The sequence below is a fragment of the Paenibacillus sp. SEL3 genome (assembly GCF_054602585.1).
Map to the genome: position 1 here is coordinate 1,557,843 of NZ_CM137725.1, position 115,343 is coordinate 1,673,185.

Consider the following 115,343-nt stretch of genomic DNA (forward strand, 5'->3'; position numbering starts at 1 on the left):
TATGAGTGATTTTCCGGTGTTCGCAGCAGGCTTTATTACTTCCTTTATCGTCGGGATGCTGGCGATCAAAACATTCCTCGGTCTGCTCAAACGCTTGAGTCTGACTACGTTCGCCATTTACCGCTTCGTGCTGGCGGCTGTGTTCTTTTTCATTATTTTATAAGCCATTGTTTGGTACCGATAACCACTAACTAAAAAGGGATATCCATAGGATCTGAATGATCAGCCTTGGATATCCCTTTTACTATTTTGCAGATAAGATAGATCGTACTGAACGATCCCTATCATGCGTTCTGATTATTGTTTGGATTCCAGCGTAGTCAAATATTCCGAGATTTGAGCTGGCGTTTTAGCGTATTTGCTGTGCAAATGAGCAATTTTTTCGCCATTTCGGAACACGAGCAGACTCGGAATGCCGCGCACTTGATTTTCGTCGGCAATCGGCTGGAATTTCTCCGCATCAAGCGCAAAGAAACGCTTATCCGCGTTTTCTTCTATAATGCCGTCCATAAATTTATCCAGTGTCTTGCAATCCGGACACCAGGTTGTATCAAATTTCACGACGGTCAGACCGTCACCGTTAATTAAATCCTGATATTGCTGCTGAGATTCGATGCGTTCCATTCGTTAGTCCCTCCTAGGTTGTATTTACAAAACATCTCCATATTCACATATGGAATTATATAAACGGAAGCTTATTCTTATATTGTAATGGTTCTTTTATAAATTGCAACTGGGACGGGTACATGTTTGACACTTGTCCCATCATTGCCGGGATCAGCGGTATTGCGCATCATAACGATTGGCTCGGCTAATTTGCTGTAGCGCCTGCCGCTCTTGTTGAGTTAGCGGTGCAATATCTGCAGCAGAAATATTATGCTCCAATTGTCCCAAAGAGCTTGCACCCGGGATCACAGCAGCGACAGTCGGATGTGAAAGGCTATAACGGATAGCTGTCTGCCCCATACTACGGTCCGCCCCTGCAAAAGCCTTTAATTGCTTACGCACGTCCAGCAGCTCTGCTTCTTCGTAGTCTAGGTATCCCTTCGCTGCCTTTTCTTCCCCCTTATCAGCCAATACACCGCTCGCTACGGGTCCACGTGCAATCACGCTGATTCCCCGCTCCTGAAGCAAAGACAGTACCTCTTCCTCTGCACGTCGGTCCAGTAAACTATACTGATTCATAACACTAACGATATTCGAGCGTTTGACATATTCACGGATGACGTGCGGGCGAATGGAGGAAATACCATAATAACGGATGACGCCCTCCCGCTGTAGCTGCTCAAAAGCCTCAATGGTTTCGTCTATCGGATCGTTAATTGTCCCTCCATGCAGCTGATACAGGTCGATATAGTCCGTTCCCAGGCGACGCAGACTTTCTTTAACAGCTGACAGGATATATTTCTTGGACGGGTCCCATTCCCAGCCCTCCTGCCCTGGTATGCGCCGATTCCCAACCTTGGTCGCCAGGATAACATCCTGCCGCCGTCCACGGATCGCTGCCCCCACAATTTCTTCATTGCGTCCATGCTGGTACAAATCAGCCGTATCCAACAGATTTACGCCTTTATCCAACGCTTCATGAATCAAGTAAACAGCTTGCTGCTCCTCCGTACCGACCGACATACATCCCAGGCCAATCTCACCTACCAGCAAATCTGATGATCCTAGGCGGTTTCTTTTCATTTATGCTCCCCTCACTTCCAATAACGTATAACTTTAAATTTTCAATATTTCTCTATTATACGAAAAAAACAACCCCAAAGGCATAGAGACTCCACACTCTCCAATCTTTGAGGTTGTTGTATACGATTCGTAATTAATTCGTAATTAATTCGTACTATCCGAATAGCCATTGAACGGCCTTAGGAAATTGACGTTGAAAACAATCCACACGATGTACCGCATCCTGATCCAGCTCAAGAAGCACATCTTTTGCATCCAGTCCCTGTGTCCGCAGCAACTCGTGTGCCTGGAGGGTGAGCGGAACCATATCTTTTTGTACATTCGTCTTCCCTTCACCTTCACGGGTCCCGACAGATATATAAAAGCGCTGTGTCCCATCCCTCACAGTTGCACATGATGCAGATTGCATATAATCAATCATACCCGGATACCAATACGAGCCTGAGATGGAACCGACGCGTCCGAATACGTCCTTATACTGGAAGGCGGCATACATGGAAATTAATCCGCCCAATGAGGCGCCGATAATGCCCGTATGCTCCGTTCCAGTATGCACTGGATATTTTGCCTCGACGTATGGCATTACTTTTGTAACCACAAACGCCAGATAGGCATCTCCACCACCACCAAAAGCAGGTCTTCCTTCTACTAAAGCAGCTGCCTTCCAAGGCGTATAATCATCCAGCCGATTTACGGGCTGAATACCCACCAGCACCACACGGGGCAGCTCCCCCGTAGAAAAACCTCTTTCCAGCTCATCTAATCCGCTTAGAAATAAAGAGCTACCATCCTGCACATACAGCACAGGATACAGCTCATTATGATTCACGGAGACGGGAGGTGTATAGACGTGCACAAGATACCCATCTAATGAAATTTCATCTACATGACCTTTCATCCTACACAGTCCCCCATGATGTAAATGTATGCATTACAATGCAGCATCTATTTCCTTGATCATTTCAGATACAGATTCCAGACCGTTACCTGACAGGTACCAGTAGTTAGGATCAAGGTATATAATATGACCGTTTTTAAATGCATTGGTTTTCTTCACCAGTTCATTCTCCATGGTTTGTTTACCTGTAACCTGCTCCTTGCCTTCTTCGACCACCACTGCTCCACGGTCAACGACAAAAATATAATCCGGATTTTTTTGCTGTACATATTCAAAAGAAACTTTTTGTCCATGCGTGGATACTTTAATGCCAGGATCTACAGGGGTTACGCCAAAAGCATCATGAATGATACCGAAACGGGATTGTGAGCCATATGCGCTCAGGCTTCCTTCATTTGTCAGTACGATCAAGCCTTTAGCCTTGCTCGCTACAGCCTTATCATGTACAGCCTTGATGGAGCTATCAATCACAGCCAGTTCCTGTTTGGCAGCATCCTCTTTGTCGAAGATTTGCCCCAATGTTTCAACATTTTTCTTAAAGGAATGGATATAATCCTTGGTGTCTACAGCCATCGAAATGGTGGGTGCAATTTTGCTCAACTCTTTATATGCATCAGCTTGTCTGCCGCCGATGATGATCAGTTCAGGAGACAGATCACTGATTTTCTCGTAATCCGGTTCAAACAGCGTGCCCGCACTTGCATATTTAGAATCTTTATATTTGCTCAAATACGTAGGAAGATCCTGCTGCGCCACTGCCGCAACGTCAACGCCCAACTTATCGAGCGTATCCAATGAACCAAAATCAAAGACAACGACATTTTTGGGATTAACTTTGACTTGGACCGGGTTTTCATCCAGTGCGTGTTTGACCGAGATGGTTTTGGATTCTGTTGTTGCAGCAGAGGAGCCGTTTCCAGTCGCTTCTGGTGTTGCCGGAGCTGCTTTGCCACAGGCTGACACCATCAGTACCAATGCAAGCATCAGCGTTAAAAACATCATATTTTTCTTCATTTAACATTCCCCCTAAGTAAAATAAACGCAAATTTTATGGTCCCCGATCTGTTGAATCGGAATATCCATGTCGTACAAGTCCTTTAATACCTGACTATCAATCATCTCGTCAGCCGTTCCTTGTTTTAGCAACCTGCCATCCTTCATCCCTACAATATAGTCTGAATAGCAGGATGCAAAATTAATGTCGTGCAGCACGACTAGAATCGTTTTGCCGAGATCATCCACCAAACCACGCAACGTCTTCATAATCTGAACCGAATGCTTCATATCCAGATTGTTCAGTGGCTCATCCAGCAGGATGTATTCTGTGTCCTGAGCCAAAATCATGGCAATAAAAGCCCGTTGTCGCTGTCCCCCACTAAGCAAATCAATATGCTTATCTTTCATATCCTCCAGTCCCATGTAAGCCATAGACTGCTCCACCATTTTGCGATCCTCGCTGTTCAATCTGCCCTTGGAATACGGAAAACGACCGAAACTGACTAGTTCCTTCACGGTTAAGCGAATATTGACATCGTTGGTCTGTTTTAAAATCGATATCTTCCGAGCTAGCTCCTCACTTTTCGTCAGGCTCACGGCCTGCCCGTCAATGAGGATTTCTCCCTCATCACTGTCAGTCAGGCGACTGATCATCGACAACAAGGTGCTTTTTCCAGCGCCGTTAGGTCCAATAAAGGAGGTAATCGTGCCTTTAGGTACAGTGACAGATACCTGATCCACCACATTTTTATTCCCGTAGCGTTTGGTTACGTTTTTGACTTCTACCATGACTTATTCTCCCGCAGCAAAAGGTACAGGAAGTACACCCCCCCGATAAAGTTAATAATGACGCTGACTGTTGTCGATAAGTCGAATACTCTTTCTGCCAGCAGTTGGCATCCTGCCAACGCAATAACACTGACACAGATAGAGGCCGGAATAATATAACGATGCTGATAGGTTTTCATCACCTGATAAGCCACATTGGCCACAATTAATCCGAGAAACGTAATCGGCCCGACAAGCGCTGTAGAAATGGAAATGAGAATCGCTACGATAATTAGCAGCCTTTTGATAATAAAACCATAAGGGAGACCTAAATTAATCGCATGCTCTCGTCCGAGCGACAGCACGTCCAGATACTTGATGAATCTCCACGCATAAGCAAATACGAGCACAAGCACGAATACAGAAAGCCACAGCAGCTCAGTGTTTACATTACTGAAGCTGGCAAAGCTCTTGTCCTGGATTTTCGCAAATTCGTTCGGATCAATCAGTACCTCCATAAAGGTAGATAAACTGTTAAACAGCGTGCCGAATACCAGACCAATCAGCAAAAGTACATAAATCCCGCGTCCATCTTTGCGGAAAATTAATTTGTATAGCAGTCCTGCGAACAGCACCATCAGCCCCACCGACAGCAAAAAGTTCAATTCTTTGCTGGTCGAAATGAAGGGTACGGAACCAAATGCAAAAATAATCGTCGTCTGAATCAGCATATACAGCGAATCCAGTCCGATAATACCCGGAGTCAAAATCTTATTATTCGTAACCGTCTGGAAAATAACGGTTGCAAAAGCAATGGAGCCACCTGTCAGAATGAAAGCTGCGATCTTTTTCAATCGTCGTGGCAGCGCGTAATGCCAGGTATGCGGAAGATCTATAAATACAAAAGCAGCAATCAACACAAGCGCGGCAGCAGCTAATATTCCGATTTTTAATTTAGGATTCATAGGCCCTTCTCCTCAGCAGCAAATACAAGAACAACGCGCTCCCGATCACACCCACCGTAAGCCCTACAGAAATTTCATACGGATAAATGATCACCCGTCCCAAAATGTCGCAAAACAGCACAAAGACGGCGCCCAAGATCGCTGTATGGGCCAGGCTTTTTTTCAGATTATCCCCCATATACATACTGACGAGATTAGGTACAACCAGCCCCAAAAAGGGAATTGTCCCGACCGTTAAGATGACAACAGAGGAAACCAAAGCCACGATCACCAAACCCACATTGACAGTGCGCTTGTAATGTACGCCCAGATTGGCCGCAAAATCCTCGCCCATGCCTGCAATTGTGAAACGATTCGCATATATGTACGTCAGCGCAACCAAAGGAACACTAAGATATAGCATCTCATAGCGACCACTCATGATTAGAGAAAAATCCCCCTGCATCCACGAAGAAATGCCCTGGATCAGATTGTATTTGTAAGCAAAAAAGGTCGTTACCGAATTTAAAATACCTCCAAACATCAAGCCGACAAGCGGGATAAATACCGGGTCCTTGAAACGGATTTTATCCAGTATTTTCATGAAAATCAGTGTTCCCCCTAGAGCAAATCCGAAAGCCGTCAGCATCTTCGTCCAAAATCCCGCTGCTCCAAACACCATAATAGCCATCAGCACACCCAATCGTGCCGCATCCATCGTCCCTGCAGTGGTGGGAGAAACAAATCGGTTCCGGGTAAGCTGCTGCATGATCAATCCACAGATACTCATACTCGCCCCTGCGATAATAATACTGATCAATCGTGGGAATCTGCTAATCAGGAGTACCTGCGCCTGATCGTTGGTTAAGTGGAACAAATCAAGTGGAGTTACATCATGAACACCAATAAAAACCGAGGCGAAAGCCAGTACCAGAAAAGCCAGTATTAAATAGCGCAATTTCATCTCTAACTAAGGGAGCCTGTCCAATAACCTGTACCAAGCTTCGGCCCTGTCCTCCCCTCCAATAATGATAATGATTATCAAAATCAACTAGCATAAATTATATCAGTGATATTGTATCTGTCAAATTTTTTTGCAATGAATAAACCATATCAAGAAAGGTGTTAGCAAAACCTGAATAGTCTAAAGAGCGAATGAGCAAATAAGAGCAATATCCTGTAAAATAGAGATGGAATATTTAGGATTGCCCTTTCTTTCATTACTGTAGAAAATATTGGAATTGGGGTTTCATTAATTTGATGGACCAAAAAAACAGGAGGAGAATGATGAATCACATACTAATCGTCGAGGACGATATCGCCTTGAGTAACGGTATTGTTCTTGCGCTTAAAGAACCTAACAACGTATTTACACAAACGTATGACACTGCTGCTGCAAAAGAACAATTGAACATCACTGCTTTTGACCTAGTGATACTTGATGTAAACTTGCCGGATGGGAATGGACTCGACCTCTTAACCCATATACGTAAAACAAAAGCTTTACCAGTCATTGTTCTGACTGCGAATGATATGGAAACAGATATTGTCACTGGTCTTGAGCTGGGTGCTGATGACTACATCACCAAACCCTTCAGTCTGATGATACTGAGAGCAAGAGTTGGTGTTCAGCTTAAGAAATCCAAATACTCGCTTGCAGACTCCATTCAGCTAGGTGATTTTTCCTTCTCATTTGAGAGGATGGAATTTAATAAGAATGATATACCGATTGAACTAAGTAAAACGGAGCAAAAATTGTTGCGCATTCTAATCAACAATCGAGGAAATACCGTTTCGCGTGATCATTTAATAGACAGCATCTGGACTGACGGGGCTGAATATGTAGGTGAAAATGCCTTGTCGGTTACGATAAAAAGGCTACGTGACAAGCTCGAGGATCATCCTTCTTCCCCACAATATATTAAAACGGTGTATGGGTTGGGCTACACATGGGCTTTGAAATGAGATGACGACATTCCTATATATATGTATTGGAATTGCCGTCGCTGCTGTATGCACTGCTGTGTGTGCTATTATGCTGTATCGCAGGAGCATCCAAAAAACAATGAAAACCATTGAGAACATGCTGGATGCCGCGATAAATGGCAGCTTCTCAGAGGATGTCTTTGATGAATCCGTTCTTTCTTCAATAGAAGCTAAATTCGTGAGATTTCTTTCCATTTGTTCCGTGTCCTCCAAAAATCTGCTTGCTGAAAAGAATAAAATAAATGAGCTGATTTCCGATATTTCACACCAAACGAAAACACCATTGGCCAACATCCTGCTTTATTCCCAACTACTTAGCGAATACGAACTATCACAGGATACCTCCACTTGTGTGAAAGCTCTATCTGCACAGGCCGAAAAGCTTAACTTTCTGATTCAGGCATTGTTGAAAACATCGCGGCTTGAAACGGGGATTATCACGGTAGCGCCAAGGAGAGAATCTGTTCATAAGCTCCTTGATGCTGCACTGGAGCAAATAACGCCAAAAGCAGATGCCAAAGGGATAACAGTTTTTAGGGAGGACACCGTTATTCATGCTTATTTTGACCTAAAGTGGACCAGTGAAGCTGTCTATAACATTATGGATAACGCTATAAAATATACAGAGACAGGCGGAAACATGGATATAAAAGTGATGGCATACGAATTGTTTTGTCGAATTGATATTACTGATAGCGGCATAGGCATTGCAGAAGAAGAACAAGGGAAGATCTTTACTCGCTTCTATCGCTCCCCTACTGTTAACTCGCAGGAGGGCGTCGGGATTGGTCTGTTTTTAGCTAGAGAAATCATCGCTGCGGAGGGTGGGTACATCAAAGTACGGTCACACTACGGCCGTGGTTCTGCCTTCTCTATTTTTCTTCCTATGGATACTTAATTATTTCAACACCGTTAGATTTCGGAAAGATTGTAGAAAGATTAGTGTGCTAATGTCTGTACTGTAGATGACTACGATACAGACATTTTTTTTGTGGAGGAGAATGTATATGGGCCTATTGAAAACTCAGGCATTAAGGAAGCATTACGGGAACGGAGATACTGCTGTTCATGCCTTAGACGGCGTGAATCTGGAGGTGGAAAGCGGTGAATTTGTTGCTATTGTCGGTACGTCCGGGAGCGGCAAATCTACCCTTCTCCATATGCTGGGTGGACTTGATCGTCCAACAAGCGGAAACGTTACGATTGACGGCAAAGATATTTCTTCACTGAAAGACGAAGAATTGACCATTTTTCGCAGACGAAAGATTGGCTTCGTGTTTCAAAATTACAACCTGGTACCTGTCTTGAATGTCTACGAAAATATTGTACTTCCGATTGAACTGGATGGTAAAGAACCCGACAAAACCCACATAGATAAAATTGTACATACCTTGGGCCTTGACCACAAAATGAATAATCTGCCAAACAATCTTTCCGGTGGACAACAACAGCGTGTAGCTATCGCCAGAGCACTAGCAGCCAAGCCCGCCATTATCTTGGCAGATGAACCCACCGGAAACCTGGACAGTAAAACCAGTCTGGATGTGATGGGATTGATCAAGGTATCCAGCCAGCAGTTCGCCCAAACAATGGTGATGATTACCCACAACGAGGAAATTGCGCAAATGGCCGATCGGATCATTCGGATTGAGGACGGTAAAATAGTAGGTGGTGCGACTAGATGATCAAAGTAAAAAACAGTAAGGCGGTTCGTAATTTATCAGATAAAAGTTTAAAAGCCAATAAAATCCGTAATATTATTGCGGTTATCGCTATTGCCTTAACCACTTTGTTATTTACATCTCTGTTTACTATGGGAATTGGCGCGATGGAAAGTTTCCAGCAGGCAACGATGCGACAGTCTGGTGGTGCAGGGCATGGTTATCTCAAATATATCAACGATGAGGAATTTAATCAGATCAAAGACCACCCTCTTATTAAAGAGATAGCATATAACCGCCTGTTAAGTGGAAAGGTGACAAACGAGCATTTTTTAAAGCGTCGTGCGGAGTTCTGGTATCATGACGATGTAGGACTAAAGCTAGGATTGATTGAGCTAGAAAAAGGCCACAAACCAGTGGCGGAAAATGAGGTTATCGCAGACTCGAAGACCCTACAGTTACTGGGTACTCCCCTGAAAGAAGGCGCCCCATTGTCCTTGAAGCTTGAGGTTCACGGCAAAATGGTACAGCGTGAATTTATCCTCTCCGGCTGGTGGAAGAGTGACCCCGCCGCCGGGATAGCCAGAGGTCAAATTTATGCTTCTAAAGCTTATGTAGATGCACATGCCGAAGAATTACGCTACACATATAAGCAGGATCATGATATGACCGGAACCATCAATGCAGGTATCATGTTCGATAACAGCTCGAACATGCGGGAAAATCTTAATAAAGTGATTACAGAAAGCGGTTATTCCCTGGACAAAAATGCACCAAACTATATTAACGGTAATGTTAACTGGGCTTATCTTTCCAACACTTTCAGTTCGAACCCTGAAGCCGTCTTTCCCCTAGCCATTGGTCTGTTACTGATTATGCTTACTGGCTACTTGATCATCTATAATATTTTCCAAATCTCGGTGATGCGTGATATTCGTTTCTTCGGTCTTCTAAAAACCGTCGGCACAACCAGCAGGCAAATCAGCAGAATTATCCGAAGACAGGCATTATTTCTTTCCTTGATCGGGGTTCCCATCGGCTTGCTCGGGGGTTTTTGGGTCGGAAAATCGCTTATCCCTCTGCTGCTTATGAACAATTATAGGCACGCTGAGGTAACCCTATCCCCCAGCCCATGGATTTTTATCGGCTCCGCTCTGTTTGCAGTCATAACAGTTATGATCAGTGCATATAAGCCTAGCAGAATTGCGGCAACTGTGTCTCCGATTGAGGCAGTAAGATACGTAGACGGAGCTACCCAAAAGGGGAAGAAAAAACTAAAAAAATCAACTAACGGTGCTAAGATTCCCCTGATGGCTCGAGTCAACTTAGGGCGCAATAAGAGGCGGACTATTTTGGTGTTGCTTAGCCTTTCTCTAGGTCTAGTGCTACTGAATACTACTTTTACATTATCCCAAAGTCTGGATATGAATAAGTATGTGTCTAAAAGCCATGACACTGACTTTCTGATTGCACATGCTGATTATTTTCAAGAACATTTCACAGGCCCTGACAATGCGACGACGGAAAGCTATATTCAGGCCATAAAGGCACAACCCGGTTTTGAAGAAGGTGGACGATTGTACAGTGGCAGTAATGTACTCACTGTCGAGTATAAAGAGAACAAAGAGGGGTACGAAACCGACGCTCACGGTAACTTGCCTATAATAGCATATGGGCTGGAAGAGTTACCTCTTCATCGACTACAATTAATTGACGGTGAGCTTGATTATGGTAAGCTGGCTTCGGGGAAGTACATTCTGGAGAACGTTAACCTAGATGACAATAACAAGCCGTATTTGGAAAGTGAAAAATATAAGGTGGGTGAAAAGGTTACTCTTCATAACTATATGGGTACAGCAAAAGCTTCGCTGAATCAGGAGTATACCAGCCATGAATTTACAGTGCTTGGTCATGTTAGCGTGAGAACCAATTTGAATATAGACGGTGCTAGTTATGCTAACTTCTACCTCCCGGCGGATATCTACAAAACGCTTGTGAAGAAGCCTGTGGTGATGAGTTATGCCTTTAATGTATCCGACAGTAAAGAAACAACGATGGAGAGCTTCTTAAAGAACTATACCGAAATAAAGGAGCCAACGATGCATTATAAATCCAAATCCACCGTGATTGCCGAGTTTTCAGGTATGCAAAAAACAATTTTGATGATCGGCGGTACGCTCAGTATTATTATTGGTGTGATTGGTATTATTAATTTTGCAAACGCGCTTCTAACTAGTATTCTGACCCGGCATCAAGAATTTGCTATACTACAAAGTATCGGTATGACTACTAAACAATTAAAGACAATGCTCATTTATGAGGGTCTATACTATGTGCTCGGTACTAGCATATGCTCCGTCTTATTAGGAAGCTTATTTTCCGTCTTGATTGCAAGACCCTTGAGTAACGTAATGTGGTTTATGAGTTATAAATTTATTATTTGGCCGCTGATCCTCGTGCTGCCTGTTCTACTCGTGCTTGGGATCTGTCTTCCTCTCGCTATTTATTCTCTGAGCAACAAGAAAACTATCGTAGAGCGACTGCGAACAGCAGAATAAATCCCCCTTAGTCGAAATGACCTAGCAAAAACTTATAGCTAGGTCATTATCGTATGCTTTAAAACCATCTATCGCTGGCTATATAAGGCCTTTTGGTGAAAGACCTACTTACCGTAGCTGCTTCCCCATACCCTACTCTGCATTCCATAGGCATTGTGGAAGAGGAATATGGTAAAATCTTCGCGGCTCCACCTCTTCCATTTTTCTTTCCATAGGCAGGTTATTCTTTCAACACTGTTAGATTTCAGAAAGATTGTAGAAAGATTAGTGTGCTAATGTCTGTACTGTAGATGACTACGATACAGACATTTTTTTGTGGAGGAGAATGTATATGGGCCTATTGAAAACTCAGGCATTAAGGAAGCATTACGGGAACGGAGATACTGCTGTTCATGCCTTAGACGGCGTGAATCTGGAGGTGGAAAGCGGAGAATTTGTCGCTATTGTTGGTACGTCCGGGAGCGGCAAATCTACCCTTCTCCATATGCTGGGTGGACTTGATCGTCCAACCAGTGGAAATGTCACGATTGACGGCAAGGATATCTTCTCTCTCAAAGATGAAGAATTGACTATTTTTCGCAGACGAAAGATTGGCTTCGTATTTCAAAATTATAATCTAGTTCCAGTCTTAAATGTCTACGAAAATATCGTGCTCCCCATTGAACTGGATGGGAAACAACCAGACAAAGCCTATCTGACCCAAATTACGAATACGCTGGGGCTTGAGAACAAATTAAATAATCTACCGGGTAATCTTTCGGGAGGGCAGCAGCAGCGGGTAGCCATTGCGAGAGCACTGGCGACGAAACCAGCCATTATTTTGGCCGACGAGCCTACTGGCAACCTGGACAGTAAAACCAGCCTGGATGTCATAGGGTTGATCAAGGTATCCAGCCAACAGTTCGCCCAAACGATGGTGATGATTACTCATAATGAAGAAATCGCGCAGATGGCAGACCGCATCATCCGCATTGAGGACGGTAAAATAGTAGGTGGTGCGACCCGATGATCAAAGTAAAAAACAGTAAGGCGGTTCGTAATTTATCAGATAAAAGTTTAAAAGCGAATAAAATCCGCAATATTATTGCGATTATCGCTATTGCCTTAACCACTTTGTTATTTACATCTCTGTTTACTATGGGAATTGGCGCGATGGAAAGTTTCCAGCAGGCAACGATACGACAGGTTGGTGGGAAAGCGCATGCTTTTATCAAATATATCAACGATGAGGAATTTAATCAGATCAAAGACCACCCTCTTATTAAAGAGATAGCATATAGCCGCTTGTTGAGTGAAAAAGTGACAAACGAGCAATTTTTAAAGCGTCGTGCGGAGTTCTGGTATCATGACGATGTAGGGCTGAAGCTAGGATTGATTGAGCTAGAAAAAGGCCACAAACCAGTGGCAGAAAATGAGGTTATCGCGGACTCTAAGACCCTACAGTTACTGGGTACTCCCCTGAAAGAGGGCGCCCCATTGACCTTGAAGCTTGAGGTTCACGGCAAAATGGTACAGCGTGAATTTATCCTCTCCGGCTGGTGGAAGAGTGACCCCGCCGCCACGATAGCCAGAGGTCAAATTTATGCTTCTAAAGCTTATGTAGATGCCCATGCCGAAGAATTACGCTACACATATAAGCAGGACCATGATATGACCGGAGCCATCAATGCAGATATCATGTTTGATAACAGCTCGAACATGCAAGAAAATCTTAATAAAGTGATTACAGAAAGCGGTTATTCCCTGGACAAAAATGCACCAAACTATATTAACAGTAATGTTAACTGGGCTTATCTTTCCAACACTTTCAGTTCGAACCCTGAAGCCGTCTTTCCCCTAGCCATTGGTCTGTTACTGATCATGCTTACTGGCTATCTGATCATCTATAATATTTTCCAAATCTCGGTGATGCGTGACATTCGTTTCTACGGTCTTCTAAAAACCATTGGCACAACCAGCAGGCAAATCAGCAGAATTATCCGCAGACAGGCATTATTTCTTTCCTTGATCGGGGTTCCCATCGGCTTGCTCGGGGGTTTTTGGGTCGGAAAATCGCTTATCCCTCTGCTGCTTATGAACAATTATAGGCACGCTGAGGTAACCCTATCCCCCAGCCCATGGATTTTTATCGGCTCCGCTCTGTTTGCAGTCATAACAGTTATGATCAGTGCATATAAGCCTAGCAGAATTGCGGCAACTGTGTCTCCGATTGAGGCAGTAAGATACGTAGACGGAGCTACCCAAAAAGGGAAGAAAAAACTAAAAAAATCAACTAACGGTGCTAAGATTCCCCTGATGGCTCGAGTCAACTTAGGGCGCAATAAGAAGCGGACTATTTTAGTGCTGCTTAGCCTTTCTCTAGGTCTAGTGCTACTGAATACTACTTTTACATTATCCCAAAGTCTGGATATGAATAAGTATGTGTCTAAAAGCCATGACACTGACTTTCTGATTGCACATGCTAATTATTTTCAAGAACATTTCACAGGCCCTGACAATGCAACAACGGAAAGCTATATTAAGGCCGTACAGGCACAACCCGGTTTTGAAGAAGGTGGACGATTGTACAGTGGCAGCAATCTATTCGCTATCGAGCATAAAGATAACAAAGAGGGGAAGGGGGAAATCGTCACTCCTGACGCTCGCGGCAACTTATCTGCAATAATGTATGGGCTTGAAGATCTCCCCCTTCACCGACTACAATTAATTGATGGTGAACTTGATTATGGCAAGCTAGCTTCGGGAAAGTACATTCTGGAAGGAGTCTGGTTAGACGATTACGAAAATCCTGAAATGAAACGATCCGTATACAAAGTAGGTGAAAAGGTTACTCTTCATAACTATATAGACACAGCAAATGCCCAAGAGTATACTAGCCATAAATTCACAGTTCTAGGTCATGTCGGAATAAAATCATCCAATTCTGGTGTAGACGTTGCTAGTTATACTGACTTCTATCTCCCGGCGGATATCTACAAAACGCTTGTCAAGAAGCCTGTAGTGATGAGTTACGCCTTCAATGTATCCGACAGTAAAGAAAAAACGATGGAGAGCTTTTTAACGAATTATACCGAAGCAAAGGAGCCCGTTATGGACTATCGGTCCAAATCCACCGTAATTGCCGAGCTTTCAGGTATGCAAAAAACAATTCTGATGATCGGTGGTACGCTCAGTATTATTATTGGTGTGATTGGCATTCTTAATTTTGCAAACGCACTTCTAACTAGTATTCTGACCCGGCATCAGGAATTTGCTATACTACAAAGCATTGGCATGACCAACAAACAATTAAAAACAATGCTCATTTATGAGGGTCTGTACTATGTCCTCGGCACCAGCATATGCTCCATCTTATTAGGAAGCCTACTTTCCGTCTTGATTGCGAAACCCTTGAGTGCCCAAATATGGTTTATGAGTTATAAATTTATTATCTGGCCGCTGATCCTCGTGTTGCCTGTTCTGCTCGTGCTTGGGATCTGTCTTCCCCTTGCTATTTATTCTCTGAGCAACAAGAAAACTATCGTAGAGCGACTGCGAACAGCAGAATAAATCCCCCTTAGTCGAAATGACCTAGCAAAAACTTATAGCTAGGTCATTATCGTATGCTTTAAAACCATCTATCGCTGGCTATATAAGGCCTTTTGGTGAAAGACCTACTTACCGTAGCTGCTTCCCCATACCCTACTCTGCATTCCATAGGCATTGTGGAAGAGGAATATGGTAAAATCTTCGCGGCTCCACCTCTTCCATTTTTCTTTCCATAGGCAGGTTATTCTTTCAACATTGTTAGATTTCAGAAAGATTGTTGAAAGATTATTATGATACGGTCTGTATAGTATAGCAAGGAGATACAGACTATTTCTTGGAGGGAAACAAAAGTGACTTTATTGAAAACTCAGGCATTAAGGAAGCATTACGGGAACGGAGATACTGCTGTTCATGCCTTAGACGGCGTGAATCTGGAGGTGGAAAGCGGTGAATTTGTCGCTATTGTTGGTACGTCCGGGAGCGGCAAATCCACCCTTCTCCATATGCTGGGTGGACTGGATCGTCCGACAAGCGGAAGTGTTACGATTGACGGCAAAGATATTTTCACATTGAAAAACGAAGAATTAACTATTTTCCGCAGACGAAAGATTGGCTTCGTGTTTCAAAATTATAACCTGGTGCCCGTCTTAAATGTCTATGAAAATATTGTGCTCCCCATTGAACTGGATGGTAAAGAACCAGACAAAACCCACATAGATAAAATAGTACATACCTTGGGCCTTGACCACAAAATGAATAATCTGCCAAACAATCTTTCCGGTGGACAACAGCAGCGTGTAGCCATTGCCAGAGCACTGGCAGCCAAGCCCGCCATTATCTTGGCTGATGAACCCACCGGAAATCTGGACAGTAAAACCAGTCTGGATGTAATGGGATTGATTAAGGTATCCAGCCAACAGTTCGCCCAAACAATGGTGATGATTACCCACAACGAGGAAATTGCGCAAATGGCCGATCGGATCATTCGTATTGAGGACGGTAAAATAGTTGGTGGTAAAGGCAAATGATCAAGGTAAAGAACAAAAGAGTAATCCGTAATTTATCAGACAAGAGCTTGAAAACGAACAAAACTCGCAATATTATTGCGATTATCGCTATTGCCTTAACCACTTTGTTATTTACATCTGTGTTTACTATGGGGATTGGCGCGATGGAAAGTTTCCAGCAGGCAACGATGCGACAGGCCGGTGGGGAAGCGCATGCTTCTCTCAAATTTATCAACGATGAGGAATTTAATCACATCAAAGACCACCCTCTTATTAAGGAGATAGCATATTGCCGCTCGTTAAGTCAAAAGGTAACAAACGAGCAATTTTTAAAGCGCAAAACAGAGTTCTGGTATCGTGACGATCTAGGGCTAAAGCTAGGATTGGTTGAGCTAGAAAAAGGCCACAAACCGGTGGCAGAAAATGAGGTTATCGCGGACTCTAGCACCTTACAGTTACTGGGTATTCCCCTGAAAGAGGGCGTTCCGTTGACCTTGAAGCTTGAGGTTCACGGCAAAACGGTGCAGCGTGAATTTATCCTCGCCGGCTGGTGGAAGAGTGACCTCGCCGCCGGGATGGACGTAGGCACAATCTATGCTTCTAAAGCTTATGTGGATGCCCATGCTGAAGAATTAATTAACACATATAAGCAGGATTATAATCGGACCGGAGCCATCAGGGCAGATATCATGTTCGATAACAGCTCGAACATCCAGGGAAAACTTGATCAAGTGATTACAGAAAGCGGTTATTCCCTAGACCAAAATGCACCGAACTACATTGCAAGTTCTGTGAACTGGACGTATTTTTCCAACACTTTCAGTTCGAACCCTGAAGTCGTCTTTGTCTTAGCTGGTGGTCTGTTACTGATCATGCTTACTGGCTATTTGATCATCTATAATATTTTCCAAATCTCGGTGATGCGTGATATTCGTTTCTACGGTCTTCTAAAAACCATCGGCACAAGCAGTAGCCAACTCCGTAGGCTCATTCATAGACAGGCATTATTTCTTTCCTTGGTCGGAGTTCCCATCGGCTTACTTGTGGGTTTTGGGGTCGGAAAATCGCTTCTCCCTCTGCTTATGAACACTTTTGGGCACGCTGAGGTAACCCTATCCCCCAACCCATGGATTTTTATCAGCTCCGCTTTGTTTGCAGCCATTACAGTTATCATCAGTATTTATAAGCCTATTAGGATTGCAGCGACTGTGTCTCCAATCGAGGCAGTAAGATACGTAGACGGAGCTATCAAAAAGGGTAAGAAAAAACTTAAAAAATCAACTAACGGTGCTAAAATGCCGCTGATGGCTCAAGCCAACTTAGGGCGCAATAAGAAGCGGACTACTTTAGTGCTGATTGGCCTTTCTCTAAGTCTGGCGCTACTGAATATTACTTTTACATTATCCCAAAGTCTGGATATGGATAAATATGTGTCTAGAAGCATTGACGCTGACTTTGTGATTGCACATGCAGGTTATTTTCAAGAACATTTCACAGGTCCTGACAATGCAACAACGGAAAGTTATATCCAGGCCGTACAAGCACAACCTGGTTTTGAAGAAGGTGGACGATTGTACAGTGGCAGCAATTTACTCACTGCTGATTGTAAAGAGACCTTAAAGGGAGACGGCACCGACGCTCGTGGCAACTTATCTGCAACGCCAGCAGGCATTAATGCTTGTGGCTCTTTACCATACGACACCGACGCTCGTGGCAACATATCAGCAGCAGCATATGGTCTCGAAGAGTTTCCTCTTCACCGACTACAACTAATTGACGGTGAGCTTGATTATGGCAAGCTGGCTTCGGGTAAATATATCCTGGAAAATGTCATACTGGATAACGATGGTAATCCCAAAATGAAATATTCGGCATATAAGATAGGTGAAAAGGTTGTCCTTCATAACTATATGGACACAGCAAAAGTCCAGGAGTATACTAGCCATGAATTCACAGTCCTCGGTCATGTCGCCCGAAAAGGAATTAATAATGGTGTAATAGGTGCTAATGTTGAATTCTTTCTTCCGGCGGATATCTACAAAACACTTGTGAAGAAGCCTACGGTGATGAGTTATGATTTTAATGTATCCAACAGTAAAGAAAAAACGATGGAGAGCTTCTTAAAGAACTATACCGGAGTAAAGGAGCGAACGATGCACTATCGATCCAAATCTACCGTAATTACCGCGTTATTAGGTATGCGAAATACTATTTTGATGATTGGCGGTATGCTCAGCGTTATTATCGGTTTGATTGGTACTCTTAATTTTGCAAACGCGCTTCTAACTAGCATTCTGACCCGCCATCAAGAATTTGCTATACTACAAAGTATCGGTATGACTACTAAACAATTAAAGACAATGCTCATTTATGAGGGTCTGTACTATGTGCTCGGTACTAGCATATGCTCCATCTTATTAGGAAGCTTATTTTCCGTCTTGATTGCAAGACCCTTGAGTAACGTAATGTGGTTTATGAGTTATAAATTTATTATTTGGCCGCTGATCCTCGTGCTGCCTGTTCTGCTCGTGCTTGGGATCTGTCTTCCTCTCGCTATTTATTCTCTGAGCAACAAGAAAACTATCGTAGAACGACTGCGAACAGCAGAATAAATCTCCCCCTAGTCAAGAAACGAAATGACCTAGCAAAAACTTCTGGCTAGGTCATTTCTTAGTTGCTCAACTGTATAATTAGTGCCCGTTCCCTAACCTCCCTGAATTTATTAAAATAATGAGAAAAAACATAGGACCTTGGTGAAAGAGCAACTGTGGACATCCATCAAGGAGAATAAGCTGACTACGGCACAGAATTGGATCACCCACGAAACTCTTAAATCGTCTTCATAATCGCCCTATGAAGGTATCTATTCGATTGTCTATATGGACGCAGATCTACTATAAAGTCAAGAAAGATGAGGAAATTATAAGCATATCTATAGAACGCAAAAAAAAGAAGAAATGTAAACACTTCTCCTTTTCCGCCTTTAATCGTTTAACAAGCAAAAATTCTAATGTGGGAATGCTACCACCAACAGGTGACATTACAATCACAATGACCATCTTGTGTTTGGCAATCTGAGGTACAACTACCAGTACAGTCTTTTTGTACTATCATATCAAAATCATTGGCTACCAAAATCTCGAGATTTTCCATGTAATCACCTCCCTTCACTATTAAGATACATTAGTATGTACCCCTGATTCTTTTAATGTAAAAATCAGCTACTTTTTCGACATAATTAAATAGAGTGGACTACTGTTAGAATGGATACCCAAAGTAGAGGATTTCAATTGGGTTTTCGGTGCAACCGTTCATACTGATTTAGAGAGGTTCGCATCAACAGGCAGCTGATGTTTGGAGTTCATGGTTGCTTTGTATTTTTTTCATGGTTTTGGACTTTAAACCAAGCTCCTTCATGATTCGTACTACCGTTTTTTCCGACACGGTAACTCCTTGTTGAACCAAAGCTTTATTAACCTTCTGGCTGCCATACAAACGGCATGGATCTAGGAAGATCCTCTAGCTTGTCAGTCACCATAAAAAGGCTACGTGACAAGCTAGAGAATCTTCCCTCCTGTCCCCAGTACATTAAGACATATATGGGATCGGCTTACACATGGGCGGTGAAAAATGACTCCCCTGAACTATGTGTGTATTGGAGGTGCCGTTACTACTTTATTCTTTGCTGGGGCTGTCATTCTTATATATCGTAATAACGTACGTAAAACAATGAAAACTATTGATCATATGGTTGAAGCTGCAATTAGTGGCGAGTTCTCAGAGCGTTTTTTTGACGAATCCGTTATGTCAGCAGTAGAGGCCAAGCCTGCGCAATTTCTTTCCATTTGCTCCGTTTCTTCGAAAAATTTGTTGGCATAAACAAATAAAATAAACGAGCTCATTTCTGACATCTCACATCAAACGAAACACCTATTGCTAACATCTTCCTTTACTCACAACTGCTTAGCGAATATGATTTGCTGGAGGATAGCTCCTCTTGCATAAAATCTCTATCCACACAAGCCGAAAAACTTCATTTCCTTATACATGCAATGTTGAAAACCTCGCAAACTTGAAACGGAGATTATCACAGTTTCGCCAAGGCAGATGCTAAAGGGATCTCCGTTGCTATGAAGACAAAGCCCGCAAGTTCACGGTATACCATGTACTCCAATACTGGTGTGTGGCTGCCTTGGAACAATGGAGAAGCTATCGATCCAGCGTAGATTTTGCGCCTCTCTCTGGCCTGCCTGTCGTCCATTATTCACGCTTTTCCACCAAAGCCGCCGAAGTCCCGTTTTCCGTATTTAAGGAACTTTTCCATCTACTTGTTCGCAAATGCAACTGGGAAGCTCGCCGGAAGCTAACTTTCCAAAAGAACTATTACTCATCGATTCTACCACGATGACGGTGGGAAAAACGCGGTTACCTTGGGCTCATTATCACGGGGAGCGTGCAGGTATTAAGCTTAATGTCGCTTTACGAGCAGAAGATGGGCAACCTCTTCAAGTGGTCGAAACGCTGGGCTCCAAGCATGATGGCCCCATGAGTGAAGCGTTAGCTCAACCGGATTACATCGTGGTGATGGACCGTGCCTATGGAAAATTGGAGCGTCTGGATGAGTTCAAAATCCAAGGACAATCCTTTGTCATTCGGCTTCGGGACAACGTCCATTTGGAAAAGCCTCATGCCCTTTCCCGTCTCAAGGAGGTAGATTCATCCGTCATTCGGGATATCACCTGCCAGTTAGGGACACCACAGTGTCGTTCCAAGCAGCGTCATCGTGTGGTGATGTTTCGAGATTTTGAAGGTCGAGAAATCCGAGTCGTTACCGATTTAATGCAGGTCACGGCGGAACAAATCGCACAGATGTATAAGGCTCGATGGCAGATTGAAGTCTTTTTCCGATGGATCAAGCAACATTTGAATATCCCAACGCTGTTTGGCACGACCGAAAATGCGGTCTATGGTCAACTCTTTTGCGCGCTCATCGTTTATGTCCTGCTTAAATGGTTATTTGATGCTGCTCAAACGGCGTGGCCCAAACATGCCATTCTTTCCTTTGCTCGATTTTCTCGTCTTTTTCTTCTGCAAAAACTACCAGTGGAATGGCTGATCCAGATTCAGCATGTTCTTCTTGAGCGTATCTCTGCTTCTATGAATCAAATTACTTATTCTGGTTAATCAACAGACCTGTTATTCAGGTGATTGCCTATGATTTATTCGGCCGTATTGATAACACCGATAACGGAATTGGAATTTCACAGGAAGAACACAGCAAAATCTTTAAGCGTTCTATCGATCACAAACTGTGAACTCGAAGGAGGGAGTTGGTATTGGGCTATTTTGGGCGAGAGAAATCATTGCCGCTGAGGGGGCAACATCAAGTTACGACCAAGTCCGGGGAGCGGCTCGACCTTCTCAATTTTTCTTCCGATAGCAAGTAATTCTATGAAAAATATTTAATTGAGGAATTTTAAGTATGGCATGTCCTGTTTTATAAAACACTGAAATACATACTATTTTCTCATGGAGGAGAAGTTTAATTACTCTATTAAAAACTCAAGAGGTGAGCAACGAGGATATTGTCGTTGACTCCTTAAGAGGTAATGTACCTTTAGTCGCGATTACTGGTACATCCTGCAGTAGTAAGCTAAGTATTTAATTCTCCATGTTATTTGGTTCATTATTACCATTATTAGTGACAAACAGAACGAATGTTCGATATTAGAAATGGATTAGTCAGTGAATGAAATAAAAAGCTTCATCCATAAAAAGGGCATGGTTTAATGGATTATTAAAATTTCACAGGCAACCAAGTATTACAGAAAAAGTGTTTTTTATTACAATTGTATTTTTCACTAGGCGTTTGGTCGTATCCTGTATATGAATAGTCTGTTAAAGGTCTACTATCGCTTCCCAAAACTTATGGGCACTATTTAATTAAGTTAACTATGCATCTGATATATATATCAATTTAATTAAAGGAGAGTAAACAATGGAAAAATTGGAGTTATTGAATATAGAAGATTTTGATATGTCAATCCAAGGACCAATTTGTGATGCAGATAGCTGTGAGTATGATTGTGCACCTGATAGTAAGGGATACTGTAGTGCTGCTTTTACTGGTTTATTGTAGTAATAGCAAATTAATTTTTTAAATTTCAATAAACGGTATGTATACATCTAGGTACTAAAACTCAGATGCATAGTTATCTTATTTTAAACACAAGCAGCACGTTTCAGCATTCTGCCGATACGTGCTGCTTGTGTTTAGCATCAAAACTTTAAAATTTTAATAGCGCATCTGCTGATTGTATAAAATCCCTAGTTTACCTGAAATACATCTTATTAGATTAATTAAATATAACATTTAAAATATCGGGAAATCCTTCCATAATGCGAGGTTTTTTTCATGCAAATCGTGTGTGACATTTATAGAGTAAGACATAGTCGATTAAGGCTGAGAAGCGTTGCCCGTCATAGGTAATCCAAACAGAGTAACACATTTAGATCCTGCTTAATCCTCGAAAAAACAGTGCGATCCGCCAACAGGCTCTGTACATCGCTGCGACTTCTACTCCGCAACATACATCAGTTTCATCGTCACGCTAATTTAATGTCTGTTGACATCGCCAAAAATCACTACGCAGGCACTTCTCAGAACGTCATTGCGTGGTTCCCCACTGGTATGTAAGATTTCCTTGCCCTTCGTTAATGAAGAGGTAATAATGATTTATTTTTTCAAGTTTTGTTTCTTAATTAGTATGTTGCCTAGCTGATAAAATTCTTAACCAACCGGACTTTCATGGCGACTATAGACACTAGAGGAAACACCGAATTCAAGGCTATATGCAGCCTTATTCCTCTTCATTTTCCATGATAAAGAACCTAGGCAACCTTGTTTGCTACGTTAATCGTAGTGGATCTTGGGTAGAAAAAATCTCCTACGAGCCTCCACGATTACTTTCTTTAAAGATTCAACGGAATTAACTAGGGTGTATCTGAAAACTCAACCAAGTGGTGCTAAATCAATAAAACCATGGCAAAAGCCAAAAAAGGCAAAGCTCAGAAAGTTTCGAGAAAGCTTATCATACCGTGTGGCAATCCCGTGGAATTGCCTGAGTTTGTTGAAAAAACATTCCACCACATGCCGTTCTTTATAGTAGTAAAAGTCGCATTCCCAAGGATGTGCCGCATTAGACTTTGGCGGGATGCAGAACATAGCGTCTTAAGATTCGATATATGTTCTAATGTTCAGAGTTCCTTAGGCTTTATCAGCTAAAACCACAGTTCCAGGCCGCGTTACACCAGAGAGAACTTCAATGGCCACCGTGCTGTCATGGATATTTCCAGGTGTTAAAAACAGGCGAATGGGATTACCCAAGGCATCTACTACAGCGTGAATTTTGGTGTTTCGGCCGCCTCGGGACAGTCCGGTCTCTTGATGGGTTTCGGCGTTCTCAGCCCCTTTTTAGCCTCCGCTGCATGCTGATGAACCTTGCAGGAAGTGCTATCGATGGAGACATCCTGCAAGTCAGCGTCGCTGGCCAAGGCCTCAAATATGTTTTGAAAAAGATCATTTTGGCTCCACAAGCGAACCGGGAATACACGGTTTTTCAGGGACCAAAACGTCCCGGCAAATCACGCCAGGGAGCGCCTGTTTTCACCTTCCAAAAAATCCCATTCAGCATCACTCGATTGGGCTTCGAGGGTCTGCCTTCGCCTGTATTTTCGGCTGGCAATAGACCGTGAATCCGTTCCCAATCCTGATCCCTAATTTCATGACTTAGCATTGGATTACAGGCCTCCTTGTGATTTCTCTCCTGTAAAATTATGCTGTGATTCCTTATTTGAATCAATAGATAGTTTTCAGACACTCCCTAGTGAGTATTTTACGAATAGTACAGTTGTCTTCTTTTTAAAAGAAGGTAAAATTAAAGATAACAAAACAACGATTTTCTAATAAAAAGAAAATCGTTGTTTTAGTAGAGAATCTCTTGCGTTTATTCATACCAATACTCCAAACTCAGATTACTTTTTTCACAAAAAGGATAACTATGCATCTGAGTTTTACTGCTTAGATCCGCACATGTCTTTTATAATTCAGAAATTTAAATTTGCTATTTTATAAATATCCAGTCCAAGCAGCACTACAGTTCCCATTACTATCAGGAGCACAATCATACTGACATCTGCTCCCATCACATTTTTGAATTGACATATCAAATTCATCCACATCCAATAATTCTAATTTTTCCATTGTATACTCTCCTTTAATTAAATTAATATATATCAGATGCATAGTTAACTTATTTAATAGTTCTCCATCAACCCTTGAGAGGTAATAGTAGCTTCTTATTTATATAATTGATCTTATATAGAATACAATCAATAACCAAGATTAAAATACAAATGTAATAAAAAACCGTTCTTCTGTTATGTTAGGTATTATATATAAACTTTCCAGATGGATACCAATATACAATGTCAGTTACGTAATCGATATTTTGCAGAATACTTTAATTTATGACGGATTGTAATATGAAGTGCGACACCTACTGGATATAAATAGACAAAGAGCCCATGACCGGATTCGTGTAGAATGAAAGTTCCTACACCCACATTCACACAAGGAGAATCCACCATGAGCTACTCACATCTTAGCATAATCGAACGCAGCAAGCTAGAAATCCTGCATCAGCCGGGAATCCGCCGAAATGCAACAGAGCAGCCTTACCGTGCTGAGACCTCTCAGAAGAGCTATGTCCAGCGCCGCAAGGCTTCGGTTCCTGCAGGGCAAGTGGACGCCAGAGCTGGCTAGTAGCATCCAAAATAAGCTTCAAGCGACCTGGTCCCCCGAGCAGATCATGGAGAGATTGCGTCAGGAGAGGCGTGCGATCGTATGCTTTAAAACGATATATCGTTGGCTGTATCACGGACGTTTAGAGAAGGGCATTCTCACGGTCCTCAGGCACAAAGGAAAAGGGCAGAAGCCAGCGGAGAGACGTGGTACATTTGCGATAGGCAAGTCTATCACCCAGCGTCCCAAAGAGGTTCGATCCCGGAAAACATTTGGTCATGGGCAACTGGACACGGTCGTCTCCGGCCGTGGAAAAAGCAAGGGCTGTGTGACCACGTTTATCGAACGCAAAACACGTCTGTACACCGCCATTCGGTGCCTGACCGTACTGCGTTGTCCATGGAGATCGCCTTTGGAGTAGCCGCCTCCCAATACCCCTCCGGGGCATTTCAAACCGCATCAGTTGACCGTGGCAAAGAGTTTGCCTGCTATGCGAGTCTGGAAGCTACCCATAACGTACAGGTGTATTTTGCAGATCCGTATTCCTCCTGGCAACGAGGCTCTAACGAGAATGCCAATGGCCTCTTGCGTGAATTCTTCCCTAAAGGTACGGATTTCGCCCAAATCACAGATGAGACCTTGGAGGCAGCTCTCCACTTCATAAATCACAGCCCCCGAAAATGCATGGGCTGGAAAACCGCTCACGAATCCTTTTCAGAGGAACTGTCGCACTTGGCTTGACAATCCGTCTTATAAATAATAGAAAATTTCAATAAAAATAATATTTACTCTGCCTGCCGAAGTTGCTCTACAATACTTTGTTTGTTGTTCAAAAAATAAATTACTAATGGAATGATCACTCCAAGAGCAAATAAAAGCGGCAATATAACTAATACAGGCCAGATCACAAAATGATAACTAAAAAACCATATCATGCTACTGATAGGTTTTACAATAAACAAAGAGGACATGATAGCCAAAAGGATAGAAAATACGCTTGTACAAACTGTATAGTACAGTCCTTCAAAGGCTAGCATACTGCGCAGCTGTTTTTTGGTCATACCAATGCTTTGTAGCATGGCAAATTCCTGCCGTCGCGTTAATATGCTGGTTAAAATCGCATTAAAAAAGTTCAGGATCCCAATCAAGCCAATGATCAGACTAAGCGTGCCCCCAATTAAACTGACCGTCTTTCGCATATCCGATACTTCATTTTCTACTGTAAACTTGGATTGGTAATCCATTAGGGGTTCTACTATTTTTGTGTAGCTTTTTAAGAAAGTTTCCATGGTTGTTTCCTTATCAGAGGATACATTAAAAGCATAACTCATCACAATAGGATGCGGTGTCAATCTTTTATAAATATCCGCTGGAAGATAAAAGTTGTAGTCTCTTAATCTGCGATCAGAATTGGAGTTTTTAATTGCTGCGTGACCAAGTATTATGAATTTATGCGTTGTATACTCTTTGTCCATTGGAGCTTCCTTGGTGCCCATATAGCTATGGAGAGTTATCTTGTCACCAACCTTGTATTTTATCCAATCCGATTTCGGTTTGCCGTTATCATTGAGCTCAACTCCTTCCAGAATATACTTTCCTGAAGTTAATAAACCGTAATCCAGTTCACCGTCAATTAATTGCAGTTGGTGTAACGGCAGCTCTTCAAGCCCATATACTTGTGCCGTATAGTTATTGTAAGCATCAAGCCTATCACTTGTTTCTATAGTAGTATTCTTTGGTTTCTCCACTGTTAACAGCTGAGGGTCACCATACAAACGGCCTCCTCCTTCAAATCCAGGTTGAGATTGTACGGCCCGAATAATACTTCCAGAAGTTTCACTCTCTAAACCTTCAAAATTCTGTCTAAACAAATCTGCATGTCCAATTAGGAAGTCTGTGTCACTGAATCGGGAAGACAAATATTTATTCATATCCATACTTTGGGAGAGCGCAAACGTCGTGTTCAGTAATACAAGGCTCAAAGAGAGGCTGGTGACCACCAAAATAGTTCGTTTTTTGTTACGTCCCAAATTGGTACGTGCCATGCTGTGCATGTTTACTCCTTGAGTAGTTTTTTTCAGCATTACCTTGTTCTTGAGGTCTCGGTCCACATATCTTATCGCCTCAACTGGTGACACTTTTGAAGCCGTCCTGCTTGGTTTATAGATGCTGATAGATACAGTCATAATTGCGAACAACGCAGCTAATATAAAAATCCATGGACTTGGGGATACCGATATTTCTATGCTAGCTGCCTTGGTGTTTTTCATGATCAATGGCACAAGCGACTTACCAACCATGTAACCTATAATTAAGCCAATGGGAATTCCGAAGGTGGAAAGGAGTAGAGCTTGTCTGCGGATGATCCTGCGAATCTGCCCGCCACTTGTCCCAATCGTCTTCAGAAGACCATAAAAACGAATGTCACGCATTACAGAAATCTGAAATATGTTATAGATAATCAAATACCCTGTCAACATGATTAGTAGTAGGCCTGAAATGAGTGCCACGATAATTCCAGGACTCATAATGAAGTTGGTTGATAGGTATGCCCAATTAACATTGCTTTCCACATAGTTTTCTGCTTCTTTATCCAAGGAGTATCCGCTTTCTACAATTACTTGATCAAGCTTGCTCCGCAGATTAAGGCTATCGTCGAACATGATATAGGGATTAATAGTACCAGTGTAGAAGTGGTTTTCTTTATGTGTGTTTTGCAGTTCAGTGGCATATGCCGTTAGATATGCTTTAGAAGCGTAGATTTGTCCTACATTAAATAGTGGGTCGCTCTTCCACCAACCGGAAAGAACAAAATCGCGTCGCACTTCTTCACCCCGAATATTAAGCTTTAGTGTCAAAGGTGCGCCAATTTTCAAGGGAACACCCATCAATTGCAACGTATGAGTATCTACTATCACTTCATTTTCGGCTATAGGTCTATGACCTCCATCCAACTTAATGAATCCTAGCTTTAATGCCACATCATCGTAATACCAGAACTCCGTTTGGCGTTTTAAAAATTCCTTGTTCAAAACACCGTCACATAATATACGTCTATACGCTATTTCTTTGATCAACGGGTGCTGTTTAATCTTTATAAATACCTCTTCATTGATATTTTTAAGCACGGCGTGCCCATCCCCACCAGACTGCCGCATCATAGCTCGTTGCATGTTATCCACGGTGGCCAGCCCCATAGTGTACAATGTTGTAAATAGCAATGAAGTGAGAGCTATGGCTATAATGGCAATGAGGTTTCTCGTTTTATTGGCCTTATAGCTTTTGTCTGCCAAATTGCGGATTGCCTTTTTATTTCTAACTTTGATCATTTTATATCACCACCGATAATTTTACCGTCCTCAATACGGATGATACGATCCGCCATTTGCGCGATTTCCTCGTTATGGGTAATCATCACGATCGTTTGGCGAAACTGTTGGCTTGACACCTTAATAAGTCCCATGACATCCAGAGTGGTTCTACTGTCTAGGTTACCAGTGGGTTCATCTGCCAAAATGATAGCCGGTTTCGTCGCCAATGCTCTTGCAATAGCTACACGCTGCTGCTGTCCTCCCGAAAGATTATTCGGCAGATTGTCTAGTTTATTCTCAAGCCCCAGCGTATTCACAATTTTTTCTACATAGACTTTATCTGGTTGCTTCCCATCCAATTCAATGGGTAGTATTATATTCTCTCGTACATTCAAAACAGGAACCAGATTATAATTTTGGAAAATAAACCCGATCTTTCGTCTACGAAAGATCGTTAACTCTTCATCTTTTAGTGGAAAAATATCTTTTCCATCCACCGTGACGTTTCCACTTGTTGGTCGGTCCAGCCCACCGAGCATATGTAGCAAGGTGGATTTTCCACTCCCAGATGTACCAATGATGGCAACAAACTCTCCATGATCTACCTTCAAGTCCACTCCGTTCAAAGCATGAACAGTGGTATCTCCACTGCCGTAAATTTTCTTTAGATTCTTGGTCTCTAATATCTTCATTTGCTCTCCTCCAAACAAATAATGTCTGTATCGTAGTAATCCACAATACAGACATTATCATATTAATCTTTCCACAATCTTTCTCAAATCTAACAGTATTGTAATAATTCTAACGATTTAATTGTAAATTACTTACCTACCGCAAAGTTTTCTAATATATGCTCAAAGCTTTTTACCGTGGAATAATGGATTTTTTGAGCCGTACAGAATACAGGAGAAGCTTTATAATAATTTTCAGTTTGTATTTTGTTGATAATTTTACACATTTTGCTGCGACAATTATTATACATTGCACAGCGAGTACAAGTTCCCTCTTCGTGTTGATTAACTTTATGCAAGTTGGACAATTGCTGTAAATTCAAACCATCAAACACATTGCCCATAGAAAATTCGCTGTGTCCTACCGCATAAATACAAGGATAAATTTCACCTGTGCTGGAGAAATGGAAGCTTGTTAAGCAAGCATCGCAGGCCCCTCTTGGACGGAAGTACTCATTTTTAAAGTTGTATAAATGATATTGCGCATGCCTGAGATCCTTTTCAACCATATAGGTAAAAATATCATTAAGATTATGGTGATAAATTCGCATAAGCTCCTTGTTCCAATGGGGATCGCTTTCATCTATAGCAAAGGTGACAAGCGGGCAGCCTTTCTCAGAAAGATAAATATAGTTTTCAGCAAAATGCATGACGTTGTTAGCCGTAACCGTCATTCTTACACGATAAAATTGTGCTTGGTTGTTTAAATACTCAATAGTCTCCATAACCCGTCTATAACTACCCTGTCCATTTTTATATACCCTATTAAGATCATGGCTTCCCTGCTCGCCATCCACACTTACAGTTAATTGGACATGGTTTACAACATAGTCAAGTATCTCTTTACTGTGAATTGTCCCGTTTGTTGTCATTGAAAAATCAATGTTATTTGAGAATTTTAACTTCAGTTCCTCAATAAAAAATCGAATAATCGGAAAATTAAGCAGTGGTTCCCCCCCATGTAACCCTATATGGATCTTATCATTTTGCTTTTCAGGGTTTGCAGTAAGTACTTTTTCTATAAATTCAATAGCTTTAGTTGCAGTTTTTTGCTCCATCGTTTTTGGTGCTTTGTTAACATAGCAATATTTGCATTTCAAATTACAATCTTCTGTCACCCAAAAGGTGAAATTCATTTTGTCGCCCTCCTTATGAACTTAGTTATTCCAAATTAATTTCTGAAGTTGCTTCTTTTTCCTTTGACAAACGGAATCGAATAACTGTTGATTTTGATACAGATAATAAATATTACTAATGCAGTGATGGCAAAATAAATGAACATCGCAATCAGCACATGGCTCAAAGTTCCAAGGTCGTATACGTTCAATTTGAGCATAATCCGTTGTTAGATTGCTATCGGCTAGGAGTGTTACTATATTATTGTCAAATACATTTCCTAACACAAAATCTACAGACTCCATCAGTCCACCACAGGGGTAAATATTCCCATCCCCCCCGATGAACAATTCCCTTTTTCCAGGTGAACAAAGACGACATGCAACATCTTCTGAGGTGAGATCACCATCAAAAGGTTTCACCGGGAAAATCTCATCGCTATTTTCTCCAGCTCTTCCTTCAGGTGTCATGGTGCGCAATATAGGTTCAACCTTTAATTCCTTGCATAAACTCAAAAATTTTTCTTTTCCCCCATCAAGGGTATAGTTAGTAATTGTCATCGACAAGGCAATTTTTTGTAAACCCTTGCTTTGCAATAATTTAATGCTTTTAATCACCCTATTAAAAACGCCTTTTCCTCTAATTTGGGAACAAGTGTCTTCATCATAACCATCCACACTAAAGGAAACCTTATCTACGTATTCAAGAAGCTGTTCAGCATTTTTCTCAGAAATGAATAGACCATTCGTGGACAACAAAACCATACCATCAAATTTGCTTCTCAGGTACACCAATATATGCATGATATCAATACGCATCATAGGTTCCCCACCAGTTACATTAATAGCCTGAGGGCGAAGGACAACAATTTGATCAATAACCTTTTTTACTTTCTCTGTTGTTAAAGCGTCGGTAAACCTTATATCAGCCGAAGCACTACAATGTTTACAATGTAAATTACACCTATTCGTTAAAGCTAGATATACAACATCAACTGACTCCTTATAAACATCTGATAATTGATCTTCCGTGAGAATGCATTGAATATTCACTAATTCATGAAAAAGATTCGTTAAATTATGAACAACTTCGATATGCTGTGAACTTTTTGCGGGATTTAGTAGCAACTGAATTTCCCCGTTATTAACCATATCCTTTAGCACAAGATAATAAGATTTAGATGTTTTCATATAAATACCTGACTTTGTATTTGCAATAATCACCTGATCATCATGAAATAATTCATGTGAATAAGGATTAAAAACATATGCCACATTCTAATCTCCTTTCGACTAGTTCAAGAATAAGTGATCTACTAAAACTAGATAGACCCATACAATCCAATTGCTTTTTTCTATTAAATACATCATTAAATCCTCTAATAATTGTTGTTATGTCATAATTCGATGCTTTAATGACATAAAAAGATTATGGTGCTACATACAAATGGTTTGTATCGAAGTCTAATAAAATGTATTTCATGACATTAAAAAAGTGGTTTATGTCATGAATATAATAATCAGATATCCAATAGTAAAATAGAAAGTAATGAATAGTTTCACAACGTCAAAGTATAGTACATATTCTTTAACCTATTTCTTTAAAGCTTTTATAATTGCATCAGGAAGGCGGATAAACTTATGTATAAAAAATATAATTGGCTTTTTAAAGGGGTTCACAAATTTCATTTCTTTACTATATTGATATTGGTTTTCCAAGCTTTAGATACAATACTCAGCATGATAATTCCTCAATACATAAGTAGAATTGTTGATGCAGGATTAGTTTCAAAAGAGTTGTCTTTAATTATAAAATTTATAGGTATTACAGTTGGATTATATATATTTTCTCACCTATGTAGTTTAATTTCTGAATTTGTATTTGCAGAATTAGGAAAAAGAATATCTTACAATATGAAGAAGAAGTTATTAGAAAAGATGTTTGTTTTACCAGGAGAAATTATAACTGCTAACAATGATAAATTATTATCTCTGTTTATGAACGACATCGGGATAATCGAAAGATTGATATCCAATGGTATTCCTATGCTAATATCCAACTTACTTTTTCTAATTGTGATTTGTATCGTATTACTACTTTACAACTACAAATTATTTGCACTTATCCTTTTGATCATGATTTTCACTTTAATTTGTCAAATATTCCTTAATAAAAAAATCACTCAAAAGACTAAATTAGTTATGGAAGCCTACGACAATTCTTTTTTTTATATCAGAAATACCCTTGTTTCACTCCTTTATTCCATCGGAATGGACATAAAGGACTATATTCTTGGAAAGTATATGCCTTTGGAGGGGAAATCACTTGAGGCTAATAGAAAGAGAGTAAACACACTTATAATTGCCTCCACTGTTCCTTCAATCATTACCTCTGTTGGAAGTGTTCTTCTTTTAGGCGTTGGTGCCATTTTAGTAATGGATGGTCAAACCAGCATGGGTATACTAACGGTATTTGTTTATTATTCGAATCAGATTATAGGCCCCATTAAAAGTGTGACAAACTATGTGGCTGCTTGGAAGCAAGCAAAAGTATCTATCGAAAGAATTGAGACCATTATGAAAGCAGATGAGGTGATTTAACATGAATATAGAGTTTAAAGATGTCAGTTATAGTTATAACGGTTTGGAAATGGCACTTTCAAATGTCTCTTTCGTTATTCACGGCCATACTATTTTTTGTCTATCGGGTCACAATGGAGCAGGAAAAAGCACGTTACTAAAATTACTTATAAAAATCAATTGTAATTACACCGGTAAAATTATAATTAATGGCCGAGAATTAAGGGATTGGAAGCGTAAAGATATTATCAAAAAAATAGCAATTTGTTTCCAAGAACCTGTAATGTATGTGGATACCCTATTTAATAATATAACTTTGGGCCAACAGGGTATCTCGGTTGAGAAGTTAAATTATTACATCCAATTATTAGATACCAATAATTTCATTCATAATAATGACCAACAGCAAATTATTGGTAAGAATCTCTCTTTATCTGGAGGGCAACAACAACTAATCTCAATACTGCGGAATATCTATACCAATAAAGAAGTATTAATCTTTGATGAACCAACTTCAAATTTAGATAGTGTTGTAAAAAAGAATTTTATTTCGCTATTAGATGATCTCAAAGAGAGTCATACTATTATATTAATTACACACGACAGTGAAATTGTGAATAATTATGAGCAGGTACTGCTGTAAGCTCAGATCAAGCTACAGTCCTTTCCCGTATAAATCCTTCTCTCCTAAACCGCTTAGAAGTGGTAGGATATTTGTACAGAAATTTTGAAATCAATACGGGAAGACTGCCCCTCTTCACTGCTATTACAGATCCCACAACACAATATTAACGTAAAATTTATGTTCTTCGATTCTTATGTCTATGATTCCTGAATTCTCATTCACAATCTTCCTAACACTTTTTAGACCAAAGCCATGGTTTTTCCTATCCTTTTTTTTAGTTACTAGACTGCTATTTAAAAACTTTGGATTATAGGAATTCGAAACTTCTAAATAAAGTTGCCTTTCATGATACTTAATTTTTATATCAATTGATTTTTCACCTTCAATAATCTTGTCACAGGCCTCTATTGCATTATCCAACAAATTCCCAAATACATTAGCTATGACATTATTGCTCAAAGAAAATTTTTCTGGAAGAAAGCAATCTATAGTTACTAATACATTCTTCTCAGTAGCTAAACTTATCTTTTCAGTGAGCAAATAATTAAGCACATAGTTTGGTGTATATTTCTGAGTTACAGTATTTCCAATATCTGAAAGAATTTCTTTTATAAAAGCATCTGCTTCTTTGTTCCTTTGATCTTTCAACAATCCTTGTAAAGTCAATAATTCATTTTTCATATTATGCCTAATCACACGAATTTCTTTTTGAGATTTCTCCAGGTTATCATAATAATTATTTTTTTTCGCATTATTGAGATTCACTAATTCTTGCTCCATCATTTCTCCATAAGCCTTGTTTAGTTTCTCATGAGTCCATTGCATAGCGATGTTAATTGATAGCACTCCCATTACAGAAATCAGGCTTAAAATTGGGTTAGGACGCTCACCAGATTTTAGAATTAACTCACAATGGCTGCCCAGCATAATAAGAGTAACTATAGGAAGGGAAATCAAAAATACATCTAAACATTTAGATGTATTTCTCTTTCGATAATCATCTACTCTATATATGAAGGGTATCCATAAGAATATAAAAAACTTAATGACTTCTGATAACATAACTTGCATTTCATAATAGTAGGATGAATGCTTAGTTATAAAAAGTAAATCAGGAAAACAAATTTTAATAATAACAAAAGATAGCCCATGAGATGCTATACCTACTAGTATAACGTTTAAACCCCACCAAAACTTTTTCTTCAGAGAGTCATAGTAAAAAAAAAGCACTGTGACTATTAAAATAATATTTGAGATTACATTCGAATTCATATTTAGAAAATTATTATTCACCAATACAACACATAATACTATAAATGTTAATATTAGATTTTTGGTTGTTCGGGAAATATTTCTAACAACAAGTACCTTATTAAGAAGTCCACTTATGGTAATAAGATCAAAAGAATTTAATATAAAATCAAAAATGACTTTTTTCAACTAGTATCTCTTCCTCATATAATTTATCATTTTTTGTTTAAATTCCTTCTTAAATTTTCTACTGATCGGTAATTCCAGATAAGTATCCTGAACTTCTTTGTTTATAATTTGTTTAATTAGAACATTTTCGCACTTCATTCCTATCACGTATTTCAGATTAATAATATATGAAGCATGAATTTGAGAAAAAATCGTCGGATCAAGTTGACATAGTATTTGTGAAGTAGTCTGATTGCACGTATACTTTTTTGTCTCAGTATAGATGCGAACAGCTCTACCGCATTTTTCAAAGTAAATAATGTCATCTGCATTTAAAACGAGCTTATTTCGTTCGCAACTAAACTCAAAGTAACTGTGCGTGCTATGTAAATAATGGTCCGCTCTTTGGAGAATCTCATAAAAATTACATTCATTTATTGGTTTTAGTATATAATCAAAAGTTTGTACTTTAAATACATCTGGCATATATTCACTATAATTGGTCACAAAAATAATTACAGCTCTTTTATCAAACTCTCTTATCTTTTTAGCTAGACTAATTCCGTCCATATCGGGCATCTCAATATCAAGAAGATAGATATTGTACTCAACTTTATTTTTTGTTACATATTGAAGCAAATTTTCACCATTTCCAAAGGTATCTACTTCTACTTTGGTAAAAGGATATTTTAGTGCTAATTCTTCAATCCGACCCAATTCGACATTTGTATCATCACACAAAGCAATGTTTAACATCCTCACACATCCCTGCATAATCATTATTAATCGCAAAGTATCGTCTATAAATAAAATTGTGAACTTCACATAAATGAATTAATTCTGAGATGTAAGGAATAATTCAAATCCTGAATAATAGGAATATGTATCAAAAAAAGTAATAATAATCACACATATAGTATACCATTTCAAGTAATATACATACAATACTATATTTCTAAATAAATACATTTTTATGTATTTATTTAAAATGAAAAATTTAGGAAGCATTAAGCTGCTGCGCCTCTAAAAGACTACCTAAAACTAAATATCAAGTAAGTACTAACACAGAAGATTATGTGATTAGCTAATCCTCTATCTTAGTACTTGAGTAAATGACAACTTCTTCCAAGTATTTCAATAGCCTAGAAAGAGAACATACATTTAATATATTTATACTGTGATAATCGATTAAGTTATACTTCAACTCTTTTTCTAGGTTGCTCCAAAAATCCACAAAATTATAAAAGGTTATTCCAGATAACCGAGAAATAAATGGCCCTTCATATAAGGAAGAGATGTCAATTTTATGATTAGTAGCTTCATAAATTGCTTTTTCAATAGACCCTCCAAATTTTTTCACCAAATTACTATCAATTTTATTTTCTGACATATCTTTGACTATAGGTATCTCCACTTTATGTAGTAACGCATACTGTTCAAGTACATGATTATAATCAGCAAATGTGATTTTATCTTTATGACTATTGGAAGATAGAATTCGCATACTCCATCCGACACAAAAAGCGTTGGCTTTAGAAGTACCTCTAAAAAAGGCAAATCGTTCGGCAAGTGTATAGACAAAAATTGGAGCCTCATCAAATACGGCTTGGATCTCTTTATTTTTTGAAAACAAAAATGAATCAATTGAACAGAACATTTGTCCATTTACACCAATGACGGTTGGCAAACTAGCTGGATAGCTACTCTGACTACCATTTTTTACAGATACAAAAATAAGTTTATTTTGATCCACTAACTGCTGTGTAATTTGGCTAAGTTGCTGATAGTATCCTTCTGAAGTAACGGAAATGCTTATGCATATATATTTAATATTCAGATTAAGGCATTTCTTCAACGCCACATGCAAGAGTCTGGTACTCGTTTTCCCTTCTTCATTTGCTATTTTTATGATGTAAAATTGAGCCTCATTAAAAATTTGCACAATCGTATCTGCCACAGAAGTTCCATGCCCATGGTCATCCTGAAAATCATTATCCTCGATAATTTCGTCTCCTGAATATTGAAATCTCACTCCGTCTATAACATGTTTACTTAAGCTACGATTCGTCATGTCTATTCCAGTATCAATTATGACTACTTGTTTGTTGTTAAACATAGTCTTCACCTATCCTATCAAATTTATAGAATGCTATATATAAATTAGCACTTTAGTTTGATATAGAATGTGTAAGTGATAAAATAACCAATTTAATGCTATAAAAAGCAAATTTCCGATAAAAATGTATTAAAATTTCAATGCTGACCATTTATAATTACGAGTTACTAGAGTATTCAGCAAGACGAAAAATGACACAATATGCGCTGATTATTACAGTAATATTTCTACATAGATCAACCGTAGTAACCTTATTCATAGATTAACTACAACTTAAGAATACAGGCTATCTGGAAGCAATTAATCTCAATAGTCTGTTAAGGCTCCGTATAAATATTTTAAGAAGGTGATAATCAAAATAATTATATGTCCGGAAAATTAGTTAATCACGCAAAAAAAAATAATTTGGAGGTTCCTTATGATAAAAAAACAAAAATTTCTACCGTTCAAAATAGCTTTTATATTTTGTATGTGTTTGACAAGCTTTTTCATTGCTAATGATACTAACTATGCTGCAGAACATAAGAATTTTACGGCGATAGAGCAAAATGACAATAAATATAACGCAGAATATAAGAATTCTGCGGCGATAGAGCAAAATGACAATAATCCGACTGTTGAAGAATACGAGAATAATGTAAAAGATCTGCCTAGACTGAATGCGAATGAAACCATGGACAAATTCAACTCGGGAGAAGGTTTTTACTTTTATATTGGTAGACCTAGCTGCTCCCATTGTCGTGAATTTTCTCCTATTTTAAAAGAATTTTCTACACATATATCACAGCCCATTTACTACTATAATATGGATGGTGGAGACTGGGGACCGATTATCGGACAATTTCTTAGAGATCATATCGATTTACAAGGGACTCCAACATTAGCATATATTAAAGATGGAAAAGTTGTTGCCCAACAAGTGGGCACAGGACCAAATGCGGATGAATTGCAAACTATTTTCGCTGATTGCCCTCAGTAACCTTTCGCATTTCAAAATGATCGATCCAAATCATTGAAACTTTGACTCGCAAGATGGAGTTCTTTGAAAAAGACGTCCCTCTTGCGAGTCTTCTATACTTTAAAATTTAATCACAATTCCCACTCTTCCCGTAGAAGCCCCATTCGGATCGAATCATAATACTCTCCATTATAATATCTGCACTTGCGAAGCCTGGCTTCGAGGGTCATGCCCAGTTTCTCCCCAACCTTCATCATCCGATGGTTTCCTGACCAGGTTGTAAAGCCCACTCTTACTAGAGGTAATGTATTAAACAAATGCGTGATCCACAGTCGAAGCACCCTCGTACCGTACCCACCGCTCCAATACCGCGAATCAAAGATACCTATCCCCATTTCAAGCCATTGGGAAGGCTGATGCTCCCAATAGTAGCTAACCGATCCAATGACCTTACCCTCCACTTCAATGATCCAAAAGTCATCTTGCCCGATTCGCTTTTCCTTCTCTTTTAAATACTCCTCAAAAGAAAGTGGCTTATGTTCATAATAAGGTGCATCCCACTGCTTCCATTCCGGTGCTTCTTCCTTAAAAGTTAACGTCCAAAGAGCCGGCAGGTCTTCTTCTGTAACAGGCCTAATCGTTAAATCCTTATCCGTATACATTGAGTACACTCCTTTTATAATAAAATTCGTTCTATCTATATTGGGCCTTATTGGGCTTTATTGTATCTGCTTTTGCATTATTTCGAAATTCTAGTTTTGTCCGATCTTCCAAGCAAAGTCATAATTTAAGTTGACAAACAATCAAAAATAATATATCTTAATATCAAGATAATAAATATAAAGAAAAGTTTTTCGACTGTTTATTTTGTTTAGAAAAACCTAATCATATAAAAACCAAGGAGGATAATGACATGAAACTATTAGGATTGCATCACGTTTCGGCGATTACAGCGGCAGCGGCTAAAAATGTTGATTTTTATACTCAGGTAATGGGACTTCGGTTGATCAAGAAAACGGTGAACCAAGATGATGTTAGTGTGTATCACCTTTTTTACGGAGATGAGCGTGGAACTGCGGGTACAGAAGTCACTTTCTTTGAAATTCCACATGCGGGACAAACTCGTACAGGAAATAACAGCATTTCAGCTCTCTCCCTACGGGTACCAAATGACAAGGCACTGGATTACTGGAAAAACCGCTTCGAGCAGCTGGATGTAAAACATGGCGAAATTACGGATCAAGCAGGACGCCTGGCACTTTCGTTTGAGGATTTTGAAGGACAACGCTTCTTCCTCGTTTCAGATGAGCATGATCACGGAATGCGTGGCGGCACGCCTTGGGAGAAAAGCCCTGTCCCTGCCGAATACGGCATTGTAGGACTTGGGCCCGTTCATCTGACCATTCCCAAAGCGGAGAATACTATTCTCATTCTTGAACAGGTTATGGGCTTCCGCAAAAAGGGCTCCTATCCTTCCCCTGTTGCTGGACAACCGGATGTGGTCATCTATGAAACGGGTGAAGGCGGTACAGGAACTGAGGTGCATCTGGAAGAGCGCAACGATCTGCCACAAGAGCGACCAGGACGCGGCAGTGTGCATCATGTAGCTTTCCGTGTTGAAACCGAGGAAGAGCTCAAACAATGGGTAGAGCGTATTGGTCAGCTGCAAATTTCCAACTCTGGTTTTGTAGATCGCTTTTATTTCCGTTCCTTGTACTTCCGTGAGCCGAACGGCATTCTGTTTGAATTGGCTACCGATGGACCAGGGTTTGACACCGATGAGGAATTGGAGTTTCTGGGCGAATCCCTATCACTGCCTCCATTTTTGGAGTCGCGCCGTGCTTCGATTGAGGCTAATCTCAAACCACTCAACACCAAACATGAATAAGGTATATTTGCTCTAAAATCACACAAAGCCGGGACTCCTACATCATGTAGAGGTTCCCGGCTTTTTTTCGTGCAACCGCCCTGCTTTTACCTATAAAACATGTCATTTGCATGCTTTTCCGCTTTGACAGGTAAGTGAAATGCCCTTTTTAGTTAGCTTACAGCTTTTTATCATCCACACTGTTCAGCCATGCTTCGATTTCTCCGATTACTGAGGCAATGCAACCATCTTGGAATGGCGAGATGAGTCCAGCCAGCTCAACCAATCCGGTAAAGGATCGACTTCCCCCAGCACGACACAGCTTCAAATAATCTTCCCACGCTGCTGTCCGGTCGATACTCATGCGTTTCCAGAATTGGAACGCGCACAGTTGCGCGAGTGTATAGTCAATGTAGTAGAACGGAGATTGGAAAATATGCCCTTGTTTGTGCCAGAATCCGCCCTGCTCCAGATACTCGTTGCCTTCATAATCCAGATGCGGTTTATACTTACGTTCAATGGAGCGCCATGCGCTTTTACGTTCGGCTGGGGTCCAATCCGGATGTTCGTATACGGCATGTTGGAATTCATCCACGGCTACGCCGTAAGGAACGAACAGCAACGATGAAGATAGATGTTCAAAGTGATATTTGTCCGTATCTTCCTCGAAGAACAGATTCATCCAGGGCCATGCAAAAAACTCCATGCTCATAGAGTGAATCTCAGCCGCCTCCATCGTTGGCCAATGGTACTCGGGAATTTCAAAATGTCGGCTTTCATAGACCTGGAAGGCATGACCTGCTTCATGCGTCAATACGTCGATATCACCGGACGTACCATTGAAATTGGAGAAAATAAACGGCGTGCCATATTCGCTCAAAAATGTACAATAGCCTCCACTTTGTTTTCCCTTTTTGCTGATCAAATCCATTAATCCACGTTCGATCATAAAGCTGAAAAATTCATGTGTTTCCGCTGAAAGCTCCTCATACATGCGTGCTCCATTACGAAGGATCCACTCCGGGTCACCTTTAGGCGTAGGATTGCCTGACAGGAAGTTGAAGCCTTCATCGTAATAGCGAAGCTGATCTACTCCAATCCGTTCGCGCTGGCGCTCCTTCAGCTTGGTTGCCAAAGGAACGATGTGCTTCAGCACCTGCTCGCGGAAATTGGCTACCATCTCGGCATTGTAATCTGTACGTCCTAAGCGGGCATAGCCCAATTCTACGAAGTTGTCATAGCCCAGCTTGTGTGCCATGCGCGTACGTACCTTGACCAATTCATCATAAATTCGATCCAGCTCGTCCTCATGCTCACTCATAAATTGATATTTAGCCTCGGAGGCCTGTTTGCGTGTCTCCCGGTTGGTAGCCATTTCAAATGGCAGGAGCTGTGACAATGTGCGTTCTTCCCCCTCGAACGGGATCTTCGCTGAAGCAATCAATTGAGCATATTCCGAAGTCAGCTTATTCTCCTGCTGCAAATCCTCAATAATATCCGGATGGAACGACTTGAGGGCTACCTCGGCAATACTGAAAAGCTGGCTGCCCCATAGACTCTCCAACTCGTTGCGGAATGGAGAATCCACCAATGCCCGGTAGTAATCGGTTACATACTCCTGAATAACCGGCATGAAATCATCAGCGTACTCTTGCTCCGCTTTGTAAAAGGCGTCCTCCGTATTAATGGAGTGCCGAACTTCCACCAATTGCAATTGCGTTTCCACATTACTGCGCAGCTTATTAATCGCATGAATCACTTCATTTTGACGTTCTACGCTGTCCGCTTCACGAAACTGCTGCAACAGTGTTTTAAACCGCTGTTCAATTTCAGGTTGCTCTGGTCGGCTGTAAGCCATTTGGCTGAATAATGTCATTGCTTCGGTTCCTCCTTAAATGTAATAAATCTGATGCCTATTATACAGTACGATTAGACCAAACTGGAAGCTGAAATTCCAATAAAATACAACCTCAAAAGCCGCAATACTATGTATTGCGGCTTTTGAGCCTAATCTAACTTATATATCATAGATGTCGCTGCCTAAAGCAACCTAAATATATATACAGCCTGGTGGGGATTTATAAGTCTCCCTAATGTCGCAGACCTTCATGCTTTATTGGTTTTGCAAACGATGTGCCGCATGCAGGGTTGGACCGACGAATTCATTCAGCTTGAAGCTACCTTCAATGGCCTGTGTAATGAATTTCTTGGCCTGATCCACTGCTTCACGTACAGTCAGCCCTTGTGCCAAACCAGCCGTTACCGCTGCCGAAGTGGTGCAGCCTGCACCGTGGGTAAAGTTTGTTTTTACAACATCGGCTTCAAACCAGTCAAAAGTGATTCCGTCATATAACAGATCCATCGCTTTACCTGCACGAATTTTGCCACGGTCCTTGATCAGTACATGCTTAGCTCCACGCTCATGGATAATCGCAGCCGCTTCCTGCATCTGCTCCAGTGTCGTGATCGGTCCATTCTTCGCCAGTTGCGAAGCCTCAAACAAGTTCGGTGTTACCAGGTCAGCGCCAGGGATCAACAATTCCAGCATCGCCTCTGTATTTTCCGGCTGAAGCACTTCATCCGTGCCTTTGCAGACCATGACCGGGTCAATTACGATCCGCTTCAAATCATGCTTTTTCAAATGGCTGGCTACCAGCTCGATAATTTCAACGGAACCAAGCATGCCGGTTTTCATCGCATCAAAGCCGATACCTTCCAATACAGTACGCAGCTGCGCTTCTACCACATCCAACGCAACAGGATATACAAGATGGTCCCAGGTTTTAGGCCCCATCGCTACTACGGTTGTCAATACGGTCATACCATATACGCCAAGCTCCTGAAAGGTTTTCAGGTCTGCCTGAATACCCGCTCCACCGCTTGTGTCGGAGCCGGCTATCGTTAATGTTTTGGGAATCGTCATTTGTTCATGCTCTCCTTCACTTTCTGTGCTGCATTTATCCTAATCCCGCTTGCGAAACTTGTCAACGCGCAAAACGGTCCTCTCTATGCTAAAAGTCACAAGCGACGGCAGCAGCTAAAAAACGAGAACATCCCCTTTTGAAACGGGAATATCCTCGCAATAACGTGTTATATGAAGAATTTGAATGAAATTTAGAATTATAAATATCCGCCGGTACTATGATCATAGGCATGATTCTTTTCATTTGCACGCACGCCTAGGCATAGGCTCTGATACAATTGCTGCTGTTCCGGTGTAGCAAAATTCCGATGCTGCTCAAATAAAGCCATACAACCAATGATATGTTCGGTATAGCTATTATCAACAGACAGTTGCAAGCAATGCAGTGTTTGTCCCACTCCCTCGGGGTAATCGCCTTTTCGGAAATAATATTCTGCAAACACCTTACAAAAGGATGCAAAACGAAATGCATTAAAGTGCTTGCGATAATGAGTGTCCCATCGTTCCGGTGCAAGCTCCCAGAAGTTCTTGAGTTGCTGACTAAACAGTCCCAGTTCGGCATCCACGAAATAACCGAACCGGTTCGCCGATTCGAGCAAGGTGTTCAAGCCTTCCAATGTCTCATCCGGATGCTCGCGCAGGTAAGTAATATATTCATAGATTGCAGAAGTGTTGCCCATTTTAATTTCAATACAAAGTCGGTTGCCCTGTGCATATACACGATGCAGGTTGACCACTTTCCAGCCTTCTTCGTCTAAACCCTCAAACCAGCTCAAATCTGCATAACCTTCAATCCATTGCTTGGATTCCTCATATCTACCCTGAAACTCATAGCAACTGGCCTTGAGTAGATGCCCCTGAGCATAGTAATAAACGAGCGGCTTAAGCAGCTCCAGGTGCTCATCTCCGAAACGGTTCCGATTGCGATACAATGCCTGCGCCAGCTCTCTTAGCTCGTCCGCATACATTTCCATCTCGGACCATTGCATTTTTAAAGCAAACACTTGAGATAGCATATGTAAGCCTTCCAATGCGTAAATTTCCGGTAGACGACTACGGTACAAATGGAATTGTACAGCAGCCTTCAAGTTCCGTTGGTTATCCTTAATCTGAATCTGGAATATACGGAAATAGCTGATCGCCAATCGTTCAGAGTGGGTATACTTCTCACTTTCGATGACACAATCATACAGAAGCATGGAAGCTTCATATCTGCCATCCTCAAACATCGCTTCTGCGGTCTCAAAAATGGCAGGAACGTTCGATAAATCGTCCATCAAATAGCCAAGTACACTGCGTATACACTCCAGCTTGTTCAACTCTGAACAACGCAGGAGAAACGGACGCAACCTCCTCCAGTGCGGCAAGGAATGAATAAAACATTCATCAACATACATCTCGAACAAAGATCCTTCTTCCAATCCCATGGCCTCGGTAATCAGATCAAGCTGATTGACTGAGATCGGCCGTGGTGGGTTCCGATTAAGTATACCGCTAAGTGTACCCGGATTTACCTTGGAAGCATCTGCAAAACACTGCATTGAAATGCCTTCAGTTTGAATATACTTTTCTATTTCTGCGCGGATCGTGGTGTTTTTTTCCAAAGGGACACCCCCTCAAACGAATGATGGTGACTTTTTCATTACCTTTTAAACCAAAATTTGTTTAATCAAAGTATATGTCTATTTATACGAGAGGTCAATAACTTTAAACACGACTCAGGACATATAAAATCACGAGTTTTGTACGATTTTAAATCTGTTTTATGAAAAAAGACCGTCCTCTGCGGGACAGTCTATTTCTATTATTTTGATGCTGTGGACTTATAGGACAAAAACTAGTTAGCAGTTCTACCGTGAACGTCCGAAATCGACGGCAAACTTAGCGTACCCTTCTACCGTTAACCCTTCATAAAGCAACTCCGAATAGGCATTAGCGGCATCCGTTGCTTGCGGTGAGGTCAGGAACGTCACATGCGGACGCCCTGACCATGGGGCGAGGGACCAATGGCCGTCAGCTTTTGGCGTCAACGTCTTCATATGCCGCACGTATTCGGTCAGCACATGACGGTTTTCATCCGGTGAAGCAAGTATAATTCGCTCTCCACCCGGATTGACCAGCGCAGAGGAAAACGCGCGATAGTTATTCGTAACAACCAGATAATGTCGCTGCATATCTATCGGTTCGCCATCAAAAGACATCTGAATGATTCTGTGTGCATCTGGATCCTTTAGGCCCCCGTCAGCATCATATCTGGCTGGCTGTGTTACATCAATCTGATACCTGATACCGTCGATGATATCGAAATTAAAGCTTGGAAAATCAGAATTAATCAGCCCTTGCTCTTGTTCTGCTGAAGGATCAATTTGCCGGAATTGTCCAGCAGACCACTCCAGCCATTCCCGGATTTCCGTTCCGGTCAGTCGAACGACATGCAGCGTATTCGGAAAATTGTACAGATCGGCGATATGCTTGATCGCCAACGTTCCCACCGGAATATGGGTATAGTACGATGGGCCATATCTGCCGCCTGTTTTAAAAGGAGCTGCTGCCGACAGAACGGGCAATCCTTCGTACTCGCTCCCTTGCATCTGCTGCTTCACATACCACATTTGCGCATCATTCACGAGCTGAACCGAAGCATCATCCATCACCTGAGCAAAAAAGCTGTTCACCGCCACCGTCGTCTGACCTACAGGTGCACGAATATACTCTAGTGTTCCGGCGTGCTCTTCTGCTACCGACTGCTGAATGGCAGTATCCGGTTGTACCAGCGCCTCCTTGCGTATCGGATCATACACCGGGCGTACCTCGGCAGCAGATGCAACCACCTGCCACTTTCCTCCACTAAAGGTCAACTCCAGATCAATGATCCCCAGATGATCCCCCCAAAAGCCCGGCTCCACTGCTGGAATATCATGGATGGCACCTCGCTCTAGATCAACACCTGTTTTTCCCATAAACGAAGATCCTGGAAATACTTTATGGGCATGACCAAACACAATGGCGTCAATCCCTCCCACCCTGCTCAGATGCAGCACCGCATTTTCCATATCAAGTGTTTCGGGAATATCTTCGAAGCCAGCATGGGGCATGGCAATGATCAGATCGGCTCCCGCTGCCTTCATTTCTGGAATAAACCGTCTTGCTGTTTCCAGCATATCTTTGACAATGATTTTCCCCTCCAGCCACGCCTTGTCCCATTGCATAATTTGCGGAGGGACAAAGCCGATGACCCCTACCTTCAACAGATGCTTACCACCTGCTTCATCCTCTACCGTCTTATCCAGTAATAGATAAGGTGTAAAGTAGTTTTGTTCTTGTTCTCCCGTTATATAAATGTTGGCATTTACATAAGGAAATTGGGCTCCTTGAAGGCAAGTCTGCAAGTATTCCAGTCCATAATTAAATTCATGATTCCCGATATTACCTGCCTCATATCCAAGCAGATTCATGGCTTTATAGGCGGGATGTACCGCGCTTGGATCTTGTTGAAGGCGTTGTACAGCATAATCTCCCATTGGATTCCCCTGAATCACATCTCCGTTATCCAGCAGCAGGTGATTGGGTACCTCCGCCCGGGCTATTTGAATCAAGCTGGCTGTTTGTGCCAGACCATAATGCAGCGTTTCCTGATCCGTATAATAGTCATAATTCCACAAGCTGACATGCAAATCGGTTGTAACCATAATGCGGAATTTCACTCTCACAGGACCTACATTTTCATGGCCTGCCTTTTCGTTAATATCCAAAATATCCAATCTTGTTCTCTCCCTCAGCTTCGGTCATAGAGCTTGAACAAGTCTAACAGAGCACTGTTAAGAGAATGTTAATATGATAAATTTTACATCATTTTTACCAAAGTCAGGAGTGGTTTTTACCCTAGCAGCGGGACTAGCTGTTAAGATTTGGTTTGTCACAGCATTTACAGGTTTTTAATTTTATTTTCGTTATTACGATGTTTAGGGGGAAATTATTTTGTTCAAAAAAGCACTGACCTTGTGCATGACCTTCACACTGGCAGCGGGTCTGGCCGCTTGTGGCTCCAATGCAAGCAATAACAACAGCGTGTCCACTCCGGGTACAGATGGCTCTAAAAACGAAAGCACAGCCTATGTTCCTAAGGAGTTAAAGGTACAGTTCGTTCCTTCTCAAAATGCAGATACGCTCGAAGCCAAAGCCAAACCGCTCGAAAATCTACTGGGTGACAAGCTTGGAATCCCGGTGAAAGTAACGGTATCTCCTGACTACAATACAATCGTGGAAGCCATGTCTTCCAAACAGGTAGATGTAGGATTCCTTCCGCCAAATGCTTATGTACTGGCACACGATAACCGTAAAGCAGCCGATTTGCTGTTGCAAGCTCAACGCTACGGCATTGAAGATGCTACAGGCAAGGACACGACTGAAAAAGTAAACTTTTATAAAGCCATGATCGTAGTGAAAAAGGATTCTCCGATTCAAAGTCTAGCTGATCTGAAAGGCAAGAAGGTTGGCTGGCAAAATGTAACCTCCTCCGCAGGCTACGTGTACCCTGCAGCAGAGCTGAAAAAAGCTGGCGTGGACCCGGACACGGATGTGCAGGGTGTGACAATCAAAGGCCACGATGCTGCTATTCTGGCGTTGTTGAACGGTCAGGTTGATGCGGTAGCTGTTTTCCAGGATGCACGTAACACGGTGAAGAAGGAAATCCCGGATGTATTTGAAAAAACTCGCGTCATTCATTACACAGCTAAAATTCCAAATGACACCGTCAGCGTACGTTCTGATATGGATCAAGCGTGGAGAGACAAGATCAGCCAAGCCTTTATTGACATTGCCAAAGACCCAGCAGGCGGCGAAATCATTAAAGAGATTTACACCCATGTAGGTTATGAAAAGGGCGACGATAAAAACTTCGACTCCGTGCGTGAATACGCCGAAGCTGTTGGTCAAGCGGTTAAGTAATCGGAGCAAGCAAGGTACTGTAATGAAGTAACAGCTACGAAACAGGCTTTACGAATGACAGGGCAGCACCGTCCATGTATTCATGGCGGTGTTGTTTTCATTCCACCCCATCGGGGGAGAAAGTTGGGAGCATATGATCGAATTCCGTAACGTATCGAAAACATACCCGAACGGCACCAAAGGGTTGAACAATATTAATTTGACGATTCAGGAGGGAGAAATGGTCGTCATCGTCGGCTTATCCGGTGCAGGTAAGTCTACCCTGCTGCGTTCCATTAACCGACTGCATGACATTACGTCCGGCGATATTGTCGTGGGTGGCAGGTCCGTCACGTCTGCTGGAAGCAGCGAGCTGCGGCGCATTCGCCGTGACATCGGCATGATCTTTCAAAGTTTCAATCTGGTTAAGCGTTCGACGGTGCTCCGCAATGTACTTTCCGGCCGTGTCGGCTATCATTCGACGCTGCGAACCATTCTCGGCCTCTTCCCGAAGGAGGATATCGAACTGGCACTAACAGCGCTGGAGCGCGTGAACATCCGCGAAAAAGCCTACAGCCGGGCAGATGAACTGTCCGGTGGCCAACAGCAGCGCGTATCCATCGCCCGCGCTCTGGCGCAAGAGGCTAAAATCATTCTGGCGGACGAGCCTGTCGCGTCGCTGGATCCGCTGACCACCCGCCAGGTGATGGATGACCTCCAGCGGATCAACCGTGAAATGCAGATTACGACCATCGTCAATCTGCATTTCATTGATCTCGCGCGCGAATATGCAACGCGGATCATCGGATTGCGCGCCGGAGAAGTGGTCTTTGACGGCACACCGAAGGAGGCTACGGATGAGGCCTTTGCGGAGATCTACGGCCGGGCCATCAAGCATGATGAGCTGCTGGGAGTGGGATCATGAAGCCCGACTCTACTGCCCAGCCGCTCTCTTCGACGCAACCGTCACCGCATGCTGGACCGCCGCAGCCAAGTAAGCCGTCCGCAGGGCCACCTTTGCCAGGACGCTATAAGCGTTACGCCACCTGGATGATCTTTATCGTAGTGCTGGTAGCCTGCTCCATTCATACGGATGCCACGCCTTACCAATTGATCGTTGGCTTACCGGAGATGGGCAAATTGCTGGAGGAAATGTTTCCTCCTGATTGGAGTTACTTGCCTACCATCTGGAAACCGATGCTGGAAACGATCCAGATCGCTATTGTCGGCACGACACTGGGAGCCATATTGGCGATCCCTGTCGCGTTGCTGTGTGCCTATAATGTAATGCCGCGCAAGCTGATTTCGCTGCCGATGCGCACGATCCTGAATCTAGTACGGACGATTCCCGATTTGCTGTTCGCCTCGATCTTTGTGGCGGTATTCGGCATCGGGCCGTTTGCAGGGATGCTCGCCCTGCTCTTCTTCTCCTTTGGCATTATAGCCAAGCTGACCTTTGAGGCGATTGAAGCCATTGATCCCGGACCACTGGAGGCCATGACTGCTGTTGGGGCGAGCCGCATCCAAGTCATCGCCTTTGGTGTGGTTCCGCAGGCTCTGCCTTATTTTGTGTCGTACTTGCTGTATACCTTTGAGGTCAATGTGCGCGCGGCTTCCGTTCTGGGCCTGGTTGGCGCTGGCGGTATCGGTCTGTTGCTTGACCGTTCTCTGGGGCTGTTCCGATATGATCGGGCAAGCATCATTATTCTACTGACCCTCGTCATCGTCCTTGCGATTGATTACGGCAGTAACCTGCTACGGAGGAAATTATTATGAATGATCCTACGCTTCGCAGACCTATTGGCTCCCGCCTGCGCCTATGGGCGATAGCTATTCTGCTAATCATCATTTATATTTGGGCTTTTCGCGGGATGCAGTTTGAAGGATTACAGGGAACGGCCAAAAGTGTCTCTGTCGCTATATTGGACGGCTTCCTTCATCCCGACTGGTCGTTCGTCTACATTCCTGAGGGAGAGGATTTACTGCGCGGGTTACTGGATACGCTGGTCATTTCAGTGCTCGGAACCTTCGTGTCCGCATTTGTCTGTCTTCCGTTCGCCTTTTGGGCGTCCAGCAATATGACCCGTCTGCGTCCCTTGTCAGGTAGCGGAAAATTTGTGCTTAGTGTCATCCGGGTATTTCCCGAAATGATCGTCGCCATCTTGTTTATCAAAGCCGTTGGACCCGGTTCATTTGCGGGTGTGCTTGCCCTCGGCATTCACTCCATAGGCATGCTGGCGAAGCTTTTCTCGGAAACGATTGAAAGTGTCGATCACGGGCCCCAGGAAGCTTTGATCGCGTGCGGTGCCAACCGTTGGCAGGTGATTTTCTTCGCCGTGCTACCGCAGGTGATTCCACAGTTTCTTTCGTATTCGCTTTACCGTTTTGAAATTAATATCCGTTCTGCTACCACGCTTGGTCTGGTCGGTGCAGGTGGTATCGGTACTCCGCTACTGTTTGCACTCCAAATGCGCAACTGGAACCGCGTAGGCGTTATCTTGCTCGGCATCGTGGTCCTGATCATTTTGACGGATCTGATTTCCGGCTGGCTGCGCAAACGAATCGTATAATTAGAATTCTAAACGCCAAAAAAGCCTCTCCTGTGTAAAAAGGGACATGTTATGCTCCCATTCACTCGGAAGAGGCTTTTGTCGTTCAACATCTCCCTGCCAATTCATCTAAAACCCGTCGGACTTCCTCAGCCGTATTGTAAAAATGCGGAGCCACACGGATAACATCCTTTCGTGCTGAAACGATCATATTTTGGCTTCTCAAATTCTTCTCCACAGCCGACACGTCCGCTACTTCAACAGCGAGTAGGCTTGGTAATGTGCCTCCCCTGTAAGGTACACGTATGTGTAGCCCTTTGCGTCGTCCATATTCAACGGAAAAATCCAACAACTCACTCATATAAGCCTGAATATTCGTGACCCCAATCTCCAGCAGCAGCTTTAAGGCCGCATTGGCGGCAAAAATGCTAATGAAAGAAGGCAATCCCGTCTCAAAGCGTCGGGCTCCCGCCGCCGGAACCGGGTGAGCAATATCAAACCGGGAAGCGGGCTCCTGCCCAAGCCAGCCCGTAAGACGGGGCTTGAAGCGGTCTATTCGATCCTTGCTTACATAAAGAAAAGCCACGCCCGGAATTCCAAGCATATATTTGCGTGCTCCAGCGACCAGAATATCTACGCCCATTGCCTTTACATCCACTGGAATAATCCCTACAGACTGATAGGCATCCACAAACAGCAACGCCTGATTTCGGTGAGCTATATCTGCAATGGATTTTAAATCCTGCTGAAATCCGTTGGTATAGTTCACTTGTGACACCATAACGAGCGCAGTTTTCTCCGTAACATGCTCCTCATACTGTTCTATTATCACTTCTCCCTCGATGGAGGGGATACAACAGATGTGATCACGGAACATCTCCTGTGCCTGCCAGATGTGTCCCACTGTCGGGAAGTCGGTGTCCGCATACACAATGCCTTCTTTTCCCGATACATAAGGAAGGGCTGTGGCCACCCCGGCAATCGCCTCAGAGGCTGAGGACAGGACCGCAATTTCGTCAGTCTCCGCCCCGATGAGCTTGGCAAAATGCCCTCTAGCCTCCTCCAAACGTGCCATAGACAGATCACCGTTATGACCGTGTTGCAGCAAACTTCGATGATATTCCTCAATGGCAGCGGAAACCGGCCTCGATACGGCCCCTTGGGAACAGCTCCCTACATGGATATGTGAGGACAGCACTGGAAACAGCTGACGGTAGGACTGAAACGGATGTTTCATTTTTCCCTTCGCTCCTCCTGGGCACACCAACGTGCCTTGATATGATCATTTTATTATCCATATCAGCCACCTTAGAACAAGGGCCTCTCTTCCCATCTTCTCGCCGTTAACAGACGATAGACGCAAAGAGAGGCCCTAAGGGATCATATACAAAATCATAAGTTAATGCACGCGTTTGCGTCCAAACCAGCTTTTAAGCACCAAGGTTGCCAGAGCAAGTAATAATAATAACGAGGCCACCGCAAAAGATGCCGAGAACTGATATTCGTTATACAAAATTTCCACATGCAGCGGCAGTGTGTTCGTCTCTCCCCGGATATGTCCAGAGACGACGGACACTGCACCAAACTCACCCATGGCTCGCGCATTACACAAAATGATGCCATACAGCAGACCCCACTTGATGTTCGGCAGCGTCACTTTCCAGAAAATGCGCCAACCGCGCGCGCCCAGCGTGACCGCCGCTTCTTCCTCTTGCTGTCCCTGATCTTCCATCATTGGAATGAGTTCTCGCGCCACAAATGGAAAGGTGATGAACAGCGTCGCTAAAATAATACCAGGCAAAGCAAATATAATTTTAATATCATGCTCGTCCAGCCACGGTCCAAGCCAGCCCTGTGCACCAAACACTAATACATACATCAGCCCTCCAACGACAGGAGAGATGGCAAAGGGTAAATCAATCAAGGTGACCAGTAAGCCTTTGCCGCGAAATTGAAATTTCGTGATCAGCCAAGCGGCAGCTACACCAAATACCGTATTCAGCGGTACCGTTATCGCTGCCACCAGCAGCGTCAACCGCAATGCAGACATGGCATCTGGGTCCCGTAACGCTTCGACGTAGACGCCCCATCCTTGCTTGAGCGCTTCGGTAAGCACGACGATTAGCGGCAATACCAGTACCCAGAGCAAAGCTAAAAAAGCAGCACCAATCAGCGTCCACTTCACCCAAGTGGACTCGGTCGTGACCCTGTTGGGCGGTGCGGATGAAGGCACTGGTGCAGAAGCAAGCTCCTGCCCAGTTATCGCTTGTGACATGGTGTATCCCTCCTTAAAACGCGGGTATTATGCGCAGCCCTGGATGTTAACGTTAGATAATTACATTAGACAGTTACGTTTAGACAGTACGGCGCCGTGACCAGCGCTGAATGCTGTTAATCACGAATAACAGCACGAATGAAATCACCAACAGCATCAACGCTACCGCCGTAGCTCCTGCATAGTCATTTTGCTCCAGCTTGGACATTATGAGCAGTGGAGCAATTTCCGTCTTCATCGGCATATTGCCAGAGATGAAGACGACAGAGCCGTACTCGCCAATGCCGCGGGCAAAGGCGAGCGCAAAACCCGTCAGCAGCGGTGGCACCAGCTCCGGCACAATAACGCTGCAGAAGATACGCCATCTGCCAGCTCCCAGCGTAGCAGCGACCTCCTCCTCGTCTTTGTCCAGTTCCTCCAGCACCGGCTGAACTGTCCGTACGACAAACGGAATGCCAATAAACATCAATGCTAGCGTAATCCCCGTCTGTGAGTACGCCATCCTCCATCCAAGCGGTTCGAACAACGAACCGATCCAGCCGTTCTGCGCATATAGGGCAGTTAGAGCAACCCCCGCTACCGCAGTAGGCAAAGCAAAGGGCAAATCAATCACCGCATCAAAAATTCGTTTCCCCGGAAATTCATAACGCACCAGCACCCAGGCTATCAATAAACCGAGAAACAGGTCGATCAGCGCCGCAGCCGCGGCACACAAAAAGCTAACCTTGTAGGAAGCCAGCACCCTGATATCAGTCGCCACGTCCCAGAATTTCTCCCACGTCAGTCCAGTTGAATTCAGAAGCAGTGCCGATAAAGGCACCAGCACCACCAGACTGAGATACAGCACACTATAACCCATTGTTAACCCGAACCCGGGAAGTACGCGTTTTCGAGTGGCTTGCACTTGACTCATGTTCTGTCCATCCCTCTCTGAATTCATTCACTATGACACTCGCGGATACCAATCCAATCGTCTACACAGTCCACCTATTTTATGAACTGCCGGGTACATAAATCTGGTCAAAAATGCCTTTGTCGCTGAAATGCTTCTGCTGCGTCTCCTTCCATGTCCCGAATACATCCTTCAAGGTTACGAGCTCCAATTTAGGAAATTGATCCTTGAACTTTGCCGTCACACTCTTCAATGTTGGGCGATAATAATTTTCAGCAGCAATGGTCTGCCCTTCTTCACTGTACAAATATTTCAGGTACGCGTCCGCTACCTCGCGTGTACCTTTTTTATCTACCACCTTATCGACTATTGCTACCGGAGGTTCAGCTAATATACTGATCGACGGATATACGATATCGAATTTATCCGCACCCAGCTCCTTCACCGAGAGCAGTGCTTCATTTTCCCATGCAATCAGCACATCGCCAATTCCACGCTCTACGAAAGTCGTTGTCGCTCCACGTGCTCCGCTATCCAATACCGGCACATGCTTATACAGCTCCTGTACAAACTGCTGGGCCTTGGCTTCATCATTATTGTTCTTCTTGAGCGCATAAGCCCAGGCTGCAAGATAGTTCCAACGTGCTCCACCCGAAGTTTTAGGATTCGGTGTAATGACTTGCACATCGCCACGGATTAAATCGTCCCAGTCCTTAATCCCTTTCGGGTTCCCTTTGCGTACCAATAACACGATGGTTGAAGTGTACGAGGCGCTGTTATGCTCATATTTACTTTGCCATCCCTCTTGAACGAGTCCTTTTTCCTGTAGCGCATCAATATCATAGCCCAGAGCCAGAGTGACCACGTCCGCATCCAGCCCGTCCTGCACAGAACGACTTTGCTTGCCAGATCCTCCGTGAGATTGCTTAATCGTAACCTTCTGTCCTTTCTCCTTCTCCCAATGGGCGGCAAATGCTTTATTATATGCCTCATACAGCTCACGGGTCGGATCATAAGAAACATTGAGCAACTCCACGGCAGCAGAGCTACCATCCGCCTCCGTCCCTCCCTTGCTTGCCCCGCAAGCGCTTAGCATCATCGTTAAAACCAAAGATAGTCCGAGAATAAGTCCACTTTTCCATTGCCTCTTCATCAAGACACCCCGAATTCTATGTAATTTGTATTCATTTACGCCTGTTATTTACAGACATAATTAAAAAAAGAGCGGAGAATTCCCTGATGCAGCCCTGTTAGGTCAAACCTGTCGTGTGGACAGTGTCTGCCTGCTGTTCCTAGAGGTTCTCCGCCAAAATGGCGAGATCAAACTTTAATTCTTTAATTCCTACCTGTTTAATGAGTTATACGGATATAATACGAGAGTTTAGGAGTGATGTCAAACCTTTTTTTGGTATGCATTATCTGTACTTTTCTTTCTTTAAGGGGGGCAGTCAGAAACATTGTATATGTTTCCGACCGTTTAGAGGTCATTTACACACGGGGTACGACTTAGTTGGCAACCGTTTCAAGATTAATCGAAAAGACTCCAAAAAGCTTCGGATTGTCCGTAGCCCTTCTCAACCACAGTTCACCTGATCCCACCATGACTCCCTGATAATTAACAAACAAATCATCTGTCTTTTGATTCACAAGCGCCTCGCGAATCGCGTCCGTAAAAATCTGATCATACTTGGCAATAAAATCTTTCTTATTCGGAATCGTTAACGACTTTTCACTATCATTAACACGCAGAGGGTACAAAATATAATCGGCCACTTTCTCCTTGTCATTGTCGGCAACTGCCTTCTGCAGCGCTTTGAACGTGTTCAAAAACGCTTTAGGATCTTGAATACCTGCTACCTCAAATGGATTTTGCGATGGATTGGAGGCTGCCGGAGAAGAAGAAGTATCCGATGAAGCAGCTGGAGCCGAAGGAGCTAACTTTTGTGCATCAGTATCGCTGTTTTCTGCACTCTCGCTCTCTTTCGCTGCTTTGTCATTTTGGGCTGAACCGCTACGATTACCACCGGCTCCATTCTCGATCACGCTTGTACTGCTTCCAGTATCAATGGTTTCAGCATTCTTATCCTGACCACAGCCAGTAAGTGCCACAAAAGTAAGTGTAAGTAAAATAGCTGTGAGTGACAGCCTCCGTGACATCTTTTGATTACCGAATTCATGGTTTATGGGCACAACGGGTCATCCTTTCTGCTTTCTGCTCTGACCTATTCTGTTCATTAAGTCTTCAACCGTTCTATTGTAACATAAGTAGACTAATGACCGCATGTCGTGCCCTTTCTGGAAGGAGCTTACAGTGTAATATAAGCGAAGGTTTTAACGTTTCCTTGCGATCCATCGTCTGTACTTACTTTCAAAATCATCTCTTTCAAGGAGTCATTTGCTGCTTCATCCTGCCCTTCTGGCTTTACAAACAGCAGATCATGGCGTTCTCCTGGCTGCAACGTTCGACTGGAAAATCCGCTCGTTGTACCTTGCAAGTCCGATCCATTCGAACTGTTGAGCTTGTATTGTATGGGCTGCTTACCTGTATTCTTGATACTGATGTACAGCTTGCGCCCCTCTTCAAATTTAAAGCTCGTTTCGCCTTGTCCTTCAAAATGCATTCTTTGATCATGTACAATACGCTTCGCTGCGCTCCCATTCTCACTCTGTGCACTTAACGGAGCAGCCGGGTGCTCCTGACTCACCGATGATGTACTATGCATGGTAGTCGATATATTGGCAAGAGTGGCATAACCCACAATTGCCCCTGCAACCCCCATCCAAACCCATTTCTCCACCATTTGATTTCCTCCTTTTCTTATCTATCCTTCAGTCGTCACTGTGATTGCACAGATGGAACGGCTTATCTTCTATAAGGAAGCGATCAAGCCAAGTCATTTTATATATAAAATCGGGTGCCGATTCGATGAATCCGTTCACAATGTCCAAAGAGCGTAGATTTTTCAGGTTTTGTATTTCAGGAGGCAACGTACGGATTCCGCTATACTGGATATCCAGATACTCCAGTTGTTGCAGCTCTCCGATTTCAGGAGGCAAATGCCGGAATGCCAGCTCCTCTTTGGGAATTACTTTGACATCTGGTGCCGGGCGATCATAGCATCCACAGCTGATCCTCAGGTTTTTGAGTTGAGTCAGCTTGGCAATGTCAGCGGGTAGCTCTTCCAAATCAGCTACTTGTATCGTTAGTGACTCCAACGATTCCAATTCGAACAAAGCATGCGGTAGTGTTCGTATATCCTGCTCGAAAATGGTCAGATGTTTCAAGGAATACAATTCTCTAATCCGTTCCGGTATCTCCCTCAAGCCAAACCGCATAATCTCTACTCGATCCGGTTGATGCCGAATAGCATCGTCCAGAAAAACATCTATATTCTGATGATATTCAGGTTGGTGAATAAACACACCAGGGATAAGCTTCCCCAATTCAACCGCTTCTTCTTTAGCCATGTTTAGTCTACCTATTCGTTCGTGAGCTATGTTAATGATCCAATCCTCTCCATCCGCATTCTGGAAGCACAAATCCTCGGGTAATTGGGGATGTACCCAGGAAAACAAACTGGACGCCGCCTGCTTTAATAGTCCCCCTGCCTCGGGCGCACACTGGTATCGGTAAAATGTTCCTTGTGTGTAGGCAATGGAATGGATGCCCCTAATTTCCTCATAAGAGTGTGTGGACAGCAAAAAAGGATTCAATTGCTGTAACAATTCCTTGAACAGGACATCCTGGTCGATCACACCATTCTCATCCTCTGTCGCCCATTTATGTATGCCCAACATAAACGTGTCTGCCCGTTCCATAGCATAATCAATCAGTCTTTCATAGGCTGCTCCCCGGACATCGCTGTATAATCTGAACATGTCTCTCCTCCTCTGTGTTGCCCTCGGCCTTACAATAAAAAAAGCCGAACTCATATCTATTATGAGTCCAGCTGTCATATTTTTCAAACCTGATCAAAGACACCCAATACGACTTTATAAATAGGGCATATCGCTTACTCTGTCACTGTTCCGTAGATTAGCACTGGCGCTTCCGCATGATCCGCAATACGGATGTTCGCGTAGATTTTCTCCAGTACTTGAGCTACATCTTCACGGTTCGCATGGATAGTAACTAGCGAATCGCCTTTTTGAACAGCATCCCCGACCTTTTTGTTCAGCATCAAGCCGACGGCCAGATCAATCTCGGATTCTTTGGTCGCACGTCCTGCTCCAAGCAACATCGCTGCGGTACCGATTTCGTCAGCCACGATTTCAGCTACCACACCGTCCTGCTTCGCAGGCACCTCAATAAGATACTGTGCTTGCGGCAAGCGTTCAGGATGATCCACTACAGAAGCGTCACCGCCCTGATTCGCAATAAACTCTTTGAATTTTTCCAGTGCTTTGCCATTACGAATGACTTCTTTGAGCTTCTCTTCGGCGTTATCGAGGGAATCTGCCTTCCCTGCCAAAAATACCATCTGACTGCCCAAAGCCATGCACAGTTCTTCCAGATCTTTGGGTCCTTCGCCGCGCAGCGTATCAATCGCTTCTTTCACTTCCAGCGAGTTCCCGATGGCCAGACCCAGCGGCTGACTCATATCGGAAATGACTGCCATCGTTTTGCGACCCACATTGTTACCGATGCTCACCATGGCATGTGCCAGTGCTTTGGCATCATCTACGGTTTTCATAAATGCGCCTGCACCTGTTTTTACATCGAGTACGATAGCATCGGAGCCGGCAGCGATTTTCTTACTCATAATCGAGCTGGCAATCAGCGGGATCGAGTTGACCGTCGCCGTAACATCACGCAAGGCATACAACTTTTTGTCCGCAGGTGTCAGGTTACCGCTTTGTCCGATGACCGCAATTTTGCTGCGATTTACCAAATCCACAAATTCGTCCTTGCTGATTTCGACGTGGAAGCCTTCAATAGCTTCCAGCTTGTCGATTGTTCCTCCGGTATGTCCGAGGCCGCGGCCTGACATTTTGGCTACCGGAATGTCCAAGGCCGCTACGAGCGGAGCCAGTACCAGCGTTGTCGTATCACCCACACCGCCAGTGGAATGCTTATCGACCTTTACACCTTCAATCGCGGACAGATCAATGGTATCACCCGAATGAACCATCGCCATCGTCAGATCAGCGCGTTCGCGTTCAGTCATATCTTTGAAGAAAATGGACATCGCCAATGCACTGACTTGATAATCGGGAATTTCACCCTGAGTGTAGCCTTGGATAATAAAATTAATTTCCTCCGTACTCAGTTCTTTTCCGTCACGTTTTTTCTCAATCAAGTCTACCATTCTCATATGTCATTTCTCCTCACTGTGCGTATGATCGTTTACAGAGATACTGCTGTATCCAGTGCAACTTCCATCATTTCTTTAAAGGTTGTTTGCCGTTCTTCTGCGGTCGTTTCTTCCCCCGTCAGCAAATGATCGCTTACCGTCAGAATCGTCAATGCGTTTACGCCAAACTTGGCTGCCAGCGTGTATAAAGCCGAAGTTTCCATCTCTACACCCAGCACACCGTATTCCATCAGCTTTTGTACCACTGATTTGTCATCACGGTAGAAGCTGTCTGAGCTGAATACATTGCCGACGTGCATGTTCAAGCCTTTGGCAACACCACGATCATAAGCGCCCTTCAATAGATCGAAGCTGGCAATCGGCGAGTAGTCGTAGCCACCAAAAATATGGCGATTCATACCGGAATCCGTACAGGATGCTTGTGCCAAAATGACGTCACGAACGTGCACATGCTCCTTCATTCCGCCGCATGTACCCACGCGGAACAGGTTTTTCACACCGTATTCGCTAATCAGTTCGTTGACATAAATACTGATAGACGGCAGCCCCATCCCAGTTCCCTGTACAGATAGGCGTTTGCCTTGGTACGTACCCGTGAATCCGAGCATTCCGCGAACCTCGTTGTAGCAGGTCACGTCCTCCAGATACGTTTCAGCAATAAATTTTGCCCGTAGCGGGTCTCCTGGCAGCAAAATCGTTTCTGCAATTTCTCCGGGTTTGGCTCCAATGTGTACACTCATGTTTTTTATTCCTCCGTCTCATTTGTCCATGCTTGTATCGTTATTTGTATCGTTACTAGTAATCTTGCTTGTACTCTTGCTAGTCTTTGATTACTGAAGCTCTGCCAAAAAGCTCGTTCCGTGTTCAGGCAGTTTTACACCAAAGTTATCCGCTACAGTCGCTCCAATATCAGCAAAGGTTTTACGAACCGCAAGCTCCTTGCCCCCAGCTGTAAAACGCGGGGAATATGCCAGCAAAGGTACATATTCGCGGGTGTGATCCGTTCCCCGATACGTCGGGTCATTCCCATGATCTGCAGTGATGATCAGCAGATCGTCATCGGTCATTTTGGCAAAAACCTCTGGCAAACGCGCATCGTAATCGTCCAAAGCTTGACCATATCCCTGCGGATCACGACGGTGACCGTATACAGCGTCAAAGTCCACCAAATTCAGAAAGCTTAATCCGGTGAAATTCTCATCGAGCGTAGCCACCAGCTTATCCATGCCGTCCATATTGGACACTGTACGCACCGCCTTCGTCACACCCTCACCGTCATAAATGTCGGAGATTTTACCCAAGGCGATCACATCCAGACCTGCATCCTTCAGCTCGTTCATAGTAGTGCGACCAAACGGCTTGAGCGCATAATCATGCCGATTGGAGGTACGGGAGAAGTTCCCTGCCTCGCCTACGAACGGACGTGCAATAATGCGACCCAGCATGTACGGATCTTCCAGCGTGATTTTACGGCAGAACTCGCAAATCTCATAGAGCTCCTTCAAAGGTACAACTTCCTCATGCGCTGCAATTTGCAGCACAGAGTCCGCCGAGGTATAGATGATGAGCGCTCCAGTTTTCACGTGTTCTTCGCCCAGCTCATCCATGATTTCCGTTCCGCTAGCAGGCTTATTGCCAATCACTTTGCGACCTGTGTGCTCCTCAATGCGTTGAATCAGCTCATCCGGGAACCCATCGGGAAATACACGGAAAGGAACTGCAATATTCAAACCCATGATTTCCCAATGACCCGTCATCGTATCCTTACCATTGGACGCTTCCTGCATCTTAGTGTAATACGCGAGCGGCTTGTCGGCCGCTGCCACTCCTTCTATGGAACGAATATTGGACAGACCGAGCTTACCCATATTCGGCATCTTCAGACCACCGCGTTCGCGGGCAATATGACCGAGCGTATCTACATCGTAATCATCAAACTGGGCAGCATCCGGCGCTTCGCCGATACCAACCGAGTCCATAACCACCAAGTGAATCCGTTTAAATTTAGACATTATAAAAATCCTTTCCTGACTCGCTGTTTTTTTTACAAAAACAACCCTGCAATCGTTGCCGACAGCACGCTAACCAGCGTTGCCCCGTACAACAGCTTCAGACCAAAGCGGGCCACCACATTTCCCTGTTTTTCATGCAACCCCTTCACCGCCCCGGAAATGATACCGATGGATGAGAAGTTAGCAAAGGATACGAGGAATACCGATACGATCCCGACCGTGCGCTCCGACAAGCCTGTTTGCTTGGTCAGATCCAGCATAGCCACAAATTCGTTGGATACGAGTTTGGTAGCCATAATGCTGCCCGCCTGAACGGCTTCGTTCCACGGAATACCCATGACAAAAGCGAAAGGCGCAAACACATATCCAAGCAGCGCCTGAAAGCTGATTCCAAACAACCAGGAGAAAATCCCGTTAACCATGGCAATCAGCGCCACAAAACCGATCAGCATCGCAGCTACCGTAATCGCAACCTTGAAGCCGTCCATAATATACTCTCCGAGCATTTCGAAGAAGGACTGCTTCTCTTCCTCCTGAACCTCCAGTAAATCATCTTCTTTCTCAATCTTGTACGGATTAATAATGGAAGCGATAATAAAGCCGCCGAACAGGTTCAATACCAAAGCTGTGACCACATATTTGGGGTTTAACATTTGCATGTAAGCTCCCACAATCGACATGGACACCGTAGACATCGCAGACGCACACAGCGTATACAACCGATGTTTTGGCAGCAGACCAATTTGCTTCTTAACGGAAATAAACACCTCGGATTGACCCAAGATAGCCGAAGCTACAGCGTTGTAGGATTCCAGTTTACCCATTCCGTTTACTTTGCTCAAGACAAGCCCGATATATTTAATAATAAAAGGCAACACTTTTACATATTGCAAAATACCAATCAGCGCGGATATGAACACGATTGGCAGCAGTACACCGATAAAGAACGGGGCTGCTCCTTCATTCGCAATTCCGCCAAAAACAAAGTTAATCCCTTCCATAGCATAACCAATCAGACTATTAAACCCTTTTGCAAAACCTTTGACTAGAATTTCACCAATCCCTGTATTCAGCAATACAAAAGCTAGCGCTGCTTGCAGAACAACCATAACCACCAGCGGACGATACCTGATTTTGCGCTTGTCACTGCTGGCAACGTAAGTAAGTGCAAATACAACAAGCAGTCCTACCAGAGCGATTACATATTTCATTTAATTTCCCCCTTATTACATTAAGCGCTTACATTCCCCATAAAAAGAACGCGCCCCAAAGAGGCATTCTTTTTTTTATTTCCCCAGATCCGCAGGTCGAAAGGCACCCGGCAGTAATTGATCCACCGTCCACTCTTCCGTGTTGCCATGAAGGTTTGTCAGATAAATTTTGGTATCTTGATGAGCAAATTCGGAAATGACCTGACGACAGGCCCCACATGGAGACACAGGCCCTTCCGTATCAGCTACAACCGCAATCGAATCAATTTTCCGGCAGCCTTCGGATACCATTTTAAAAATCGCTGTCCGCTCTGCACAATTGCATAAGCCGTAGGAGGCATTTTCCACATTACATCCGTGATAAATCGTGCCATCGCTTCCGAGAACCGCAGCCCCCACCTGAAAATTCGAATACGGAACATACGCCTGTTTACGCGCCTCAAGCGCTTTCTGAATCAATTGATCCTTCATTGCGAATCCCTCCATGACTTTAAAATAAACTTAGTAGGAAGATGTAGACTGCTCGCCCTCGATGATTTTCACACCGGAACTTGCACCGATCCGACTTGCGCCAGCTTCTACTAATTTTTGCACGTCTTCCAGACTGCGTACACCGCCTGAAGCCTTGACACCAATCTCAGGTCCTACCGTTTTGCGCATCAAAGCCACATCTTCCGCAGTAGCTCCACCTGTTGAGAAGCCTGTCGAGGTTTTCACAAAATTCGCCCCCGCTTTGACGGACAGCTCACATGCCAGTACCTTCTCTTCGTCAGTCAGCAGGCAGGTTTCGATAATCACTTTTACCAGTGTACCAGCAGCTGCTTCCACGACCGCACGGATGTCCTGCTCGACGAGCTGTACATCACGTTCCTTCAAAGCGCCTATGTTAATAACCATATCAATTTCAGTCGCTCCGTTAGCAATAGCATCTTTCGTTTCAAATGCTTTCGTTGCGGACGTGCTCGCTCCCAGCGGGAAACCGATAACTGTACAAATGGCTACGCCTGTGCCTGCGAGCTGTTCTGCTGCATAAGCTACCCACGCCGGGTTCACACATACAGAAGCAAACTGATATTTTTTTGCCTCGGCAGTCAATTTCGTAATTTCATCCTTCGTCGCATCTGCACGCAACAATGTATGGTCGATTAATGCTGCAATGTTCATATCTAAAAGCTCCTTCATTAGATAAATAGTTGAAGACAAAAGTCCTTTATTTCTCTGTGATGAGATCATCATAGCACGGCTTTGAACATATGTAAAACACATTTTGAAATTATGTTCACGCTTGTACATAAGGCGCTCACCTACCATTCATATTACCCTGTAGGCACACGCCATAACCGTGTATTTTGCTGGATGGAGGCGACTTGCTCTATTGTAAAAGTGCTTGTGCCGTAAACTGATCCGTCACCAAGATATTCGCATACTTGCCACGCAGCGATGCCCGAATGGCCTCCACTTTACGCTGGCCTCCAGCGACGAGAATGGACTTCTCCTTCTTTCGCAAATCAGGCAAATCAATCCCGACGGTACGACTATTGATTTCCTGACTGCATATGTTGCCCTCAGCGTCAAAAAAGCGTGAGCAAATATCGCCCTTGCCAATTCTTTGCAGTAGCTTCTGCTCTTCCCCGTTAAAATAACCCAATCGGAACAGCAACGCATCCTCCTTGACCGTCCCCACCGTAAACACCGCGATGTTCGCCTGCTTGCCAAGTTCGATGATACGCTGGATATGCCGATCCTCCTCGACCATTTTCTTAACGGCGTGACTGTCGAAAATTACAGGCAGCGGCAAATACCTTGCTATAGTATGAAAGGCTTCTGCGAACAAATTCACGGTTTCCACAGCATATGTGTTGACATGTGAATGGCTCACGCCTCCCTTGAGCTGAACCACCTCAACTCCCTTGACCTGCTTTTGTTGGAGATGAAGCGCCACGGCATGCATGGTTGTTCCCCATGTCACTCCAATAATATCAGCATCCTGTACCGTTTCATGCAAATAATCGGCTGCTTTTTTGCTAATATGCTTCTTGATCTCCTGATATTCATTTAACGGCGAATAACAGACTAACACAGTATCCAGTCCGTATTTCTTCTTCACCTGCTCTCCGAGCGCGTCCATATCCTCCATCGGGTCCACAATACTAATCCGCACGTATCCTTGTTCCTTGGCAGCCTGAAGTAACCGCGATACCGTAGGACGCGAAACCCCGAGTCTGACCGCGATATCTTGCTGGCTGTAGTCGTTTAGATAGTATAATCTGGCTGCTTCGATACTTAATCGCTGCTTTTCATGATCCACTCTACCTCAACCCGCTTATCTTAAAATGTAGTGCCATCGGACACAGCTTTAGTCCCAAACATTATATATGAAGGGAAACTTGAAGCCACGCCTTGGCCGTATGGTTGTTATTTTGGAAGATTTAACTGCTCGTTTGTGATATTCTGTGAGTAACTACAACCATTTTACCGCATCCTCAACTTTATCGTTCCATCTGTCAAAACGCAATAGTTAACCCATTTTACCGCTCAATCACAACCTGTGATGGCTCATCTGAATAGATAAGGAGAATTGTTATGTCTGAATTTATTGTGTGCAGTCTAGCGGACAAAAAGTTCGCTTTAAACTTTGTGGAAGTAGAAGAAGTCATGAATGCTAAGAAGGGAACTCCGCTTCCCTTTTCCGAAGCATGGCATGAAGGAATGGTGACTATTCGCGGCAATGTATTTACGATCCTTAATTTACGCAAAAAACTGCTTCTTCCTGCATCCAGCGATTCCTCCGAGGACAAAATGATTTTGCTCAGCCGTGCGAAGATTGCTCTGCTTGTCGATCAGGTGGAGGACACGGCTTCTGCCGAGGACAGTCAGCTACAAAGCAATGAGGAAGAGTGGCAGCGCGAGTTGTTCCCTACCGTGATGGAGCATCAGGGTACCCTCATTCCGGTGATCGATATGGACGCTTTTCTCGCATCCACCAAGACGAACTAAAACGCAAAATACTCCCGAACCTTGAGGCGGCTTGCACTCATCGTTCGGGAGTATTTTCAGTTATTGGAGTCCCTGCCCCTCTTTCATGTGAACCAGCGTGTTCAGCTGCTCCAGCAACGTATTCCCGCCAGTTAGCGAAATCGTGCCAATCTTCTCGCAGATTTTTTCCATGAATTCTAGCTCTTTGAGACGATAGAGAGTGGCGTTCTCGTCCATCAGCTTGGCCGTATTGAGCAGACTACGAGTGGATGCCGTCTCTTCACGTCGTGTGATGAGGTTGGCCTGTGCCTTCTTCTCTGCCAACAGCACCGTATTCAGAATATCCTTGATATCCCCCGGCAAAATAATATCCTTCACCCCTGCTGACGTAAAAGTCACTCCATATTCGTCGCTCTGCTCATTCAGTCGAGTCAAAACATATACCGCAATCTCCTGCTTCATTTTCAGCAAATCATCCAGCTTCATCGTGCCAACGTATTCGCGTAACAACAGTTGAAGCATAATGTACATTTGCTCCTCGTATGCCCGGAATTCTAATGCCCGCAATGGGTCGATGATACGGTACTGACAGACGAAGTTGAGGCGCAGCGTAATTTTGTCCTCTGTCATGATTTCCTGTCCCATCAAGTCCATTTGCTGTTGTCGCATATCTATCGTTTTGATCTCTGTATTCACCGTGGACATCCAGAAATAATATTTACCCGGTTTCAGCTCACCCTGCAACACATTATCGTAATACAAAAATCCTAATTCATAGCTGCCCACCTGAAGCGCCTTCCAGAAGCCCGGTGTCTTGGACAAGAATGCTTGCCCCAATGCCTTATCAATTGCAGGCTGCCGAGTATCTGCACGAACAAAACGATGTTCCTTGAGCACGTTCCAATAAGCATATTTCCCAGCCGTCAGCAGCTCCACAAACCGATTATCCTCATAATGCAGCACATATTCATGGTCCTCTACATCAATGACATTCAATTGCTCAAGCAATAGGGGATCTGTCAAAAACAAACGAATATCATGGTCCGGTACAAAAAATGGTTCGGCTACATTCAAAATTTCAACCGCTTCCTGCTGAAATGTCTTCAATAGGTAAGTTCCTGGTTGCAACAATTTGTGGTAGCTTCCTTTTTTGAACAGCAATCCGCGCTCATCGGATTTAATTGTTATCTTCTTAAACATCGTATCACTCCTAGTATTTAGAATCCTCAACTTAAAAGAGTGCTTTTTTCTACGTGTGGCGCTCCGCGATCCATTTGATCTTCCGATCGCTGTTGCTCCTGAATTTTTGGATTTGATGAACCCCTTATAGGGTTAAAATTCAGGGGCAAAGGCGAACGCTTCGCTTCTTCAGATTCAAATGGACCGCTCCGTAGCTGCCCGCCTTAAAATTAACACACTTTTAAAATGAGGATTTTTTATTTTTATTTGTTGTAGTAGGGTTAGGACCCTTGCAGAGCATCCCTCCGGTGTGAACGGCGGGGTCAAGCTTGAGGAAAAAGAAAGATACCGCCTGTTTTCGTGTTCTAAGGATGGGATTCATCAGCCCAACATCGACTGTGAATCTGTATCCCCGAAGCCTCGAGCCCTGTCGGTGCTTGCTCTCTCCGGTATCCGCTGGCCACATAGCCATCGCCCCGGTATCTGTCATCAAGACCAGACATGGGATGCTCTTATCCGGGTCTTTTCATTGTTTTTATTCGATCATTCGAATACTCTACCAGAAGTCGCGTGGAAGGCGATTGGGAATCGAACCCTAATTGTTGGTGGATACGCAAGTTTACAGGATACCTGACCCCATCAGGGCAGGCACTGCGGGACCTTTGGAAATCCGCGCCTCGGTAATATCTTCCTGTATCAGCCTTTATCATTATCGCGTAATCTAGAACTCGCGAACATGGCGAAAGTATTACGACCCTATAAAAAACGAAAAAGACACAGGAGAAGCATATGTGCTTCCCTCGTGTCTTTCTTTCTATAGTTAACTAGTCGCGTTCGTATCTTAGGCCTGATCCACTAGGATGTTTTTTCGAAAACGGGATCAGCGCCTGGTGTTGGAAGTTCTGGAAGTTCTGGAAGTTCTGGAACGTCTGTCGTTGTTGAGGCAATCTGCTGGTGTGTATAGCTGAATGGAGGGGTCTCGTATTGCAATCCCGCCTTTTCATAGGTAAACCAATAGCTGACACCCTTCCCGATATCGAGGTCTGTTACCCGCTGCTCCCAGACACCGCCGTTGTTGGTCATTCGGTAATTGAGCTGTTGTCCACCCGTTAAAGTGTAATGCACGTCAACATAGGCCGAGGCTGTTTTAGGTGTAAATTGAAGCAATGCTTCACGATCGCTGACAAAACGAGCTCCTGCTTTATAATCCTCCGTTTCTCCGCCACCCTCATTACCGCCAGATGCTGCCTCCGTAGTTACCGATACAGCATGGCTTGCTGCAGATAGGTTACCAGCTGCATCGCGAGCCTTAACGGTAAAGCTGTAAGTTGAAGCTGCATTTAGCCCTGTCATTGAAGCGGAAATACCGCTTATCTCTGCCGCCTGTGCCCCGTCCTTATAAACGATATACCCAGCAACGCCAACATTGTCTGTAGCTGCATCCCACTCCAGAGTGACTGCCGAAGCCGTTTTGGTCGTAACTCGCACATTCGCCGGGATGGATGGAGCCTCCGTATCAGGCTGCGGATTGCCACCGCCGCTTCCATTTCCGGCATTAAAGCTATTCGGCTGCACGGTAATACTGTGCCCATCTGAGAAGGTTACTGTTTTGACCTGGTCTGTAAAGTTGTAGGCCACATAGGTTTTTACACCGTTTTTTTGAAATACGGCATAAATAGGTGAATTAGCGGTGATGCTGCGGTCGATGTTGCCTACAGCATCCAAATTATAGATCCAGTGGTAGACATTCGCGTAATTATGTTTTCAAACTCACCCCATAAGACATTCACCCTATAAGTTATTCATCCCATTAACCATTCACCCTAATAAACGTTTAGTATATAAAAAAAGAATCCTCCAGGCCTTTTAGCCCTTCAGATCCTCTGTTTTGAATTTATAAGTTTTTGAGCCTTTGAGTTTTTGAGTATTTAGTTTCTTATGCCCTTCCCATGCTCCACAACATTTCGGAAAAAGAGTGACTTTGCGGTGAGCGGCAGCGGAGCGAAGGGGTTGAATCTGGAGAAGCGGAAGCGTTCGCCTTTGCAGTGGGATTCTTACCTTTAAATCTCTCATACAATCCGAAGAATCCCACTGCAACAGCGATCGGAAGATCAACCTCTCCGCGAAGCGCCTCCTCCACCCGAAAACAACTCACTCATTTTCCCCGCTCAAAATACCCTTCTATTTTCCAATCTACACCAACCTGTGTCACGCTCAAATCATGCAATGCCACCGCATCGCTCATCGCAGACACGCCTTCTCCCCCGAGAAATCCCGGGGCTGCACGTCCTCCAACCAGCTTCGGCGCCATATACAGCACCAGCTTGTCTGCCAGCCCTTGCTGCACGAACGAAGCGTTCACTTCGGCTCCGCCTTCCACGAACACCGATGACACCTCCGCTGCCCCCAGAATATCCAACATTTGCGGCAGGTTAACCCGATCGCTGTTTTCATCCTGTGTCGGATATACTTTTACACCCAGCTGTTCCAGCTGGCTTCGCTTGCCTTCATCGTAGGCCCGTCCTGTGAATATCCAGGTCGGAGCCTCCCCATCTGTAATGACACGAGCATCCAATGGAATTCGAAGCTTACTATCCAGAATGATACGAATCGGATTCCGTCCTTCTGGTAGACGAGTCGTAAGCTGAGGATTATCATGAATCACGGTCTGTACACCGACCAGGATTCCTACATGCTCGTGACGAAGACGATGCACATCCTCCCGTGCAGCCTCAGATGTGATCCACTTGCTTTCAGAGGTTCGAGTTGCAATTTTACCGTCCAGCGTTACTGCTGATTTGATCGTAATAAAAGGACGCTTGCTCACGATATATTGATTGAACACTTCATTCATGCGGATGGATTCCTGCTCACATACGCCGACAATGACCTCAATGCCTGCATCTTTCAAAATCTGCACCCCTCTGCCGGAAACCAGCGGGTTCGGGTCCAGCGCTGCAATCACCACTCGACGAATACCAGCCTTCACAATCGCTTCCGCGCACGGGCCTGTCCGGCCGTGATGGGAACACGGCTCCAGCGTTACGTAAATCGTCGCTCCCTGAGCGTGTTCACCCGCCATACGCAACGCATGAATCTCGGCATGTGGCTCGCCGGGCTTCAGATGAGCGCCGATCCCAACGATACGGCCGTTGTTGACAATGACTGATCCGACGAGCGGATTCGGTTCTGTTTGCCCTTTAGCACTTCTGGCATTTTCCAGTGCCAGGCGCATATATTTTTCGTGAGTGGTCATAGAACCTCCCTGAGATCGGAATCCCGCAAATGGCCGGATCGTTCCACTTTTGTATTCAAATACCGTTCATTATATTGCGACACATCGCCCCAGAGCGGCATACGACCCGCCACATTCATACCCGATTTCTTTAAGGCATCCAGCTTTTTAGGGTTGTTTGTAATCAGAGTTACTGGCTTTTGTCTCAGGTGACGGAGCACACTAATGGCATCTGCATAATTGCGTGTATCATCTTCAAAACCCAATTGATGATTGGCTTCGACGGTATCCATGCCTTCTTCCTGCAGAATATAAGCCATTGCTTTACTAAACAAACCAATTCCGCGGCCTTCATGGTTAGCCAGATAGAACAATGCACCCGTTCCATGTTCCACGATCATTTTCATGGACTGGTGGAGTTGAAATCCGCAATCACAACGCTTGCTACCAAAAATATCTCCAGTATGGCAAATACTATGCATGCGAACTAATGCATTTTCCGACTGCTCGAAATCGCCGTACACCAAAACGCTTGACTGTTGTCCCTCTGCCAAATCCAGTGTGGACAATCGCTTCACAATCGTCTCAGCGGTGGCATTCAGTAAGTCCTGACGATCTTCCTCATCCCGTACAGGCAACCAGCAGTACCACTGAAAAACAACCGTTTCCCCTTCCAAATTAACTGGCAGCTTGATCGGTCCAACCAAAATCGTCGAAGATTGTTCTCCACGAACGGTTTGAATTTTATCGTTAAGTAGCGTAGCTACATCTTTCTGGTTCATCTCTTTGCACCATCCTTTATATAAGCTCTATATAGAAAATGCCTAATTCTTCAAAGGCTAATCGTTATTGTTAGGGTCATAAATCATTGAACTCTGTGTAAGAAATGTTCATGAAACGTGGATTCCATCGTCAGTTGCCGTTCCTGAAGCTCGGTGACAGCCTGCCGTCGTCCGTCTTCGAACGCCTTTAGGTCTCCTGCGGTATAGCTCTTCTGTCGTAAACGAAGAAGCTCACTGGCTAGCACATCGGCATCCTTCAAAGCTGCGTTCAAGCCAAAAGCTCCGGTAGGTGTCATGGTATGCGCCGCATCTCCAATAAGGACCAGTCCGTTCTGCGTCCAGGTGTCACTACGACTGCTGAAAATATCCAACGGTACGAAGTCCTTCCATGAACGAATATGATCATGCACACTATGCTTCAAATCTGGAAAAGCCTCTGTAAACCGTTGTATAAATGGTTCAAAGGATTGCTTAAACAGGGTTGGAAAGCTACCCTCCTCCACATTCCAGCCAATTTGAATATAGCCCTCAGCCTGCGAGAATAAAGCCAATTGTCCTCCGTTGACCCATGCCAGACGAGTGACGGGCTCCCACCCAGCAGGTGCCGTAATTTTCGCCCATAGCAGATCATAGCCGTGTCGAATGTTCGTCACAGGCATCTGCGCCAGCTTGCGCACAGTCGAATAGCGACCATCTGCCCCTACAATCAACGAACTGTGAATCGTGATCTCATGACCGTTCTTATCGCGGGCGGTCAAGCCCGTGTACCCCTGCTCGCTGTTACCTTCCAACGCAGTCACAGTTGTACCCGCCAGGTAACGGAAGGACTCGTAGGTTGACGCCTGTTTGAGCAAAGCCTCCAAAAATCGAGGCTGTGGAATATGAACCCCCACATTACCATCAACTGATACTGGCTTGACCGTCTTCACTTGCCGCTGATGCCCCCAATATTCGATCCTTGTGGAGGCGAGAACATAGTTCTCATGAATTTGTTCGAGCAGCTTATGCCTTTGGATCACTTCCTGACCCTCATCATTCAAGATTTCACCGCGAAAGGCCTTTCCCGCTATGCTCTGCCGCTCAATCAATATCGTGGATACACCCTGCGCCGCCAGTAGACAGGACAACAAAGTCCCTGCGGGTCCCCCTCCAACTACGCACACTTCACATTCCAGCTTCATCCGACTTCCCCCTACACCCAAACCATAACCTCAACGATTAGTTCGTACCTGTTCATTTAATTACATCATTAATAATATCAAAAATAACATCAAATTAAGTTTAAATTTTAAGTATTCATATCTTAAGCTCCGTCTCAAAGCTAACAAGTTACTTTATGTAACAAAGTATATTTATATCATATCATTTCGTCAAGTAATAAATTTATGTAAAGTAAAATCATTTACTTTTAACAGTGAATCGTTAATAATAAGCATGAGGTGATCACATGAACATTCCGCAGATGTGTCCACGGTTTGAAAAGGCTATGGAACTACTGAGTAAGCGTTGGACGGTATTGATCGTATTTCAACTAACGAATGGTCCGCAACGTTTCGTCGCTATTGAGAATTCAATTCCTAATTTAAGTGGAAAGGTCCTTTCGGACCGTTTGAAAGAGCTGGAGGAAGAAGGAATCATACAACGTATGGTTTATCCTGAGAAGCCCGTACGGATTGAATACTCTCTTACGGATAAAGGACGCGATTTAGCTCCTTTGTTTGACCATATCGGTACTTGGGCTACACGCTGGATTGAGGTTCTACCAGCACTTGAACAGCAATGATTCTTATTGAAGCAGCTTCACGTCTACCGCTATTGTTCCTAGACTAATATGATAAAAACACAGACTGCTAACATGCCAAAGAACGCCTTTGCTCTAAGTACAATTGTACTCATAGTGCAAGGCGTTCTATTTTTCATATGAAGGAACTTTAAACGTTTCCCTCACCGCTGCGTTGCATTTCCTCACGTATGGATTGCACCCGTTTTTTCCCCCAGTCATACATCATCTCCACAATGGGTAAAATCGTCATCCCCAGCTCGGTCATCGAATACTCCACCTTTGGAGGTACCTCGGGATACACTTCCCGGTGCACAATACCGTCCTCCATCAACTCCCGCAACTGATTGGTCAGCACTTTATGCGACAGCTTCGGAAACAGCCTTTGCAGGTCACTGAAACGATGCGCTCCTTCCACACCCAGATGCCATAAAATGACGACCTTCCATTTTCCGCTTAACACTGACAAGGTTAGTTCCTTTTCGCAGTTATAGTCTCCGTTAACGATCTTCTCCCGTATTTCTTCTCTTAGCGTATCAGACATATATAATTAACTCCTTCTAAATCATCATGGTCTTGCACTCTAATAGTAACCTGCAGGTAACCTCCGTACTTGAAAGTGCATTCTTCACAGCCTGACGAAGCCATCCTACAATAGTAGATAACGTTACACATTCAAGGAGGAATAAAGTATGAGTAAAAAAGCTCTTTTTATTATACCCCCAGAGCGCTTTAATGAGGATGAATTGTTTAAACCGAAGGAAGCGCTGGAGCAAGCAGGCGTTACCGTGACCCTAGCTAGTACAAAAACAGGCGAAATCACGGGTGACTACAACGGTAAAGCGACAGCTGATCTTGTTTTTACAAACGCTGTGCTGGCTGATTATGATGTAGTATCTGTGATCGGCGGATCAGGTACGAATGACCATCTGTGGAATAACGCGGATCTCCAAACTCTGCTAAAACAAACTCATGAGCAAAAGACTTTATTGGCTGGCATCTGCGCAGGCTCTGTAGCCGTGGCTCAAACCGGACTACTCTCTGGTAGAACGGCTACATGCTATCCAGTGGATATACAAAAGGATCAGCTTCAAGTGCATCAAGCCGAATATCTCGCTCAGCATGTCGTTGCGCATAGCGACATTATTACAGCCGATGGCCCAGATGGTGCACAGGAATTCGGCGCAGCCCTCGTTCAAGCTCTGCAATAAGCACATTCTCGAAGTTCCAGATGACACTTTAAACAGCACTCCAACAAGCCGCATCACGTCCTTTCTATTGTATGGGACCTGATGTGGCTTTTTTGTGTCATTTTCATGCTTAAGTGATTAATTTAATTGTATGGTCCTGGATTTTCGTGTTAGCTTTAAACAATCGACGTTTAGCATAGGAGGCTTATATGCCGTGTTTATGAAAGGCAAAATACATTTACATCAGGTAACGTCCGAATCGTTGCGACTGGGCGCCTTACTATCATTAGTAGGGGGCTTTTTGGACACATATACCTTTGTTGGAAGAGGCGGTGTTTTCGCCAACGCACAGACAGGCAATATCGTGCTGCTGGCTGTCAAAGTCATTCAGGGGCACTGGATTCAGGCGTTATCCTATATCCCGCCCCTGATCGCCTTTTCACTGGGGGTTTTTGTTGCTGAAGGGATTAAACGAAAATCAACCCACCGTTTAACTCCGGACTGGACCCGCGCAATTCTTTTACTGGAAATTGCGATTTTTTTCATCGTGGGATTGATTCCGCAAGGAGTTCCCAATACGGTAGTGGTGGTGATCGTCTCGTTCGTCGCTTCCGTGCAAATGACTTCCTTCCGCAAGCTCATTGATGTGCCGTACACCTCCACGGTCAGCACCGGTAACCTCCGATCAGCTATCGAGGCTGTGTATGTCGCCGTAACGACCAAGGACACGAACGCTGCCATTCGAGCGATGCGTTATGGTGTCATCCTGGCAGCCTTCTTGGTAGGAGCCTTGCTGGGGGGATTTCTAACTTTGACAATTGGGGATAAAGCCGTTTGGGGCGCTGTTGTTGCACTTATTTTTTCTTTTATTTTATTTACAGAAAAGGAAAAGTGGAAGCTTCCCCTACGCCACTAATCCTCCATTACATCAGCCCTGAACGAACTGGCGCTGGGCCGTTTCAAAGAAATTCAAAAGGTCTTCACGGGACGGGAATGCAGCCTGAGCTGATTGGTTGCTACCGCCCCCCTTACCGTGAAATGCCCCCAGATTCTCTTTCAAAAATGCTCCGCAGCTAACAGACTGGGTGCCGTTATGTGCCAGAAGGATTTTGTTTTCTGCTGTTGTGGCAAATAGAACAAGCAAATCATGCTCAGCTGTCAGCTTGGTAGCCAATTGCTGCATGTCCTGCAGGGATTTTTGTTCGAATACATGAGCAAGAACATGCCCCCGCACAGCAGATAGCAACTCTTTCGCCTGGTACGAAGCATTTTCCTCTTGTAGGAGCTCCACTTGCGCCTTAAGCTGTTTATGCTCCTGCTCCCACTTTTCGAATCGGGTCAAAATATCTTTTCGCCCGGTATTGAACTTCATAGATAACACGTCCAATATCTGAACACTATCGTTAAAATCCTGGAGTGCGCGAGCGCCACATTTGAAATGGATTCTTGCCATCCCCTTCTGCTTCTCCCATTTTAAGCATTTAATGATTCCAATTTCCCCGGTCTGAGCTACATGTGTGCCACCGCAAGCATTATATTCAATGCCCTCGATCTCGACAATCCGAATATTTTCTGTCACTTTGGGCGTTTTCACAAGCGGAATGTCCTTCAATTGCTCACGGGTTACAAAATAACTTTTTATGCTGCGATTACTATAGATTTGCTGATTTACTTCCTGCTCGATTGCCGATAGCTGCGCAGGCGTTATATCCGAACAGTTCACATCAATCGTGTCATATTCTTGTCCCAGATGAAAGCTTTCCGTACGGGCACCCAACAACTCTAGACAAACCGCTGACAGCAAGTGCTGCCCGCTATGCTGCTGCATATGATCAAATCTGCGTTCCCAATCCAATCGGCAGGCTACTTTCCGATCCTCCGGCAAACGCTCTACCTGATGCCAAATATCCCCTTCTTCGAGAACAACATCTAATACACGGACGCCCTGAATTGTTCCTGTATCACAAGGCTGGCCTCCACCATGCGGATAAAAGGCCGTTTCCTCCAGCGTAACCAAATATTTTCCGTCTCTTTCCATGCTCTGTGTAATATGAGTGTCCCACTCCGTAAGATTTGGAGCAGTGTAGTATAATTTTGTCGTCATTCCAGGTTCCTCACTTTTGGGTTTTTGGTCTCGTGCGATATCCACTTATTATCAAGCACTTCATTGTAAATATCAATGTAGGGAAAAGCTTGAACCATGGCACGAACAACCTCCATATGGTGAACAATCGCATGACGATTAACAAAGTTTAGCTTGAAATTCATTTTTGAATAGATTAAGATTAGTCGGCTAACTAATTTATTGATTGGAACATACTGTAAGAAGAAAGGAGAACCTTATGGATTTTGATTTACGGGACTTGCCCACTCGTGAGGCGCTACAAGAATTTTCTATGCGTATCCCCGAGATTGATGTAAGAGCAACAGAAGCTATGCTATTTTTTATGCGGGTATCTTCCAGCGTCTTTAAAGTCAGCTTTGAGGGCTTTGAGAAGTTCGGTATATCTCATGGGAAATTTTCAATATTAATTCTTCTATACCGCAACATCCATACAGGATTGCTGGCTACAGAGCTTGCGGAGAAAGTAGGGGTTAGCAAGCCTACTGTTACCGGTCTGCTTGACCGCCTGGAACGCGATGGGCTTATTATTCGATCTGTTCATCCTTCCGACCGCCGTATGAGCATTGTTAAACTGACCGAACAAGGAACAGAAATGATGGAAAGACTGCTGCCTATACATTTTACAAGCACTTCCACACTGATGAGCCACCTGTCCACCGATGAAAAGGAATTGCTCCTGACGTTACTGCAAAAAATAGAAAGTGGCATCCCTCAAGCAAAAGAGATATATAAAGTAGCAAAACCAGAATAAGTTTTAATTTTGCGTTTTAGTTAGCCGACTAACTTTTAAATTATTAAATAAAAGAATAAATAAAATGTACATATCAGGATATTTATTCGAGTCTATGTTTAACCCATTTTATGAATCTAAGGAGCGTATTACCCATGAATCGCACACAAGCCACCAGCCTCATCATCCCTCTCATTTCTATCGCCTGTCTGATCGGCGGGGGTTTCCTGCTCCAGACCAACGGACAAGATCAAGTCAATGCTTCGCGATCCGTTAAAGGCACAACACTAAATGCGGATAGCATTCATGTATCTTTTGAACAAGTAGGAGGCAAAGTCCTGAACATCCCGGTAACAGAAGAAACGAAGGTGAAAAAAGGAACTGTCCTTATGACTTTGGATTCCACAGATGTGGATCTGCAAATTGAGCAGCTGCGGACACAAATTGCCCAGTTCAATACGCAAATCAGCCAACAACAACAATCCATCAATTTAGGCTATACACGGGCAGCAACTCAGGAAAAACAGGCACAGCTAGATATCGCGCAAGCTCAAGTGACTGAGAGTAAAAGTCAGGCAGCATTGCAGCGGGCACAAGCGGCTGAGCGTCAAGCCACTGCTGCGGAACAACAGGTCAATAACGGGGTTCGGGATGAAGATGTTCAGCAGCAACGAATTGCTGTAGCCTCAGCAACCAAAAACGTTCAGACTGCGCAGACCAACTATAAGCGTAATAAAGCACTCTATGATGCAGGAAGTGCATCCAAAGCAGCGTTGGATGATGCCGAATCCTCTTTGACTTTAGCGACAAATCAGTTGAGTCAGCAAAAAGAGGCTCTACAAAAGCTACTTCATGGTGCCACTTCTGAAGAACGTATGCAGGCCAGTGAACAGACGACACAAGCAGCCGTTTCGGTAAAACAAGCCGAGGAAGAAATTCGCGGTGCCCAATTGTCCGTCGATCGTTCCAAGACCCAGCTGGAAACCATTCAGCAGAGTCGTCAACAGTTGGCAGATCAGAAGCTGGCTATTGACCTTTTAAAGCAACAAAAAGACACACAGGAAGTTCAGCTTAAAACGTTGCTGCTCAAAAAAGAACGCCTGGTGTTAAAAGCACCACAGGATGGCAAGGTGACTTCGATTAGTACCAAAGTCGGCGAAAATGTGGCGCAAGGTGCTCCTGTGATTACCCTGGAAACCAACGATTTATATTACGATCTCTATGTGAATGAAGAACAAGCGGGGAAATTCAAGGCCAATCAAGAAATTAAAACTCATATCTCTGGTCTCAATAAGGACTTGAAAGGTACGGTACGCTATGTAACTGCTGCACCACAATTCGCTAATGTGAAGATGTCCCGTGAAAAAGGAGAAGCAGATACCGCTACATTCCAGATACGTGTATATGTAACAAGAGAAGCAGCTTTGCTACCAGGCATGACAGTTGAGGTGAATACAAATGAAATCTCTTCGTGATGAATGGTCGTATCTGGTTCACTCCAAGTATCCGATTATAGCTATTATCTTCCCATTGATTGCCGTACTGGGGTATTCACTGTTGCTCCCAAGCAGCCAAATTAACGACGCTAACGTGGTAGTGGTGGATCAAGATAACACAGCTTACAGCCGTGAGTTCATTCAGAAAATAGATGCTTCCCCGTATATGAACGTAGCTGAGATTGTTTCGTATACGGACAACCCTGAACAGTATTTTTATCATGAGCAATATTTGGCTGTTATTTCATTGCCGCATGGTTTAGAGGACAATCACAATCGTTCCCTCTCCAGCCGCGTGGGTCTCATTCTCGATAATACCAATGTACAATCTATTACTTCGATTCGTACAGCTATGCAGGAAATTAGCGTTTCCGAGAATATGGAACTGTCTGTTCCAGCTATGTTGAAAACCGGGATGAACGCAGAACAGGCTCAAGGGGCCCTCAATGGTATCGCCTTGGAAGTGCGTTCCATGTTTAATCCAACGAATGACTATCAGAATACGACGATACTTGCATTCACTTGTATGTTCTCTTTTATGATACTGAATATAAATAGCTTACCTCTGGTCGCCAGACTCCGGGTTTCCAAGAGGCTGGCTGCTGAGCTGCAAAATCCGTTCAACATCCTGCTGCGTATGCTTCCTTATACGCTGTTTTCGACGGCTGGCTTAATCTTCTCTCTAGGGATGCTTAAAGTGTTTGGGGGAGGCCGTTTCGAGGCCAATCCAATTCTCTTTATAATTCCAGTTGTCCTGTATGTATTCGGTACCGTTTGTATCAATGTCCTGGTTGCATGGGGCGCTGCACATCCGGGAATAGCCATTGGCAGAATGGTGATGATACTCATGCCTGCTTTTGTTCTATCAGGGGCTGTTCTTTCCAGATCACTGTTTCCACCTTTAGCGATTCAAATCGGTGATTTCTTCCCCTTTGTATGGATGTATAAATTCCTGCGCACTATGGGTCTGCGTGGTGCACCTTTGCAGGAGATGCTTCCCGAACTCGGTTCTCTGTTACTATATGTGGGTGTACTCTCCTTGCTGGTGATCGCCAGAGCCCTATGGGAGAAACAGAAGCTGGCCAAGCAGACTGCGGGCACTGCTTCTGAAAAGGGATTACCACATCCCGTTGTTCCAGCAAGCACAACTGGCGGCGGGTTATCTATGCAAGGGGCACCATCAGCACCTATGCACGAGCCTATAAAAGGATAGAGTCTCGTCTACAAAATAAAAAAGGGTTAAGTGCCGTCTAACGATCCTTAACCCTTTTTCAATAATCAGGATTTTGTAAAATCCTCAATAATATTAAATTATCATTGTTATCAGAATAAAATTCACTTATATGCCCGACCTAATTGATAAGCGTGCTCCAGTAAACCTTCAATGTATTCTTTCGATTCGGATAAAGTATCATAGAAGAACTCCACCTTGGACTCTCTTACTCTTGCGTAACCAGCAATGGCTTTATTCAAATAATTAGTAACCAAATCGTGATATTCATACTTGATCAGATGTTCTTTCGTCCCCCCCGCCAAGCACATCCACAGAACCTGCTTTGACGTGAACTCCTGAAGTAAACCTATGTTCCACACTTTATCCAGGTACCCTTTTAGCATGGACGGGACACTATACCACCATAATGGAAACACAAAGACCAGAGCATCCGCAGCCACTATTCTATCCATCTCTTTCCGTGTTTCAGGAGCATATTGTTTATGGGTCGTATTCCAATCCAACTCATCTGCAGCGCTGTACACCGGATTGTATCCATCCCGATCCAAGTCCAAAATATCTACCTCGTGCTTATTCTCTTTCAATCCCTCTACAAAACGATTCATGACCGCAAGGGTTAGTGAATCTTCTCTAGGATGCGTGACGACCAATAAAACTTTCATGTATCCGTAACCTTCTTTCTCCTCATAATTGGTGAACCCTGTCTACAGATGCTATTATGGATGTTATACATTAAAGTGTGAAGTACGCACTTCAATGTACTGTAGGTACTTTAAGGTTCCTTAGTGCTTTTTGTACTACAGATCGGAGAGGGGGAAAAGTCTATGGAAGACAAAGCCAAAACCTATATGCTCGGGATCGAGGCAACTTTGGAGGTCATCAGTGGAAAGTGGAAAGGCATTATCCTACACCATTTAACCAGCGGCAGAAAACGTACATACGAACTTCGTCAACTCATTCCGAAAATCACCCAAAAAGTGCTCACCCAACAGCTTAGAGAGCTTGAAAAGGATGGAATCATCCACCGCATCATTTATAACCAAGTTCCCCCCAAAGTGGAATATGAGCTTAGTGAATATGGCTGGGATTTTAAAGATCTGCTTGATCGTTTTTGCTTATGGGGAGAAGATCATTTGGATAGGATCTATGGAGATAAAACAAAGGTGTTGGAAGAGTATTCTGTGAAGGAAAAAAGCGCTAAACAAGCACCACCTCATTAAGGAGGCGTGCTTGTTTGAAATACTATACCTAAGATGTGCACCTTGTTTATTCACCAGTCTCCGAAAATTTTCGAATACGAGCCCCTAAGGAATTATGAAATGATTAACCATAAATATAAGCCCAGTAGGGTCATAAAAAGTGTAGGAATAGTTAAGACAATGCCTGTCTTAAAATAAGTCCCCCAAGAAATTTTTACGTTTTTCGAACGGAGCACATGCAGCCACAACAACGTGGCTAATGAACCGATCGGAGTTATTTTCGGCCCCAGATCAGAACCAATGACGTTAGCATAAATCAACGCCTCTTTGACCATACTGGTTGTATGGGTGGCATCAATGGCAAGCGCATTAATCATGACCGTAGGCATGTTATTCATGACCGACGAGATAATCGCCGCAATAAAACCCATGCCCATGGTGGCCACAAACATACCTTGATCGGCAGCCGCTTGAATCACATGGGACAGCAGATCCGTCAAACCGGCATTACGTAGACCATACACCACAACATACATCCCGATGGAGAAAAATACGATAGCCCATGGAGCGCCCTTAATGACTTCTTTCATCGGCACTGCAGGGCTTCTTCGCGCCATCAATAAGAAAAAGATAGCAATAATACCGGCCACCACCGAAACGGGAATATTAAAAAATTCGCATGCAAAGTAGCCAACGAACAAAACCGCGAGAACGATCCAGGACATACGGAACATCTTTGGATCTTTAATCGCTTCCGCAGGCCTGATTAATTGTGTCGCATCAAACGTTTTAGGAATCCTTTTGCGAAAAAAAAGATACAGTACCCCTATACTTGCTCCTAAAGAAAATAAATTAGGTACAATCATGCGACTCGCATATTCCATAAAGGTGATCCCAAAGAAATCGGCTGACACAATGTTGACCAGGTTGCTGACCACAAGCGGAAGCGACGTCGTGTCTGAAATAAAGCCACTCGCTATGATAAAAGGAAAAACCATTTTCTCATCCAATTTCAATGCCCGAACCATCGCCAGTACAATCGGTGTCAGTATTAAGGCCGCACCATCATTTGCAAAAAAGGCAGAAACAACGGCGCCAAGAATGGTCACATAAACAAACATCCGGGTTCCGCTTCCTCGCGCAGCTCGTGCCATGTGAAGCGCCACCCATTCGAAAAAGCCGATTTTATCAAGCACCAACGAAATCAGAATAATGGCTACAAAAGCCAGTGTCGCATTCCAGACAATATGAGTAACTTCCCAAACATCATGCAAATCGACGACACCCACCAGCAAGGCGAGTATGGCACCGCCGCAGGCAGACCATCCGATGGACAGATTTTTAGGCTGCCAGATCACCAATACTAAAGTAGCTAAAAATATAATGCATGCCAACAAAATCAATGTTCTAAACCCCTCCATTACATTACCTTATAAACATATACTTACATAATAGCACCGTTATCCCTTAAGGAGATACACGGAACAGTCTTTAGGATGAACAAGCTGAGGAATCCGGTTCACAAAATGTGATCGGCTCCTCCTTATTCAGCCATTTTAAAATTTGCTTGGAGTCTGGCATACGCTCAAGAACAGCTTGAATATGCGGCTTATCGTCTACATTTAAGGAATAGTATACCCACTGACTTCGTCGTTCTTCTTTTACAATCCCTTGCGACTTTAATTTTCTCAAATGTTGGCTAATTGCTGGCTGCGTCATATCAAAGATATCTACAAATTCGCAAACACACCACTCTCTTTCTCTTAGCAGGGAAAGCATAGCCAGTCGAGTTTTATCGCCCAATAGCTTTAAATGATCGGCTACATAACCTAGTTGATCCAATGTGTGACCCCCTTCCACTCATATAACCATATGCTTATATACTAATGGAGCTCGGGTTTAATATCAATAACGAATAATACTTATTCGTTTACCAATTGCAGAATCCAGTCTTTTAGATCAACGATTCGCAGTGTTTTAGGCCGTGTATTCGTTCCAGAAATAATTAATGGGACAAGGGAATCTTTTTCGTGCAACGATCCATGAGCCCCTCCTCCAATGTGGGTGGGAGAACTTTCACCGACGAGTTCATATCCGGGTTGGACCGTGACGACAACATATCTTCCTTCATGCGAATTCATTGCCCCGTGTAGCCTCGCCAATACGTCTGGATATTTTCCATACTTGATCCGGTTGTTATTCACCGTAATATCCACAAGGTCCTCTTCACCCGACAATGTCCATGATTGTCCATATTCATCAATGAATTTTCCACCGGGATGATAAGAAAACAGCTTACCCTTTTTGCCCTTTGTAACATGAATATTGCTTTTACCATCTTTCATAGCGATAATGTCGAGCTTGTCCTCATTTTGTAAAAGCTTCACCACATTGGATAACTCCACGTTATCGTTAATTGCATAGATATAGGCCATCCGTTCATTAACGGCAATCACGATTTGGTCATCACTTCTTACAGGTTGATTTAATTTTGCAATACAGTAATGGCTCAAAAGAGGCCTTATATCCACAGTTGCTGCCTGTCGATCATCATAAACTGCACTTTGCCCACTGTCACCCATGACAATCCATATCGCATTGTTTACAGCCTGCTCCCAAGAACCATATGCGTTCAACACAGTTTGTAGTGCTTGATCTGCTTTTTCGATTCCCTTCAGTTGAGTCGGGCCCTTTCTATGCGCCAAATTATCATTCTCAGGAAAGTATGTGATGGTTACGTCTGGAAGTTTCTTCTGGCTGATTAGAAAAGCGGCATCTTTTGCGGAAAATTCATCGTTCATCCCAAATTTTTTCCACAAAGGAGTATTCCAGTTATTTTTCGGATTCAATTGTGCCAGAGCTGCATAAGATAACCATTTAGGCCCTGTTACTATCATTTTTTCTGGCACCCTGTTGCTATTCGCTATGAAGTCAGGCACTTTTAAGGCATGTTTCGTTTTCCCTCTAAAGACAATAGCATTGATGGACGCGGATTCTTTTCCTTTGTCAGCTAATTCTTCATGTATTGTTTTCGTTTTTTTGTTCAATTGAACTTGGTTTAATTGGTAAATAGCGTCATTAAATACTTGCAGTTGGTCTATCTTTAAAGCTTCTTTGGCACCATTGCCGTAGAGAATCATGCGTTTCTTTTGGTTGCTGTACCAAACGAGTCCGGGCACATGATGTTGGTCTGCATACGTTCCCGTTAATAATGTACTGTCGATTGTCACAGACATCGTGGGAAATGAACTCACTACATGCGGAAAATATTGCCCTTGATTTAAGAGATATTGCATTGCGGGTGCACGGCCTTCTTGAATTGCTTCTTGCAAAGGCTTATCCATTAAAGAATCAATCAAGATCACAATGACAGGTTTTTTGCCCATTTGATTTACTGTGATAGGTGGCTTCACACTTTGTTGTTTTAGCTGTTGACTGGAGTCCGCTCTACACCCCAAGACCAACAACAATAAACCTAGCACTAGTGCTATGGTAACTTTATTTTTCATGCCCATGTATGTGTCCCTTTCTTAGAAAAACTTGATCCTCTTATTTTTTTCTTGTACTAAAAAAATTATTCCTGCATTGGATCATCGGGACAAAGGTATCTCATACAAGCAATTAAAGTTACACCTCCATGAATTTTTTGGATCTAATAGGCCAAATTTAAGATCAAACCATTCAGGGAGGGAACATAACCATGACGACTACAAACATAAACGAATACTCCATGCATTATATGGATTCCGGTGAAGGAATGGCCATCCTATTCATTCACCCTCCAGTACTCACAAGCTTAAATTTCACATACCAAATCCAAGGACTCTCGCCCCATTTTCGAACTATAGCTTTTGATATCAGAGGACACGGTAAAAGTCAGCCTTCCGAGCAAACGGTTACTTACCCTCTCATTGTCAAGGATATTAAACATTTGATGGACCGGATGAGCCTTGATAAAGTATTTCTGTGTGGATATTCTACCGGAGGCTCGATAGTACTTGAATTCCTCTTGACTTATCCAGATCGGGCATGGGGAGGCATTGTTATCAGTGGAATGTCAGAAGTAAACGAAGGGCGACTAAGAAACAAAATTTCTTTGGGCATTGCTCTTTCCAAAATCGGTGCAGTCGGTACACTTGCCCTTTCTATTGCTTGGTCACAAACGAAACAGCTATCTTTGTTACGTAAGTTATTCAGCGATGCGAAGCAGGGAAATCCCAGGAATGTCGAGCAATATTATCGATACAGCTTGAAGTACAACTGCACCTCACGGCTCGGGGAAATCCAGCTTCCCGTCCTGCTTGTTTATGGTGAAGAGGATAAGCACTTTCATCCCTATGCCAAAATATTGCATCAACAATTACCGAAGAGTGAGCTTGTTTTCATTGAAAAAGTCGATCACCGCCTTCCTACGAAGGCCGCCGGATCATTGAATGAACTGATTAAGCAGTTCGTAGATCGCTTCAGTCTTTAAGGCAAATTCTACAGGAGAATTCCGCATACACATCTACACCCCCATCCTGATACTGTATCTTTGCCTGTATATGACATTGCATATGAGCTGCTCATCAAAGTGAAAAAAATTATATAATATTTTACACCATGTAAATATACAAATTATGCTAAAGTCATATGTAGTTTAGATGGGATAGGTATGTATTATTCTGCTTCTAAATCTGAAGGGGTGTAAAAATGAAATGCTAAAGCGTATTCAAAATCTTTTCGTTATCCCTAACTACCCGCTATTCATGATCTGTATGTTATTACAAGGTATGGCTATATCCATCAGCGCGCCTTTTTTGGCTGTATATTTTACAAGTACACTTGGCGTATCTGTGGGAACCTTTGGTGTATTTACAGCTGTGACTTTGATTTGTGGCATATGGATAAGCTCTCTGATTGCTAAACGTTCTGATACCGGCTTAGACCGTAAACAAATTTTGGTAATTTGCACGTTATTTAATGCCGTAGCCTTTGCAGGATATCTTGTAATCCAAAATTTTTATGTGCTTTTTGTTTATATGACGATCTTTACGGCCATTGGTGCTCCTGGGATGCCGCAGTTATTTGCCAGTGCACGTGAAGCAGTAAATCGCAGTAAATCTGCGGATCACGCCTTTGCGAATTCAACGCTTCGGTCTATGTTTTCTCTTGGCTTTATTACCGGGCCGCTTTTTGGTTCCTTTTTGATTGCACATACGGGCTTTAAGGGTATCTTTATGGGAACGACCTCTATTTTTGTTCTCATTGCTGTGCTTCTATTCTTTTTTATCAAGCAGCCTCCCGCTCAACTTAAACATAACAATCAACTTTCACTTCATCACATTACATTACATAAAAATATTGAGATTCTGATTCCCTTTTCCGTTCTTACTCTGCTCTATACGTCTCACTGGATGAATAATTTGAATATTTCCTTGTTCATCATTCACAATTTACAAGGCGACACGAGTGACGTTGCTCTAGTATCCAGTATTTGCGCAATTGTAGAAATACCCTTGATGCTCATGCTAGGCGTACTAGCAGCTAAATACTCCAACCGTTTGCTTATATTTTTAGGGGCATTAACAGGAGTTGTCTATTATCTCCTTGTCCTTATGTCTACGGAGATGTGGCAGCTATTCGTGGGGCAGCTTCTTCTAGCCTTCTTTGTTGCAGTGATTTCTGCCATTGGCATTAGTTACATGCAGGATTTGTTGCCCTCTCTTCCAGGGTACGCATCGACGCTATATTCCAATGCGACAACCATCGGAAGACTGGTGGGGAGCTTGATGGGCGGATTAACCGCTCAATGGATTGGTTACCGAAATACCTATTGGGTATGTTTGGCCCTGATCATCTGCTCCCTTGGTCTTCTGGCGATTTCAAAGAAACTAGAGTTTGAAAAATCTGCTACTTTAAAAGAAAGGAATCACAGTATATAGACTGCTGCTTATTTTTCTATGGTGGAGAAATGGCTCATGATTGTATCTGCCGCATGACTATACCCACCAGCCTGGCGTAATGATTCGCCGATCACATGAGCCTGTTCTTTATAGGTTGGATGACTCAATACCTCTAATAAGGCAGCTCTCAAACTAGCGGGTGTAAGCTCATTTTTATCCACAACAACACCCGCTCCCAGGTCCTGCACCCGACTAGCTACGATGGGCTGATCCGATGTTAAAGGAATCATGACCTGCGGCACATTGTAATACAGAGCTTCACTTGTACTGTTCATCCCCGCATGTGTAACAAAAGCGTCCACATGCTGGAGCATTTCCAATTGCGGAATATAAGGCTTGATTATAAAATTGTCAGGGATACACGAGGCCAATGGCTCCATGTCTGTATAATTGCCTGAAGACAGCACAAACTGCACAGGCAAATCGCGAAATGCTGCAAAACAAAGCTTATAAAATTCCAAGTCTTTATTCAAAATAGTACCCATTGAAATGTACACCGCCTGTGGATGCAGAACACGAAGTTGTTCGAACGGGAAGGAAGGAGCATCTTTACGCGGTACAATAGAAGGACCTGGAAAAATAAAACTGTGATCCAGTTTTTCGGCTTGCGGTTGAAAATAGCGGCTTGTATAAACGATTCTTAAGTGTCCGCCATGAGGAGCAATCTCTTCTATAGCCGGAGCGTCAACCTGAAGCTCATTAGCTAGTTGATGCGTTATTTGCATCGTAGCCGTGTATAACTTTTTTACCTCCGGATCATTGTCATTCATGCCTTGCCCCGATCCCAATGGCTCTACGAAAGCAAAAGAAGCGATAGAGCATACAGCAGGAATTCCTAGCTTCTCAGCAATAATCGTGCCTCCCCAGCCCATCAAAGAATCATAGATTAAATAATCATAGGTTCTGTTTTCAATAACTCTCAAAACCTCTGGAATAATCGGAAGAATCATACCTTTTACCACCATGTATACAAATTGATAATGATGTTTGTATTCTGCTGGCTTTAAATCAGAGTCTTTGGAAAAAGCATCATCCACAAAAGGGTAGGTGATCATCTGCGCTCCTGTCTGTTGAATTCTCGTACGATATTCTTCCGTACACACATAGTCAACATCCTCCCCACTGTCTACCAACCTTTTCACTAATCCTAGTGTCGGATTAACATGGCCTTCAGCAGGCGTGATCACTACTAACACACGTGCCATACGTTACACCTCCAAAATCAAAAATAAATTACAATTTGAAATAAATACACTTTAAACATAGCAAACATTTACCATATAAACAAGTATTTTCAATACCTAAAAATTAAATATGTATCCTCCACTCAAACGATAGAAATAAGCGAGGCTGAACGCTAGAAGCGCTTGCCCCGCTTAACCACTGAACATCAAATTTAAAGACGCCAATCCCAATGATCTGGTCCACTCAGAACAGCTTCAACGGTGTACTGGCTTGCTTCATCGGCAGTAAGCTGTTTGGCCCAAGGTACACGTTCGCTACTTCCTGCACCTGGTCCAAAGTTATCAAACTCTCCAAATCTTGCGGTCTGCTCATTGGATTCCTTGCCCCAATTATTCCAGCCGCCCGGCTTGATATGGTCATCCATATAGGTCTTCAAAAAAGTAACATGAGCGTAAGGGCGCCATGGCCGTCCGAGATCCACCTTGCCTGTTAAGCCATTTTCTGTTGTCAGACGACATTGAATAAATACAAATCCCAGCTTGTTCTCTTCTGTTGAAGCTGCTGTCACATATCCAGCACGCAGGCTGTGTATGATCGAGTTATCAAACACAGCGGGTGCATTGCCAAATATAAAATCTACACTGCCACTGATGTAGCTGTCCTTGAAATACTGTCTGCCACGGTTCACAAGCAACGTATCCTGTAGGCCGGTAATTTTGACATTGTGATACTTACCACGATCGCCTTCGGCATATAACGCTACAGCCTGCACCTGCCCGGTTCCTTCTGTATTGGCAACCGTGACATTCTCCAACACAAAATCAGGACTTTGCACACGCATGGTATAGCTGTTGCTTGTTCCTAATTCTTTTCCATCCACCACGGTTTTGGCCGTATCATCAAAAGCAATGATCGTTTTATCCCGATCTTCTCCGATAATACTCAGGTTTTTCTTAGAGGAATTCACCTTTATTTTCTCACGATACGTACCATTTTTGAGATGGATAACTGTCCTTGTATTGCTGTCGTCAGGGACTGCGTCAATAGCTGCCTGGAGAGATGTAAAGTCAGCAGGACCATAGGTCGCTACCACCACACTAGTGGGATGAGTTCCTCCTGAATCTGTCAGGTTGCGGATGGTGACATGGCTGAATTCCGACGTATTGTAATTCCATACATCGTTTTGTGGTTTGGATGCATCAGTAGCCAACCCGAACAATAGCGGTTGATGATCCGGCACATCTATAACCGTTTCACCAACCTTCTCCCAGTTCGTCACACCATCTGCGGACACCCAGCCGGTAACCTTTGGTCCTTGTCGTACCAGACGAACCGAATATGGCGTTGTAATAAACGTCTCCATTGACGCACGTTTCGTCTTACCCTCCGTTTGATCACGACTGATAAGAATACCCAGTTTACCATATTTAACAAATGCTAAAGACATAAAAGCCATTTTTGATCCAGGCTTCAGCGATTCACGAATCATTACACCCGCTTCGGCATTATCATCCACTGGGGTAATATGTTCCACACGGGCTGTAATTTCAGTGTCACCTTCCCATTTTTGATAAGCATAATGGAAAATATCTGCCTTACCGTCAACGTCTCCCGCTGACTTCAGTCTTATACTGCTGCCGCTTGCATCTTCTTTTAAGACCTGTGTATGCCCTTTTATATAACCATCGTTGCCCTCAGAGCCAATCTCTTCGCTGAGCCAACTTCCCGACGGCGCAGTCGTATTGACATGAATGGTAACAGGATTGGAAAATGCAGCATTCCCCTTGCGGTCGGTCACCCGTACAATAATATAATGGGTCCCGTCCATCACATGGTTCCAATTCATTTGATAAGGCGCAGTCTCTACTTTTCCAGCGAGTTTGCCGTCAATGATAAATTCAACATGAGCAATACCATCTTTGTCCTTGGCTGTTGCTGTTATGGTCGCATCCCGCCTGCTTCCAAAATATCGTTATGCTTTAGTGAACGTCCGTTTGCATCCGACACCTGAACGACAGCCTCTGGATTATTCACCTCATTTCCATTCGACAGCTTCTCAATAAGATCATTTAAATAGACCTCCAGATTCGTATAACCCTTGGCAAAATGAGCATACGCCCCTGTGCCGGCAAGCCCCTGACCGTTACGATCATCTGCATTATTGGGGTCCAGCCCATGGGCACGTTCCCATTCATCCGGCATTCCATCATGGTCACTGTCAGAAAGCTCCGTCGTCGTTACGTTAGAATCGTCATAAATCCACCCTGCTTCACGCGGAGAGTTAATAAATGCACCCGTTCCATTCTTCACATCATTCATAATTCGGGCGTCCACCGCATCTCTTCTTGGCAGCGTGGCTCCTGAGCCGGCAAGCACCTCCGTATATGCGGTTTGTGCATCTGTCGCTTGATATGGACCGTACGCATCGGGTGAGATTCCGTTGTCGTATTCCCCTCTGACTTCAATCGGCTCCGCCAAACGGGTGGACGGATCAATAATGGACCCAATGGATGTTCCAAGCTGCCAGTTGTCTTTCGTAACCGAGTCATTGCCGTACATATAGTTACCACCAATAAAGATGCGTGTTTTATATTTTTTACTACCCACGTCCACAAAGATTTGTCCGCGAACGTCCTGATATGTGTTAGGGCCATACTTATAATAGTTATTTAGCACATTATACGATCCTTCACCACCGCCGTATGAGGAGAAAAATCCCCAGTTATAAATGACATTATTGGTCATTTCCACAGCGTCGATTTGTTTTTTATCGGTTGGAAAACGCGGATTACGGCTTGCATTGTGAGCTAACAAGTTATGATGATAGGTGGAATTTCGTCCGCCCCATATGCCGCCATAGCCGTGGCGACCTTTCTGGTGCGTGGTCATTAGCATACTCTCCGACGCAATAGACCATTGTACCGTTGTATTGACGTTGTCATACAGGCTCAGTACCTCATCCACCGACCAGCTAAAGGAACAGTGATCAATCATTATATTTTTATGGTATCTGGCTCCTAACGCGTCATCCTCACTGGGGTAACGGTCGGTCAATCGGAAACGCAGGTAACGGAGAATGACGTTATCTGCATCAATCCCTGTTGTGTAATCGCTTACAGTTATACCGTCGCCAGGAGCTGTCTGACCCGCAACCGTCAGGTTGTTTCCCAAGATTTTAAGTGGCTCCTTGAGATGAATCGTTCCACCCACCCGGAATACGACCGTCCGATTATCGGAGCTGACCGCTGCGCGAAAAGATCCGGGAATGATCTGCTCCCCTTTGCCGTAGTCTGCCAGCGTGGTAACCTCATACACTTCACCTCCGCGTCCACCGGTAACATATTTACCGCCACCCTCAGCCCCCGGAAACGCCGGAATATCCGTCGCCACTTTTGCCCCCTTTGCGTTCTCTGTTCCTACCGCAGTCTCCGCTTGGATTAGTGGCGGGCACAAGGTCAACAACAATGAACCCACAACCACGTTACATAGCACCTTTTTCCATGTACGCTGCTTGCTCATATTCTGTTTCCTCCCTAAGATTTTCTTCCACATCAGCGCATATTTTTATAAAAACACGATCCGAGACGTTCAGAAGCGCCTTCACCTCCTTTCATCAATCTTTTCTGCTTTTATCATTGGCAGGTTGTCATATATACTGTTGATGTATGAATGCGCTTACTTATCTTAATTTGCAAAGGAAGAAGCACATGAATGAAATGAAAGAAGATAAATATGTCATTGGCGAACAACAATTCTCCATTCATCACATCTATCGTACCGGTTTCACAGTTATGCCCCGGCCCCATGTCCACGAGAACTATGAGCTGTATCTCTTACTGCGAGGCGAACGCATCTATTTTATGAATGGCAAGGTATACACCGCTCGCAAGGGGGATCTGATATTCATCCTTCCTCACGACTTGCACTCTACCGCCAGTACGCAATTGCAGGAAACAGAGCGCATTTTGATTCATTTTTCTCCGACGTTTCTCCCACAGCAGGATCATGACATTCTTGACCTGCCGCCATACCAGCAATCCGCGTTACTTCGCTTACCTGCGAGAGAGCAAGTGGAGGTTGAACGTTTATTCCTACAGATGAATACCGAATGCAGGAATAAGCAGCCTCTGCATGACCGTTGCGTACAGCATTTACTGCTGGAAATGCTTATCCTGGTGCACCGATCGGAAGCAATCGAGCGTAGTGAACCTGTCTCCTCTCATCCCATGCATCAGAAAATCACGGAAATTTCTTCTTTTATTCAGGATCATTACAATGAACCGTTAACTCTCGAACAAGTGGCTGCCTGCTTTTTCATTAGTCCAGCTTACCTAAGCCGTATCTTTCTAAAGTTGACTGGTTTTCATTTCAGCGAATACATCCGCGTAGTGCGGGTCAGGGCGGCCCAAACCAGACTTCGAACCACCAAAGACAAAATCCAGCATATTGCAGAGGATGTCGGGTTCGGTCATGCTTCCCACTTTAATAAAATCTTTAAAAAAATAACTGGGCTCTCTCCTCTTCAGTACCGCAAGCAGGTTCGGTAGATATTCAGTGTAAAGAATTAGACGCCAATTTTATACCTCCGCTCTTGTCTTGTTTTTCCATTTTTATATCCACTTGCTCTTTCATGGAACTAAATACAAGCCGCGTTGGAATAAGTAAAATGCACAAAAAAGCCATACTTCGCTGCAATGCGTGCACCGAAGTATGGCTTTTACATAGTCATTCTCCATCTTTAAAATTATAAATTACTCTTTCTATGACTTTTATTGCAATGCTTTAATATCCTGAATCAGCATTTCAACATTTTCTTTCTTCGTAGCCCAACTGGTACAGAATCGAACTGCACTATGTGTATCATCAACCTTTTCCCAAAAGGAGTAAGTATATTTTTCACTCAATGCTTTTAGTATACGATCTGGTAAAATCGGAAACTGCTGATTGGTTGTAGAACGGTATTGAAAAGAAAAACCTTGCTCAGATAATCCGTTTTGAAGCAGCATGGCCATGTCTATCGCATGTTTGGAGATTTCAACGTATAAACCGTCTTCAAACAAAGTTTCAAATTGAATGCCCAACATTCTTCCCTTAGCCAGCAGCCCCCCTTTTTGCTTGATCATATATCGGAAATCTTTTTTCAATGTATCATTTAGAATGACTACGGCTTCTCCCATCAATGCTCCAATTTTTGTCCCGCCAATGTAAAACACATCGCAAAGCTGTGCTATATCCGCTAAAGATGCATCGCTATCTTCGGCCACCAAGCCATAGCCCAATCGGGCTCCATCTATGAACAGTGGTAAACCACATTCTTGACAGACTCTACTTAATGCTTCCAGCTCTGCTTTGCTATAGATCGTTCCATTCTCAGTAGGTTGGGAAATATAAACCATCCCGGGCTGTACACTATGCTCAGGAGCGGCATCATTCCAGTGAGCGTCATACAAATCTTGTACCTGCTCGGCCCGGATCTTCCCATCTCCGCTTGGCAAAGTAAGTATTTTATGTCCAACAGCTTCAATCGCTCCGGTTTCATGAACCGCAACATGTCCCGACACTGCCGCAACGACGCCTTGATGCGGACGCAGAATAGAAGAAATAACAGTGGTATTGGTCTGTGTACCTCCAACCAAAAAGTGTACATCCGCATTTGGGGAGTCACATGCTTCTTTAATATATGCTCTAGCTTTTTCACAATGATCATCCACACCATAACCTGGAGTTTGTTCATCATTCGTCTCCAGTAGTCGCTTTAATATGCGCTCATGGGCACCTTCGGTATAGTCGCATTCAAATCGTATCATTCTGTATCCTCTCCAAATTATCCAATTTCTTCTGAATTAACAACATAGAAGCATGTAATTCTTTTATCTCTTCTTCTGAGAGTCCTTGAACTAATTTTAGAATTTGTTCATCAGACCTTTCATTCAATTGGTTAAAGAACGCCTTTCCTTTAGGAGTCAAACGAATCAGATTTGTTCTATTATCCAACGTTGAATTTTCCTTAACAAGAAAGCCCTCTTTGCAAAATTTAGCAATGATCCTACTCATATAGCTGCGATCAATTTTAAGAGATTCGACTAAAGTATTCGCTATACATGGCTCGATCAACCCGATCTCTATAATGACACGGGCCTCGGTAAAGGAATATCCGCTATCCAGCACATGTCTATCCAAAACACCCAGTATATTCGTATAGAACCGATTAAAACGCCTCATATCCGCTATGATATTAGCATCTATATTGACCATAACTCCCCCTATTTAGTGGACTTTTGCAACAATTATAGTAAAGATTTTTGTGGACTATGTCAATGAAATAAAAAAACCGTACATTAAGACTCTCGCCTAATGTACGATCCTGTATTATATATTTACCTACAAGTTCAATGAACTATCGCTATTTATAGCCTTTTGCTTCTTATGCTTCCGTTTCAGCTTCAGATGAGCTACGACCATATACAGCGTCGGAACTACAAACAATGTTAAAATAGTTGAAAAAATCAGTCCGAAAATAATGGTTGTTGCCAACGGTTTGAACAAGATCTCCCCTATTGTGGCAATAGGAATCATACCCACAATGGCAGTTAGCGAAGTAAGCAAGATCGGACGGAAACGGGCAGAGCATGCCATTAGAATGGCGTCTGTTAAATCAGCGCCTTCACGCCGTGCATCTTCAATAAACTCTATCAGCACGATACCGTTACGCACGACGATACCAGCAAGTGAAATGATCCCCATAATACTCATGAATCCAATGGGCATCCCTGAAATAAAACTTCCAAGGATTCCCCCTGCCGCTGCCAGATAAACGGTAGTCATAATAATGAGTGGTGTGGACACCGAGTAAAACTGCATGGTGATCAAGAGGAGAATAAGGAAAATAACAATAACAGCTAATTTGCCCAAGTCCTTAAACATATCAGACTGCGCAGATGTTTCCCCTCCCATCTCCCAGGTGTAGCCTGGTTCAAACTGGGTATTTGTAAGTTTGCTACGGATATCATTAGTGAGTTCTGTAGCCGTACGCCCGTTACCATTGGCTGAGATCGTTACCGTCCGTTCCAGATCATAACGGTGGATTTGTTGGATGGAAAAGTCCGGTTTCATCGTGGCTAATTGGGATAAAGGTATTTGCTCCCGTGCCGCATTGTTCACACTTAATTGTTGGAATAATACCTCAGGATCTTGGTTTGGTTTGTTCATGTATATATTGACATCAAGCAATTCCTTACCCGTGTCAAAATCCGTTACATTCACCCCGTCACCCATTAATAGCAAAGTACGCGTTAAATCGGAATAGCTAACCTGATATTTATCCAAGGCTTGCTGATTGATTTGGAAATTCAGATTATAGCTTTGCATACCCATATTATCGGTCACATCTACAGCTCCGGGTGTCCCCGCAACCATTTCTTTGACTTTAGTTGTCATGTTTTGCAGCTTATCAATGTCTTCTCCTTTAATACGGATAGACACCGCACTGCCGACCGGAATACCTAATTGGGGAACACGAATGCTGATTAATGCAGATGGATATTTAGCTTGTAGCGTATGGGTCCAGTTATCTACTGTTTTTTTGAGATCAAATAGCCCCTCTTTTCCAACGACAGCAATTTGGCCGTTGACCGCTCCCCCAGAGCCATGACCGCCTGCAACATCACTATACAGCTGAGGCGCTCCTCCACCTGCCGTTGCCGCCAGCCGCTCTGTTTCTGGCTGTTTTTTGACCCAGCTCCCAATCTCGTTTACAACTTGATTGGTTGCCTGCAACGACGTTCCTTCTGGCATCGTTACACTAATCGTGGCATCCGCTTGATCGGAATCCGGAAATAATTCAATGGGAACAACAGCAAGTAGTCCATAAGCTGCTGTACCCATCATAAGACCAATAAGCGCTGTTAACAGTGGACGTCGCAGTATTCTAGGCATCCAGTTTTTAGAGTACACATTGGATAGAGATTGTATTTGATTCCCCAGAAGTCCAGGTGGCTTAACTGTCTTACTACTCTCTTTTCCTTTACGACGTTGATCGTACCATTGACGGAAAATAGGAATAATTGTTAACGACATAATCATGGAAGCCAGCATCGTTAACGAAATAACGGTAGGTATCGGTTTAATAAAGTCACCAATAGTGCCCGGCAGGAATAAAAGCGGGGCAAATGCCGCAACCGTAGCTAGCGTAGCTGTAATGATCGATAAGGATACCTCTTTCGTCCCTTTAATGGCCGCCTCCGTAGCATCTTCCCCAAATTCAGAGCGTCGGCGTTCAATGTTGTCATTGACCACGACGGCATCATCAACCAATATCCCTAATACGATGATTAATCCGATGACTGAAATTTGATTCAGCGTGATTCCTGTTGTGGGCAAGAAGATAAAGCCAATGGCGATGGAAACAGGAATGGCTAAGGCCACAAATGCTGAAGTCAGCAAATTCAAACCTAATGTACATATAACAATGACCGATATAATAGCGATGATCATCTCTTTGGTCAGGTTTCCAAACATTTCATCGACTCGATCATTTTGCGCAAAAAGTAGTTCAAAATGTACATTCTTCGGCAAACCGCTCACAAGTTCATTGATTTTGGCTGTTGTCGCTTTAGATACCGTTGGCACGTCTGTGCCTGTATCTCCGCTCACACTGATCGAAATAGCAGGCTTGTTATTCACATACGTATAACTAGTCGCTTTTTTAAAAACAAGTGAGGCTGTCCCTACATCCTTCAGAGATATCGGGTATCCATCGTCATTGCTTGAAATCTGGACGTTATTTAGGATAGATGGATCCGTAGAGGCATTTACCGTCAGCTGATAAGTACGCTCATTGAAATCCATACTTCCTGTAGGAACTCTCTCATTCTCATTTTTGATTGCTTGAACAACCTGCTCCCAGGAGATGTTATATTGTTGCATCTTTTGTGTGTCTAAACTAATTCGTACTTCTTGATCTGGTATTCCTTGAATATTAACTTGCGAAACACCCGAGACCGTTTTTAATTGATCTTTCCATTTGTTCATCAATTCATTTAACGCGTATAAATTCTCAATTTTATCAGAAGTAATCGCGTATGAACCAATGAAAGAGCTTGTCATGCTATCATTAATAATGGGCTGCATCGCATCTGCTGGAAGCTCAGACTGTGCATCCTGTACCTTTGTACGAAGATCAGCCCACACCTTTGTCGGGTCCGCATCTTCAAAAGCATCTATCATTATACTAGATTGTCCTTTAGATGAAGTGGAAGAAATCGTTTTGACACCTTGTACGGCTTTAATTTTCTGTTCCATGACCTTAGTAATGGTTTGCTCGATTCTTTCAGGTGAAGCGCCTGGATAGATGGTTGTAACACTGGCTGACAAGGGAATAACATCAGGCTGCTCCTGTTTAGGTAACGATGTAAAATTGTAGAGCCCTAGCACAATGCACATGGCGAAGAAAATGAGTGTAATTTTTTGCTTTTTAACGATATATTTAATCATTCGGACGACTCCTCCGATTTCCCAGGTACACCATTCCCAAGTAAATCACCATTAAATAAGGTTCCTGCTCCTTGCGTAACGATTTGATCGCCTGCCTGTAGCCCAGAGACCACTTCGAGCTGATTATTAGTCACTTTCCCCAGTTTAATCGGTGTTTTAACAGCTTTTCCATTTACAGCTTTAAAGACATAAGGATCATTTCCCGTACTAATTACGGCCTCTACGGGCACTAAAAGCGCTTCGTTTTGATTTATGCTTTTAGATGCGCTGATGACTTGACCAGGTTTCCAATTCAGTTCGGGATTGGGAATGCTAACTTCCACATTGATGCTTCCCGTTTTGGAGTTCGTCGATGGATAGATCTGGGTGACGGTTCCTGTTCTCATTTCATCGTAGAGAGATATATTAACTTTTTGGTTTTTCTTCCACGATAAGATTTCACTGTCTGGTACGGGGAGGAGTACTTTTAAAGTCTTGATATTTCCGACAACAAATGCCTCACTTCCACTGGAGCCCAGTTGACCATCAGATATCTTTTTTTCAATCACAACACCAGTGATCGGGGAGGTTAAAGTCGCTTTTTTCAGTGACAAGGATGACTGTTCATAAGCAGCCAATGCATCCTCATAGGTAGCCTGTGCCTGAGCTTTACTGGCTAGCCCTTGTTGTATAGTAGCCCTAGCCGATTCCAGCCCTGCTCTGGCCTGATCTACGCCGGCCGAAGCTTGGGCACGCTGTTCCTGGGATGCCCCTGCAAGCAAAAGAGACAATTTCTCTTGCGCATCACTTAAGCTTTTTTGTGCGTTTGCTAATTCCAGCTGCGCATTCTCATTTTCCGTTAAAGATACCGCACCTGCCTGGAATAGACTTTGGGAGCGTGCGGCATCCGCTTTCTTCTTGTTATAATTATTAGTTGCTACAGTAACCGCATTTTGAGACTGTGCTATCTCCTGCTTTTTGGCGCCATTGTTCAATTCCTGCAATTTCGATTGGGCCGCATTGACCTGGGATTGCGAACTATGAATGCCCGCCTGTGCCGATTGGACAGAAGCCTCCGCTTGGCTAACACCAGCCTTTGCCTTTTCCATGGTTGCCTTTGCCCGATCCAGCTGCAACTGGTAATTGGATGTATCTAGCTTCGCAAGGACACTCCCTTTTTCTACTGAATCCCCAACCTCAACCATAGTGCTCAATATACGTCCATCCGCTTCAAAGGAAACATTGGCCTCATTACTTGCCTGCAATGTCCCCGCCAAATTAAAATCATTGGCCAAAGGTTTCATTGCAAGTTTCTCCACTTTCACCGGGTGACTGGCTTCTGTTACAGAGTTCTCCGTTGCACTGGAGCAACCGGAAGCTACGATAGCTAATGCAACCCCTGCAATCATTATCCTAATTCCTTTTTTCTTCAACTTCATGTCATCCTCCCTGATTCTCTCTTCTAAAGGTGCTATCAGCAACCCGTGGGTCAAGTAAACTTTTTCATCCTTTTTTCATGTTATAACAATGAACAAACAAAAAAATCGTACAAAGGGGCAAGCACCTTATGTACGACTGGGCAAATAAATAACATATTTTCAGTTATTATTTCTAAAGCTGTAAAATACCACGTTCCAACGAAACAGCAACGGCTTCAGATCTGGAATCAACACCAAGCTTGTTATAAATATTCGTTAAATGTGCCTTTACGGTACGCTCGGAAATTCCCATATCAAACGCAATTTCCTTACTTTTAAAACCATGTGCAACAGACTTTAATATATGTCTTTCCTTATCAGTCAGAACTAAGTTTCTTTCATGTGACTTTGCCTCAGCTTCTCTCTTATTCGTGGCAGCAAATACCCTTGCTGTTATTTCTGGCTGAAGCAGCGTTTCACCCCTTAGCGCAGACTCAATCGTGCGAAATAGGTTTTCCCGACTGGTATCTTTCAACAAATATCCTTTTGCTCCCAAAGAGAGTCCTTTAATCATTAAATCATCTTCGTTATAGGTCGTCAGGATAATGACTGGCGTTTCATTTTGTTTTTCTCTGAGGGCCTTCATGGTTTCCAAACCACTCATTTGCGGCATATATAAATCCAACAGGATGACATCCGGCTGAAGTTCTTCGATCAATTTAAGAGCCGTTACACCTTCTCCAGCCTCACCAATCACTTCATAGCTGTCATGGGTCTCCAGCACCAGCTTTAATCCTTCTCTAACTACCCAATGATCATCGACGATTAAAACCTTGTATTTCATAATAGGTCTCCTTTAGTAAGAGGCGCCTCTATTTTTATAGCCGTACCTTCTTGAAATATACTGCTGATATTGATTTTTCCACCCAGCATCCGTACACGTTCATGTATACCTATTATTCCGTAATGCCCTGTTTGCTTGGCAATAATATCCGTATCAAATCCTTTTCCATCATCACGAATCTCGATTTCAATCTTGCCTTCGTTATCCAAAATACTTATCCATACAGTATTCGCATGTGAATGCTTCGCTACGTTGGTTAAACACTCGCTTATAATAAACAATCCATGTTCGAACACCAGTCTGGGAACCGAAGCTTTAATTTTGATGTTGCGGATTACACGAATGCTCGTAGCCATTGTGAATCGCTGTATTTCTTCCTCCACGGCTTCTGCAAAATCAACTTCCGAGATGGTTTTTGAACGCAGATTGTCTATAGCTCGCCTTGAATCAGACAATGTTCTTCGCACTTGTGACATCGATTGTTGGACGATCTCCTGAGCTCTTTGCGTACTTCCTTTTGTCAGATGAGCATCAATGGCTTCAAGTTGCATGATTAGCCCAGCAAGTCCCTGCGCCAGCGTATCATGAAGATCACGGGCCATACGTTGTCGTTCGTTAGCGATTGTAAGTTCTTCGACCTTTTGATGTGCGATTTCAAGTTCTTTAAGAACGTTTTGCGTTCGGATTCGTGCTTGAACTTGTTTGAGAAAAAGAATGGCATAAGCTACTATAACAACTGCAATGAGAAAAAATAGCGGGATGAACAATACAAATTGCCTGCCATCATTATGCCAGACTACAGCCACACAAAAAAGTACATAGGAAATCAAAAATACAAGAATGACCTTAAGCGGCTTGTAATAAATACCTATACTCTGACCCACCAAAATTGGCATTAACCCAACCAGCACAATGGAGAAACTGTCAGGTAGAAGAAATGCACTTGAAAAGATCAATCCCCCTTGCACAACAAAATAAGCCCATGAAAAATATTTTGCAACTCTTTGAGCATGCAAGTACAAGAGGATGTGTAATATGACGATTACAGTAAATAAGACACTTTGCAGCAGATTTAGACCACTAGACAAATGTTGAAGAATGACAGACTCACTATAAATTATAAAAATCCATATTATAGTTAATACTTTTGAAATATCTTTCTTCTCAAATTCACCTTCACTTTCACTTATTTCCGGATCTACATTCTGGACCTGTACATTGAATTCATCGTTCATAATTCCCTCCTACAATTCTAAATTCGGCTTTTCGACTTAATAGAGATAATGGCACTATGACGGCCTAGTCCATTTAGTTTGAACAGAAATCATTTATATATTATTTTACAAAAAAACGAAAAGAAAAAAACGTACACATGGGCAGCTTCACTTGTACGTTTGGGCATTGAATACTTTTTGTTTGATACCATCCAAGTTATGCGTCATATAAAAAGCACGCAGCAGGTTATCCTGTGCGCGCTTGACCACTTACTATTCTTCTTCCAACTCATCTGGTACATCGTATTTATTGATATGTGAAGTCATTGCTGCAACAGCTTCGCTGGCATCCGTTGTGGCCGGTACTTCTCTGACCACATCATCCGTCTGATCACGAAAGTTCAAACGATCTGCCTCAATCTCTTTCTGTTGGTTCGGTTTCATTTTTCACGTCGCTCCTTTCTATTCAAGGGTCTGATCTCGTTCTGTTAACGCGTACAAAGGTACTTCCCGTTCTTCTTCCGGGTTGTTCAGCGCATAGATCCGTGCCGTCTCACGCTGTTCATTCACATGCTGAATATAAATGGGTAGCCCATCACACAACACATTCGCCATTATGGAAGAAGACGCTATTTCTTGCGCTCTTTGAACATTCACTTAGAAAAAACCTCCCTTGCTAAGTAGAGTTCCCCCTTACTATGCACGAGGTAAATATTTGTTATACATATTTCATGCCAACATGTGTTTCACGATCTTGAAAGGATATCATTTGAAAAAATAAATATTATTGTTATTATGGATTGAGAGATTCAGTGAAAACTGCAATCTTAATTGTAGAGAAAAGGAGTAATGATGAATGTTAAACATATTAATGGTTAACTTTCCGGCAGAAGGACATGTGAACCCTACGATTGGGATGACGCAAGCCTTTGCAGCACGAGGGGACCAAGTACATTACATTACAACTGAGAAATACAAGGACAGACTCGAAGCAGTTGGAGCGAAGGTTCACCTGCATTCTGATCTGGTCAGGACCGCTTCTATTGATTCCAATACTCCGGATGGGTTGAGTGCATTTATGAAAATTCATATTCAGACTTCGCTGGACATATTAGCAATTACTCAGCAACTGTCTAAAAGCATTGATTTTGACTTTGTATTCTATGATAGATTCGGAGCTGGCGAGTTAGTTAGAGACTATTTGAAAATCCCTGGTATTGCTTCCTCCCCATCTTTTCTGATTTCACAGAATCGGATGGCTACCAATCTCTTTCGCTTTAATGAAAAGGAGCCGTTTCAACTTGATGAACATGCCACGACCTCACTGCAGCTCATGAAAGAAAGGTTCGGTGTTGCTCCCGAAAATATGGTTCAATTTATGAGCAATACAGGGGCTTTGAATGTTGTATATACCAGTCGATATTTCCAACCAGACGGTGAACAGTATGGTGACGAGAATCTCTTTATTGGTCCCAGCTTTCCAGAACGTAAAGGGGAAAATTCATTTCCACTGGACAGACTAGAGGATAAAAAGGTTTTGTATATTTCGATGGGAACTGTTCTGGACCATACTGAAGACTTTTTTAACACCTGTATTGAAGCTTTTTCCGATTTTGAAGGTATCGTCGTGATTGCAGCTGGCGAGAAAGCTGACTTTACGAAAATCAATCCGGCGCCAGAGCACTTTATCATCTCGCCCTATGTTCCCCAATTGGAGGTATTACGTCATTCAGATGTGTTTATTACTCATGGTGGAATGAATAGTGTAAATGAAGGAATTCACTTTAACGTACCCTTGGTTGTACTGCCGCAGGACAAGGATCAGCCCATGGTCGCGCAGCGGTTAACAGAACTTCAAGCTGGCTATCGAATAACCAAAGACCACATCAATGTACAATCGTTAAGAGATGCCGTACATGAGGTACTGTCGAACGCAACGTATAAAGAGGGCGTACAAAAAATAAATGATAGCTTCCAGCAATCTGGCGGTACAGAAGAAGCCCTCGCAAAAATTGATGCCTATCTTCAAAATAAGCTTGTGTAAATCACACGATTACAATTCTACAAAAAAACAGGAGCCCTGACCATCAAGGGTCGGGTTCCTGTTTATCATGCATTTCTATGTGGAGATATCCCACTTCTGAAACGAAGCCATCGTACACTTTCCGCTCGTGAACGCTCGAATGCCTGTAGATTCTGCTCCCGGATACACTCTTCCTGTGAGGACGTATTCACCGTCGCCGATGAATATTTCCACCGAGCTTTTATCGACAAAAATCCGAAGCTCCAGACGGCCCTCGTTTAAGTTTAAAGGCACTCTTCTCTCTCCGCCCGGGCCTATACCTGCACGCTCACGGTTAAAACGGAACAGACCGTCATCGGGACGATACGAGAGTACAGTCTCCTCTTCGTCGCCCACTCGCAGCTTCAAGCCGAATTCATTGGTGTTACTGGCTTCGAACTCAAATACCGCCTTCAGTTCGTAGCTATCTCCGAACGTTTCCATGATCTGCTCGCCTGTCAGCAAGATATCCCGCTGTTCGAACAGATTGGATCGGTAATTTTCCACCTCTTCAAGCGGACGGAACAGCAATCTGTCGTGGTCGATAACCGCTTCCCGCGGAAGACTCATTGCACCCGCCCAATGGTGCCCTTGCTGGGTCGGCATCTCCGACTCCCACATATCCATCCATCCGATGACGATTCGCCGCCCTTTATCATCCAAGGTTGACTGCGGGGCATAGAAATCGAATCCGTGATCTACCTGAGCATACCGCTCTGCCGTAAATGTTCCAGCCTCCGCATTGAAATCACCTATACCGTACATGGTGGAATGCAGATTGCGGTATGCTTCTCCCTGAGGGGGCATGCGCTGTGGAGACAGCATAAATACGTGCCGACCGCCAAGCGGGAACAAATCCGGACACTCCCAATTATCGCCGAAACGTCCGTCACTCACGGCTAGTACATTGACATACGTCCAGCTTTTCAGGTCTTCAGAACGATAAAGCAGTACAAGTCCGTTCCCTTGGGCATCATTAGAACCAAGAACGGCGTAATATTGATCTTCGTGCCTGAACACCTTAGGGTCACGGAAGTCTTTACGGCTGATCGTGTCCGGTACGGCGTCATAACCGATGACCGGATTGCCCTCCCACTTTTCGAATGTCACCCCGTCCTCCGATACTGCAATCCCTTGTGACTGCTTGTAATCCTGATCCTTGTCAGGCCCGGTTACAACATGTCCGGTATACATCAGGACAAGCTTCCCGTCCTGCTCTATCGCACTGCCAGAGAAGCAGCCATCCTGGTCGAACTCGCCGTCCGGTGCCAAAGCGACCGGTAGATAATCCCACTTCATAAGATCGCGGCTGACTGCATGTCCCCAGTGCATCGGTCCCCATACTGATTTATACGGGTAATGTTGATAGAACAAGTGATACTGCCCGTTATATTGAATGAAGCCGTTCGGATCATTCATCCAGCCGAATTCAGCCATTAAATGGTAGTTCAGCCGATAATCCGGCCGAAGCATATGCTTCGATTGGGAAATAAATTGATCTGCACGCTCTCTCGTATACGTTCTAGTCTGTTTGATAAGGCATCCTACTCCTACAATTATTTAATCGAACCTTGCATAACACCCTGAATAATATACTTCTGGGCGAACAGATAGATGATAATGATCGGAAATATCGTCAGTACCAAACTTGCCATCAATGGACCATAATCCACTGTATAGGTTCCATAAAAGTTATACGTGGACAACGGAAGTGTCCTTTGCTCCGGATCGACCAGAATGAGGGAAGGCAGCAGAAAATCATTCCAGATCCACAGCACATTGAGAATGGAAATGGTGGCAGTCGTGGGCATCAGTACCGGAAACACGATCCGGAAGAATGTTTGAACCCGCGTGCAGCCGTCAATTAGCGCCGCTTCCTCCAGTTCTTTTGGAATACTCTTTACGAAACCATGATAAATGAAGACGGCCAGCGAGCTACCAAAACCGATATACATATAAATCAGCGACCACTTACTGTTCAGCAGATCAAGTGACCCGTAGATTTTCACCAATGGAATCATGATAGCCTGGAATGGAATGATCATGGATGCAACCATCAGCATAAATGTATATTGGTTGAACTTGGTGTTGTTTCTGACAAAATAATGAGCCGTCATCGCCGCGAACAGTGAGATAAACAGAACACTTAACACCGTTATGACCAATGAGTTGGTGAAGGCAGCGATGTAATTCATTTTATCAAATGCATTCATATAATTGACCATACTGAAGCTCTCTGGAAGCGATAACGGATTCGAGGTGATGGCCATGTTTTCTTTGAACGAATTGATCAGCAGAAAGACGAACGGTACGATGAACAATATGAGTATGACTGTCAGCACAATGAATTTGATTACGGAGGAAGCAACTCTTTTTCTTGTCATTACGCCTCCACCTCCAACTTCTTACTAAAATAAACCTGAAGCAGAGTGATGAGAGCAACCATCAGGAACAACACGAATGCTTCTGCTTGCCCCACACCATAATCACGGGAAAGGAATGCCTTTTCATACACATGCATCGACACCATTTGAGTACTGCTGAACGGCCCACCTTTCGTGAGCGCAAGGTTCACGTCATAGACCATAAATCCGCGTTGCAGGGACAAAAATATACATACGATGAAAGAAGGAACCATCAAGGGCAATACCATTTTCCGCAGTCTGGTCCAGCTGTTTGCCCCATCAATGCTTGCGGCCTCCATAATATCATTCGGCACACCCGTCAATCCCGCGATGTAAATGACCATCATGTAACCCGCGTTCTGCCACACCGTTACAATCACGAGTGCCCAGAACGCTTTGTCGGGATCAGCCAGCCAAGTCGTGCTGAGCGACTGTATACTGGCATGTTGTCCCAAATAGACAAGCACGTTGTTGAATATAAACTGCCAGATAAAACCGAGTACAATGCCCCCGACAAGGTTGGGCAGGAAAAATCCTGCCCGGAAAATACTCTGCCCTTTTAACCCTTTAGTCAGCACATAAGCCAGCATAAAAGCGATCACATTGATAAGAACAACGGTATAAAACACATACTTGAGCGTCAAGCCGAATGACTTCCAAAACTCGATATCTCTAAAAACAGCCAGATAGTTTTGGATGCCTACCAGCGATAGTGTGGTGGAAATACCATCCCAGTTTGTGAACGTCAGATAGATGCCATACAAAAATGGAATAATCATTACCGTTATGAAGGCAAACAAGGTTGGGCCCGTAAACAGTAGCCGCGTCCGCAGCCGGTTCCATACTCCTTTTTCCGTAATCATGATGATCCCTTCCTTTGTTTCGGGTTTCTCTCTCTATTCCAGGTAATTTGAAAACAACCTTATTTAACGGTTTTCCAGTAGTTTTCGATTTCTTTAACCAGTGTTGCACGATCTCCCTGTTTCGCCAGATACTTTTGCATGGAAGATCCTGTCTTAGACCAGTGGTCCGCAGGCAGCATGCTCATCGACTGCTCTGACTTGCCTTTTGCAATATAATCCTGGATGGACTTGCCAAGCGGGTCGGCCGCAGGCAGTGTAATATTTTTGAACGCCGGGATAATGTTCGCTTGGTTCACGAGGAAATCCTGGCCTTTCTCATCATATACGATCCAGTTCAGGAACTTCTTCGCCGCATCTTGCTGTTCCGGAGTAGTCTTCTCCTTGTCAATAACAATGCGCTTGGATACAGCGGACGAAATCTCCTGATTGCCGTAGTCATCGGCATTGTTACTGATGGGTACAGGCAAGAAACCATATTCTTTGTTAGCCGTATCAAAACTGTTGATTTGCGGCCATGCCCAGTTGCCCATGAACCAAATGCCAACTTCACCTTTGCCGAGCAGCTCCGGTCCGCGTTCATAAGCTCCTGCTAGCGGAGAAGCCTGATCGATGTTGTATTTCATCATGAGGTCGAATGTATCCATAAGTCCGTTAAATACAGGATTATTAGCCAAGCTAGCCTGGCCCGTTTTTAGTGACGCCATGAATTTGTCCACTTCAGCCATGTCTTTGTTCTGGCCTGCATAAGCAAGAGGCAAATAATGAGCGCCCAGAGACCAGTCCATTGGTGAAATCACCAATGCTTTCTTACCAGATGCCTCAATTTGCTGAAACAGTTTTTCAAGGTCATTTCGGGTTTTAATTGTGGTAGGATCAAAGCTTCCGCCTACCGCTTTATCTACAACGGCTTTGTTGTAAATGAATCCGTAGCCTTCAACAGCCAGCGGAAACGCGTAATTTTTGCCGTCAACCGTCGTAGCTGTGGTAGCGTTTTCAACTGTGTCCTTATTCCACTTTTCTCCGCTCAGATCGAGGATACGGTCCTTGAACTTCTCCACATCACCTGTATCTAGCATGATCATGGTCGGCGGGTTTCCGGATGCGTACAAAGCGGAGGCACGCTCAAAAGGCGACCCACCAGTCGGAACCGGCTGGATTTCAACAGTAATACCCGGATTGTCTTTCTGGAAGGCCTTAGCGGCTTCCTCCAGCTGTGGAAGGATTTCGCCTTTGGAGTTCAAAAGCGTAATCTTCACATTTTTCGAATCCCCTGATCCCCCTCCAGAAGCCGAATTACCTTCTCCACCGGAGCCACCACATGCAGACACCACCATAACTAAAAGAAGCAGCATTACCATCCATTGAACTCTTTTGAATTTACTCACTGTTGTCATCCCCTTATTTATATAATGGCTCTGAACACTTAAATAAAACGCTTACAAACGGATTATATGTCAAAGGTTTAACCTGTGTCAATCGTTTGACATGTTATTCCCTTAGCATGTACTAAAAAAAATCTGTTCCCCTTGTTAGAGGAACAGATTTTCATTCAGGTCGTTGCACGCTCAATTAGTTCAACAGGCAACAGATTGACAGGTTGTACCTGCTCCCCCTCCGCCTGCCTGCGGATCAGCTCGACCGCCAGCCTGCCGATCTCTGCAATCGGCTGTCTTACCGATGTAAGTTCTGGCGTCAGCCAGGAAGCAACGCTTACATCATCGAAGCCTACAATACGCACATTCTCTGGCACATGCCTTCCAGCGCGAATATATTCCTTCAGCGCGAAAGCAGCAATAATATCACTTGTTGCGAATACCCCATCCACATCCGGATGTTCATGAACGAGTTTTGAAATGATCCGCTCGTACTCCTTCTGGTCGAACACATTCAAGTCTGTTTGAACAATCACATGCTGGACATTATGCTTACCCACCACATCCCGGAATGCTTTGGTCCGCTCATTGGACAGCATGTTCAGCTCCAGATTTCCGCAGATATGGGCAATTTTCCGGCAGCCTTTGCGAATGAGCAGCTCCGTAGCCAGCTCGCCTCCGCGATAATTATCCGAGGATATGTAAGGAATATACGGGTCAATCTGCCTATCAAACGTCACGATCGGTGAATTCAAATGTCGGTACTCTTCTACTTCTAATGTATGGCTACCCATAATGATGCCATCCACCCGGTTCCGCTTCAACATATCAATATACACTTTCTCTTTCACGGGATCCATATGTGAATTGCACAGCAGGACCTTGCAGCCATACTGATAGGCGAAATACTCAACCTGATTGGCAAGCTCACTGAAGAAAGGATGCGAGACATTGGGAATAATAAGGCCAATAATATTGGACTGCTTACGTAGCAGAGATCGTGCTATTTCATTGGGTTGATAATTAAGTTCCTCCATTGCGTCGAACACTTTTTTGCGTGTAGTTTCGCTGATATATCCCCGGTTATTCATTACACGCGATACGGTAGTGACCGACACGCCCGCTTTTAATGCTACATCATGAATTGTCGCCATATTAACCTCTTCCCGTACAAAATAAATACATACAAACTATACTCTCTCCCCATCATTTCAACAACTTTACATAACGGAAGGCCTCATAATGGCCGTCAATCTTGCACTAGTCATTTCTATAAGATAATACGACAGCCTATCCAATTGGAAAGGCTGTCGGTAGCTGAAAGTATTAACATCATTCTGATTGTGCGTCCGTCGGTGCATTAATGTATGTATCTGTAAGCACATCAGTCGGTGCATCCGCAGGCAGATTATCCGTTGCTGATTCACTGTTCTGGAGTAGTGCTCTCGGATAGGTCCGTGCACGCTCATAGTACCAGTCAAACAAGAAGCGGGCCATCGCCTGACGTCGGTTATCGCCATCCCACTTTAACCCGGCTGTTGGGTCCGCAAATGAACTCCTTGCTCCAGCTTCCAGCAGAAAGCCATTCATGTGTGCGGTCATGCTGACATTACCGGCTGCTGTAAAAATGGACTTCGTGTTTTGCCCAAATCCATTATTAGAGCCGTTAAACAAATTCCAGTACTCCGAATCGCCGGGCTGTGTTTTGAACCAGGTAAATTCTGTGATATTTATTGGATAGGCTTGAGCTGCCGCCTTAATGTTGGAATCCCATTGCGATTGTAGCTTGTCCTTGTTATCATGCGCTCCGTAGCCCGGATACCAGTGGACAGCATAGCCGTAGTTGTTCAATGGATCTATCAGCGGGTGTTTTGCCGCCGGGCTGTAAAATTGGTTGTATCCAAGTCCTGCAGCCCAGATGACATTATCCGCTCCTTTACTTCGTATCGTGGAAATGATAGAGTTTTGGAATCTTCTCAGATCATTCCAATGGTCAACAAAATCATTTTCACCAGGATAGCCTCCCCAATGCCCATTCGCATATGACTTAATAGGCTCGTTGATCAGTTCAAACATGACGTTATCCGCGCTATTAATAGCCGGCTGCGAGGCAAGATACCCCCATATTTGATTGAATTTGTCCAGATTGGATTGTGTTGTAGCCTGGTCGTTAGCCAAAGTGAAATCAAGACCAAGGGTAACATAAATGCCCTTTGTTTTCGCATAATTGATGTATGGAATAATCACATTTTGTGTAGCTGCTTGTAAACCTGAGAAATTGTATGACCCTGCGGCCACATCTCCCATATCCTGGCGGTCAATAAACAATCGGACCTGATTCATATACCAGCCGTGGTTGCTTCCATACTTCGGTCTGGTGTCTGCAAAGGTGTCAGTGATATCCTTCAAATAAGCCAAAATTGCTGCATGACGATTGTTACCATTTAAATTGAGATAATAATTACTATTTTGATAGGTCCAGTATGCCCCCGACGGCTGATGCCAGCCACTTAAAACAACAGGTTTTCCGCTGCTGTTCACCAATTGATTGCCCCTGACATGGAGCTTTCCCATAGGCATACCTGACCATGCATCTATATGTTGGCCAAAGACCGGTGTTAAAGGCAATAAGAATACAAGTATCAGAGCTATTTTACATACCATACCTAATTTTTTCAAAGAAAGGCCTCCTCTTCAAAAATTAATTGACTATTATGCTAAAAGAATAAAATGGTATAAACATGTAGTGGATCCGCTTCCTGAGTCTATTCTATAGCAAAATCACCCCCCCTTAATGGAAAATTATAACGTTTATTTGCATATATTACAACTAATTGTATAACTTACATTTTTAAACCACAACTTGATTAAATTTAGTTTTTTTCAAATTATGTCTCAAGCGTTAAGTTTGCTATTGTGGACGACTCAATATCAAGCTACAATAAAGGTGCCAAATATGGAAGCGTTTTATATTTGTCCGGTAAGATGGCCAATACTTGAAATAATGTATCATTACCAGCCATTTCTTTCATGTTTGGTCAATCTTTTATGGAGGTGTAAAATGAAGAAGAAGTCTTGGTTCACTTTAATGGTCACGGGTATTGTCTCTCTGTTTTTTTCGGTAAGCGTTTATGCGGGGAATGTTTTTTGGGAACCACTTAATGGTTTCAATTCGGGTGCATGGCAAAAGGCGGATGGATATTCCAATGGGAACATGTTTAATTGCACTTGGCGTGCCAATAATGTCAATTTTACGAACGATGGCAAAATGAAGCTTGGCTTAACAAGTTCTGCGCACAATAAATTTGACTGCGGAGAGTATCGATCGACGAACACTTACAGATACGGCTTATACGAGGTCAGTATGAAGCCTGCTAAAAATACAGGGATCGTATCTTCCTTTTTTACGTATACGGGACCTTCTGATGGCACGCAATGGGATGAAATAGATATTGAATTTTTAGGCAAAGACACGACAAAAGTGCAATTCAACTATTATACAAACGGTGTCGGTGGTCACGAGAAGGTTGTTGATCTGGGCTTTGATGCATCAAGAGGCTTTCACACCTATGCTTTCGATTGGCAGCCAGGATACATTAAGTGGTATGTTGACGGGGTTCTAAAGCATACGGCAACTACAAACATACCAAGCACGCCAGGCAAGATTATGATGAATTTATGGAATGGCACTGGCGTTGACGACTGGCTAGGTTCGTATAATGGAGCGAATCCGCTATACGCCGAATACGATTGGGTAAAATACACGAGCAATTAGTCCATAGTAAAAAAGCAGCCCTGTATGAAGTGCCCCCTTAAAGTTAGACAAATATTTTTATGCAACCAGTTGGGCATGAGCTAGGTATTGTACCGGGCTCATGCCTTTTAGTTTGAAGACGGTCAGATGCTGTATCGAAAAATGGGTTACCGTGAAGTCGGCATTTTTGAAAAACAAGGGGTTATAACAGCGACAGCCAAGGACGAAAAATAATGGCAGCCTATCAGGGCTGCCACTCCAACTTGAACATAGCAAATAAGAGGACAGTTGATGGCCTCAAGTCCTATTTAAGGATTTATCACCTACTTCATCCATAGCCCACCATCGTCCAGTTTTTCTACGCTCTTTAAAAAGAAATTTACTGGCTTAGTTTTTTGAAGATGAGCACTCGTTTCAAATAGCGTCAAAGAGTTAGAAGCACCATCTACTATCGGGACTAAAACTAAACTAATCTCATCAATTAACCTTCAACAGTGAAATTCAAACTTTCTTTTCCTCCAAAAATATAAGAGATACCTAGCTTTTTCAAATGAGCTAAATGAGCATCCGAAGGATCTACTGCAACTGCATAGGTTTTAGCATTGGGATTCGCTACGTAATCTGTTCTAGGGATCGTCGGAGTGTTGTCTTGATCTAAATTTTTTTTTTCCAAAAGTGAAATGTTTCTCCATGGTAATCCTGCCGCAAATCTATGCTTGGCATTCGTAACGATCATGAATTTCCTTGTATTTTTTAGTAAAATATGCCGTTTGATTCTCTTCTAAGAAATCTCCAACGATTTTGTCATTTAGTGATGTTAGCATGTGACAGACAAATAATATATGGTCTCTCCAAATTAATCCTTATCAATATGTTCTCCTGTCTTTAACTTTTCTAATATTTCTTTACCATAATATCGCTCTCTATTATTTAAACCAAAGCAGCCGTCCTGATTTTAACAAAGCCTGATGACACTTGTTCATCAGGCTTTTAATTTTACTAAAAGTGTCTTTTATTATGTTTCATTAATATTTAGTACGCAACTTTATTGTCCGCTGACAGTTGTTTACGATTGAAAAGCGGTTTCTGATAGAATAAAAGGATCTTACAGAATGAAGCCATCTATTTAAATAACAACTGGAGGTATATTCATGCAAACACTTGAAACCAACCGATTGATCCTGCGGAATTTTATCGCAACCGACGCTGCCGGATTGTTGGAGTATACAGCTAATCCAAGAGTTAACTGCTTTATGGACCACCAGATTTCGACGTTGGAGGAAGCTACATTGGAGGTCGAAAAAAGAAGCAGTGACGACTCCCATATCGCGGTCTGCCTGAAAGACAGCAACGAACTGATTGGAGAGCTGTTCGGTATGAAGGAAGAACGAGATTCGGATACATATGGTATTGGATGGAATTTTAATGCCAGATTTGAAGGGAAAGGGTACGCAAGTGAGAGCGCCAACGCCTTCATAGAATATCTCTTTACGCAACAGGAAGTAAGAAGACTGTACGCCTATGTCGAGGACGATAACTTCCGTTCCCAAAAGCTGTGTGAAAAACTGGGCTTTCGCCAGGAAGGCTGCTTCATGGAATTCGTTTCATTTGTTAAATATGAAGACGGCACGCCGAAATACGAGAATACGTATCAATATGCATTACTGAAAAAAGAGTGGCTCTCACAACGTGCTAATCAGAAATAAAGAACAATAGATTAATCTCATTTTTAAAACTAAAAAAACGTTCCATAACAAATACGGCGACTTCTCTCCAGTGGATTCCAGGGAAAAGTCGCCGTTTGGTTTTAGGTTTCGATATAGGGTCTGGTTTAGCTACCCCAAAACGGCTTTGCAATCTGCTGATGATAATTCAACGATCATTTTCATAATTAGTGAGAACTCATTGACTCGAAGTTATTCGGTCCACCCTAATTTTTCGAATTTTATGAGAATATACGCAACTCTAAAAATGCGTATTTATACAAATAATAAGAAGTTGTACTACTTCTTCATTGTCAATTGTTAGCGAATAATAAGGTTTTAAACTAAACAATAAAGAACTAGACTGAATAATAAAGTTATAGACTGGCGACGTGTGGCCCGCATGCGCGGCTGCAGTTGCGCTCCGGAATGAAGTCCAGCTTTGCGATCGGCGCGCTAGCGAAGGCGGCCGGTGTAATTAGAAAATATAGTCTTAGACTGGGAAATAAAGTATTAAAGATATAAACTACGAATATGCTTTTTTCTTGAACCCTCGAATGGTCGCTTGGGCAAATGTACCTGCATCTGCCTCATTCCACGCTGAACTTGCAGCTCCGTCTTGCGGAGCAGTACATGGCGCTCGGTGGCGGCAGCGAGGAGGGCGGCCATGCCGTGTTTGAGCAAGGGAGCTTCCCACCGGTTCGCATTCAGGTACCGGCCGACTTGCAATATACGCCTCCTCGCCAGAGAGCAAGGAGCAGCTTGTCGCCAAGCTGGAGGAAGCAGGGCGCCGCATGCATGAGATTGGGGCATCGCTACAGAACATAGACCCAGAGCGGCTGCAGCGAAAGGCGACTCATCCGGCCGTAGCCTTCGGCGCGTTAAACGCGGTCGAATGGTTCACGATGGTGGAGATGCATTACCGTCATCATCTTCTTCAAAAGGAGCGGCTAGACGCTTTCTTACAAACTGCAGAGTTATTAGGGTAACAGGACACGATAGTTGAATGTTGACCACAACAGCGGCCAGTCTAGGATTTTATTTTCGCGTCCTTATCTGCCGCGGTTGCATTTGTCGGATCAGTCTAAAACATATTTCTCAAAAGCTGACGACCTTTGAAATGGACAATCGCGTAAAATCAGCAACTCCAGTCTACAACTTTATTTTCTTCGAACATCAATTATGATAATTTTTCTCGTTCAATCTGTAAATTTTCTCACTAATTATGACACTTTCTTCGAACAATAAAGTTGTGTACCAAAATCCAGTATTTGTGATTTTTATTTTTTAATAAAATTCTAAAAATATGTACGTTAAATCCTTATAAATATGTTCTCCTGTCTTTAAATTTTCTAATATTTCTTTACCATAATATTTATTTAAACCAAAGCAGCCGTGTTTTTAATAATCTTGAGTTACCAACACTAAATCGTAGTTACCTACATTAATGTTTCTGAACAGGAAGTGTCAGGTGATAAAAAAGTCGTGAACCAAATTTGTTGATTTTACTGCGTTTGCCAGAGCACGTGATAAACACGAAAAATAAAAAGTCTGAAACCACCATAAATTACCATAAAAAGAAAGTTGGAAACTTGTACTATTACGATAATATAATTTTCATAACCATTTCCTCAATATACTGATTCTTCTATCAAATCTCTTACTAATTCATTATTCACTTCTTTCAATGAAGCCATTATATCTCTAGCTAGTTTATTAATTCTCTTTTTTTGTTCGAATGATAGCTTGATTTTACTTAATTCTTTAAATAGTGAACTTATGGAAGGTAGATTACTATTCCAGCCTCCTGATTGTAATACTGAAAAAAACGTTCGGCATAATACCAAAAGTCTTCTCCAAGAGCTTCACGTTTCCTTTTTTATCCTGTAGTCTTCGTGTGCCTTTTGTTGTTCTTCTGGTGTCATAGTCAAAAGATTAAACTCGTCTGCAACGATCGGCCATTACTTCTTTTCGTTTTTCGGATTTCTGTTGTGTTTTGTCGATTTTCCAGTAAATTGAAATCGTTACTCAGCGGCACTTGACGTCAGATTCCTGTGGTGGATTTTTCCCTTTCATTTTGAAAAAAACACCCGGCAGGATGCGTACCGAGAAAAATACGGCATACACCCAAGCCGGGTAAGGGATTAGAAAATAATATCAATGGCCTCTAGCACATCTTGCTCCTGTTCGGATTGCCCGTTCAGGGAAATATCCTTCAACAGCACCGAAGGCTGTTCGCAAATTTGGGTGATGATCACGAGCAGGTCCTGAGCGAAATTGTCGATCAGATTGCGCGTAAACAACTTGGTAGCATATTCAAACTGCCCGTTCATTCCCTCATCCAGCAACGAAATGACCAAGGTAAGATCAAATTGGGAAACCGTATGAGTTTCCGGATAAGATTCGATCTTGATATCCCCGAAGCTTTGAACGTTATCTTCCTTGGTTTCCAGAACAAACATGACATCGAATACAGGATTGCGGCTTTGATCTCGCGGCGCCTGCAGCTTTTTCACAAGCTCCTCGAACGGATAATCCTGGTGGTCGTAGGCCCCCAGCATCGTTTCTTTGACTTCATTCAAGTAAGCGAGGAACGTCTTCTCCCCGGACGGATAATGGCGAATCGCCAAAGTGTTGACAAACATTCCGATGAGCGGCTCTAGGTCGGCATGTGTGCGGCCCGAAACCGGCATGCCTACAATGAAGTCTTCTTGTCCCGAGTACTTGCTGAGCAGGATTGAATAGGCCGCCAATAACACCATATAAAGGGTGGCGCCGTTCTCATCGGCGATGCGCTGCAAGCTGTCGGTCATCTGCTTGTCGATGCTGAAAGGCAGCACATCTCCCTCAAAGCTGCGAGCGGCAGGTCTGACAAAGTCCGTAGGCAGTTCAAGCGTCGGCAGTTCGCCTTCCAGCACGTCCAGCCAGTAGGCTTCCTGACGTTTCAGTCGCTCTTTTACAGGTTCGGACTGCTGCCAAGCGGCGAATTCCTTGTATTGAATCCGAAGCGGTTCCAGAGTCTCGCCGTTATACAGGCGCAGCAGCTCTTCGACAAAGATGCCCATCGACATGCCATCCGTGACGATATGATGAATGTCCAGCATGAGCAGTTGCCGTTCCGCTTCCCATTCGACTAAGCCCACACGCAGCAGCGGCGGCCGCTCCAAATCAAAGACGCGCACAAAGCCGTCTACGATGCTCTTCGTTTCACTTTCCGTCGCTTTCGTATACTCGACGGCAAACTTCAAGTCCGGATAAATCCGTTGTACCGGTTCGCCGTCGACCATTTCGAAGCCGGTTCGCAAAATTTCGTGACGAGCTATCAATCCTTTGAGCGCCGCCTCGAATTGATTCCGTTCCAAGCGCCCGACGAGAACCGTCATGCCGGACATGTTGTAGCTAAGCTCGGCGCCTTCCATCTGCTGCTGGATGTACAGCCGTTTTTGCACGGAGGAAAGCGGATAGTAATCCCTCTCTTCCAGAACCGGAATGGAGAGGTGTTCCTGCCGCTCCAATT

The 115,343-nt window shown here is 43.6% G+C and carries 96 protein-coding genes and 7 pseudogenes (2 of these 103 cut by a window edge); 37 read left to right on the plus strand and 66 right to left on the minus strand.

Going from position 1 to position 115,343, the window contains the following annotated elements; genetic code table 11:
• A protein-coding gene (gene bacA / locus ACYCS5_RS07450; RefSeq protein ID WP_049817085.1) for an undecaprenyl-diphosphate phosphatase crosses the window boundary here: on the plus strand, nucleotides 1–163 show its 3' end. Its footprint begins 611 nt before the window's first position; only the last 163 of its 774 coding nucleotides appear in the window; its start codon lies beyond the left edge, outside the window; the stop codon is at nucleotides 161–163.
• Between the two features lie 134 nt (nucleotides 164–297).
• Here the strand turns inward: bacA and ACYCS5_RS07455 are convergent, their stop codons facing one another.
• From ACYCS5_RS07455 to ACYCS5_RS07485, 7 genes are all read right to left on the minus strand, one after another.
• Nucleotides 298–624 (minus strand): thioredoxin family protein, encoded by a 327-nt coding sequence (locus ACYCS5_RS07455; protein ID WP_025721930.1) that lies wholly within the window; start codon nucleotides 622–624, stop codon nucleotides 298–300.
• Between the two features lie 153 nt (nucleotides 625–777).
• The gene (locus tag ACYCS5_RS07460; RefSeq protein ID WP_318628090.1) at nucleotides 778–1,689 is read right to left on the minus strand and encodes an aldo/keto reductase; all 912 of its coding nucleotides are present in this window, start codon (nucleotides 1,687–1,689) and stop codon (nucleotides 778–780) included.
• Between the two features lie 154 nt (nucleotides 1,690–1,843).
• Complete coding sequence (locus tag ACYCS5_RS07465) at nucleotides 1,844–2,587, minus strand: alpha/beta hydrolase (RefSeq protein ID WP_165149478.1); 744 nt, start codon at nucleotides 2,585–2,587, stop codon at nucleotides 1,844–1,846.
• A 33-nt stretch (nucleotides 2,588–2,620) separates the two neighbouring features.
• On the minus strand, nucleotides 2,621–3,601 hold the full coding sequence (locus ACYCS5_RS07470; protein WP_459761010.1) for a siderophore ABC transporter substrate-binding protein: 981 nt from the start codon (nucleotides 3,599–3,601) through the stop codon (nucleotides 2,621–2,623).
• A gap of 12 nt (nucleotides 3,602–3,613) precedes the next feature.
• Nucleotides 3,614–4,372, minus strand: coding sequence for an iron ABC transporter ATP-binding protein (locus tag ACYCS5_RS07475; RefSeq protein WP_029519266.1), 759 nt, complete (start codon nucleotides 4,370–4,372; stop codon nucleotides 3,614–3,616).
• Complete coding sequence (locus ACYCS5_RS07480; protein WP_039273794.1) at nucleotides 4,366–5,316, minus strand: iron chelate uptake ABC transporter family permease subunit; 951 nt, start codon at nucleotides 5,314–5,316, stop codon at nucleotides 4,366–4,368. Before ACYCS5_RS07480 ends, ACYCS5_RS07475 begins: the two co-directional genes overlap by 7 nt.
• Nucleotides 5,306–6,259, minus strand: coding sequence for an ABC transporter permease (locus tag ACYCS5_RS07485; protein ID WP_029519270.1), 954 nt, complete (start codon nucleotides 6,257–6,259; stop codon nucleotides 5,306–5,308). Before ACYCS5_RS07485 ends, ACYCS5_RS07480 begins: the two co-directional genes overlap by 11 nt.
• Before the next feature lie 323 nt (nucleotides 6,260–6,582).
• On the opposite strand from ACYCS5_RS07485, the gene ACYCS5_RS07490 reads away from it, so the two are divergent.
• The 8 genes from ACYCS5_RS07490 to ACYCS5_RS07525 all read left to right on the plus strand — a co-directional run bounded on the left by ACYCS5_RS07490 (nucleotide 6,583) and on the right by ACYCS5_RS07525 (nucleotide 18,647).
• Nucleotides 6,583–7,260 carry a response regulator transcription factor gene (locus ACYCS5_RS07490; protein WP_029519271.1) on the plus strand — a complete coding sequence of 226 codons (678 nt, stop codon included), beginning with the start codon at nucleotides 6,583–6,585 and terminating at the stop codon, nucleotides 7,258–7,260.
• A gap of 1 nt (nucleotide 7,261) precedes the next feature.
• Nucleotides 7,262–8,179, plus strand: coding sequence for a sensor histidine kinase (locus ACYCS5_RS07495; RefSeq protein WP_459761011.1), 918 nt, complete (start codon nucleotides 7,262–7,264; stop codon nucleotides 8,177–8,179).
• Between the two features lie 109 nt (nucleotides 8,180–8,288).
• A complete protein-coding gene (locus tag ACYCS5_RS07500; protein WP_459761012.1) occupies nucleotides 8,289–8,966 on the plus strand; it encodes an ABC transporter ATP-binding protein in 678 nt (225 codons plus the stop codon).
• Complete coding sequence (locus ACYCS5_RS07505; RefSeq protein ID WP_459761013.1) at nucleotides 8,963–11,500, plus strand: ABC transporter permease; 2,538 nt, start codon at nucleotides 8,963–8,965, stop codon at nucleotides 11,498–11,500. The genes ACYCS5_RS07500 and ACYCS5_RS07505 overlap by 4 nt, the downstream gene beginning before the upstream one ends.
• Nucleotides 11,501–11,831: 331 nt before the next feature.
• Nucleotides 11,832–12,509, plus strand: coding sequence for an ABC transporter ATP-binding protein (locus ACYCS5_RS07510; RefSeq protein WP_340956888.1), 678 nt, complete (start codon nucleotides 11,832–11,834; stop codon nucleotides 12,507–12,509).
• Nucleotides 12,506–15,049 carry an ABC transporter permease gene (locus ACYCS5_RS07515; protein WP_459761014.1) on the plus strand — a complete coding sequence of 848 codons (2,544 nt, stop codon included), beginning with the start codon at nucleotides 12,506–12,508 and terminating at the stop codon, nucleotides 15,047–15,049. The genes ACYCS5_RS07510 and ACYCS5_RS07515 overlap by 4 nt, the downstream gene beginning before the upstream one ends.
• Before the next feature lie 329 nt (nucleotides 15,050–15,378).
• The gene (locus ACYCS5_RS07520) at nucleotides 15,379–16,056 is read left to right on the plus strand and encodes an ABC transporter ATP-binding protein (RefSeq protein ID WP_322252841.1); all 678 of its coding nucleotides are present in this window, start codon (nucleotides 15,379–15,381) and stop codon (nucleotides 16,054–16,056) included.
• Entirely contained in the window at nucleotides 16,053–18,647 is a 2,595-nt protein-coding gene (locus ACYCS5_RS07525) for an ABC transporter permease (RefSeq protein ID WP_459761015.1), read from the plus strand. Before ACYCS5_RS07520 ends, ACYCS5_RS07525 begins: the two co-directional genes overlap by 4 nt.
• A gap of 714 nt (nucleotides 18,648–19,361) precedes the next feature.
• Here ACYCS5_RS07525 and ACYCS5_RS07530 read toward each other — a convergent pair.
• Nucleotides 19,362–19,554: pseudogene (locus tag ACYCS5_RS07530) on the minus strand (IS3 family transposase); the annotation flags it as partial.
• Nucleotides 19,555–19,665: 111 nt separating this feature from the next.
• Here ACYCS5_RS07530 and ACYCS5_RS07535 point away from each other — a divergent pair.
• The 4 genes and pseudogenes from ACYCS5_RS07535 to ACYCS5_RS07550 all read left to right on the plus strand — a co-directional run.
• Nucleotides 19,666–20,142: pseudogene (locus ACYCS5_RS07535) on the plus strand (histidine kinase dimerization/phospho-acceptor domain-containing protein); the annotation flags it as partial.
• A gap of 231 nt (nucleotides 20,143–20,373) precedes the next feature.
• Nucleotides 20,374–21,219, plus strand: coding sequence for an IS4 family transposase (locus ACYCS5_RS07540; RefSeq protein ID WP_340956896.1), 846 nt, complete (start codon nucleotides 20,374–20,376; stop codon nucleotides 21,217–21,219).
• Nucleotides 21,220–21,233: 14 nt separating this feature from the next.
• A pseudogene (locus ACYCS5_RS07545) lies at nucleotides 21,234–21,501 on the plus strand (sensor histidine kinase); the annotation flags it as partial.
• 532 nt (nucleotides 21,502–22,033) lie between these two features.
• A complete protein-coding gene (locus tag ACYCS5_RS07550; protein WP_155271719.1) occupies nucleotides 22,034–22,174 on the plus strand; it encodes a hypothetical protein in 141 nt (46 codons plus the stop codon).
• 1,128 nt (nucleotides 22,175–23,302) lie between these two features.
• Here the strand turns inward: ACYCS5_RS07550 and ACYCS5_RS07555 are convergent.
• From ACYCS5_RS07555 to ACYCS5_RS07565, 3 genes are all read right to left on the minus strand, one after another.
• Nucleotides 23,303–23,470, minus strand: coding sequence for a transposase (locus tag ACYCS5_RS07555; protein ID WP_459761306.1), 168 nt, complete (start codon nucleotides 23,468–23,470; stop codon nucleotides 23,303–23,305).
• Between the two features lie 184 nt (nucleotides 23,471–23,654).
• Nucleotides 23,655–23,831 (minus strand): transposase, encoded by a 177-nt coding sequence (locus ACYCS5_RS07560; RefSeq protein WP_445744868.1) that lies wholly within the window; start codon nucleotides 23,829–23,831, stop codon nucleotides 23,655–23,657.
• A 332-nt stretch (nucleotides 23,832–24,163) separates the two neighbouring features.
• Nucleotides 24,164–24,298, minus strand: coding sequence for a hypothetical protein (locus ACYCS5_RS07565; RefSeq protein ID WP_268988512.1), 135 nt, complete (start codon nucleotides 24,296–24,298; stop codon nucleotides 24,164–24,166).
• A gap of 384 nt (nucleotides 24,299–24,682) precedes the next feature.
• Here ACYCS5_RS07565 and ACYCS5_RS07570 point away from each other — a divergent pair.
• Nucleotides 24,683–25,579 (plus strand): annotated as a pseudogene (locus ACYCS5_RS07570) (IS30 family transposase).
• 44 nt (nucleotides 25,580–25,623) lie between these two features.
• Here the strand turns inward: ACYCS5_RS07570 and ACYCS5_RS07575 are convergent.
• From ACYCS5_RS07575 to ACYCS5_RS07590, 4 genes are all read right to left on the minus strand, one after another.
• Nucleotides 25,624–28,167: an ABC transporter permease gene (locus ACYCS5_RS07575; protein WP_459761016.1), complete on the minus strand. Its 2,544-nt coding sequence runs from the start codon at nucleotides 28,165–28,167 to the stop codon at nucleotides 25,624–25,626.
• Nucleotides 28,164–28,841 (minus strand): ABC transporter ATP-binding protein, encoded by a 678-nt coding sequence (locus ACYCS5_RS07580; protein ID WP_039273985.1) that lies wholly within the window; start codon nucleotides 28,839–28,841, stop codon nucleotides 28,164–28,166. The genes ACYCS5_RS07575 and ACYCS5_RS07580 overlap by 4 nt, the downstream gene beginning before the upstream one ends.
• Before the next feature lie 128 nt (nucleotides 28,842–28,969).
• Nucleotides 28,970–30,016, minus strand: coding sequence for a radical SAM/SPASM domain-containing protein (locus ACYCS5_RS07585; protein WP_340956899.1), 1,047 nt, complete (start codon nucleotides 30,014–30,016; stop codon nucleotides 28,970–28,972).
• A gap of 21 nt (nucleotides 30,017–30,037) precedes the next feature.
• The gene (locus ACYCS5_RS07590) at nucleotides 30,038–31,270 is read right to left on the minus strand and encodes a radical SAM/SPASM domain-containing protein (RefSeq protein WP_340956900.1); all 1,233 of its coding nucleotides are present in this window, start codon (nucleotides 31,268–31,270) and stop codon (nucleotides 30,038–30,040) included.
• Nucleotides 31,271–31,636: 366 nt separating this feature from the next.
• On the opposite strand from ACYCS5_RS07590, the gene ACYCS5_RS07595 reads away from it, so the two are divergent.
• Both ACYCS5_RS07595 and ACYCS5_RS07600 read left to right on the plus strand, forming a co-directional pair.
• On the plus strand, nucleotides 31,637–32,596 hold the full coding sequence (locus ACYCS5_RS07595) for an ABC transporter transmembrane domain-containing protein (RefSeq protein ID WP_459761017.1): 960 nt from the start codon (nucleotides 31,637–31,639) through the stop codon (nucleotides 32,594–32,596).
• 1 nt (nucleotide 32,597) lies between these two features.
• Nucleotides 32,598–33,218: an ABC transporter ATP-binding protein gene (locus ACYCS5_RS07600; RefSeq protein ID WP_340956902.1), complete on the plus strand. Its 621-nt coding sequence runs from the start codon at nucleotides 32,598–32,600 to the stop codon at nucleotides 33,216–33,218.
• A 123-nt stretch (nucleotides 33,219–33,341) separates the two neighbouring features.
• Here ACYCS5_RS07600 and ACYCS5_RS07605 read toward each other — a convergent pair whose 3' ends face one another.
• The 3 genes from ACYCS5_RS07605 to ACYCS5_RS07615 form a co-directional block, all read right to left on the minus strand.
• Complete coding sequence (locus ACYCS5_RS07605; RefSeq protein ID WP_340956903.1) at nucleotides 33,342–34,640, minus strand: sensor histidine kinase; 1,299 nt, start codon at nucleotides 34,638–34,640, stop codon at nucleotides 33,342–33,344.
• Entirely contained in the window at nucleotides 34,641–35,375 is a 735-nt protein-coding gene (locus ACYCS5_RS07610; protein WP_322161368.1) for a LytR/AlgR family response regulator transcription factor, read from the minus strand.
• A 328-nt stretch (nucleotides 35,376–35,703) separates the two neighbouring features.
• Nucleotides 35,704–36,735, minus strand: coding sequence for a S8 family serine peptidase (locus ACYCS5_RS07615; RefSeq protein WP_340956907.1), 1,032 nt, complete (start codon nucleotides 36,733–36,735; stop codon nucleotides 35,704–35,706).
• Nucleotides 36,736–37,153: 418 nt separating this feature from the next.
• Between ACYCS5_RS07615 and ACYCS5_RS07620 the strand changes: the two genes are divergently transcribed.
• Entirely contained in the window at nucleotides 37,154–37,714 is a 561-nt protein-coding gene (locus tag ACYCS5_RS07620) for a thioredoxin domain-containing protein (RefSeq protein ID WP_340956909.1), read from the plus strand.
• Between the two features lie 110 nt (nucleotides 37,715–37,824).
• Here ACYCS5_RS07620 and ACYCS5_RS07625 read toward each other — a convergent pair whose 3' ends face one another.
• The gene (locus tag ACYCS5_RS07625; RefSeq protein ID WP_459761018.1) at nucleotides 37,825–38,355 is read right to left on the minus strand and encodes a GNAT family N-acetyltransferase; all 531 of its coding nucleotides are present in this window, start codon (nucleotides 38,353–38,355) and stop codon (nucleotides 37,825–37,827) included.
• Between the two features lie 251 nt (nucleotides 38,356–38,606).
• Between ACYCS5_RS07625 and ACYCS5_RS07630 the strand changes: the two genes are divergently transcribed.
• Nucleotides 38,607–39,581: a ring-cleaving dioxygenase gene (locus ACYCS5_RS07630; RefSeq protein WP_029519287.1), complete on the plus strand. Its 975-nt coding sequence runs from the start codon at nucleotides 38,607–38,609 to the stop codon at nucleotides 39,579–39,581.
• 157 nt (nucleotides 39,582–39,738) lie between these two features.
• Here ACYCS5_RS07630 and ACYCS5_RS07635 read toward each other — a convergent pair whose 3' ends face one another.
• The 4 genes from ACYCS5_RS07635 to ACYCS5_RS07650 all read right to left on the minus strand — a co-directional run bounded on the left by ACYCS5_RS07635 (nucleotide 39,739) and on the right by ACYCS5_RS07650 (nucleotide 46,244).
• Entirely contained in the window at nucleotides 39,739–41,436 is a 1,698-nt protein-coding gene (locus ACYCS5_RS07635) for a M3 family oligoendopeptidase (RefSeq protein ID WP_340933219.1), read from the minus strand.
• A 237-nt stretch (nucleotides 41,437–41,673) separates the two neighbouring features.
• Nucleotides 41,674–42,483 carry a bifunctional hydroxymethylpyrimidine kinase/phosphomethylpyrimidine kinase gene (thiD, locus tag ACYCS5_RS07640; protein ID WP_029519291.1) on the minus strand — a complete coding sequence of 270 codons (810 nt, stop codon included), beginning with the start codon at nucleotides 42,481–42,483 and terminating at the stop codon, nucleotides 41,674–41,676.
• A gap of 197 nt (nucleotides 42,484–42,680) precedes the next feature.
• Nucleotides 42,681–44,087 (minus strand): DNA-binding protein, encoded by a 1,407-nt coding sequence (locus tag ACYCS5_RS07645; protein WP_069011956.1) that lies wholly within the window; start codon nucleotides 44,085–44,087, stop codon nucleotides 42,681–42,683.
• Nucleotides 44,088–44,333: 246 nt separating this feature from the next.
• A complete protein-coding gene (locus tag ACYCS5_RS07650) occupies nucleotides 44,334–46,244 on the minus strand; it encodes a bifunctional 2',3'-cyclic-nucleotide 2'-phosphodiesterase/3'-nucleotidase (protein ID WP_459761019.1) in 1,911 nt (636 codons plus the stop codon).
• Between the two features lie 217 nt (nucleotides 46,245–46,461).
• Here ACYCS5_RS07650 and ACYCS5_RS07655 point away from each other — a divergent pair, with 217 nt between their 5' ends.
• From ACYCS5_RS07655 to phnE (ACYCS5_RS07670), 4 genes are all read left to right on the plus strand, one after another.
• On the plus strand, nucleotides 46,462–47,430 hold the full coding sequence (locus ACYCS5_RS07655; RefSeq protein ID WP_069011952.1) for a phosphate/phosphite/phosphonate ABC transporter substrate-binding protein: 969 nt from the start codon (nucleotides 46,462–46,464) through the stop codon (nucleotides 47,428–47,430).
• Nucleotides 47,431–47,563: 133 nt separating this feature from the next.
• The gene (phnC, locus tag ACYCS5_RS07660; RefSeq protein WP_069011950.1) at nucleotides 47,564–48,334 is read left to right on the plus strand and encodes a phosphonate ABC transporter ATP-binding protein; all 771 of its coding nucleotides are present in this window, start codon (nucleotides 47,564–47,566) and stop codon (nucleotides 48,332–48,334) included.
• Nucleotides 48,331–49,185 carry a phosphonate ABC transporter, permease protein PhnE gene (phnE, locus tag ACYCS5_RS07665; RefSeq protein ID WP_459761020.1) on the plus strand — a complete coding sequence of 285 codons (855 nt, stop codon included), beginning with the start codon at nucleotides 48,331–48,333 and terminating at the stop codon, nucleotides 49,183–49,185. Before phnC ends, phnE (ACYCS5_RS07665) begins: the two co-directional genes overlap by 4 nt.
• On the plus strand, nucleotides 49,182–49,979 hold the full coding sequence (gene phnE / locus ACYCS5_RS07670; protein ID WP_013312028.1) for a phosphonate ABC transporter, permease protein PhnE: 798 nt from the start codon (nucleotides 49,182–49,184) through the stop codon (nucleotides 49,977–49,979). Before phnE (ACYCS5_RS07665) ends, phnE (ACYCS5_RS07670) begins: the two co-directional genes overlap by 4 nt.
• An 85-nt stretch (nucleotides 49,980–50,064) precedes the next feature.
• On the opposite strand, the gene ACYCS5_RS07675 is transcribed toward phnE (ACYCS5_RS07670), so the two are convergent.
• The 14 genes from ACYCS5_RS07675 to ACYCS5_RS07740 form a co-directional block, all read right to left on the minus strand.
• The gene (locus ACYCS5_RS07675; RefSeq protein ID WP_029519301.1) at nucleotides 50,065–51,195 is read right to left on the minus strand and encodes an aminotransferase class V-fold PLP-dependent enzyme; all 1,131 of its coding nucleotides are present in this window, start codon (nucleotides 51,193–51,195) and stop codon (nucleotides 50,065–50,067) included.
• Between the two features lie 162 nt (nucleotides 51,196–51,357).
• Complete coding sequence (cysW, locus tag ACYCS5_RS07680; protein ID WP_459761021.1) at nucleotides 51,358–52,233, minus strand: sulfate ABC transporter permease subunit CysW; 876 nt, start codon at nucleotides 52,231–52,233, stop codon at nucleotides 51,358–51,360.
• Between the two features lie 79 nt (nucleotides 52,234–52,312).
• A complete protein-coding gene (gene cysT, locus ACYCS5_RS07685; protein WP_459761022.1) occupies nucleotides 52,313–53,146 on the minus strand; it encodes a sulfate ABC transporter permease subunit CysT in 834 nt (277 codons plus the stop codon).
• 79 nt (nucleotides 53,147–53,225) lie between these two features.
• A complete protein-coding gene (locus ACYCS5_RS07690; protein ID WP_459761023.1) occupies nucleotides 53,226–54,278 on the minus strand; it encodes a sulfate ABC transporter substrate-binding protein in 1,053 nt (350 codons plus the stop codon).
• 353 nt (nucleotides 54,279–54,631) lie between these two features.
• A complete protein-coding gene (locus ACYCS5_RS07695; RefSeq protein ID WP_029519308.1) occupies nucleotides 54,632–55,315 on the minus strand; it encodes a hypothetical protein in 684 nt (227 codons plus the stop codon).
• Nucleotides 55,316–55,431: 116 nt separating this feature from the next.
• Nucleotides 55,432–55,926 (minus strand): hypothetical protein, encoded by a 495-nt coding sequence (locus ACYCS5_RS07700; protein WP_459761024.1) that lies wholly within the window; start codon nucleotides 55,924–55,926, stop codon nucleotides 55,432–55,434.
• 28 nt (nucleotides 55,927–55,954) lie between these two features.
• Nucleotides 55,955–57,004, minus strand: coding sequence for a leucine-rich repeat domain-containing protein (locus tag ACYCS5_RS07705; protein ID WP_341040036.1), 1,050 nt, complete (start codon nucleotides 57,002–57,004; stop codon nucleotides 55,955–55,957).
• A 134-nt stretch (nucleotides 57,005–57,138) separates the two neighbouring features.
• Nucleotides 57,139–58,440 (minus strand): pyrimidine-nucleoside phosphorylase, encoded by a 1,302-nt coding sequence (locus tag ACYCS5_RS07710; RefSeq protein WP_459761025.1) that lies wholly within the window; start codon nucleotides 58,438–58,440, stop codon nucleotides 57,139–57,141.
• 32 nt (nucleotides 58,441–58,472) lie between these two features.
• On the minus strand, nucleotides 58,473–59,180 hold the full coding sequence (gene deoD, locus ACYCS5_RS07715) for a purine-nucleoside phosphorylase (RefSeq protein WP_013312036.1): 708 nt from the start codon (nucleotides 59,178–59,180) through the stop codon (nucleotides 58,473–58,475).
• 90 nt (nucleotides 59,181–59,270) lie between these two features.
• Nucleotides 59,271–60,452: a phosphopentomutase gene (gene deoB / locus ACYCS5_RS07720; RefSeq protein WP_459761026.1), complete on the minus strand. Its 1,182-nt coding sequence runs from the start codon at nucleotides 60,450–60,452 to the stop codon at nucleotides 59,271–59,273.
• A gap of 32 nt (nucleotides 60,453–60,484) precedes the next feature.
• A complete protein-coding gene (locus tag ACYCS5_RS07725) occupies nucleotides 60,485–61,663 on the minus strand; it encodes a NupC/NupG family nucleoside CNT transporter (protein WP_134903749.1) in 1,179 nt (392 codons plus the stop codon).
• Nucleotides 61,664–61,738: 75 nt separating this feature from the next.
• A complete protein-coding gene (locus ACYCS5_RS07730) occupies nucleotides 61,739–62,134 on the minus strand; it encodes a cytidine deaminase (protein WP_029519322.1) in 396 nt (131 codons plus the stop codon).
• A gap of 30 nt (nucleotides 62,135–62,164) precedes the next feature.
• Nucleotides 62,165–62,827 (minus strand): deoxyribose-phosphate aldolase, encoded by a 663-nt coding sequence (gene deoC / locus ACYCS5_RS07735; RefSeq protein ID WP_029519323.1) that lies wholly within the window; start codon nucleotides 62,825–62,827, stop codon nucleotides 62,165–62,167.
• 208 nt (nucleotides 62,828–63,035) lie between these two features.
• Complete coding sequence (locus tag ACYCS5_RS07740; RefSeq protein WP_023990386.1) at nucleotides 63,036–63,971, minus strand: sugar-binding transcriptional regulator; 936 nt, start codon at nucleotides 63,969–63,971, stop codon at nucleotides 63,036–63,038.
• 275 nt (nucleotides 63,972–64,246) lie between these two features.
• Here ACYCS5_RS07740 and ACYCS5_RS07745 point away from each other — a divergent pair, with 275 nt between their 5' ends.
• Nucleotides 64,247–64,660: a chemotaxis protein CheW gene (locus ACYCS5_RS07745; RefSeq protein WP_029519325.1), complete on the plus strand. Its 414-nt coding sequence runs from the start codon at nucleotides 64,247–64,249 to the stop codon at nucleotides 64,658–64,660.
• A 60-nt stretch (nucleotides 64,661–64,720) separates the two neighbouring features.
• Here the strand turns inward: ACYCS5_RS07745 and ACYCS5_RS07750 are convergent, their stop codons facing one another.
• The 5 genes and pseudogenes from ACYCS5_RS07750 to ACYCS5_RS07770 form a co-directional block, all read right to left on the minus strand.
• Complete coding sequence (locus ACYCS5_RS07750) at nucleotides 64,721–65,839, minus strand: slipin family protein (protein WP_029519326.1); 1,119 nt, start codon at nucleotides 65,837–65,839, stop codon at nucleotides 64,721–64,723.
• Between the two features lie 834 nt (nucleotides 65,840–66,673).
• A pseudogene (locus tag ACYCS5_RS07755) lies at nucleotides 66,674–67,570 on the minus strand (fibronectin type III domain-containing protein); the annotation flags it as partial.
• Between the two features lie 403 nt (nucleotides 67,571–67,973).
• Nucleotides 67,974–69,074 (minus strand): bifunctional diaminohydroxyphosphoribosylaminopyrimidine deaminase/5-amino-6-(5-phosphoribosylamino)uracil reductase RibD, encoded by a 1,101-nt coding sequence (gene ribD, locus ACYCS5_RS07760; RefSeq protein WP_029519328.1) that lies wholly within the window; start codon nucleotides 69,072–69,074, stop codon nucleotides 67,974–67,976.
• On the minus strand, nucleotides 69,071–69,835 hold the full coding sequence (locus tag ACYCS5_RS07765) for a GTP cyclohydrolase II (RefSeq protein WP_459761027.1): 765 nt from the start codon (nucleotides 69,833–69,835) through the stop codon (nucleotides 69,071–69,073). The genes ribD and ACYCS5_RS07765 overlap by 4 nt, the downstream gene beginning before the upstream one ends.
• A gap of 83 nt (nucleotides 69,836–69,918) precedes the next feature.
• Nucleotides 69,919–71,016, minus strand: a complete 1,098-nt coding sequence (locus ACYCS5_RS07770; RefSeq protein ID WP_459761028.1) for an FAD-dependent monooxygenase — start codon at nucleotides 71,014–71,016, stop codon at nucleotides 69,919–69,921.
• Nucleotides 71,017–71,282: 266 nt separating this feature from the next.
• On the opposite strand from ACYCS5_RS07770, the gene ACYCS5_RS07775 reads away from it, so the two are divergent.
• Nucleotides 71,283–71,618, plus strand: a complete 336-nt coding sequence (locus ACYCS5_RS07775) for a winged helix-turn-helix transcriptional regulator (RefSeq protein ID WP_013312049.1) — start codon at nucleotides 71,283–71,285, stop codon at nucleotides 71,616–71,618.
• A 148-nt stretch (nucleotides 71,619–71,766) separates the two neighbouring features.
• On the opposite strand, the gene ACYCS5_RS07780 is transcribed toward ACYCS5_RS07775, so the two are convergent.
• Complete coding sequence (locus ACYCS5_RS07780) at nucleotides 71,767–72,159, minus strand: winged helix-turn-helix transcriptional regulator (protein ID WP_013312050.1); 393 nt, start codon at nucleotides 72,157–72,159, stop codon at nucleotides 71,767–71,769.
• A gap of 148 nt (nucleotides 72,160–72,307) precedes the next feature.
• Between ACYCS5_RS07780 and ACYCS5_RS07785 the strand changes: the two genes are divergently transcribed.
• Nucleotides 72,308–72,826 carry a DJ-1/PfpI family protein gene (locus tag ACYCS5_RS07785; RefSeq protein WP_069011589.1) on the plus strand — a complete coding sequence of 173 codons (519 nt, stop codon included), beginning with the start codon at nucleotides 72,308–72,310 and terminating at the stop codon, nucleotides 72,824–72,826.
• A 193-nt stretch (nucleotides 72,827–73,019) separates the two neighbouring features.
• Entirely contained in the window at nucleotides 73,020–73,721 is a 702-nt protein-coding gene (locus tag ACYCS5_RS07790) for a YoaK family protein (protein ID WP_029519333.1), read from the plus strand.
• Between the two features lie 12 nt (nucleotides 73,722–73,733).
• Here the strand turns inward: ACYCS5_RS07790 and ACYCS5_RS07795 are convergent, their stop codons facing one another.
• Nucleotides 73,734–74,909, minus strand: coding sequence for an alanyl-tRNA editing protein (locus ACYCS5_RS07795; protein ID WP_069011590.1), 1,176 nt, complete (start codon nucleotides 74,907–74,909; stop codon nucleotides 73,734–73,736).
• Nucleotides 74,910–75,147: 238 nt separating this feature from the next.
• Here ACYCS5_RS07795 and ACYCS5_RS07800 point away from each other — a divergent pair, with 238 nt between their 5' ends.
• The 3 genes from ACYCS5_RS07800 (at nucleotide 75,148) to ACYCS5_RS07810 (ending at nucleotide 78,369) form a co-directional block, all read left to right on the plus strand.
• Nucleotides 75,148–75,681: a MarR family winged helix-turn-helix transcriptional regulator gene (locus ACYCS5_RS07800; protein WP_459761029.1), complete on the plus strand. Its 534-nt coding sequence runs from the start codon at nucleotides 75,148–75,150 to the stop codon at nucleotides 75,679–75,681.
• 134 nt (nucleotides 75,682–75,815) lie between these two features.
• Entirely contained in the window at nucleotides 75,816–77,135 is a 1,320-nt protein-coding gene (locus ACYCS5_RS07805) for an HlyD family secretion protein (RefSeq protein WP_029519336.1), read from the plus strand.
• Nucleotides 77,119–78,369: an ABC transporter permease gene (locus ACYCS5_RS07810; RefSeq protein WP_069011593.1), complete on the plus strand. Its 1,251-nt coding sequence runs from the start codon at nucleotides 77,119–77,121 to the stop codon at nucleotides 78,367–78,369. The genes ACYCS5_RS07805 and ACYCS5_RS07810 overlap by 17 nt, the downstream gene beginning before the upstream one ends.
• A gap of 122 nt (nucleotides 78,370–78,491) precedes the next feature.
• On the opposite strand, the gene ACYCS5_RS07815 is transcribed toward ACYCS5_RS07810, so the two are convergent.
• Nucleotides 78,492–79,052: an NAD(P)H oxidoreductase gene (locus ACYCS5_RS07815; protein WP_029519338.1), complete on the minus strand. Its 561-nt coding sequence runs from the start codon at nucleotides 79,050–79,052 to the stop codon at nucleotides 78,492–78,494.
• A 162-nt stretch (nucleotides 79,053–79,214) separates the two neighbouring features.
• On the opposite strand from ACYCS5_RS07815, the gene ACYCS5_RS07820 reads away from it, so the two are divergent.
• Nucleotides 79,215–79,610, plus strand: coding sequence for a winged helix-turn-helix transcriptional regulator (locus ACYCS5_RS07820; protein ID WP_039273890.1), 396 nt, complete (start codon nucleotides 79,215–79,217; stop codon nucleotides 79,608–79,610).
• A gap of 92 nt (nucleotides 79,611–79,702) precedes the next feature.
• Here ACYCS5_RS07820 and ACYCS5_RS07825 read toward each other — a convergent pair whose 3' ends face one another.
• From ACYCS5_RS07825 to ACYCS5_RS07835, 3 genes are all read right to left on the minus strand, one after another.
• Nucleotides 79,703–80,992: an arsenic transporter gene (locus ACYCS5_RS07825; protein WP_459761030.1), complete on the minus strand. Its 1,290-nt coding sequence runs from the start codon at nucleotides 80,990–80,992 to the stop codon at nucleotides 79,703–79,705.
• 88 nt (nucleotides 80,993–81,080) lie between these two features.
• Nucleotides 81,081–81,431, minus strand: a complete 351-nt coding sequence (locus ACYCS5_RS07830; protein WP_029519341.1) for an ArsR/SmtB family transcription factor — start codon at nucleotides 81,429–81,431, stop codon at nucleotides 81,081–81,083.
• Between the two features lie 80 nt (nucleotides 81,432–81,511).
• Nucleotides 81,512–83,104 carry an alkaline phosphatase family protein gene (locus ACYCS5_RS07835; protein ID WP_459761031.1) on the minus strand — a complete coding sequence of 531 codons (1,593 nt, stop codon included), beginning with the start codon at nucleotides 83,102–83,104 and terminating at the stop codon, nucleotides 81,512–81,514.
• Nucleotides 83,105–83,289: 185 nt separating this feature from the next.
• Between ACYCS5_RS07835 and ACYCS5_RS07840 the strand changes: the two genes are divergently transcribed.
• Nucleotides 83,290–84,063: an alpha/beta fold hydrolase gene (locus ACYCS5_RS07840; protein WP_029519343.1), complete on the plus strand. Its 774-nt coding sequence runs from the start codon at nucleotides 83,290–83,292 to the stop codon at nucleotides 84,061–84,063.
• Nucleotides 84,064–84,286: 223 nt separating this feature from the next.
• Nucleotides 84,287–85,513 carry a sugar efflux transporter gene (locus ACYCS5_RS07845; protein WP_029519344.1) on the plus strand — a complete coding sequence of 409 codons (1,227 nt, stop codon included), beginning with the start codon at nucleotides 84,287–84,289 and terminating at the stop codon, nucleotides 85,511–85,513.
• Nucleotides 85,514–85,521: 8 nt separating this feature from the next.
• On the opposite strand, the gene ACYCS5_RS07850 is transcribed toward ACYCS5_RS07845, so the two are convergent.
• Complete coding sequence (locus tag ACYCS5_RS07850) at nucleotides 85,522–86,739, minus strand: macrolide family glycosyltransferase (protein WP_459761032.1); 1,218 nt, start codon at nucleotides 86,737–86,739, stop codon at nucleotides 85,522–85,524.
• Nucleotides 86,740–86,930: 191 nt separating this feature from the next.
• A pseudogene (locus ACYCS5_RS07855) lies at nucleotides 86,931–90,238 on the minus strand (pectinesterase family protein).
• A gap of 188 nt (nucleotides 90,239–90,426) precedes the next feature.
• Here ACYCS5_RS07855 and ACYCS5_RS07860 point away from each other — a divergent pair.
• Nucleotides 90,427–91,266, plus strand: a complete 840-nt coding sequence (locus tag ACYCS5_RS07860) for a helix-turn-helix transcriptional regulator (protein WP_023990412.1) — start codon at nucleotides 90,427–90,429, stop codon at nucleotides 91,264–91,266.
• Nucleotides 91,267–91,488: 222 nt separating this feature from the next.
• On the opposite strand, the gene ACYCS5_RS07865 is transcribed toward ACYCS5_RS07860, so the two are convergent.
• From ACYCS5_RS07865 to ACYCS5_RS07900, 8 genes are all read right to left on the minus strand, one after another.
• Nucleotides 91,489–92,526, minus strand: coding sequence for a threonine aldolase family protein (locus ACYCS5_RS07865; protein WP_459761033.1), 1,038 nt, complete (start codon nucleotides 92,524–92,526; stop codon nucleotides 91,489–91,491).
• Nucleotides 92,513–92,974 (minus strand): MarR family winged helix-turn-helix transcriptional regulator, encoded by a 462-nt coding sequence (locus tag ACYCS5_RS07870; protein WP_029519349.1) that lies wholly within the window; start codon nucleotides 92,972–92,974, stop codon nucleotides 92,513–92,515. The genes ACYCS5_RS07865 and ACYCS5_RS07870 overlap by 14 nt, the downstream gene beginning before the upstream one ends.
• Nucleotides 92,975–93,100: 126 nt before the next feature.
• The gene (locus ACYCS5_RS07875; RefSeq protein WP_459761034.1) at nucleotides 93,101–96,211 is read right to left on the minus strand and encodes an efflux RND transporter permease subunit; all 3,111 of its coding nucleotides are present in this window, start codon (nucleotides 96,209–96,211) and stop codon (nucleotides 93,101–93,103) included.
• Nucleotides 96,208–97,629 carry an efflux RND transporter periplasmic adaptor subunit gene (locus ACYCS5_RS07880; RefSeq protein WP_165149524.1) on the minus strand — a complete coding sequence of 474 codons (1,422 nt, stop codon included), beginning with the start codon at nucleotides 97,627–97,629 and terminating at the stop codon, nucleotides 96,208–96,210. The genes ACYCS5_RS07875 and ACYCS5_RS07880 overlap by 4 nt, the downstream gene beginning before the upstream one ends.
• 172 nt (nucleotides 97,630–97,801) lie before the next feature.
• Nucleotides 97,802–98,452, minus strand: a complete 651-nt coding sequence (locus ACYCS5_RS07885; RefSeq protein WP_029519352.1) for a response regulator — start codon at nucleotides 98,450–98,452, stop codon at nucleotides 97,802–97,804.
• The gene (locus tag ACYCS5_RS07890) at nucleotides 98,449–99,687 is read right to left on the minus strand and encodes a sensor histidine kinase (protein WP_029519353.1); all 1,239 of its coding nucleotides are present in this window, start codon (nucleotides 99,685–99,687) and stop codon (nucleotides 98,449–98,451) included. The genes ACYCS5_RS07885 and ACYCS5_RS07890 overlap by 4 nt, the downstream gene beginning before the upstream one ends.
• Before the next feature lie 252 nt (nucleotides 99,688–99,939).
• A complete protein-coding gene (locus ACYCS5_RS07895) occupies nucleotides 99,940–100,110 on the minus strand; it encodes a hypothetical protein (RefSeq protein ID WP_013373210.1) in 171 nt (56 codons plus the stop codon).
• Nucleotides 100,111–100,128: 18 nt separating this feature from the next.
• Nucleotides 100,129–100,323 (minus strand): H-type small acid-soluble spore protein, encoded by a 195-nt coding sequence (locus tag ACYCS5_RS07900; protein ID WP_016820419.1) that lies wholly within the window; start codon nucleotides 100,321–100,323, stop codon nucleotides 100,129–100,131.
• A gap of 199 nt (nucleotides 100,324–100,522) precedes the next feature.
• Between ACYCS5_RS07900 and ACYCS5_RS07905 the strand changes: the two genes are divergently transcribed.
• Nucleotides 100,523–101,710: a macrolide family glycosyltransferase gene (locus ACYCS5_RS07905; RefSeq protein ID WP_029519354.1), complete on the plus strand. Its 1,188-nt coding sequence runs from the start codon at nucleotides 100,523–100,525 to the stop codon at nucleotides 101,708–101,710.
• A gap of 75 nt (nucleotides 101,711–101,785) precedes the next feature.
• On the opposite strand, the gene ACYCS5_RS07910 is transcribed toward ACYCS5_RS07905, so the two are convergent.
• From ACYCS5_RS07910 to ACYCS5_RS07935, 6 genes are all read right to left on the minus strand, one after another.
• On the minus strand, nucleotides 101,786–103,201 hold the full coding sequence (locus ACYCS5_RS07910) for a glycoside hydrolase family 32 protein (RefSeq protein WP_029519355.1): 1,416 nt from the start codon (nucleotides 103,199–103,201) through the stop codon (nucleotides 101,786–101,788).
• 83 nt (nucleotides 103,202–103,284) lie between these two features.
• On the minus strand, nucleotides 103,285–104,112 hold the full coding sequence (locus ACYCS5_RS07915) for a carbohydrate ABC transporter permease (protein ID WP_029519357.1): 828 nt from the start codon (nucleotides 104,110–104,112) through the stop codon (nucleotides 103,285–103,287).
• The gene (locus tag ACYCS5_RS07920) at nucleotides 104,112–104,996 is read right to left on the minus strand and encodes a carbohydrate ABC transporter permease (RefSeq protein ID WP_029519358.1); all 885 of its coding nucleotides are present in this window, start codon (nucleotides 104,994–104,996) and stop codon (nucleotides 104,112–104,114) included. The genes ACYCS5_RS07915 and ACYCS5_RS07920 overlap by 1 nt, the downstream gene beginning before the upstream one ends.
• A gap of 59 nt (nucleotides 104,997–105,055) precedes the next feature.
• On the minus strand, nucleotides 105,056–106,381 hold the full coding sequence (locus ACYCS5_RS07925; RefSeq protein ID WP_029519359.1) for an ABC transporter substrate-binding protein: 1,326 nt from the start codon (nucleotides 106,379–106,381) through the stop codon (nucleotides 105,056–105,058).
• A 164-nt stretch (nucleotides 106,382–106,545) separates the two neighbouring features.
• Entirely contained in the window at nucleotides 106,546–107,523 is a 978-nt protein-coding gene (locus ACYCS5_RS07930) for a LacI family DNA-binding transcriptional regulator (RefSeq protein WP_039273857.1), read from the minus strand.
• 178 nt (nucleotides 107,524–107,701) lie between these two features.
• Nucleotides 107,702–109,048 (minus strand): cellulase family glycosylhydrolase, encoded by a 1,347-nt coding sequence (locus ACYCS5_RS07935; RefSeq protein WP_459761035.1) that lies wholly within the window; start codon nucleotides 109,046–109,048, stop codon nucleotides 107,702–107,704.
• A gap of 382 nt (nucleotides 109,049–109,430) precedes the next feature.
• On the opposite strand from ACYCS5_RS07935, the gene bglS reads away from it, so the two are divergent.
• Entirely contained in the window at nucleotides 109,431–110,144 is a 714-nt protein-coding gene (bglS, locus tag ACYCS5_RS07940; protein ID WP_459761036.1) for a beta-glucanase, read from the plus strand.
• A 460-nt stretch (nucleotides 110,145–110,604) separates the two neighbouring features.
• On the opposite strand, the gene ACYCS5_RS07945 is transcribed toward bglS, so the two are convergent.
• On the minus strand, nucleotides 110,605–110,859 hold the full coding sequence (locus ACYCS5_RS07945; RefSeq protein ID WP_459761037.1) for a hypothetical protein: 255 nt from the start codon (nucleotides 110,857–110,859) through the stop codon (nucleotides 110,605–110,607).
• Between the two features lie 415 nt (nucleotides 110,860–111,274).
• On the opposite strand from ACYCS5_RS07945, the gene ACYCS5_RS07950 reads away from it, so the two are divergent.
• A complete protein-coding gene (locus tag ACYCS5_RS07950; protein ID WP_165149533.1) occupies nucleotides 111,275–111,829 on the plus strand; it encodes a GNAT family N-acetyltransferase in 555 nt (184 codons plus the stop codon).
• Nucleotides 111,830–112,381: 552 nt separating this feature from the next.
• Nucleotides 112,382–112,815, plus strand: a pseudogene (locus ACYCS5_RS07955) (DinB family protein); the annotation flags it as partial.
• 1,155 nt (nucleotides 112,816–113,970) lie between these two features.
• Here ACYCS5_RS07955 and ACYCS5_RS07960 read toward each other — a convergent pair.
• Nucleotides 113,971–115,343, minus strand: the final stretch of a protein-coding gene (locus ACYCS5_RS07960; protein ID WP_459761038.1) for a non-ribosomal peptide synthetase. The gene runs 17,395 nt beyond the window's last position; 1,373 of the gene's 18,768 nt are visible here — the last part of the coding sequence; its start codon lies off the right edge, out of view; the stop codon is at nucleotides 113,971–113,973.

Coding starts and splice junctions, on each gene's coding strand:
- ACYCS5_RS07690 (WP_459761023.1), bottom strand. CDS start 54,278: ATGAAGAGGCAATGGAAAAGTGGACTTATTCTCGGACTATCTTTGGTT.
- ACYCS5_RS07835 (WP_459761031.1), bottom strand. CDS start 83,104: ATGGGCATGAAAAATAAAGTTACCATAGCACTAGTGCTAGGTTTATTG.
- ACYCS5_RS07880 (WP_165149524.1), bottom strand. CDS start 97,629: ATGAAGTTGAAGAAAAAAGGAATTAGGATAATGATTGCAGGGGTTGCA.
- ACYCS5_RS07765 (WP_459761027.1), bottom strand. CDS start 69,835: ATGAACCAGAAAGATGTAGCTACGCTACTTAACGATAAAATTCAAACC.
- ACYCS5_RS07785 (WP_069011589.1), top strand. CDS start 72,308: ATGAGTAAAAAAGCTCTTTTTATTATACCCCCAGAGCGCTTTAATGAG.
- ACYCS5_RS07915 (WP_029519357.1), bottom strand. CDS start 104,112: ATGACAAGAAAAAGAGTTGCTTCCTCCGTAATCAAATTCATTGTGCTG.
- ACYCS5_RS07710 (WP_459761025.1), bottom strand. CDS start 58,440: ATGAGAATGGTAGACTTGATTGAGAAAAAACGTGACGGAAAAGAACTG.
- ACYCS5_RS07480 (WP_039273794.1), bottom strand. CDS start 5,316: ATGAATCCTAAATTAAAAATCGGAATATTAGCTGCTGCCGCGCTTGTG.
- bglS (WP_459761036.1), top strand. CDS start 109,431: ATGAAGAAGAAGTCTTGGTTCACTTTAATGGTCACGGGTATTGTCTCT.
- ACYCS5_RS07580 (WP_039273985.1), bottom strand. CDS start 28,841: ATGAAGATATTAGAGACCAAGAATCTAAAGAAAATTTACGGCAGTGGA.
- deoD (WP_013312036.1), bottom strand. CDS start 59,180: ATGAGTGTACACATTGGAGCCAAACCCGGAGAAATTGCAGAAACGATT.
- ribD (WP_029519328.1), bottom strand. CDS start 69,074: ATGACCACTCACGAAAAATATATGCGCCTGGCACTGGAAAATGCCAGA.
- ACYCS5_RS07810 (WP_069011593.1), top strand. CDS start 77,119: ATGAAATCTCTTCGTGATGAATGGTCGTATCTGGTTCACTCCAAGTAT.
- ACYCS5_RS07795 (WP_069011590.1), bottom strand. CDS start 74,909: ATGACGACAAAATTATACTACACTGCTCCAAATCTTACGGAGTGGGAC.
- phnE (WP_013312028.1), top strand. CDS start 49,182: ATGAATGATCCTACGCTTCGCAGACCTATTGGCTCCCGCCTGCGCCTA.
- ACYCS5_RS07560 (WP_445744868.1), bottom strand. CDS start 23,831: ATGCTAAGTCATGAAATTAGGGATCAGGATTGGGAACGGATTCACGGT.
- ACYCS5_RS07800 (WP_459761029.1), top strand. CDS start 75,148: ATGGATTTTGATTTACGGGACTTGCCCACTCGTGAGGCGCTACAAGAA.
- ACYCS5_RS07500 (WP_459761012.1), top strand. CDS start 8,289: ATGGGCCTATTGAAAACTCAGGCATTAAGGAAGCATTACGGGAACGGA.
- ACYCS5_RS07910 (WP_029519355.1), bottom strand. CDS start 103,201: ATGCTTCGGCCGGATTATCGGCTGAACTACCATTTAATGGCTGAATTC.
- ACYCS5_RS07675 (WP_029519301.1), bottom strand. CDS start 51,195: ATGAAACATCCGTTTCAGTCCTACCGTCAGCTGTTTCCAGTGCTGTCC.
- ACYCS5_RS07850 (WP_459761032.1), bottom strand. CDS start 86,739: ATGGCACGTGTGTTAGTAGTGATCACGCCTGCTGAAGGCCATGTTAAT.
- cysW (WP_459761021.1), bottom strand. CDS start 52,233: ATGTCACAAGCGATAACTGGGCAGGAGCTTGCTTCTGCACCAGTGCCT.
- ACYCS5_RS07815 (WP_029519338.1), bottom strand. CDS start 79,052: ATGAAAGTTTTATTGGTCGTCACGCATCCTAGAGAAGATTCACTAACC.
- phnE (WP_459761020.1), top strand. CDS start 48,331: ATGAAGCCCGACTCTACTGCCCAGCCGCTCTCTTCGACGCAACCGTCA.
- ACYCS5_RS07845 (WP_029519344.1), top strand. CDS start 84,287: ATGCTAAAGCGTATTCAAAATCTTTTCGTTATCCCTAACTACCCGCTA.
- ACYCS5_RS07495 (WP_459761011.1), top strand. CDS start 7,262: ATGACGACATTCCTATATATATGTATTGGAATTGCCGTCGCTGCTGTA.
- ACYCS5_RS07905 (WP_029519354.1), top strand. CDS start 100,523: ATGTTAAACATATTAATGGTTAACTTTCCGGCAGAAGGACATGTGAAC.
- thiD (WP_029519291.1), bottom strand. CDS start 42,483: ATGACGATTCCCAAAACATTAACGATAGCCGGCTCCGACACAAGCGGT.
- ACYCS5_RS07885 (WP_029519352.1), bottom strand. CDS start 98,452: ATGAAATACAAGGTTTTAATCGTCGATGATCATTGGGTAGTTAGAGAA.
- ACYCS5_RS07620 (WP_340956909.1), top strand. CDS start 37,154: ATGATAAAAAAACAAAAATTTCTACCGTTCAAAATAGCTTTTATATTT.
- ACYCS5_RS07525 (WP_459761015.1), top strand. CDS start 16,053: ATGATCAAGGTAAAGAACAAAAGAGTAATCCGTAATTTATCAGACAAG.
- ACYCS5_RS07895 (WP_013373210.1), bottom strand. CDS start 100,110: ATGAAACCGAACCAACAGAAAGAGATTGAGGCAGATCGTTTGAACTTT.
- ACYCS5_RS07770 (WP_459761028.1), bottom strand. CDS start 71,016: ATGAAGCTGGAATGTGAAGTGTGCGTAGTTGGAGGGGGACCCGCAGGG.
- ACYCS5_RS07930 (WP_039273857.1), bottom strand. CDS start 107,523: ATGGCGACAATTCATGATGTAGCATTAAAAGCGGGCGTGTCGGTCACT.
- ACYCS5_RS07475 (WP_029519266.1), bottom strand. CDS start 4,372: ATGGTAGAAGTCAAAAACGTAACCAAACGCTACGGGAATAAAAATGTG.
- ACYCS5_RS07780 (WP_013312050.1), bottom strand. CDS start 72,159: ATGTCTGATACGCTAAGAGAAGAAATACGGGAGAAGATCGTTAACGGA.
- ACYCS5_RS07870 (WP_029519349.1), bottom strand. CDS start 92,974: ATGGTCAATATAGATGCTAATATCATAGCGGATATGAGGCGTTTTAAT.
- ACYCS5_RS07540 (WP_340956896.1), top strand. CDS start 20,374: ATGCAACTGGGAAGCTCGCCGGAAGCTAACTTTCCAAAAGAACTATTA.
- ACYCS5_RS07615 (WP_340956907.1), bottom strand. CDS start 36,735: ATGTTTAACAACAAACAAGTAGTCATAATTGATACTGGAATAGACATG.
- ACYCS5_RS07865 (WP_459761033.1), bottom strand. CDS start 92,526: ATGATACGATTTGAATGCGACTATACCGAAGGTGCCCATGAGCGCATA.
- ACYCS5_RS07920 (WP_029519358.1), bottom strand. CDS start 104,996: ATGATTACGGAAAAAGGAGTATGGAACCGGCTGCGGACGCGGCTACTG.
- ACYCS5_RS07485 (WP_029519270.1), bottom strand. CDS start 6,259: ATGAAATTGCGCTATTTAATACTGGCTTTTCTGGTACTGGCTTTCGCC.
- ACYCS5_RS07745 (WP_029519325.1), top strand. CDS start 64,247: ATGTCTGAATTTATTGTGTGCAGTCTAGCGGACAAAAAGTTCGCTTTA.
- ACYCS5_RS07600 (WP_340956902.1), top strand. CDS start 32,598: ATGAATATAGAGTTTAAAGATGTCAGTTATAGTTATAACGGTTTGGAA.
- ACYCS5_RS07875 (WP_459761034.1), bottom strand. CDS start 96,211: ATGATTAAATATATCGTTAAAAAGCAAAAAATTACACTCATTTTCTTC.
- ACYCS5_RS07775 (WP_013312049.1), top strand. CDS start 71,283: ATGAACATTCCGCAGATGTGTCCACGGTTTGAAAAGGCTATGGAACTA.
- ACYCS5_RS07805 (WP_029519336.1), top strand. CDS start 75,816: ATGAATCGCACACAAGCCACCAGCCTCATCATCCCTCTCATTTCTATC.
- ACYCS5_RS07505 (WP_459761013.1), top strand. CDS start 8,963: ATGATCAAAGTAAAAAACAGTAAGGCGGTTCGTAATTTATCAGATAAA.
- ACYCS5_RS07625 (WP_459761018.1), bottom strand. CDS start 38,355: ATGTATACGGATAAGGATTTAACGATTAGGCCTGTTACAGAAGAAGAC.
- ACYCS5_RS07635 (WP_340933219.1), bottom strand. CDS start 41,436: ATGACATTATTCAGCCAAATGGCTTACAGCCGACCAGAGCAACCTGAA.
- ACYCS5_RS07700 (WP_459761024.1), bottom strand. CDS start 55,926: ATGGTGGAGAAATGGGTTTGGATGGGGGTTGCAGGGGCAATTGTGGGT.
- ACYCS5_RS07575 (WP_459761016.1), bottom strand. CDS start 28,167: ATGATCAAAGTTAGAAATAAAAAGGCAATCCGCAATTTGGCAGACAAA.
- ACYCS5_RS07705 (WP_341040036.1), bottom strand. CDS start 57,004: ATGTTCAGATTATACAGCGATGTCCGGGGAGCAGCCTATGAAAGACTG.
- ACYCS5_RS07550 (WP_155271719.1), top strand. CDS start 22,034: ATGGAAAAATTGGAGTTATTGAATATAGAAGATTTTGATATGTCAATC.
- ACYCS5_RS07595 (WP_459761017.1), top strand. CDS start 31,637: ATGTATAAAAAATATAATTGGCTTTTTAAAGGGGTTCACAAATTTCAT.
- deoB (WP_459761026.1), bottom strand. CDS start 60,452: ATGTCTAAATTTAAACGGATTCACTTGGTGGTTATGGACTCGGTTGGT.
- ACYCS5_RS07945 (WP_459761037.1), bottom strand. CDS start 110,859: ATGATCGTTACGAATGCCAAGCATAGATTTGCGGCAGGATTACCATGG.
- ACYCS5_RS07470 (WP_459761010.1), bottom strand. CDS start 3,601: ATGAAGAAAAATATGATGTTTTTAACGCTGATGCTTGCATTGGTACTG.
- ACYCS5_RS07630 (WP_029519287.1), top strand. CDS start 38,607: ATGAAACTATTAGGATTGCATCACGTTTCGGCGATTACAGCGGCAGCG.
- ACYCS5_RS07730 (WP_029519322.1), bottom strand. CDS start 62,134: ATGAAGGATCAATTGATTCAGAAAGCGCTTGAGGCGCGTAAACAGGCG.
- ACYCS5_RS07565 (WP_268988512.1), bottom strand. CDS start 24,298: ATGGAAAAATTAGAATTATTGGATGTGGATGAATTTGATATGTCAATT.
- ACYCS5_RS07890 (WP_029519353.1), bottom strand. CDS start 99,687: ATGAACGATGAATTCAATGTACAGGTCCAGAATGTAGATCCGGAAATA.
- ACYCS5_RS07725 (WP_134903749.1), bottom strand. CDS start 61,663: ATGAAATATGTAATCGCTCTGGTAGGACTGCTTGTTGTATTTGCACTT.
- ACYCS5_RS07750 (WP_029519326.1), bottom strand. CDS start 65,839: ATGTTTAAGAAGATAACAATTAAATCCGATGAGCGCGGATTGCTGTTC.
- ACYCS5_RS07820 (WP_039273890.1), top strand. CDS start 79,215: ATGGAAGACAAAGCCAAAACCTATATGCTCGGGATCGAGGCAACTTTG.
- ACYCS5_RS07455 (WP_025721930.1), bottom strand. CDS start 624: ATGGAACGCATCGAATCTCAGCAGCAATATCAGGATTTAATTAACGGT.
- ACYCS5_RS07860 (WP_023990412.1), top strand. CDS start 90,427: ATGAATGAAATGAAAGAAGATAAATATGTCATTGGCGAACAACAATTC.
- ACYCS5_RS07610 (WP_322161368.1), bottom strand. CDS start 35,375: ATGTTAAACATTGCTTTGTGTGATGATACAAATGTCGAATTGGGTCGG.
- ACYCS5_RS07465 (WP_165149478.1), bottom strand. CDS start 2,587: ATGAAAGGTCATGTAGATGAAATTTCATTAGATGGGTATCTTGTGCAC.
- ACYCS5_RS07585 (WP_340956899.1), bottom strand. CDS start 30,016: ATGAATTTCACCTTTTGGGTGACAGAAGATTGTAATTTGAAATGCAAA.
- cysT (WP_459761022.1), bottom strand. CDS start 53,146: ATGAGTCAAGTGCAAGCCACTCGAAAACGCGTACTTCCCGGGTTCGGG.
- ACYCS5_RS07460 (WP_318628090.1), bottom strand. CDS start 1,689: ATGAAAAGAAACCGCCTAGGATCATCAGATTTGCTGGTAGGTGAGATT.
- ACYCS5_RS07515 (WP_459761014.1), top strand. CDS start 12,506: ATGATCAAAGTAAAAAACAGTAAGGCGGTTCGTAATTTATCAGATAAA.
- ACYCS5_RS07510 (WP_340956888.1), top strand. CDS start 11,832: ATGGGCCTATTGAAAACTCAGGCATTAAGGAAGCATTACGGGAACGGA.
- ACYCS5_RS07950 (WP_165149533.1), top strand. CDS start 111,275: ATGCAAACACTTGAAACCAACCGATTGATCCTGCGGAATTTTATCGCA.
- deoC (WP_029519323.1), bottom strand. CDS start 62,827: ATGAACATTGCAGCATTAATCGACCATACATTGTTGCGTGCAGATGCG.
- ACYCS5_RS07840 (WP_029519343.1), top strand. CDS start 83,290: ATGACGACTACAAACATAAACGAATACTCCATGCATTATATGGATTCC.
- ACYCS5_RS07490 (WP_029519271.1), top strand. CDS start 6,583: ATGAATCACATACTAATCGTCGAGGACGATATCGCCTTGAGTAACGGT.
- phnC (WP_069011950.1), top strand. CDS start 47,564: ATGATCGAATTCCGTAACGTATCGAAAACATACCCGAACGGCACCAAA.